At 41.0% G+C, this 115,343-nt stretch carries 91 protein-coding genes, 1 tRNA gene and 1 riboswitch (1 of these 93 running past the window's edge); of the genes, 44 read left to right on the forward strand and 48 right to left on the reverse strand.

Annotated features, from left to right (window positions below; translation table 11 throughout):
• The 9 genes from WKV44_00730 to WKV44_00770 all read left to right on the forward strand — a co-directional run.
• On the forward strand, positions 1 to 1,458 hold the 3' portion of the coding sequence (locus WKV44_00730) for a glycine hydroxymethyltransferase (protein MEM5947061.1). The gene continues 42 nt to the left of window position 1, outside the view; only the last 1,458 of its 1,500 coding nucleotides appear in the window; its start codon lies beyond the left edge, outside the window; its stop codon occupies positions 1,456 to 1,458.
• Positions 1,459 to 1,624: 166 nt separating this feature from the next.
• Positions 1,625 to 3,088: an alkaline phosphatase gene (locus tag WKV44_00735; GenBank protein ID MEM5947062.1), complete on the forward strand. Its 1,464-nt coding sequence runs from the start codon at positions 1,625 to 1,627 to the stop codon at positions 3,086 to 3,088.
• A gap of 54 nt (positions 3,089 to 3,142) precedes the next feature.
• Entirely contained in the window at positions 3,143 to 4,336 is a 1,194-nt protein-coding gene (locus WKV44_00740) for a YibE/F family protein (protein MEM5947063.1), read from the forward strand.
• A 177-nt stretch (positions 4,337 to 4,513) separates the two neighbouring features.
• Positions 4,514 to 5,095, forward strand: a complete 582-nt coding sequence (locus tag WKV44_00745; protein MEM5947064.1) for a CoA pyrophosphatase — start codon at positions 4,514 to 4,516, stop codon at positions 5,093 to 5,095.
• Between the two features lie 57 nt (positions 5,096 to 5,152).
• On the forward strand, positions 5,153 to 7,543 hold the full coding sequence (locus tag WKV44_00750) for an AAA family ATPase (protein MEM5947065.1): 2,391 nt from the start codon (positions 5,153 to 5,155) through the stop codon (positions 7,541 to 7,543).
• Positions 7,544 to 7,636: 93 nt separating this feature from the next.
• Positions 7,637 to 7,915, forward strand: coding sequence for a hypothetical protein (locus WKV44_00755; protein ID MEM5947066.1), 279 nt, complete (start codon positions 7,637 to 7,639; stop codon positions 7,913 to 7,915).
• Complete coding sequence (locus tag WKV44_00760) at positions 7,912 to 9,126, forward strand: HDOD domain-containing protein (protein ID MEM5947067.1); 1,215 nt, start codon at positions 7,912 to 7,914, stop codon at positions 9,124 to 9,126. The genes WKV44_00755 and WKV44_00760 overlap by 4 nt, the downstream gene beginning before the upstream one ends.
• A 57-nt stretch (positions 9,127 to 9,183) precedes the next feature.
• Positions 9,184 to 9,417 (forward strand): glutaredoxin domain-containing protein, encoded by a 234-nt coding sequence (locus WKV44_00765; protein ID MEM5947068.1) that lies wholly within the window; start codon positions 9,184 to 9,186, stop codon positions 9,415 to 9,417.
• Positions 9,417 to 9,830 carry an OsmC family protein gene (locus WKV44_00770; protein ID MEM5947069.1) on the forward strand — a complete coding sequence of 138 codons (414 nt, stop codon included), beginning with the start codon at positions 9,417 to 9,419 and terminating at the stop codon, positions 9,828 to 9,830. The genes WKV44_00765 and WKV44_00770 overlap by 1 nt, the downstream gene beginning before the upstream one ends.
• On the opposite strand, the gene WKV44_00775 is transcribed toward WKV44_00770, so the two are convergent.
• The 4 genes from WKV44_00775 to rsmI are packed head-to-tail and all read right to left on the reverse strand — an operon-like array spanning position 9,823 to position 12,807.
• Positions 9,823 to 10,626 (reverse strand): TrmH family RNA methyltransferase, encoded by an 804-nt coding sequence (locus WKV44_00775; protein ID MEM5947070.1) that lies wholly within the window; start codon positions 10,624 to 10,626, stop codon positions 9,823 to 9,825. The genes WKV44_00770 and WKV44_00775 overlap by 8 nt on opposite strands.
• Positions 10,627 to 11,751, reverse strand: coding sequence for an iron-containing alcohol dehydrogenase (locus WKV44_00780; protein ID MEM5947071.1), 1,125 nt, complete (start codon positions 11,749 to 11,751; stop codon positions 10,627 to 10,629).
• 41 nt (positions 11,752 to 11,792) lie between these two features.
• Complete coding sequence (locus WKV44_00785; GenBank protein MEM5947072.1) at positions 11,793 to 12,080, reverse strand: flagellar biosynthesis anti-sigma factor FlgM; 288 nt, start codon at positions 12,078 to 12,080, stop codon at positions 11,793 to 11,795.
• Positions 12,081 to 12,126: 46 nt separating this feature from the next.
• On the reverse strand, positions 12,127 to 12,807 hold the full coding sequence (rsmI, locus tag WKV44_00790) for a 16S rRNA (cytidine(1402)-2'-O)-methyltransferase (protein ID MEM5947073.1): 681 nt from the start codon (positions 12,805 to 12,807) through the stop codon (positions 12,127 to 12,129).
• Positions 12,808 to 12,869: 62 nt separating this feature from the next.
• On the opposite strand from rsmI, the gene WKV44_00795 reads away from it, so the two are divergent.
• The 3 genes from WKV44_00795 (at position 12,870) to aspS (WKV44_00805) (ending at position 16,148) form a co-directional block, all read left to right on the forward strand.
• Positions 12,870 to 13,280, forward strand: a complete 411-nt coding sequence (locus WKV44_00795; protein ID MEM5947074.1) for a hypothetical protein — start codon at positions 12,870 to 12,872, stop codon at positions 13,278 to 13,280.
• Between the two features lies 1 nt (position 13,281).
• Positions 13,282 to 14,151, forward strand: a complete 870-nt coding sequence (locus tag WKV44_00800) for a cation diffusion facilitator family transporter (GenBank protein ID MEM5947075.1) — start codon at positions 13,282 to 13,284, stop codon at positions 14,149 to 14,151.
• Between the two features lie 206 nt (positions 14,152 to 14,357).
• Positions 14,358 to 16,148: an aspartate--tRNA ligase gene (aspS, locus tag WKV44_00805; GenBank protein MEM5947076.1), complete on the forward strand. Its 1,791-nt coding sequence runs from the start codon at positions 14,358 to 14,360 to the stop codon at positions 16,146 to 16,148.
• Between the two features lie 155 nt (positions 16,149 to 16,303).
• On the opposite strand, the gene WKV44_00810 is transcribed toward aspS (WKV44_00805), so the two are convergent.
• Positions 16,304 to 17,014 carry an RNA methyltransferase gene (locus tag WKV44_00810; GenBank protein MEM5947077.1) on the reverse strand — a complete coding sequence of 237 codons (711 nt, stop codon included), beginning with the start codon at positions 17,012 to 17,014 and terminating at the stop codon, positions 16,304 to 16,306.
• A 108-nt stretch (positions 17,015 to 17,122) separates the two neighbouring features.
• On the opposite strand from WKV44_00810, the gene WKV44_00815 reads away from it, so the two are divergent.
• From WKV44_00815 to WKV44_00825, 3 genes are all read left to right on the forward strand, one after another.
• Positions 17,123 to 18,145: a LysM domain-containing protein gene (locus tag WKV44_00815; protein ID MEM5947078.1), complete on the forward strand. Its 1,023-nt coding sequence runs from the start codon at positions 17,123 to 17,125 to the stop codon at positions 18,143 to 18,145.
• 165 nt (positions 18,146 to 18,310) lie between these two features.
• The gene (locus WKV44_00820; GenBank protein ID MEM5947079.1) at positions 18,311 to 23,119 is read left to right on the forward strand and encodes an Ig-like domain-containing protein; all 4,809 of its coding nucleotides are present in this window, start codon (positions 18,311 to 18,313) and stop codon (positions 23,117 to 23,119) included.
• Positions 23,120 to 23,199: 80 nt separating this feature from the next.
• Entirely contained in the window at positions 23,200 to 24,159 is a 960-nt protein-coding gene (locus tag WKV44_00825; GenBank protein ID MEM5947080.1) for a hypothetical protein, read from the forward strand.
• 91 nt (positions 24,160 to 24,250) lie between these two features.
• On the opposite strand, the gene WKV44_00830 is transcribed toward WKV44_00825, so the two are convergent.
• Positions 24,251 to 34,033: an Ig-like domain-containing protein gene (locus WKV44_00830; protein ID MEM5947081.1), complete on the reverse strand. Its 9,783-nt coding sequence runs from the start codon at positions 34,031 to 34,033 to the stop codon at positions 24,251 to 24,253.
• 354 nt (positions 34,034 to 34,387) lie between these two features.
• On the opposite strand from WKV44_00830, the gene WKV44_00835 reads away from it, so the two are divergent.
• From WKV44_00835 to WKV44_00845, 3 genes are read left to right on the forward strand one after another with little or no spacing between them, the layout of a single operon-like run.
• Positions 34,388 to 35,041: a redox-sensing transcriptional repressor Rex gene (locus tag WKV44_00835; protein MEM5947082.1), complete on the forward strand. Its 654-nt coding sequence runs from the start codon at positions 34,388 to 34,390 to the stop codon at positions 35,039 to 35,041.
• Between the two features lie 19 nt (positions 35,042 to 35,060).
• A complete protein-coding gene (gene serC, locus WKV44_00840; GenBank protein MEM5947083.1) occupies positions 35,061 to 36,137 on the forward strand; it encodes a 3-phosphoserine/phosphohydroxythreonine transaminase in 1,077 nt (358 codons plus the stop codon).
• 2 nt (positions 36,138 to 36,139) lie between these two features.
• A complete protein-coding gene (locus WKV44_00845; protein MEM5947084.1) occupies positions 36,140 to 37,318 on the forward strand; it encodes a phosphoglycerate dehydrogenase in 1,179 nt (392 codons plus the stop codon).
• Between the two features lie 363 nt (positions 37,319 to 37,681).
• Here WKV44_00845 and WKV44_00850 read toward each other — a convergent pair whose 3' ends face one another.
• The gene (locus WKV44_00850) at positions 37,682 to 37,900 is read right to left on the reverse strand and encodes a hypothetical protein (GenBank protein MEM5947085.1); all 219 of its coding nucleotides are present in this window, start codon (positions 37,898 to 37,900) and stop codon (positions 37,682 to 37,684) included.
• Between the two features lie 328 nt (positions 37,901 to 38,228).
• On the opposite strand from WKV44_00850, the gene WKV44_00855 reads away from it, so the two are divergent.
• Positions 38,229 to 39,074 carry a UTP--glucose-1-phosphate uridylyltransferase gene (locus tag WKV44_00855; protein MEM5947086.1) on the forward strand — a complete coding sequence of 282 codons (846 nt, stop codon included), beginning with the start codon at positions 38,229 to 38,231 and terminating at the stop codon, positions 39,072 to 39,074.
• Here WKV44_00855 and WKV44_00860 read toward each other — a convergent pair.
• From WKV44_00860 to WKV44_00875, 4 genes are all read right to left on the reverse strand, one after another.
• The gene (locus WKV44_00860; protein ID MEM5947087.1) at positions 39,060 to 39,914 is read right to left on the reverse strand and encodes a glycosyltransferase family A protein; all 855 of its coding nucleotides are present in this window, start codon (positions 39,912 to 39,914) and stop codon (positions 39,060 to 39,062) included. The two genes, WKV44_00855 and WKV44_00860, sit on opposite strands and share 15 nt — an antisense overlap.
• Positions 39,915 to 39,921: 7 nt before the next feature.
• Positions 39,922 to 41,787, reverse strand: coding sequence for a HAMP domain-containing methyl-accepting chemotaxis protein (locus WKV44_00865; protein MEM5947088.1), 1,866 nt, complete (start codon positions 41,785 to 41,787; stop codon positions 39,922 to 39,924).
• A gap of 196 nt (positions 41,788 to 41,983) precedes the next feature.
• Positions 41,984 to 42,544, reverse strand: coding sequence for an energy transducer TonB (locus WKV44_00870; GenBank protein ID MEM5947089.1), 561 nt, complete (start codon positions 42,542 to 42,544; stop codon positions 41,984 to 41,986).
• A gap of 146 nt (positions 42,545 to 42,690) precedes the next feature.
• Positions 42,691 to 44,619 carry a TonB-dependent receptor gene (locus WKV44_00875; protein ID MEM5947090.1) on the reverse strand — a complete coding sequence of 643 codons (1,929 nt, stop codon included), beginning with the start codon at positions 44,617 to 44,619 and terminating at the stop codon, positions 42,691 to 42,693.
• A 118-nt stretch (positions 44,620 to 44,737) separates the two neighbouring features.
• Positions 44,738 to 44,921, reverse strand: a riboswitch (cobalamin riboswitch).
• Between the two features lie 142 nt (positions 44,922 to 45,063).
• Between WKV44_00875 and bcp the strand changes: the two genes are divergently transcribed.
• Both bcp and WKV44_00885 read left to right on the forward strand, forming a co-directional pair.
• Positions 45,064 to 45,525, forward strand: coding sequence for a thioredoxin-dependent thiol peroxidase (gene bcp / locus WKV44_00880; GenBank protein MEM5947091.1), 462 nt, complete (start codon positions 45,064 to 45,066; stop codon positions 45,523 to 45,525).
• 15 nt (positions 45,526 to 45,540) lie between these two features.
• On the forward strand, positions 45,541 to 46,641 hold the full coding sequence (locus WKV44_00885; GenBank protein ID MEM5947092.1) for a hypothetical protein: 1,101 nt from the start codon (positions 45,541 to 45,543) through the stop codon (positions 46,639 to 46,641).
• Between the two features lie 96 nt (positions 46,642 to 46,737).
• Here WKV44_00885 and WKV44_00890 read toward each other — a convergent pair whose 3' ends face one another.
• Positions 46,738 to 55,068, reverse strand: coding sequence for a FlgD immunoglobulin-like domain containing protein (locus WKV44_00890; GenBank protein MEM5947093.1), 8,331 nt, complete (start codon positions 55,066 to 55,068; stop codon positions 46,738 to 46,740).
• 167 nt (positions 55,069 to 55,235) lie between these two features.
• Between WKV44_00890 and WKV44_00895 the strand changes: the two genes are divergently transcribed.
• The 3 genes from WKV44_00895 to WKV44_00905 all read left to right on the forward strand — a co-directional run bounded on the left by WKV44_00895 (position 55,236) and on the right by WKV44_00905 (position 58,732).
• Complete coding sequence (locus tag WKV44_00895; GenBank protein MEM5947094.1) at positions 55,236 to 56,453, forward strand: AGE family epimerase/isomerase; 1,218 nt, start codon at positions 55,236 to 55,238, stop codon at positions 56,451 to 56,453.
• A complete protein-coding gene (locus WKV44_00900; protein ID MEM5947095.1) occupies positions 56,450 to 57,616 on the forward strand; it encodes a glycoside hydrolase family 130 protein in 1,167 nt (388 codons plus the stop codon). Before WKV44_00895 ends, WKV44_00900 begins: the two co-directional genes overlap by 4 nt.
• A gap of 99 nt (positions 57,617 to 57,715) precedes the next feature.
• Positions 57,716 to 58,732, forward strand: a complete 1,017-nt coding sequence (locus WKV44_00905) for a LacI family DNA-binding transcriptional regulator (protein ID MEM5947096.1) — start codon at positions 57,716 to 57,718, stop codon at positions 58,730 to 58,732.
• A 180-nt stretch (positions 58,733 to 58,912) separates the two neighbouring features.
• Here the strand turns inward: WKV44_00905 and WKV44_00910 are convergent, their stop codons facing one another.
• The 7 genes from WKV44_00910 to WKV44_00940 all read right to left on the reverse strand — a co-directional run bounded on the left by WKV44_00910 (position 58,913) and on the right by WKV44_00940 (position 66,821).
• Positions 58,913 to 60,742, reverse strand: coding sequence for a discoidin domain-containing protein (locus WKV44_00910; protein ID MEM5947097.1), 1,830 nt, complete (start codon positions 60,740 to 60,742; stop codon positions 58,913 to 58,915).
• A 68-nt stretch (positions 60,743 to 60,810) separates the two neighbouring features.
• A complete protein-coding gene (locus WKV44_00915) occupies positions 60,811 to 61,422 on the reverse strand; it encodes a hypothetical protein (GenBank protein ID MEM5947098.1) in 612 nt (203 codons plus the stop codon).
• Positions 61,423 to 61,438: 16 nt separating this feature from the next.
• Positions 61,439 to 62,302, reverse strand: coding sequence for a carbohydrate ABC transporter permease (locus tag WKV44_00920; protein MEM5947099.1), 864 nt, complete (start codon positions 62,300 to 62,302; stop codon positions 61,439 to 61,441).
• A gap of 10 nt (positions 62,303 to 62,312) precedes the next feature.
• Positions 62,313 to 63,233 (reverse strand): sugar ABC transporter permease, encoded by a 921-nt coding sequence (locus WKV44_00925; GenBank protein ID MEM5947100.1) that lies wholly within the window; start codon positions 63,231 to 63,233, stop codon positions 62,313 to 62,315.
• A 57-nt stretch (positions 63,234 to 63,290) separates the two neighbouring features.
• A complete protein-coding gene (locus WKV44_00930; protein MEM5947101.1) occupies positions 63,291 to 64,556 on the reverse strand; it encodes a sugar ABC transporter substrate-binding protein in 1,266 nt (421 codons plus the stop codon).
• Positions 64,557 to 64,587: 31 nt separating this feature from the next.
• Positions 64,588 to 65,589 (reverse strand): glycoside hydrolase family 130 protein, encoded by a 1,002-nt coding sequence (locus WKV44_00935; GenBank protein ID MEM5947102.1) that lies wholly within the window; start codon positions 65,587 to 65,589, stop codon positions 64,588 to 64,590.
• A 362-nt stretch (positions 65,590 to 65,951) separates the two neighbouring features.
• Positions 65,952 to 66,821: a CHAP domain-containing protein gene (locus WKV44_00940; protein MEM5947103.1), complete on the reverse strand. Its 870-nt coding sequence runs from the start codon at positions 66,819 to 66,821 to the stop codon at positions 65,952 to 65,954.
• A gap of 154 nt (positions 66,822 to 66,975) precedes the next feature.
• Here WKV44_00940 and thrH point away from each other — a divergent pair, with 154 nt between their 5' ends.
• On the forward strand, positions 66,976 to 67,578 hold the full coding sequence (gene thrH / locus WKV44_00945; GenBank protein MEM5947104.1) for a bifunctional phosphoserine phosphatase/homoserine phosphotransferase ThrH: 603 nt from the start codon (positions 66,976 to 66,978) through the stop codon (positions 67,576 to 67,578).
• 51 nt (positions 67,579 to 67,629) lie between these two features.
• On the opposite strand, the gene WKV44_00950 is transcribed toward thrH, so the two are convergent.
• Complete coding sequence (locus WKV44_00950; GenBank protein ID MEM5947105.1) at positions 67,630 to 68,376, reverse strand: ParA family protein; 747 nt, start codon at positions 68,374 to 68,376, stop codon at positions 67,630 to 67,632.
• A gap of 11 nt (positions 68,377 to 68,387) precedes the next feature.
• The gene (locus WKV44_00955; protein ID MEM5947106.1) at positions 68,388 to 69,353 is read right to left on the reverse strand and encodes a hypothetical protein; all 966 of its coding nucleotides are present in this window, start codon (positions 69,351 to 69,353) and stop codon (positions 68,388 to 68,390) included.
• Between the two features lie 182 nt (positions 69,354 to 69,535).
• Between WKV44_00955 and WKV44_00960 the strand changes: the two genes are divergently transcribed.
• From WKV44_00960 to WKV44_00970, 3 genes are read left to right on the forward strand one after another with little or no spacing between them, the layout of a single operon-like run.
• The gene (locus WKV44_00960; GenBank protein ID MEM5947107.1) at positions 69,536 to 69,940 is read left to right on the forward strand and encodes a YbjN domain-containing protein; all 405 of its coding nucleotides are present in this window, start codon (positions 69,536 to 69,538) and stop codon (positions 69,938 to 69,940) included.
• A gap of 54 nt (positions 69,941 to 69,994) precedes the next feature.
• A complete protein-coding gene (locus WKV44_00965) occupies positions 69,995 to 70,432 on the forward strand; it encodes a hypothetical protein (protein ID MEM5947108.1) in 438 nt (145 codons plus the stop codon).
• A gap of 53 nt (positions 70,433 to 70,485) precedes the next feature.
• Entirely contained in the window at positions 70,486 to 71,364 is an 879-nt protein-coding gene (locus WKV44_00970) for a DMT family transporter (GenBank protein ID MEM5947109.1), read from the forward strand.
• Positions 71,365 to 71,457: 93 nt separating this feature from the next.
• Here WKV44_00970 and pheT read toward each other — a convergent pair whose 3' ends face one another.
• The 4 genes from pheT to WKV44_00990 all read right to left on the reverse strand — a co-directional run bounded on the left by pheT (position 71,458) and on the right by WKV44_00990 (position 76,197).
• Entirely contained in the window at positions 71,458 to 73,158 is a 1,701-nt protein-coding gene (gene pheT / locus WKV44_00975) for a phenylalanine--tRNA ligase subunit beta (protein MEM5947110.1), read from the reverse strand.
• Positions 73,158 to 74,705 (reverse strand): phenylalanine--tRNA ligase subunit alpha, encoded by a 1,548-nt coding sequence (locus WKV44_00980; protein ID MEM5947111.1) that lies wholly within the window; start codon positions 74,703 to 74,705, stop codon positions 73,158 to 73,160. The genes pheT and WKV44_00980 overlap by 1 nt, the downstream gene beginning before the upstream one ends.
• 198 nt (positions 74,706 to 74,903) lie before the next feature.
• Positions 74,904 to 75,575 (reverse strand): hypothetical protein, encoded by a 672-nt coding sequence (locus WKV44_00985; GenBank protein MEM5947112.1) that lies wholly within the window; start codon positions 75,573 to 75,575, stop codon positions 74,904 to 74,906.
• Positions 75,559 to 76,197 (reverse strand): rhomboid family intramembrane serine protease, encoded by a 639-nt coding sequence (locus WKV44_00990; GenBank protein MEM5947113.1) that lies wholly within the window; start codon positions 76,195 to 76,197, stop codon positions 75,559 to 75,561. The genes WKV44_00985 and WKV44_00990 overlap by 17 nt, the downstream gene beginning before the upstream one ends.
• A 75-nt stretch (positions 76,198 to 76,272) precedes the next feature.
• Between WKV44_00990 and WKV44_00995 the strand changes: the two genes are divergently transcribed.
• Positions 76,273 to 76,854: an RlmE family RNA methyltransferase gene (locus tag WKV44_00995; GenBank protein MEM5947114.1), complete on the forward strand. Its 582-nt coding sequence runs from the start codon at positions 76,273 to 76,275 to the stop codon at positions 76,852 to 76,854.
• Positions 76,855 to 77,019: 165 nt separating this feature from the next.
• Positions 77,020 to 78,036, forward strand: coding sequence for an FAD:protein FMN transferase (locus WKV44_01000; protein ID MEM5947115.1), 1,017 nt, complete (start codon positions 77,020 to 77,022; stop codon positions 78,034 to 78,036).
• Positions 78,037 to 78,039: 3 nt separating this feature from the next.
• On the opposite strand, the gene WKV44_01005 is transcribed toward WKV44_01000, so the two are convergent.
• Genes WKV44_01005 through WKV44_01015 form a run of 3 tightly spaced genes read right to left on the reverse strand, consistent with a single transcriptional unit; the run spans position 78,040 to position 81,656 of the window.
• A complete protein-coding gene (locus WKV44_01005; protein ID MEM5947116.1) occupies positions 78,040 to 78,426 on the reverse strand; it encodes a NusG domain II-containing protein in 387 nt (128 codons plus the stop codon).
• Positions 78,427 to 80,610 (reverse strand): AAA family ATPase, encoded by a 2,184-nt coding sequence (locus WKV44_01010; protein ID MEM5947117.1) that lies wholly within the window; start codon positions 80,608 to 80,610, stop codon positions 78,427 to 78,429.
• Positions 80,607 to 81,656 carry a metallophosphoesterase family protein gene (locus WKV44_01015; GenBank protein ID MEM5947118.1) on the reverse strand — a complete coding sequence of 350 codons (1,050 nt, stop codon included), beginning with the start codon at positions 81,654 to 81,656 and terminating at the stop codon, positions 80,607 to 80,609. The genes WKV44_01010 and WKV44_01015 overlap by 4 nt, the downstream gene beginning before the upstream one ends.
• 70 nt (positions 81,657 to 81,726) lie before the next feature.
• Here WKV44_01015 and WKV44_01020 point away from each other — a divergent pair, with 70 nt between their 5' ends.
• On the forward strand, positions 81,727 to 81,933 hold the full coding sequence (locus WKV44_01020) for a 4Fe-4S binding protein (GenBank protein MEM5947119.1): 207 nt from the start codon (positions 81,727 to 81,729) through the stop codon (positions 81,931 to 81,933).
• Positions 81,934 to 82,062: 129 nt separating this feature from the next.
• On the opposite strand, the gene WKV44_01025 is transcribed toward WKV44_01020, so the two are convergent.
• Positions 82,063 to 82,147 (reverse strand) — tRNA-Leu (locus WKV44_01025).
• Positions 82,148 to 82,249: 102 nt separating this feature from the next.
• Between WKV44_01025 and WKV44_01030 the strand changes: the two genes are divergently transcribed.
• On the forward strand, positions 82,250 to 83,053 hold the full coding sequence (locus tag WKV44_01030) for a TIGR00282 family metallophosphoesterase (protein MEM5947120.1): 804 nt from the start codon (positions 82,250 to 82,252) through the stop codon (positions 83,051 to 83,053).
• Between the two features lie 10 nt (positions 83,054 to 83,063).
• On the opposite strand, the gene WKV44_01035 is transcribed toward WKV44_01030, so the two are convergent.
• Both WKV44_01035 and WKV44_01040 read right to left on the reverse strand, forming a co-directional pair.
• Positions 83,064 to 84,230, reverse strand: coding sequence for a chemotaxis response regulator protein-glutamate methylesterase (locus tag WKV44_01035; protein MEM5947121.1), 1,167 nt, complete (start codon positions 84,228 to 84,230; stop codon positions 83,064 to 83,066).
• A gap of 2 nt (positions 84,231 to 84,232) precedes the next feature.
• Positions 84,233 to 85,045: a protein-glutamate O-methyltransferase CheR gene (locus tag WKV44_01040; protein ID MEM5947122.1), complete on the reverse strand. Its 813-nt coding sequence runs from the start codon at positions 85,043 to 85,045 to the stop codon at positions 84,233 to 84,235.
• A gap of 117 nt (positions 85,046 to 85,162) precedes the next feature.
• Here WKV44_01040 and WKV44_01045 point away from each other — a divergent pair, with 117 nt between their 5' ends.
• From WKV44_01045 to lptB, 4 genes are read left to right on the forward strand one after another with little or no spacing between them, the layout of a single operon-like run.
• Positions 85,163 to 86,791: a CTP synthase gene (locus WKV44_01045; protein ID MEM5947123.1), complete on the forward strand. Its 1,629-nt coding sequence runs from the start codon at positions 85,163 to 85,165 to the stop codon at positions 86,789 to 86,791.
• The gene (gene lptC / locus WKV44_01050; GenBank protein ID MEM5947124.1) at positions 86,791 to 87,327 is read left to right on the forward strand and encodes an LPS export ABC transporter periplasmic protein LptC; all 537 of its coding nucleotides are present in this window, start codon (positions 86,791 to 86,793) and stop codon (positions 87,325 to 87,327) included. Before WKV44_01045 ends, lptC begins: the two co-directional genes overlap by 1 nt.
• Positions 87,314 to 87,961, forward strand: a complete 648-nt coding sequence (locus WKV44_01055) for an LptA/OstA family protein (GenBank protein MEM5947125.1) — start codon at positions 87,314 to 87,316, stop codon at positions 87,959 to 87,961. The genes lptC and WKV44_01055 overlap by 14 nt, the downstream gene beginning before the upstream one ends.
• Positions 87,961 to 88,692, forward strand: a complete 732-nt coding sequence (gene lptB, locus WKV44_01060; GenBank protein ID MEM5947126.1) for an LPS export ABC transporter ATP-binding protein — start codon at positions 87,961 to 87,963, stop codon at positions 88,690 to 88,692. Before WKV44_01055 ends, lptB begins: the two co-directional genes overlap by 1 nt.
• Here the strand turns inward: lptB and WKV44_01065 are convergent, their stop codons facing one another.
• The 10 genes from WKV44_01065 to WKV44_01110 form a co-directional block, all read right to left on the reverse strand.
• Complete coding sequence (locus WKV44_01065; protein MEM5947127.1) at positions 88,693 to 89,634, reverse strand: aldose 1-epimerase; 942 nt, start codon at positions 89,632 to 89,634, stop codon at positions 88,693 to 88,695.
• A 12-nt stretch (positions 89,635 to 89,646) separates the two neighbouring features.
• A complete protein-coding gene (locus WKV44_01070) occupies positions 89,647 to 90,456 on the reverse strand; it encodes a PIG-L family deacetylase (protein MEM5947128.1) in 810 nt (269 codons plus the stop codon).
• Positions 90,457 to 90,467: 11 nt separating this feature from the next.
• Positions 90,468 to 91,475: an SIS domain-containing protein gene (locus WKV44_01075; protein ID MEM5947129.1), complete on the reverse strand. Its 1,008-nt coding sequence runs from the start codon at positions 91,473 to 91,475 to the stop codon at positions 90,468 to 90,470.
• Between the two features lie 16 nt (positions 91,476 to 91,491).
• Positions 91,492 to 92,676 carry a diphosphate--fructose-6-phosphate 1-phosphotransferase gene (locus tag WKV44_01080; protein MEM5947130.1) on the reverse strand — a complete coding sequence of 395 codons (1,185 nt, stop codon included), beginning with the start codon at positions 92,674 to 92,676 and terminating at the stop codon, positions 91,492 to 91,494.
• 227 nt (positions 92,677 to 92,903) lie between these two features.
• Positions 92,904 to 94,010 carry a DUF5808 domain-containing protein gene (locus tag WKV44_01085; protein MEM5947131.1) on the reverse strand — a complete coding sequence of 369 codons (1,107 nt, stop codon included), beginning with the start codon at positions 94,008 to 94,010 and terminating at the stop codon, positions 92,904 to 92,906.
• A 16-nt stretch (positions 94,011 to 94,026) separates the two neighbouring features.
• Positions 94,027 to 94,407, reverse strand: a complete 381-nt coding sequence (locus tag WKV44_01090; GenBank protein MEM5947132.1) for a GntR family transcriptional regulator — start codon at positions 94,405 to 94,407, stop codon at positions 94,027 to 94,029.
• Between the two features lie 197 nt (positions 94,408 to 94,604).
• Entirely contained in the window at positions 94,605 to 96,278 is a 1,674-nt protein-coding gene (locus tag WKV44_01095; protein ID MEM5947133.1) for a cation:proton antiporter, read from the reverse strand.
• 4 nt (positions 96,279 to 96,282) lie between these two features.
• Positions 96,283 to 96,735 carry a PTS sugar transporter subunit IIA gene (locus WKV44_01100; protein MEM5947134.1) on the reverse strand — a complete coding sequence of 151 codons (453 nt, stop codon included), beginning with the start codon at positions 96,733 to 96,735 and terminating at the stop codon, positions 96,283 to 96,285.
• Complete coding sequence (locus WKV44_01105) at positions 96,719 to 97,414, reverse strand: PTS sugar transporter subunit IIA (protein MEM5947135.1); 696 nt, start codon at positions 97,412 to 97,414, stop codon at positions 96,719 to 96,721. Before WKV44_01105 ends, WKV44_01100 begins: the two co-directional genes overlap by 17 nt.
• A gap of 306 nt (positions 97,415 to 97,720) precedes the next feature.
• A complete protein-coding gene (locus tag WKV44_01110) occupies positions 97,721 to 98,860 on the reverse strand; it encodes a hypothetical protein (protein MEM5947136.1) in 1,140 nt (379 codons plus the stop codon).
• 139 nt (positions 98,861 to 98,999) lie between these two features.
• On the opposite strand from WKV44_01110, the gene WKV44_01115 reads away from it, so the two are divergent.
• Genes WKV44_01115 through aroA form a run of 4 tightly spaced genes read left to right on the forward strand, consistent with a single transcriptional unit; the run spans position 99,000 to position 102,256 of the window.
• Entirely contained in the window at positions 99,000 to 99,356 is a 357-nt protein-coding gene (locus tag WKV44_01115; protein ID MEM5947137.1) for a response regulator, read from the forward strand.
• Entirely contained in the window at positions 99,356 to 99,967 is a 612-nt protein-coding gene (locus tag WKV44_01120) for a chemotaxis protein CheX (protein ID MEM5947138.1), read from the forward strand. The genes WKV44_01115 and WKV44_01120 overlap by 1 nt, the downstream gene beginning before the upstream one ends.
• Positions 99,942 to 100,961 carry a diguanylate cyclase gene (locus WKV44_01125; protein ID MEM5947139.1) on the forward strand — a complete coding sequence of 340 codons (1,020 nt, stop codon included), beginning with the start codon at positions 99,942 to 99,944 and terminating at the stop codon, positions 100,959 to 100,961. The genes WKV44_01120 and WKV44_01125 overlap by 26 nt, the downstream gene beginning before the upstream one ends.
• An 8-nt stretch (positions 100,962 to 100,969) precedes the next feature.
• Positions 100,970 to 102,256, forward strand: coding sequence for a 3-phosphoshikimate 1-carboxyvinyltransferase (gene aroA / locus WKV44_01130; GenBank protein MEM5947140.1), 1,287 nt, complete (start codon positions 100,970 to 100,972; stop codon positions 102,254 to 102,256).
• A gap of 95 nt (positions 102,257 to 102,351) precedes the next feature.
• Here the strand turns inward: aroA and ppk1 are convergent, their stop codons facing one another.
• Complete coding sequence (gene ppk1, locus WKV44_01135) at positions 102,352 to 104,424, reverse strand: polyphosphate kinase 1 (GenBank protein MEM5947141.1); 2,073 nt, start codon at positions 104,422 to 104,424, stop codon at positions 102,352 to 102,354.
• The gene (locus WKV44_01140) at positions 104,421 to 106,007 is read right to left on the reverse strand and encodes an HD domain-containing protein (GenBank protein ID MEM5947142.1); all 1,587 of its coding nucleotides are present in this window, start codon (positions 106,005 to 106,007) and stop codon (positions 104,421 to 104,423) included. Before WKV44_01140 ends, ppk1 begins: the two co-directional genes overlap by 4 nt.
• A 21-nt stretch (positions 106,008 to 106,028) precedes the next feature.
• On the opposite strand from WKV44_01140, the gene WKV44_01145 reads away from it, so the two are divergent.
• The 3 genes from WKV44_01145 to WKV44_01155 are packed head-to-tail and all read left to right on the forward strand — an operon-like array spanning position 106,029 to position 108,406.
• Positions 106,029 to 106,505, forward strand: coding sequence for an NfeD family protein (locus WKV44_01145; GenBank protein ID MEM5947143.1), 477 nt, complete (start codon positions 106,029 to 106,031; stop codon positions 106,503 to 106,505).
• Between the two features lie 45 nt (positions 106,506 to 106,550).
• On the forward strand, positions 106,551 to 107,480 hold the full coding sequence (locus tag WKV44_01150) for a stomatin-like protein (GenBank protein MEM5947144.1): 930 nt from the start codon (positions 106,551 to 106,553) through the stop codon (positions 107,478 to 107,480).
• Complete coding sequence (locus WKV44_01155; GenBank protein ID MEM5947145.1) at positions 107,480 to 108,406, forward strand: stomatin-like protein; 927 nt, start codon at positions 107,480 to 107,482, stop codon at positions 108,404 to 108,406. Before WKV44_01150 ends, WKV44_01155 begins: the two co-directional genes overlap by 1 nt.
• A gap of 70 nt (positions 108,407 to 108,476) precedes the next feature.
• Here WKV44_01155 and aspS (WKV44_01160) read toward each other — a convergent pair whose 3' ends face one another.
• From aspS (WKV44_01160) to gatC, 4 genes are read right to left on the reverse strand one after another with little or no spacing between them, the layout of a single operon-like run.
• Entirely contained in the window at positions 108,477 to 109,748 is a 1,272-nt protein-coding gene (aspS, locus tag WKV44_01160) for an aspartate--tRNA(Asn) ligase (protein MEM5947146.1), read from the reverse strand.
• A complete protein-coding gene (gatB, locus tag WKV44_01165) occupies positions 109,745 to 111,169 on the reverse strand; it encodes an Asp-tRNA(Asn)/Glu-tRNA(Gln) amidotransferase subunit GatB (protein ID MEM5947147.1) in 1,425 nt (474 codons plus the stop codon). The genes aspS (WKV44_01160) and gatB overlap by 4 nt, the downstream gene beginning before the upstream one ends.
• Positions 111,170 to 111,171: 2 nt before the next feature.
• On the reverse strand, positions 111,172 to 112,536 hold the full coding sequence (gene gatA, locus WKV44_01170; protein ID MEM5947148.1) for an Asp-tRNA(Asn)/Glu-tRNA(Gln) amidotransferase subunit GatA: 1,365 nt from the start codon (positions 112,534 to 112,536) through the stop codon (positions 111,172 to 111,174).
• A gap of 15 nt (positions 112,537 to 112,551) precedes the next feature.
• Complete coding sequence (gene gatC, locus WKV44_01175; protein ID MEM5947149.1) at positions 112,552 to 112,830, reverse strand: Asp-tRNA(Asn)/Glu-tRNA(Gln) amidotransferase subunit GatC; 279 nt, start codon at positions 112,828 to 112,830, stop codon at positions 112,552 to 112,554.
• Between the two features lie 309 nt (positions 112,831 to 113,139).
• Between gatC and WKV44_01180 the strand changes: the two genes are divergently transcribed.
• A complete protein-coding gene (locus tag WKV44_01180; GenBank protein MEM5947150.1) occupies positions 113,140 to 114,558 on the forward strand; it encodes a trehalase family glycosidase in 1,419 nt (472 codons plus the stop codon).
• 45 nt (positions 114,559 to 114,603) lie between these two features.
• On the opposite strand, the gene deoD is transcribed toward WKV44_01180, so the two are convergent.
• Positions 114,604 to 115,317 (reverse strand): purine-nucleoside phosphorylase, encoded by a 714-nt coding sequence (deoD, locus tag WKV44_01185; protein ID MEM5947151.1) that lies wholly within the window; start codon positions 115,315 to 115,317, stop codon positions 114,604 to 114,606.
• Positions 115,318 to 115,343: the final 26 nt, after the last annotated feature.

The following is a 115,343-nucleotide window of genomic DNA, read 5'->3' on the forward strand; positions in this document are numbered from 1 at the left end:
GATGCAGTTAAAAATCCCGAGATGTTGGCTTTTGTAGCACAGTTGGAAACAGTATCTCAAGTTGCTCCCGAGATTGCAGCATCAATTGTAAAAGAGCTCGCGGACCAGAGAAGCAATATAAAACTTATAGCCAGCGAAAATTTTTCTTCTCTCTCCGTTCAGTATGCTATGGGCAACCTTCTTACTGATAAATATGCAGAAGGGTTCCCCAGACACAGGTTCTATGCAGGCTGCGACAATGTCGATGACATAGAAGAAGTAGCATGCCGCGAGGCAGAGGCTCTTTTTGGTGCGGACCATGCCTATGTGCAGCCTCATAGTGGAGCTGATGCCAATATGGTGGCCTTTTGGTCAGTTCTCATGTGGAAGATTCAGTCCCCTTATCTAGAAGAGATTGGCAAGAAAAATCTCTACGACCTTAGCAAAGAAGAATGGGACGAGATAAGAAAGCAACTCGGCAATCAGAGACTTTTGGGGCTTGATTATTATTCTGGCGGACATCTCACACATGGATACCGCTACAATGTATCCGCTCAGATGTTTGATGCTTATTCCTACGGAGTAAATCGCGAAACAGGACTCTTAGATTACGATGAGATAGAGAAAATGGCCATGGAGATAAAGCCCCTTATTCTGCTTGCAGGCTACAGTGCATATCCGCGCAAGATAGACTTTGCAAGAATGAGAGAGATAGCGGATAAGGTAGGTGCAGTGCTCATGGTGGACATGGCTCACTTTGCAGGTCTAGTTGCAGGAAAAGTCTTTACCGGAAACTACAATCCGGTGGAACATGCCCATATAGTAACAAGCACAACCCATAAGACACTGCGTGGTCCCCGCGGCGGACTTATCCTCTGTAAGCAGGAACTTGCAGAGTACGTGGACAAAGGCTGTCCCATGGTGCTAGGAGGACCCCTTCCGCACGTACTGGCAGCAAAGGCAGTAGCCTTTAAAGAAGCCCGTAAGAAAGACTTTGAGACCTATGCCCATAAAATAGTGGAAAACTCTCAAGCACTTGCAGAAGAGCTTAAAAAACGCAACATAACAATAGCAACTGGAGGCACAGACAACCATCTTATGCTCATAGACGTACGCCCCTTTGGCATAACAGGGAGACAGGCAGAAGCCGCAGTAAGAGAATGCGGCATCACACTCAACCGCAATGCACTTCCCTATGACCCCAACGGACCGTGGTACACAAGCGGACTCAGGATAGGAACACCAGCTGTCACAAGCCTGGGGATGGGCAAAAACGAGATGGCAGAAATAGCAGACCTGTTTGCACTCATCCTTGGCAACATAAAGCCAACAGAAACAGACGGGAAAATCAGTAAAGCCAAGTACACACTTGATGACAACATAAAAAAACAAGCAAAAGAAAAAGTACAGAACCTGCTTGATAGATTCCCTCTCTATCCATCTCTTGACCTAAACTTTCTAAAAAAAGAGTTTAAATAAACATAATACCGAACGCACAGGCCCGCAAACTGCGAGCCTGTGCTGCCTCTGGCAGAAATAGCCTTTAATAATTTTCACACCACATCTTAACATTAAGTAATACAATAAAAATAATGTTTTAATAGTGACCCTCCATTTTTAAATAAAATATTTTATGGAGGTCAAAATGAAAAAACTCTCGAGCATTTTACTAATTTTTATCGTGCTTCTTCTCCCCTTACATGCAGGAGGAAATCAAGAGAAACAGACAGGTTCTACCCCAGAATTACATGCTAACAGAAACCTCAAGTATGTTTTTCTCTTTATCGGAGATGGTATGGCTTTACCTCAAATAAACGCCGCAGAAGCATATCTTATGGCAAAAGAAGAAAAGGATTCTCCTGTAAAACTTTCATTCTCACAGTTTCCTGTAACAGGAATGTGTACAACATATTCTGCTAACAGTTATATAACAGATTCCGCAGCAGCAGCAACAGCTCTGGCCTCAGGAAGAAAAACTGCCAACGGCATTTTAAATATGGATGAATCAAAAAAAACAACTTTTAAAACAATCGCAGAATTCTTACATGAAAAAGGCTTCAAAATAGGAATAATATCCACAGTATCTATAGACCATGCAACACCTGCCGCATTCTATGCTCATCAACCATCAAGAGGTAATTACTACGAAATATCTTTGGAACTTGCAAAAAGTGGGTTTGAATTCTTTGCAGGTGGAGGATTAAAGGATCCAGAAGGGAAAAAAAGCAAAAAGGAAGGAGAAAAAAACAATGCTTTGGAAGAAGCAAAAAAAGCAGGATACAAAATTTTAAATTCCATAAAAGATATTGAAGGCTTGAGTAAAAATGATGCAGAAAAAGTTATAGTGATGAACCCTGTTTTATCTTCTTCCTCACTTGCCATGCCATATAAAATAGATAGAGATAAGACTTCACTTAATCTTGCAGATTTTACAAAAAAAGCAATAGAGTTTTTAGAAAATCCAAAAGGCTTTTTTATAATGGTAGAAGGAGGCAAGATAGACTGGGCATGTCACGCCAATGATGCTGTGGCAGCAATACATGATGTTCTGGACTTTAACAGTGCTGTAGAAGCAGCTCTGGATTTTGCAAAAATCCATCCAGATGAAACACTCATAGTAGTAACAGGTGACCACGAAACAGGTGGTCTAACCATGGGCTTTGCTGGCACAAGATATTCCAGTGCATTCTCCAAACTGACAAAACAAAAATTGTCTTTTGAAGAATTCAATAAAATCATTGACAAATATAAAGAAAAAGAAAATTTGACAGTGGAAGATTTGCTCCCAGTTTTAAAGGAAAACTTTGGGCTGGAAGATCTTTCGATAAGAGAAAAAGATCTATTGGAAAATGCAATACACGCAAGTATCAACAATGCAACCAGCCAAGATGAAGCTTCGTATCTTTTGTATGGAGGTTATGAGCCTATAACAGTTACTATAACTCATATTATCAACAATAGAGCAGGGTTGGGATGGACTAGTTATAGCCACACAGCAGTTCCTGTCCCTGTGTATGCAAAAGGACCAGGTGCAGAGGTTTTTACAGGATATTATGATAATACAGAAATACCAAAAAGATTATCTAGACTCTTAGATACTAATCTATAAACATATCCTGCAGGCGGATATCCGCCTGCAATTTTTTAAAACATAGATAAGAATATGAAAAAAATAATAAATGCCATAAAGACAAAAAACTCCATAATAATAATATCATCAATACTATTTATTGCTATTTTATTTGCAATCCCTACAGGATTTGAAAAGCAATACAAAAATGAAATACGCATACAGGGGAAAATAATAGATACAGACAACAGCTCCCTTCATCAATATGGGATTGTAAAACAGGGTGAACAGAATCTTATTGTAGAAGTAATAACAGAAAACAAGAGGAAACTGTTAGTAAAGGCAACTAATCTGGTTCAAGGGAATATGGAGTTAGATAAAGTTTTTTCCAAAGGTGACAAGGTTCTTGTAATTCTTACAAAAAACAAAAATGGAGAAATATCAGAATGGGCATCCGTCTCTGATTTTTGGAGATTGGACATAGAAATTGTTTTATTACTGGGATTTGCTTTATTGCTTATTTTTTTTGCTGGAGCAATTGGTATCCGTGCTCTCCTTTCTTTTATTATGACAGCTTTAAGTTTCTGGAAACTTCTTATACCCGCTTATTTGAAAGGATTTAATCCTATAATAGTTGCAATATTAGTAATAAGTATTTGTACCATAATGATTCAACTGCTTATAGGTGGCTGGTCAAAGAAGACTATTACTGCTATTTCAGGCTCTTTAGCTGGCATGGGAACTATCTTGAGTATATTACTTGTTTTTGCTCCCAAATTCAGACTTCATGGAGCAATTCAAAAATTTTCAGAAACTCTTCTTTATTCCGGATTTCCTAATTTGGATCTTACAGGAATTCTTTATGCAAGCATATTTATAGGAGCAATGGGAGCAATTATGGATTTATCAATGGATATAGCTGCTGCCCAAGAGGAGATAGTCATACACAGTCCGGAAATCAGCATGAAAGAACTCATAAAATCAGGAATGCGTGTTGGCAAAGCAGTTCTGGGAACTATGAGCACCACTTTATTGTTCGCCTATTCCAGCTCTTATATTCCATTACTAATGATTTTTATGTCTCAGGGGGTTCCAATAGAAAACGCTATAAATCTTCAATATGTAGCGGTGGAAATTCTATACACCATGGCTGGGTCAATAGGCTTAGTCCTGGTAACTCCAGCAACAGCAGTCATTGGAGGTTTTTTTATGGCATTCCCCAATAAGATAAAGACAAATAAAAAGAACAGAAAACACTCGATACTATACAATACAACAAATATATAATAAATCACAATCAGATATAATTATGTAAAATTAATCTAAATATATTTGCCGCAGGCAGGAGGGACTGCAATTTTTCTTTCATGTGTGCCACGCAGATGCAGTCCCGACGTTCGGTATAAATATCGAGTAGTGTGTTTTATCTTGATATAAAAAATTGTTACGACTTATTATGATAGTATGTATATGCCTTGTATAATCAATAGAAGAGATTTTAAAGAATATGCAGTTATGATTCCTCTTGTAGAATCGGATGAGGGAATGCACATTTGTTTTGAGGTTCGTGCGGAGGGAATTCCTCAGGGAGGTGAGATTTGTTTTCCCGGCGGAGCTATAGAGCCAGGAGAGGATGAGTGCTCCGCTGCACTGCGCGAGACTAAGGAGGAGCTTGGAGTCAATATAGCGGATACAGACTATAAGGGCGCTCTTCTATCCGTAAGCGGGAGGCTTATACATGTTTTTACAGGCAGAGCTGTCAATTGGGATGGGAGAGTTCATGAGCCGGGAGAGGTCGCAAATAGTTTCTCTATTGCAATAGAATGGTTTAAAAAGACACCTGTGGAAAAATACGCTGTTGAACATATCGTAAGCTCAAGGCGTCAGGATTCGGGAGAGATTTTGCTTCCGGCAGATGAGTTGGGACTGCCTGCTGTATATAACGACAAATGGAAGGTTTATGACACACCTGTTTATCTGTGGAGAAGTCCTTATGGTTTTATCTGGGGTATCACTGCGGCAATAATATATCATATCTTCTGTTGACTGTTGACAATATTACTTTCTAACTGTTTACTTGATTCAAAAAAGAATGGGGCTAAGATGGATATCACACAATATAAAATATCTGCTGACAAGCTACGCCTTGACATACCGGAGGAGATGATTGCAGAGCTTCAGAAAGATATAGAAGCCCACAGCATAATAGGTCAGCCAAGGGCAATAAAAGCTATCCAGCTGGGGATAAATATACAGGGCAGAGGATATAATATCTTTGTTGCAGGGCTTCCCGGGACAGGAAGGCATAATGCTATAATGCAGATTCTTGAGCAGGAGTCTCCACCTAACAGGTTTAAAAAAGATATAGCTTACGGATATAACTTTAAGGACCCGCGCAGTCCTGTGGTACTGTATTTTCCGGCACAGACAGCAGGGTATTTTAAACGTTCGCTCAAACGGGCTATAGAGAAGATTACCAAAAGTATAAGACAGAGACTGACAAGTGAGGCTTATTTTAAGAAAAAAAACCAGTTGATAGCAGAGATAGAAAAAAAAGAAAGAAAGCATCTTTCAGAGTTTAAACAGATGTTGGGGGAAGAAGGCTTTATCCTCGTAGATAGACAGGATAAAGACCAGAATATAACAGATATAATGCCTGTACTTGATGGGAAGGCAGTAGAATTTGATGTACTACAAGAACTTGCAGAAAAAGGGAGTATCTCTCATACAGAAGTAGAAGATAAAAAGCAAAAATATTTTTCTTTTCTTGAAAAGCTTCAGGATCTTTTTACCAAATTTGACCTTGCAAGGCTATCTTTGGAAGAGGAGCTTGCAGAGATACAAAAACGATATGTGAGTAAGGATGTAAAAGACGAGCTCAAAAGGCTTGCTTCCCGGTTTGCCGGAGAAAAGAGCATAGAAAAATTTCTGGGACTCATGGCACAGGATATATTGGAAAATATTCCCCTTTTTCTTGAGGACAACAAGGAACAACCAGAAGATTATATCCCGCCTCAACAGAAATATACTATCAATATAGTTCATGAGGTAGAAAATCCGGACAAAGCCCCGGTCGTTTTTGTTTCTCAGCCGGATTATCCGGGTCTGTTTGGCACAATAGAAAGTATTGCAGAAAAAACAGGAGAAGAAAGAAGTAACTATCTCATGATACGACCGGGTGCTGTGCTGGATGCAAACGGAGGATTTCTTATTCTCAGAGTGGATGACTTACTAAGGAGTGAGGATTTATGGAATACACTCAAGAGAGTACTTCTAGATAACAGGCTTGAGATAAAAAGTGTGCCATCTATTTTTTCTAATCCCAGTGCACTCAAGCCAGAACCCGTGGACATAGATATCAAGCTTATATTGATAGGAACAGAATTCCATTATGAAATTCTATTTCAACAGGATGAAGAGTTTGCCAAGCTTTTTAAACTGCCAGCGGAGTTTGACGATGTTCTTCCTCTTTCTAAAGAAAGCATAAGAGAATATCTCGGCTTTTTTAAGGCAACCTGCAAAAACAAGCATCTTCTTCCTGTGACAGCTGACGGCGCGGCAGAGCTTCTATACTACAGCGCAAGACTTGCAGAGGACAGAAGCAAGCTTAGCGCACAATTCTCACTGATAACAGATATAATAAAAGAAGCAGACTACATGGCCAGAACAGAGGGTAAAACAGAAATAAATGCAGAAACTGTTCTCAAAGTCAGGAGACAGAGGCAATATCTCTTCGGTATGCTGGAAGAAAAACTAGACGAAGAGATATTAAGAGGAGAGCTTCTTATAAATCCCAAAGGTACTGCAACAAGCAGAATTCACGGACTTGTAGTGATTGACAGAGGATTTTATGCATTTGCAAGACCTGTTCTTATAACTGCGAGGAGCGCTCCAGGAACAGAAGGAATAGTAAACATAGAAAGAGAATCCGGACTGTCTGGAGAGATACATGACAAGGGAGTTTACATAATACAGAGCTTTCTTCAGAGCAGATATGCTCGGGATTTCCCGCTTTCTATAAAGGCAGGCATAACCATAGAGCAGTCTTATGTAGAAATAGACGGCGATTCTGCTTCACTTGCAGAGATATGTGCTTTGCTGTCGGATATCACGGATCTGCCGCTAAGGCAAGACATAGCCGTAACAGGCTCTATAAACCAGATGGGAGAGGTCCAGCCCGTAGGAGGGGTAACAGAAAAAGTAGAAGGTTTCTTTACCGTATGTAGAAAAAAAGGCTTAACAGGTACTCAGGGAGTGATAATACCAAGGCTCAATATCAATAATCTCATACCTTCCAGAGAAGTACTTGAGGCTGTGGAAGAAGGGCTTTTTAATATATATGCCATTGATAACATTGATCAGGCGATGGAAATCTTGACAGGTAGAGAAGCAGGGGTAAGAGAAGCAAAAGGCTTTAAAAAAGGCAGTATAAATAGGATGATAGAAGAAAAATTGAGAAAAATGGCTATGCTTGTCAAGAATTTTGAAGAATAACAGTGTATAAAGAATATACAGAATTCAAAAAAAACTTGACATAGGCTGTTTTAGCCTTAATACTTAAAAAGTACATGGAAGGAGTTCTATGATATGAAACAAGTTCTCGATGCACAAAAAGTGATTCAGGCAATACGTCACAATATACCGGTAAACATAAAGACCTATACCCTCCCTCCAGAGATAGAGGCTCAGATAGAGCAGATTCTGGAGATATATCTCAAGGACATAGGACAAATCAAGGTAAAGGATCCTCTTGTTTACAGCCTCAAGGAACTCACTGCTAATGCTCAGAAAGCAAATGCAAAGAGAGCTTTTTTAGCGAGAGAAAGCTCAATCTGGAAGACCCAGATGACTACGAAGAAGGAATGAGGGTCTTCAAGGAGGAGATATCTCAAGATCCCAAGAAATATTTTAACATGTTTAAGGATATGGGCTTCTATATAAAAGTCTCATTTCATCTTAAAAACAATGTACTTACCATAAGCGTAAGCAATAATGCACCTCTTACCAGGAACGAGCAGGTAAGGATATTTGACCGCATTGCAAGAGCAAGATTATACGACTCGTTAGAAGAGGCATTGTCTTCCGTATACGATGATACGGAAGGAGCAGGACTGGGTATTGTCATAATAATACTCATGTTAAAAAAGCTGGGACTAGACGAGGATGCCTTTGATATAGACGTTGTCAACGGAGAAACCGTCGCCAGAATGATAATACCAATGGATGAAGTACATGCAGAACAGCTTGAAAAACTCTCCGATGAGATAGTAAAAGAGATAGAATCACTGCCAAAGTTCCCGGAAAATGTTCTTTTCTTGCAAAAGCTTATAGATAATCCCGACAGCACAATACAGGATATAGCAAGACAGATTTCCACAGATCCTTCTCTTACGGCAGATCTTCTCAAGGTAGTAAACTCTGCACAGTTTATGCTCCCCAAAAAAGTAGATAGCATACTGGAGGGAGTAAAGATTCTTGGACTGAGGGGACTTAAGAACCTGCTTTATACCTATGGTACACAGAAGATTCTTGGCCTGGGAACAGAAGAACAACAACAACTATGGAACCACTCCATGAGAACCGCATTTTACGCATATACATTGGCACAAAAAGTCCTCAGAAACAAAGACCTTCTGGATGACGCATATGTAGGAGGGATTCTCCATGATATGGGGAAAATAGTATTCTCTCACGTACATCCCAATCTGCTAGAAAGGATAGAGGGCTTTAGAAAAGCAAGAAACATACCCCAAAAACTGCTAGAAGATTTGTATGGTGGACTTAACCATGCAGAAATAGGTGCAAGACTTGCAGAAAAATGGAACTTTCCGGATACACTGATAGAAGCCATAAGATATCATCATACGCCGCACGAATGCAATCAGGATTATGAAAATGTTGTACAGCTGGTATATGTTGCAAATATTTTGGCAATGGCAGAAGACGGTAGAATAGACTTTGACCAAGCCGATCCTTCTGTACTTGCAAGGTTTGGGATGCCAAGTCAGGAAGCCTTTGACAGGGTCAGAAAGAATCTTAGAAAAGCCTTTGACAAAGAAATGCAAAAAGCAACTTGACCTCCTTGAATATAGTAATTAACTTATATTTGAAAAAACCAATATTAGGGAGGCCATATGAAAGTCATACTATACAGCACACCTACATGCAGTTATTGCAAGATGGCAAAGGACTATTTTAAAAAAAATAAGATACCATTTATAGAATATAATGTGGCTCAAGACATGAGGAGAGCGGAAGAAATGGTAAAGAAGTCCGGGCAAATGGGTGTCCCTGTTATAGATATCAATGGTAAAATAATCGTAGGATTTAACCTGCCAAAAATAGAGCAGGAACTCAGGAGAGCATAATGCAGATAGAAAGTAAAGCAGTATATCGATCTGAGATGGCATTTACTATGCTGGTAGACGGTCATGAGTTTACCGTGGATGCGGATGAGAAATTTGGCGGCAAGGATCTGGGCCCTAGACCCAAAAATCTTCTTTTATCTGCTCTTGCAGGCTGCACAGGCATGGATGTTGTGGCAATACTCAAGAAGATGCAAATGCCTTTTGATAGCTTTGAGATAGAGACATTGGCAGAACTTACAGAAGAGCACCCCAAGGTATTTAGTAAAATAAAGCTTATATATAGATTTACTGGAAAAGATCTGGATAAGAATAAAATAGAAAAAGCAATAAAACTCTCTCAGGAAAAATACTGCGGAGTTACTGCAATGCTAGAAAAAGCAGCAGAAATAACTTACGATATAAAGCTCAACTAGAAAGCAGGCTTTTTTTCCAAAAATACAGCACGATACCTGTTGCTACACTAACGTTTAAAGAACCTTTGAGACCAAGGAGCGGTACGGACACCCTTCCCGCTCCTTTTTTTTCTGCAAGTTCCAGAGCTTCCTGGCTAACACCCAGTTCTTCAGAACCTACAATCATAAGTCCTCTCTCTGGAAATACAAAATCATCAACCGGGGTTCCTCCTGTCTCTAGTGCAAAAACAGTATAATAAGAAACCAGCATTTTAAGCTCGCTTCTCTGCCATTTAATAATATGCTCAGAACCTCTTGCTGTCTTACGTGCTCTGTTGTTATCCAAAGATGGAGTTATTCCTCCCAAAAAGATGCGCTCTCCCCCCAAAGCTTCTGCTGTTCTAAATATGGAACCTACATTGTAAGGAGAACGTACATCTTCCAGATAAAGGGTTATAGGCAGTACAGTTCTTTCCTTGCCTGCACAGATTTCCTTCTCTACAAAAAAAGAATCCCAATCGGCAGTATATATACCCAGTTCCTCACCTACAGAAGAGGCAAGGTTCATAATAGCCCTCTTATAAGCCCTATCAGAGGGGGATGCTTGCCTCAAGACAACAAGAGTATCCAGTATTATAGCCCTAAGATTATCGTCCCAGTCTTTAACAGAAGAAGAAATATCCAGTATACTTCTTACGACAGAAGAGTAAATCACCCAATCAGACTCGGAAAGATAAAGCCACTGTTTACATAAACGCAAAAGTTTTCTTTTTTTTGCAGAAGAAGACAGAGAAGCAAACTTGCCTGGGGTTATCATTTACCAACTCCTGGCAGCAATATCCGTAAGAAGAGATTGGTCGCAGCCTGTGGAAGAAGCAAGAACAACAGCAGCTTCAAGCTGCTCGCGACTTATACCAAAGTCTCTTAGCCGTATGGCAAAACCCGCACGCTCAACAAGAGAAATAACAAAACGGGAAAGCTCAGAAGCTGCTATATCTTCATCCAAGCCTATCAGGCCAAGAGCTTCACATGCAGCACCAAGAGCCGAAAAACTTGAGTCGGAAACATTGAGAATAAAATTAGAAAAAAACACGGAGTTGGCCCATGACCTGGATATACCCGCAACAGAATACAAAGCAGAAGAAAGAACAGAGACAACAGGATAATAAGAGGAAAGAGCAAGAGAAGACAGTATCCCAGCATCCAGCTGGAAAGAACGCAAAGATTCAAGCTCATTTTCGGAATCCGTTATAATGCTTTTTTCGCATATTTTGCCTGCAATTCTAAGCGATTCCATTGCAAAAGCCCTATAAAAAGCAGAAAGTTCCGGCTCAAGAATAGCTGAAACACAGTCAGCAACAATAGAAATCATCATAGAAGCAGCTGTCTTATGAGGCATGCTCTGCAAAAAATAAGAATCAGCAATAACAATAGATGGAGAATCTGCAAGATTTACAAAACATGCGGAAGCATCTCCTGTTCTCAGGAAAACTCTGTCAGAAAAAAGATAAGGGACTCTAAAGGCAACAGGAATTTTTGCACAAGGTCTTCCTGGAGTATCCGGTTTGTTTCTCATCATAAGAGAAAGGCGTTCTTCTTTTCCGCAGGAAGAAGCTATTATGCTTGCAATCGTCAAGGCATTACTGCCTCCAAGACCAACAAGTATGTCTGATCTGGATGCCCTGTAGACTTCTACCATTCTTATTATATCTTCATAATCGTTTTTATAGGAAATATCAGAAAAGATAATAGAATCTATACCTGCTGTTTTTAAAAGCTGAGAAACCCTACTGTGATAACCAAAATCATCATAAATAAGGTCAGAAACAATAAAAGCACGCCTTCCATGTTCTTTTGCCCATGGAATAAAAGACCTTATACTGTCAAGACCCCAGGCAAGTACAGGAAGCTCTATGTGGGAATACGTCACAACAGTCCTCACAAGAAAACAAAGATAGCTCTAACAAAGAAGGAAAGAAAAGCTTACTCTATACCAAAGACATCAAGGATACGGTCAGCTACAACATCTATAACAGTATCATCTATGTAGGAAGGGTCTTCCAGTTTCTTTTTTACCTCTTCCACCCTATCCATTCTTATATCTGGTGTCGCTTTTACTGTCTCAACAGCCTTGTGAAACTCAGCCCTTCTTACAGCTTCTTGCGATATACTTACACTATCTCCTTCAGACTTCTTAACAACTCGTTCTGTCTTCTGAGTCTTGAGATATTTGTTAATAGGGTCTATAGGTCCTGTACGATCTATTGTCATAACCTCTTCCTTTCACTCCAAGTATCGACACCATTACTCATATATTTTACTTCTTTTTCTTTGTAAAAACAAGTAAAGAAAACTCCCCACGCACAGAATTGTCCTTTTTTAGCAACTCTGCAAGCTCCCCGGCTTTTCCCCTAAGTACTTCTTCGTGCATCTTGGTAAGTTCACGTCCTATAACAAGCTCCCGTACTGGATCAAGCTCTGCAAGCTCTTCTAGCATGGCGATAATCCTATGCGGAGACTCATACAAAACAAAAGCCTCCCCTCTCTCCAAAAGCTCAGCAAGCCTCTTTTTTCTTTTACCCTTCTTAGGACTCAAAAAGCCCTCAAACCAGAATCCCCTGCCAGTAAGCCCCGATACACTCACAAGAGCAGCCAAAGCAGAAGGACCCGGCACGGGAAGAACTGTAAAGCCCTCGGTAACAACGGCAGATACAAGAACAGAACCTGGATCGCTTATTGCCGGTGTTCCCGCATCGCTTATATATGCGACATCTCCACCAGAACGTAGAACATCCAGAACCCTCTCAATAGCTCTATCAGGACTGTGGCTGTGAAAGCTAGAAAAAGGCGTATCAATACCGTAATGACTAAAGAGCTTTCTACTGTGTCTCGTATCCTCACAGGTTATAAGCTTTACCTCTTTTAAAATCCTTACAGCCCGGTAAGTAATATCCTCAAGATTACCTATGGGTGTTGCAACCATGTAAAGAGTAGCCACACATCCTCCAGAAAAAATTTGTTTTATGGTAAAAAAGTATTTATCATAGTATATTCCCTTATATGGATATTGTCATCCTGATAATGCTTGCATCCTTTCTCTCTGTAGCAATACTTATGAGCATAATAAAGGCAAAAGATATCCTTAAAAATAAAAAAAATAGAGTAACTCGGTCTGGGAATTCTTTTTCTAGATGCCCTGTATGCCGTTCTCCACTTGCACAAGGAGAAAGGGTAAAGTCTCAGGTGTTCTCGGGAGGTAAGAGCAGCAATCAGATGGGTATAATAGAAAGCATTGCACATATACAGGGCTGTCCACACTGCTATCCTGTACCAAGAGAAGAAAGGAGTTGCCCTGTATGTAAGCAGAGCATTTTGCCAACAGATTATCTTATAGGCAGAATGTTTGATAACAAAAAAACAGGTAAAAAGCATCTTAGAATACTGGGGTGTAACAGATGCAGGGAGAGATAGAATGAAGGATATGGTAAAAAGAGCCGGCAATATCTCAGTGTCCGGAAATATAATACTTTTTGCTGCAAAACTTGTGGCAGGCATAGCAACAGGCAGCCTAGCAATAGTAGCCGATGCATGGCATACACTTTCGGATAGCATATCCTCCGTCATATTACTTGTAGGAAACAAAAAGGCAAAAAAACCGGCAGACCATGAGCACCCCTTTGGCCATGGCAGAGCAGAACTTGTAAGCTCTGTTATGATAGGTACAATACTGGGAATGGTTGCAATTGACTTTACAATGGAAGCGATAAAAAAACTATTTTCTCCTCATGCTCCCAGATATAGTATCACAGCCATAGCAATAATTGCAGTCTCCATTCTGGCCAAAGAGCTTATGGCACAGTATGCCTTCTATGCGGCAAGGAAAACAGGCAGTGCAGCAGTAAAAGCAGACGGCTGGCATCACAGAAGCGATGCTTTATCATCCCTGATACTTCTTGCAGGCATAATTCTGGCAGGCAGCATACCTTATGCAGACAGCATCCTGGCTCTAATAATATCCGCTCTCATAGCCCTAACGGCCTATCACATACTAAGAGACGCCATATCGCCTCTCATAGGAGAGTCTCCAGAAAGAGAAACAGAAAAAAACATCCAGGATATAGTGGATAAACACCAGGACAGCAAAGAAAAAATACACCATCTGCACATTCACAGATACGGAGACCATACCGAGGCTACGTTTCACATAGTTCTTGACGGGAAAACCAGCCTGGAAAACGCACACAAGACTGCAAGCGACATAGAAAAGGATATAAGAAAAGAGCTCAATATAGAGGCTACGATACACGTGGAGCCTTTTGACGATTGGCAGGACGAAAAATAATAATACCGAACGGACTTACCGCAGCTTTTGCTGCAGTTTTTTTATAGGCTGCGGTAAGTCCTGCCTTAGGCAAATGGTTGGAACAAGCGGCATCCACGTTTTATGCCGCCGGAGGCAGTGAGGGGATGCTCTGCATCCCCTCACGTTCGGTATAAAGTAAAAAAGGCTTTATTGCATGTCTGCTTTCTCTGTGTTAAAGTCGGGATATGAATACACATACACCATTTTCTAACTGGAAGAGAACTGCTACCTGCGGTGAGCTCAGAGCAAGTCATGCAGGCAGCACGGTAATTCTTAATGGCTGGGTACATAGATACCGTGACCACGGCGGAATACATTTTATCAATCTGCGTGACAGATACGGGATAACACAGGTTGTTGTGGACAATGATAGTCCCCAAGAGGCTCTTAAGATAGCAGAGGCTCTTAAGTCCGAGTATTGTATAGGAATAAAGGGTATAGTAAGAAAGCGGCCAGATAACATGATAAATCCTAGCATGGAGACAGGCGAGATAGAGGTGCATGCCAAAGAACTTGTGATTTTTTCTCCCTGCGAGGTTTTGCCTTTTACCATAGATGAGAAGACGGATGCAAGAGAAGATCTCAGGTTGGAGTACAGATATCTTGACCTTCGCTCTGTACGTATGCAGAGAAATATAGAATTGCGACATAAGGTTGCATGGCATGCAAGGGAATATCTTGTGAGCAGGGGCTTCTACGAGATTGAGACTCCAACTTTTATACGTTCCACGCCAGAGGGAGCTCGTGATTTCCTGGTACCATCCAGACTCCATAGAGGCAAGTTTTATGCTCTGCCGCAGTCACCACAGCTTTTTAAACAGCTGCTCATGGTTTCCGGATTTGATAAGTATTTTCAGATTGCACGGTGCTATAGGGATGAAGACGCAAGGGGTGACAGACAGCCTGAGTTTACTCAGATAGATATGGAGATGAGTTTTGTTGACCAGGACGATGTCCTCGCAGTAACAGAAGGGCTTATGGCTCACATCATGGGAAAAAGCATGGACGTGCAGCTCAAAACTCCGTTTCCGCGTATAAGCTATCATGAGGCAATGGAGAAATACGGCTCGGATAAGCCTGATTTGCGCTTTGGGCTAGAAATGCAGGATTTTGCCCCTTATGCGGAGAACTCCGATTTTGGCGTATTTAAGTCCGTGCTTTCTTCCGGCGGAGCGGTTAGAGCGCTGGTAGTTCCTGGCGGCGCAGCCTTTTCGCGCAAGGATATAGATGAGCTGGAAAAAGCTGCAAAGACCTATAAAGCAAAGGGACTTGCATGGTTTAAGCTTACAGAAGAGGGACTTGAGGGTGGTATCTCCAAGTTTTTTGCAGAGCAAAGAAATGCTATTATAAGCGGATTGGGAGCAAAGGCAGGAGATATTGTGTTAATGGTTGCGGACAAATGGCAGGTGTGCTGCACAGCTCTGGGAGCAGTAAGAAATGCAGTGGCAAAAAAACTGGAACTTATCCCAGAAGGTTCTTTTGCTTTCTGCTGGATAACTGATTTTCCGCTTTTTGAGTACAATGAGGACGAGGGACGATGGGAGGCTGCTCACCATATGTTTACCATGCCAAGAGAAGAGCATCTTGAGCTGCTTGAGAAAGATCCTGGAGCAGTAAGGGCTGCTGCATACGACCTAGTATGTAATGGCTACGAGCTTGCATCTGGCTCCATCAGGGTTCATGACCCTGCAATACAAAAGAGAATTTTTTCTGTTGTCGGATTCTCGGAGGAAGAGGCTGAGAAAAGATTTGGCTTTTTGCTCAAAGCTTTCCGCTACGGTCCTCCTCCTCATGGGGGCATAGCACCCGGCCTGGATAGACTTGTTATGATAATGGCCGGAGAAGACAGCATAAGAGATGTGATAGCATTCCCCAAGAACACCGTAGGAGCTTCCCCCATGGATGAGTCTCCGGCAGAGGTAGATAAAGCACAGCTTGATGAGTTGGGTATAATAATAAAAAAGGAAGAAGAATAGATAAAAAAGGCTGTCTATATGACAGCCTTTTTATTTTGCTCAAAAAAACATATAGATCAGAAACTTTAATTTTTACAATCTTTATTATAAACAATCATAAATATATTTTTGTATGATACTTAGTGCTGCAATTTAAAACATATTCCCAAACCACATTAAACATCTTCTGTACTTTTTATACGGGAAAGAATATGAGAAAACAGATTTTCTATTCTTACTGCAGCTTTTCTGTTGGCAGATGCCCTTGAAACTGCCTTTCTTACAATGAAATCCACTTTATCGTCTCCAAGCCCCTTATAATAACCAAGCTCACGTAAGACCTTTTTTACACTGATACTTGTTTTTTCTATCTGTTCATCAAGGCGTGGCTTCTGACTTTTTCTCATACTGTTAAAGCTTATTCTCATAAGCTCATACAGTACAAGCATCACAGCCTGTGCAAGGTTAAGTGAGGGATAATCGCTACTGGAGGGGATGGTGAGAATCATATCACAGAGCATGACTTCTTCTGCAAGCAGTCCGTTACGCTCTCTACCAAAAATAAAGCCCAACTTTCTAGCTTCTAGGCCCGTCAGGATGTTTCCCAGTTCGGGAAGATATACATCAGGCTGCCTATACTGTCCCTGTCTACGGGTAAGAGCAAAAGAAATATCACAATCTAGGAGTGCATCTTCCAGAGCAGAAACTATTATGGCATTCTCAAGTATGCCTCTTGCATGCAAAGCATACTTGAGAGAAGGAGAAGAAAGAATATCACAGGCAGGAGAAACCACATAAAGTTCTTTATGCCCCATATTAGCCATTGCTCTGGCTATCATGCCAAGATTCTCGGGTCCCTCAGGCTCTACAAGAATTATTCTTACCATAAACAGCCCCTGTATTTATTTCTAGTTTATATAAAATAAAATTATTATTTCTTTTTTTGAAGTGACAGGTTATTATATTTTGTATTATAATTACAGCAGGAAAAAGCCATGGCAAAAGAAATTATAGGAATAAAACTCGCTGACAACACCCTGTATCCCATACTGGAAACAGGTAAAAAGGCAAAAAAAAGGCTGGTACTTGAGCCTGCAAAACCAGAGCAAAGAGAAGTACATATAGATATATACTCGGCAAAAGAAGAGCCAACAGAACCTCAGAAGTATATAGGGACCATAACCATAGAACTGCCAGAAGAAGAGGAGGTAAAGGAAATTGAGCTTGTCATAGGCTTGGATGAGGAAGGACACCTTGAAGCAAGAGCAAGGGATTTGCATTCTGACAATCAACAGAGTCTTACAATAACCATTGCAGACAATATGCAGGAAGATAGTTTGAGTGACTTTTCCATGGTGGAGGACGAACCTTTTGACAGCTTAGAAAACGATTTTGACGAATTTCCTCAAGATTCCAACAAGGCAGAGGACTCAGAGCCATACGTCTGGGACGAACCAGAAGAAGAAAGTGATGAGTTTCAGGATAGCTGGTCAGAGACAAGCAGCAGAGAACAGGAGCTTCTACAGGAAGATTTTGCCAATATAAAAAAAGAAAAACAGGATGATAAGAGCTACGAATCTTCCCAATTTACAAGATATGGCAATCAGGAAAAAACAGAGAAAAAGAAAAACAGTCTGCCTGCAGTCATAATCGGTATAGTTATAGGAATAATTCTCGGTGCAATAGCATTGTTTATGCTCTATCCCATATTTAACCATAACAGTAAAGAAGCCATAAAAACAGAAGAGAGCAGTACCAAAGAACCCGTAAAAAGCATAGCGCCTAGTCCTATTCCAACTCCTACACAGACACCGGTTGCTGAGAACAAGCAGCAGGAAGAAAGCACAAGTATAATATACACTCCAGGATGGGGAGATACTTTGTGGGATTTGGCAAAATCTTTTTATGATAACCCCTGGCTGTATCCGGACATTGCCAAAGAAAACAACATAAAGAACCCTGACCTGATATATGCAGGTAAGCCTCTTAAGATACCCGGCATAAAAAAAGCAAAGTAATTATGCATAATGCATTGATAATAAAAATAACAATATCATAGAAAAAAAAGCAATGTAAATACATATAATAAAAGGATTTTTGTGGAAAGTTTTCGCAAACATTTTTTTAAAAGATGGCATGCTTATTGCATGTAAAATATAAAAAACTTTATGAAGGAGGTTCTGATGAAACCAGAACGTCTGTTGATCATCTTGTGTCTTCTTGTTGCTTTCCTTTTTCCCGCCTTTGCAGGTGGAGAAACAGAATGGCAGGAAGTGGACGGAAAAGAAAACTGGAAAAAGAGCATAGACATAAAAGAATCAAAACCAGGCACATACAACGTCATAATAAAAGGCACAGACTTTGCAGGAAACGAGTTTATAGAGGGACCCTATAATCTTGTTATAGACCCTGATTCTGACCTTGCCATAAGCAGAGTTATATCTCCGGCTAACAACCAAACGATACGCAACAACATAAATATTATAGGAATTGCGGTAGACGATGATGGTATATCCAGAGTAGAGGTAAAAATAGATGAGGGACCATACAGACAAGCAGAAGGTACGGATTACTGGAACATGTATGTGGATGCCACCACACTCAAAGATGGAGAACACACAATAACTGTAAGGGCAATAGATATCAACGGACTCCCCGGCACAGAGTATACAAGTACATTTCTTCTGGACACAGAACCTCCTCAAATGACAATAGACTCCCATAAAAATGGAGCTCTTGTAAGCAAAAAAATAGTAATCAAGGGAACAGTAAAAGATGCCAATCAGGTAAAAAGCCTTTCGGCCACATTTCCTTCTTATACGGTAAAGAAAAAAGATAAAGAAGAAACCATCCCAGAAACAACTCAAAACGTAAAAATAAAATACGACAAGAATGAGAATATATACTCATTCGAACTTCCCATAGAAACACAGAAACTTCCTGACGGCCCCATGGTTCTTTGGTTTAAGGCTACCGATATGACCGGTACAGAATCTGCAGTACCATTTCTCATATTCATAGATAACAAGGAGCCGGAAATAAGCATAATATCCCCGGAAGAAGAAAGCCCGGTATACGGTATGGTACAGATAACAGGAACAATCAACGATGCAATAGGCGTAAAACGCATGTGGTATACTTACAATAAAGAAGAAAAAGACATCCCTCTTACACCGGGAAACCCATACTGGACAATACAGTTTGATGTAAGTGAAGATACTACAGGTACAATAGAAACTATTATCTTTGCAGAAGATGTAAGCGGCAATATAACAAATAAAAAAATCAAACTCAAAAACGACAGAGAGGGGGCAAAACCTGCTATAACAATAATAACCCCACAAACAGAAGAAAAAACAGTTCCTGTCCTAACTAAATACGATGCAATTATAGGAATAACAGAGGGAATCAACCCTCAGGATAAGATAGTAGTGGAGGGACTGGGTGAAGGACCACAGGAGTTCCCTGCAAAATCGGGATTTTATATTCCTCTGTCCGGATTAAGCCCAGGTAAATACAACATAAATATCACAGCCGTTGACAGTCTTGGATTTGAAAGCAAACCTCTTAAGTACAGCTTTGAGATAAGTGCTGATAAGCCAATACTTATCCCAACAGAACTTGTCTATCAGGACACACAAGAGAGCCAAAGCTGGAACAACGGACTGCTTTATGATGCATCCAGAAAGGCTGTAATAAGAGGTACAATAAAATCGGAAACAAAGCCTTCCGGAGGAAAGCTTTATACAGGTGCAGACATATGGACAGCACTTCCTTCAGATTTATCAGCTCAGCCGGATATACCAAAGACAGCAAGCGAAAGCAGCCTGAAAATAAGTCCTACAGAGGAAGCAAACACCTATACTTTTGAAGCAAGCCTTCCTCAAAAAGCAGGAAATGGCAGTCTCCCTGCTATATTTGTAATCAATAATGCAGACAAAAGTATATCAGTTTTCCCCCAGATAATAAGTTATCAGGCTCCACCACCTGCAAAGGGTAAGGAGCAAATTCCTCCAGCCAAGCCCAATCAGCTTCTTATTCTAGACTATAGAATCAATAAAGGTAATATTCTTCTTACGGATAAGACACCGCTTGGCTTGTACTTCTCAGGAAATAGTATATCGGCAGTAAGCGTGGAACCACAGGAAGCAGAAAATCTGATATCTGTGAAGAAAATAGGAAATCATGTTCTGCTAACAGCAAAATCCAGCGGAGAAGTATCCGGATTTAGCATAATAGTCAAAGACAAAAGCGGTAAAGAATACAAAACACCCACATACAAATTAACAGTGGATTTGGGATTGCCCTCGTTTACAATAAGCTCACCTGTTGCAAATCTCTATACCAATCAGGAAATAATATTGTCAGGTACGGCTCAGGACGATCTGGCAGTAGCGTCGCTGCAATATCGTATAGATGGTCTCGGGAAGTGGAATAGTATAATACTAACCGACAACAGTTTTGAAACAACAATAAGCTCAAGTGCATTAAAACCGGGCGCACACATACTGGAAGTAAGGGCAATAGATAAAGCTGGCAATATATCTGTAAAAAGACAGTCTTTCTTCTTTGATGCTACAGCACCAAAAATTGCTTTTATAACTCCAAGAAGCCAGGATAAAATTAACGGAACAATAAGGGTAACAGGAATAGTGAGCTCAGAAAGTCCTATAGAATCCGTAACATATTCTACAGATGGAGGAGAGACCAAGCAAAATGTTTCTCTTTCAAACAATATGTTTACTCTTCTCATAGACTTTACAAGCCTTGCAAGAGAAGAGAAGATTCTTACGTTCACCACACAAGATAAGGCCGGTAACATCCAAGACATAGAACTTAAACCCAATATAGATTTTGCAAAAGACATTCCTGTTGTACAAATACAGACTCCGGAAGAGGCAAGCACTATAACAACGGATGTGACGGTATCTGGCATGGTATTTGATGATGACGGAATAGACAGAATATACTGGAGACTGGATGAAAATCAGTGGCAGGAGATACCTGCAGAACACAACTTTGCAATAAATCTGCCTATCTCAAGCCTAACAGATAACGAACATACAATTCAAATCTATGCAAAGGACATATTTGGTATAGAAAGCGAACCCGTTACAAGAACTATACGAGTAAGCCTCAAGGAACCTGAGGCAATACTAACCTCACCTACAGTTGATACTACTATCAAGGGCAGCATAGAACTCAAAGGAACCGCCTTTGATAACAATGGTATGGACTCTATACTATTGTCACTGGATAATGGAACCAGCTATAAGAAAGCAGAGCTAAACGTAGAAGGGACAGAATGGACATATCCTCTGGACACAACACTACTCAAAGATGGAACATATGCAATACAGATACTTGCACGTGATGCATACGGCATAGAAGCCAGCTACTCAGCACTTATAAATATTGATAACACCCCTCCTGAGCTTAACATAAGCTCACCAGAAGAAGCTGCAAATGCTGCAGGAAAACTAAAACTATCTGGCAGAGTATCTGACAACATAGACTTACAATCTTTTATTGCTGAGATAGAACCAATAAACAATGCAAAAGAAACAAAGACAATAGAACTTCCTACAGACAACATAATTAACCAAGAAATAGACCTGTCGAATCTTGAGCCAGGCTGGTATAATATAAGAATAACAGCACAAGATAAAGCAGGAAACACAAGCATAACAGATAGGAATCTAAATATAGTAGATCAACTCAACAATTCCTCTGTGAGAATATTATTTCCCGAGCCCGGCAGCACGGTACACGGACCTGTGACAGTATCCGGTATTGCTGTATCAAGTACTCCCGTAGAAAAAGCACAGCTCTATGTTGGAGACAGATTTATAGATGCCGTAACCGTTGATACACGAGGATATTTTAGCTACACAATAGATCCCAAAGTGCTTACGGACGGAGAAATAATTATAAAAGCAGCAATAGCCCAAGGAGACAATAATAAAACAGAAAGCAATCCGGTAAAAATAATGTACCAAAAGCTGGGACCATATATCAGCATAACAAGCCACAATATGGGAGCACTGCTTTCCAACAGACCATGGATAGAAGGAATAGCAGGTTACAACAGCAACCTTGATCCGGAAAATCCGGATGATAAGAAAAAACTCAAAGAACTGGAAGTTAAAAAACTGGAAGTAAGCCTAGACAACGGAAGAACCTTTACGGAAATAGCTGCAAGAGAAAACTGGAAATACAGAGTAGAAACAGGAATGCTTCAAAACGGACCTTTGCCAATAATAATAAAAGCAACATATAAAAATGGAGAAGTAGCAGTAGAAAGAACCCTCTTTATAGTCGATAAGATATATCCTGTTGTAAAGCTACTCAATCCGCAGGAAGGAAACTACCTTAACACAGAAGCAGAATTTATAGGAACAGCTGAAGACAACTTCGGTATAAAAGATATACAGATAAGCCTCAGAGAAGGTGACAAAGCAGGATATGAGATACCACAGTTTATACAAGGCATGTATCTAGACGCACACTTCCTTGGAATGACCTACTACAAAGTAGGACTGGGACTTACATTCTTTGACAACAACGTCAAGCTGCAGGCAAGTTATGGCATTGGCCCGCAGACAACAGAAGACGGCAAAAGCGCACGCTTATCTGGACAGTTTATAAGCGGCAAACTGCTAGCAAGCCTTTTCTACCTCCCCTTTGAGTCCATACTTGGCCCGGATTGGGACTGGCTATCTCTCAAGGTGGCCCTAGGCGCAGACTTTAGCTACATAATCCTGTACAACCCTATCACAGTAGAAAGTGCGACCGGCACCAATACAATAAACACCGTAGTACTAAGCGCCATAATCGGCCAGCTAGAATTCCCAATAGTAGAAGTAAAAGGCTTCCAGGCATTCCACACATATAGCCTGTACGCAGAACCGGAAGTATGGTTTATTCCATCCGATGTAGACCCCAAGATAGTACCCAAGATAACATTTGGACTCCACACAGTAATCTTCTAAAAAATAAAAAATACCGAACGAGGCCATCTCGAAAAGATGGCCTCTTTTTTTTATAATTTAAAAATATAAAGGAGAAAAATATGAATAAAAAGAAAGTCCCAAAAACAAAAATAAGCTACAAACTATCAATAATACTATTGATATTGGCATTGATCATAGGATTTGCAGGATACAAGCTTTTCCTCCAACCTGCCTGGTACGTAGAAGATGACCTCATACCACTATGGAGAAAAGTCATAAAAGAAGCCAATCTAAAAAACTATCCCATATACCTTGCAAAACAGACAAAAAAAATAAAACCAGGAATAATAATCACATACTCTACAAAATATGCAGAGAAAGAACCTGCAGACTGGAACTTCTCGGAGAAGTTTCCCAAATCATACAATCTCTTATTGGAAAAAGGGATTATAGGAAATACAAGCATCCCACTTCTTGCAGACCCATGGTTGATAGCCCGCAAGCTTAAAACAAAAAGCCTAGGAAGAGAAGATTTTACAGGAGGAAATAAGGAAAAAATTCTTATAGCAGCATTAAAAGAAGAAAAAACATACCAAGCACTTCTTGCAGAAGCTGCATATTTTTCTGGCACACAGGATATAAACTCAGAGGAAGCAAAAAACACACTCCAACGATGGGAGAAAAATATTCTGATCCAAGGAGCAAAGACCTTTAATTCCAACGATGCATGGTCAATATTCTTTAGAGAAGATAAGGAAAGATGGTTGTTTACTTCTCTCAGCTCTGTTTCAGCACAGGATGCTGACAAAACAGGCCTAATAGCTCTGGATAGATTCCCAGATCCATACAGCGCAAAACAGTATCTCCTTCCTATTAGAATATTATGGGCACATTCAACCAGTAATAATACTGGTTTACGCAAGCTTCTTGAAAAACTATCGGAAACAGAAACACAGGAAGTATTGGCAAAACATACTGGCCTTGTCCCTGCAAACATCAAGGCAAACCCTGCAAATCCTCCCGCTATGCAGGCAAAAAGAGCATGGCTCTCCTCCACTCACCTGTTTTTGATAGATTAAAAAGCACACAACTTACAAAAACAATAGATATTGCAAGCCCTACAAAAAAGAGGCGGAGCTTTTCGCTCCGCCTCGTTCGGTATAATCGTTATTATTTTATGTAGTATGCAACCCTATAATAGTCACTAGAAGCATATCCTATTGCAGCCCACCATGAATTATTGTTACCAGTATCGTATTCTATACTTAATCTCTTCTGATCTACATCATAATTGAGAGCTGCATACATTGTCTCCCAACCGTCTATGGTATCCGGCTCGCCTGCCACATCTCCACTCAATGTTTCCAATGCAGGATCATAGTATGCCATTTTAATAGCATCAAACGTGTTAACAAGAGCAGAATCAAAGTATGTAATGACAGGCATATCATTATCATCGAGACTTATATCAGCCCACAATCCTACAGAGCCATTACTGTCTATAATGACAGAGGGACCAAATGTATATGCAGTGGTTCCATTAGTAGGATTGTTGGTAGATTTGAGATACACTAGGTCTCCCGTACTTACACGGAAGAATACCATATGAAGATATCCTGCGGAATCTATTCTCATAGATATGTATTTTCCAGAATATTGATAGTTGGAATCCGATGTAGCAAGAACATCCTGTAATTGCCAATTGTTTGCATTGGTTGGCGTTGTGCTGTTAGATCTTGCGATACGCACAGTCTGTCTGGAAATATCATAATATGCTATTACCGGATATCCGCTGGGATTTACATCTATTGCACTAAATTCTCCCGCTGCACTGACTCTTCCTGTTCCTACGATCTGAGTATCATCACCATCAGAGCCACCATCAAGATTTACCCATTGATGCTCTGCTGTGCTGGCATCACCACTAAGTATATACTGATATTTTAGAGACTTGGTATCCACATCATAGTAGCTTACATGTATATTATCCCCATCTGCAACAACTCTCTCATTTATAAACTGCATGAGATAAGAATCATGACTCATATTCTCTCCGGCATAGAAATATTTTGAGTAGGTATTGGAAGGAGCTTGGCTATCCCATACATACATTCCACCATAGGTAGAGTTACCATTGTAATAGTTGGCATTATAAGCCACAACAGCTCTGTTACCAAAATCGATATCCGTATGCTCAGGAGGATCGTAGAGGCTAAATATACTTTGCCTTGCACCATTTATAGGAGCTATAAAAGCACTGGAAGAAGGATAGTATGACCATGATGCATATAATAATCCATTTACAGGATCTATAGTCATAGCAGGATGTACGGGTTGATCGCTACCTGTAAAATATCCGGAAGAAGTAGTGCCTGTGCTATTGTCAGACTGCCATACATGTACATACCTGTCATCTGTCCAGAGCTCAGAACCGGATATATTGTAATCATATTCTTGATTGTAAGGCTCCGTGTTGTCATTAATATTGTTTATTGCCTGCTGTCCGTTTACTGTCAAAATTATAGCCCCACTTGTAGCATCAGAAGGTAATGTTACAGTAAAACTTGTAGTAGTTGCTCCACCCGGAAGATTAACTGCGGCACTGCTGCCAAAGGTTACTGTATCTGTAGTGTTGTTAAATAGGTTGAAACCACTTATAGTAACACTGTCGCCCCTCCTGAGGCTGTACCATCCATGTCTGGAGCGATAGGTGTTATAATTAGCAGTATCTCTTTCCACATCAGTAATATATGGGACTATATCAGCACTTACACTTGTAGCACTTGCTGAGGGATTGCCTGCCGCATCATATACCTGAAAAATAAATGTCTCATTCTGAACTGCAACACCAGACACCTTGGAACTATCCCATGCAAACTTCCAGTTGAGAACATGCCCGTTGTCGATAGTAAGATACTCAGAAGAAGGCTCTACCTCAAATGCCCAGTCTGCGGTTCCTGCTGCAACATCAGCTATGCTTGCACTGTTAGCAGAAACTAGCGTGGAGCCTGACAAAGTAGCTATATCAAAAGCGTTACCTACGCCGTTTCCTCCGTCATATCCAGGTATCGTTACGCTTATTCTGCTTATATTCTGGTTATCATAGACTTTCCCCAGGAAGACTACTTTACCACTTATATCAGCATCAGAGTCGGAACTTGCTGCTGCATACTGTACATAACCATGCTTTACAAGACTTGAGCCGCTTCCTGTTGTTACTATGTTATCCTCATAAGCACTTACGGTTCCGAGAGTCTTGTTGGCATCATTCTGATCTATAGAATACATATTGCCAAAGTCGGCCACATTTATGGTAGGAGCTATTATATCTGTATTCTCTATTGTAAGACCTACTATTACAACATCGGCAAGCTGATCTGCCTCTGCTCCGGGATTTACAGTACTATCGTAAACCTTGACAATAAACTTCCTATCATTAGCGCTTGCAGAATCAGGTATTCCTGTAAAATCCGTTATTGTAACTACATTACTGCTCAAAGTACTATTGAGTTCTGTCGTGGTATAAGATATGGCCGTACCAGTTCCTGTACCGGCCCCCGTTGCAACAAAGGTTACGCCTACTGTATTGGAGGAAGCGCCAACAAGAGTCCAATCCGTATCTCCAAGAGTTTCTATTGTATAAACATTACCTTGTACAAGAGTCGTAGCAGCTACACCTGTTGTTTGCCCTGTTATATACCTTATGCCATAATATTTTGTACCGTTTCCTCCGCTTGTAGCGACATTAAACTGAAGTCTATTATTTCTTGCTTTAAAATTACTTGTATCGTAATTAGTAGTATAAAGGCTCGTTTCTTCCGTAAGGTCACCTACTGTTCCATTTGCATTGAGGTCAGTACCAAGAGTTACTCCGGTTATAACTGGTGCATTATTTCTTATATATAAGTTCTGAGTATAATGTGTTGCGTTTCCTGCTCTATCTATCACAACATAATGTAACGTTATCGGCCCATCTGCAAAGACTGTCGTATCAAAGGTAGCAAACCATTCTTTATAAATACCATTGTCAGAGAAACCTTCTACATACCCATCACCATCAAGATCTGTACCTATCTCATTGTTGTCAATCCATATTCCCGTGCTGGAGTTTGCAGGGAAGCTTATGGCTGCTGTTGCACCGCCCTGAGTTTGGTCTTTTACCGTGAGAGTGGTCCATGTTCCCCCTGTATTTCCGCTGAGATCAAGCATACTGCTGTTTCTCTCAAAGTACAGGACAATACTATCTATCCCCTGGATACTTCCAGAACCCGTTCCACTATCCCATGCTCTACCCTGTATATTGTATCCGGACGAAGAAGCATTGGCGTTAGCAAGGTATTCTGCTCCAGGATAGTAGTTATCTATCTGGATATTGAGACTCTGCTGTGTCATATAGGGAGAAGGTGTTGCATTATCCGTTGCCCTTATATCCAGTCCGTAAAAACCGGACGTTCCTGCATATGCACCGCTGTTTATTGTGGTAGAATCTATCTGCAGGTCAAACTGATACACAAAGCTCTGCTTTGCAGGCTCAAAGGCAAAACCTGACCCAGCACCGCTTCCTGTAGCAACAAAGGTAATGCCAGCACTGCTGCTAGATGCCCCTACTGTTGTCCAGTCAAATGTTCCTGGCTCGTATATGGTGTAAGAAGTACCTGCAACAAGGTTAGACGGCTGCAAAAGCTCGTAAGCAATGCCGGTACCCGTTCCTGCACCACTTGCAACAAAGGGTGTTCCTACTTGATTGGCAGAAGCTCCAACAGTAGTCCAGTTGCTAGTTCCCACGGAGAAAATAGCATATGCTTTGCCTGCCACAAGCTCTGTTATAGAAACTAGAGGAGGCACAATAGCCATATAAGCTCTTCCAGTTCCACTACCTGCTCCGGTTGCAGTAAAGGTGATACCAGCCGTATTTCCACTTGCTCCTATGGCTGTAAAATCAGTGCTTCCCACGTTTGTAATAAGATATTTTACACCAGGACGGAAATTACCTGCTGTAATCTCCGGTGGAGGAGTTACTATAGTAGAATCAGACAGTACATTTGTAAAAGAAGTGCTTCCTTCCGGTCTGTACTCTATACTGGATAATCCACCTTCGTCACGTACTATTGCCTTTATATCAAATGTTCCAGATGCTCTGACACCTGTAGTATAGGATACCACTTCTCCACTGCTTCTCTGTATCTCAAGATTCTCTATAACAGGAACAGAGCTGTCAAATCTGAGAGTAAGAGTTGTGATATCACCAACAACACCATCAGTAGAATAATCCTTGGTATCAACCGCTCTAACATCAACCAGAACCTGTCTTATGTCTCCAGGAGCAGGATTGAGAGAACCATCCTCGTTTATATTAAGATACCAGTTAACCTGTGTTCCGCTATTTATCAGAGTGGCATCCTGCCATGCACCATAAGAAGAACCTGTACCGGTTGGATCTATTCTTACCTCAACTCTGTTTACCCAATCATCATCATTGGCAAATCCTGAGAGTCTTACAGTACCACCTACAACCTCATTATCAGCCGGGCTGACAACCGTAACAGTAGGAGTATCCATAGCAGGATCCACCCAGAGCACATATGTTGTCTCTGTTGTTTGATTACCTGCAACATCTGTAACCCTTATATTAAAAGGCAATGCCCATATGTTTGTTCCCGACTGAGGATTGCCCGTTGCAGGATCGATCTCTGTTGCATCGGTGCTGTTGGCATAAGAAGTTATATCAGTAAATGTATAGCTCCAGCTGTACAATCCGCCAGACAGACCAGAAGTCTGCCATGTAGAAGCTGCCTTACCAATTCTATATTCTACAAGCTGTACTGCATTGTTATCGGAGCTCGTTCCTCTAACTTCCACTTGTCCGTTTACTCTGCTTTGAGAAAGAGGTTCTATGATACTGATAGTAGGAGCCACATTATCAAGAGTAAACTGTCTGCTCAGCATACTTGTTCTACCCGCATTGTCAGTTGCAAGAACATAAACCGTATGTTCGCCAGCAGACAAGCTTCCGGTAGGTACTGTTACTGACCATGTGGCATAATTATCGGAACTAGAAGCTGCTGTTGTTCCGGTAGAAAAATCAGTATCATCAACCTTTATGAGAACACTCACTATGGTATTTGAATCGCTTGCAGTACCTGTCAAAGCAAAATCCGAATTTTGAAAAGAAGAAGACAGAGCATTAATAGTAAGAGTGGGTATCTGACTGTCTATTTTAAACTCTATTGGTCCAGAAGTTACTGTATTGGACGTATTTTGAGCAAGGTCTGTTGCACGTATAGAAATTCTGTACCAGCCATCTGTTAATGATAGGGGAGTCAAGTCTTTGTTCCAGATTATTACAGTCTGATTTCCAGTTGCACCCAGAGATGTCCAGTCTTCTATAAGTGACCACGTAGTTGTTGCATAGTTGTATTTTTCGAGTCTGCTTTCCATAGAGGATATGCCATATGTATCGGATATGCTACCTGTTATTGTGGACGCTGCATTCTGCAGAACAGTACTGCCGTCTGTTTGGATATTGGAGTACGATACTGTAGGAGACTGCCCATCCTTTACAAATTGCCATATCGTATTGCTTGTTCTGCCAGCATCATCCGTTGCACTTATAGTTATGGCATGACTTCCCTCTGCAAGGGAATCAAAAAGTGTCTTACTTACGGAGAATGACCACGAAGTAGTTGTCCCTGAGTTGCTCAGAGAATTACCTTCCAAGTCTGCACTTACGGATGCAAGCAGAGCATCAGATGCTGTCCCGCTTATGGTAAATACATTGCCAGAACCTACAGTACCATAAACAGTCCCGGAAGCAGGAGAACTTATGACAATCGATGGGCTGTTTCTATCTATTCTAAAGGCTACATCCAAAACATCACTGGTATTACCAAGGGAATCTGTAGCCCGTATATCTATAGTATGCGCACCATCAGAAAGGCCGCTAACATCAACACGCCATGTGCCTGTCTTACCTGATACTGTTACCGTAGCAGTATTCCACGGATCAGTATTGGCACCATCCAATCTGTATCTTATTGTGTTGCTAACCGTAGAATATTCATCCGATATGCTTCCACTGACAGCAGGTGTAGCTGATGTAAGTATTGTATTTGCTCCCTCTGTTATGCTTGTAAATACAACAGCAGGACCTGCACCATCCTTGTAAAATACTATCTGGCTTGTACTGGTCTGTCCCACTGTATCTGCAACCTCTACCGTGATAGTATGAGGACCATCTGCAAGAGTTGAGAAGACAGAAGACATATCATATGTCCAGGTATAATTGGGAGCAGAACCGGCAGCTGTAATGGTCTGCCAAGCTCCACTATCAACCTTGAGCCTTATATAATCCAGATTTTGTTCTGTAACAGTTCCGCTTGCAGTAAAAGAGCTCACAAACGTCTGGTTTGAAGAAGGAGTAGAAACAGCAAGTACGGGAGATGTAGCATCGTATGTAAAACTTAAAGTAGGTGTTACGGTGCTGACTGCAGAATCGCCCGATATTTTTGCTGTTATACTATCACTGGCTCTTACCTCCAGCTGCTTTGGGCCATCAGCGCCCAGAGCAGGCAAGGTATAGCTAAAACTTACTGTTTTGCCGCTACCTGTCACATTAGCCGAAGACCAGGAACTCCAGGAAGAACCGTCATTATATCTTACCTCAACAGAAGAAATATCTACAGCATCATCATCGCTGATAGTACCTCGTACAACCTGACCAAGTCCAGCATAACCACCGGAAGCAGGCTCGGTAACTGTTATAACAGGTTCATCGGAAGACTGCAGGACTTCCATAGTATAAAGAGCAGTACCAACATTTCCATTTCTATCCACAGCGAGAAGCCTTACATAATTGGTTCCATCAGAAAGAGAGCGTGTATCAACATTGACATTCCAGCTTTTTTTATTGGCAGCAACATATTCCTGCCATCCAGCAGTAAGCCCACCTAGTCCCGTGGCCAGTCCAGAAGAATCTTTATTGACAGTATAAGACGGAACAGTGCTAACAGAACCTACATACCAATATAAGTAGGCAATGGGATTATCATCCGTAATTATCCCAGAGAGAGAAACAATACCATTAAATAAGTCGCTGGGTGACGTAACAGGAGGAGCTATATTGTACTCTACCGATGGAGATTGAGTGTCAAGCAATACCGTCCTGTTAAGCGTTGTAGACCGCCCTGCGACATCGGTTACAGTTATACTGTATTCATAAGTACCATCCGTAAGACCTGTTCTGTTTACACTAACTGCCTGACTTGTACCAGAAAGAGGCTGATTATATATTTCTGTCCCGTTTTCTGTTATCACAACAGAAGCAAGAGCATTGGTATCAGTAGCAGTAAAATCTATGCTAAAATCACCGGAACGATACTGTGTGCCCGATCCAAGGGAAAGAGAAGATATCCCGGGTGTACTTTGATCCACTGTAAATGCAACAACAGTTTCTGCTCCCCATTTTTGTGCCGCATCTTTTGCAATAACATGAAGTTCCTTGTTTCCTTCGCCCACTGTTGCAAGATCTATGCTTGCCGACCATGAAGAAGTACCTGTAACTGTATTCCATGTGGTATAATCTGCAGGCGGTGTTAAACCACTGTCACCTATCCAGTATCTAACATCTTCTACAGGACTTACATTGCCTACATCCTGAGCTGTTCCACTAAGGACATATGCGCTTCCCTGCAACAATGCGCCCACAGGAGGAGCATTTATCGTAACAGTAGGACCTGTAAGATCTATTGTAACCATCCGGGTTATAGAAGTACTCTTACCTGCAATATCAGTAACAACAGCCTGATAGGTAAAAACTCCGTCACTCAAAGTCTCAGGAGAAGCCGGAAGACCATCTACCTGCCAGCTTGCGCTTGCACCTGTAAGACCATTATCAGTATATATATCGACATAAGCACCGGAGTCTTTCTTCTGCCTTACGACCAAAGAGGCAAGACCATTACTGTCACTTACAGTACCTCCTATAGAGAAGGTAACACCACGCGTTACATCTCCACCAAGAAGCGTTTCATTGATAGAAGGCAAGTTCTGATCTATTCCAAAATTGACAGAAACAGGGCTGCTTATATTACCCACATTATCTTTTGCTCTAACATAAAGGGTATTGCTACCCTCAGAAAGAACTGCAAGGTTAATGGTACCATACCAGGAAGAACCATTGAGAGAAGCAGGAGACCAATTGCTGCCATCGGTAGATACCTCTACAAGAGCAACACCACTCGGGCTATCACTTACACTACCTGTCGCCTGATAGCTTGCACCTACAAGCCAATCCGTAGAAACAGGGTTTGTAATAAAGACGGTGGGAGCACTTGCATCTCTTATTATATATTTTGATATAGTCTCGGCTGTAATTCCTGCTGTAGCAGTTACATGTATCGCAAGAGCCCCCTCATAAGTAGCAACACCCGGATCAAGAGCAGTAAGGTCAGCCACATTTATACGCCATCCATCGCTGCCAAGCCCTGCTGCAGGATATTCTGCAAGCTGGTCCTGTACTATATATGTTCCCGTACTACCATACTCTATGCTGTATTTTACATTATCCACACTTCCTGCCGCATAGCTGACAGTACCTTCTATGGTAAAAGAATTCTTAACATAAGAAGGATAGGAAGTGAGTGTGATACTGGGTTTTCCTGCACTTACACTATAATCATACTGATAAGAAACGGAAGTGCCATTTATATCCTGAGCCTGCACATGAATTCTATAATTACCCTGGACACCACCCATATCATACTTTAACTCGATATTTTTGTTTCCCTCTGTAGTATCAGCAGTAACACTGATTACACCAACAGGAACAGACTCAGGAGAAGTCCATCCGTAAACCTGAGTAAAAGAACCAGTAAAGGGAACACTTGCTTGCGAGGTATCCGGCTTTTCCAGCATAACTTGTATTGTAGCATCATCGATGCTGTCATCATCTCTTAGTCTAAGCTTTAACACATCGGAAGGAAGCATGGTAGGAACTGCAGTACCGGTAGCAGTGGGAGTTACCGGCTCTATCCATGGATTATCACCGTCCTCATCACAATAAAACGTTATAGGCGAAGCAGAAGCAGTATCCGTATCATAAACAAAAGCCACAGCCTGTATCTCAGAAGGAGTAGATGTAACATCAGTAGGAGGATTGCCGGCAAGAGCCTGTGAAAGCTGCTCTACAGTAAGGTTCTTTCCTGTTAATGCGGTAATATCCTCAGTGTGATAAAAATTAGATGACACATTACCAGCTGCATCTTCTGCCCATACTACAAAATGAAAATATCTTTGCCTGTTTACAGTAGTATAAGGAGTTGAATCAAATGTATACTGCCATGGAGAAGAAGATTGAGACTGAGTTACAGGATAACCGGACAGATGCTCCCAAGAGGAAACAGGATCGCCTGCGTTTGCACTTGCCCACACATCTATACCATAAGAAGATATTGGCGAATAATCGGAAGCATGAACACTAAAAGGTAAAGACTGGTTAAAAGAGCTTATTCCCTTGGAAGGAGAAGTAACCAGTAGCACCGGAGGCTGATTATCTACGATAAAAACAAACTCATCACTAGTATACTTATGGTTGGCAGAATCAAAACTCCTCAAGACAACATAGTATCTCCCATCAGAAAGAGACGAAGTGTCCCATGTGTAGCTCCATGTATATTGATCTCCTTTTTTCTGGACATCGGAAACCTTCTCAAAAGTTGTTCCCCTGTCAAAAGAAATTTCTATAGAGGCTATCCCCGTATCGTCCACAGCAGTACCAGACAGGACGACCTGCCCACTGACATACTCTCCGGACAAATGACTGGATAAGGCCACTGTAGGCTTATCTATATCAACCTGTTCTCCCAATCCTACATTACATGAAGAAAAGATAAGCATAAGCAGGCCTAAGAAAGCCAGAAAGAATACTCCCCAATTGTTTTTTTCGTTGCGTTTCATAGACGCCCCCTTCCTATGGGATTTTTTATATTTTTTAGAAGCATAAGCTGCTTTCATAATATATCTCCTATGCACAGTATTAGCGTATATATGCATGCAATAACCGTGCCACGACAACAGACACATCCCTCAACAAGTTATTGAAGCAAAAGCCCTTACAAAATAAATTCACACAACAAAATAAATTCCACATAAGATGCGCTTAAAATCTTGCAAATTTCATAATACCTATTCAAAACGCATAATTAACAATTTTAACATAAAACAACATGTTACAGTTAACATAACGACATTTCATATGGTTTAACTTGAGGTATTGACTTTTTTTTTGTAAAAAATTATCCTAAGTTTATTGTGACAAATTTCACAGAAAAAACAATCCCTATTCCTACTCTAGAAAGACTCTCAGCTTTATACGGCATGCTCGAGAAAGCAGAAAAAGAGGGCGCTGTTTTTATATCTTCCAGAACACTTGGGGAAAACCTCGGACACAGCCCAGATATTATAAGAAAAGACCTTAGTCTGGTTCTAAGACACAAAAACAATATTGAGGACAAAATATCGAGCGGTAACAGAGGATACAATATAAAACAACTAAAAACTCTACTGATAGAGGTATTAAATATAAAAAACCAGCACAGGACATGCATTGTAGGGCTGGGAAGTCTTGGCTCAGCAATTTTAAAATACAGCGAGATAACCGTGCCAGAATACAGGATAGTGGCAGGGTTTGACAGCAACATAAACAAGCTAGAACTAATACAAACGGAAACAGAGCTGTTTCCATCTTATATGATTACAGAAAAGATAAGCCAACTGCATATAGAAATTGCAATTCTGGCAGTTCCACCCAGAGCAGTGGAAGACAGCGTATACAGACTAAAAAAGGGTGGAATAAAAGGAATAATCAATTTTACACCAGTAACATTGGCAGAGGATGCCATAGGCATCCCTGTACGCAATGTATCTCTTAGAAACGAGATACGCATATTATCAGCCAGGCTGTAAGCCTGATAAGGAGAAAGAAATGGAAAGAGTTTACAATTTTTCCGCAGGACCTTCCGCACTTCCGGAAGAGGTACTAAAGCAGGCAGCAGAAGAAATGCTCAACTACCAGGGCTCTGGGATGTCAGTAATGGAGATGAGCCACCGCTCTCCTGTTTATGATAAAATTATAAAGGAAACAGAAGAAAATCTGAGAAAGCTAATGAACATCCCCGAGAACTATGCAGTCCTGTTTTTGCAGGGAGGAGCATCTCTCCAATTTTCCATGGTTCCCATAAACCTTCTTACAAGAGACAAGAAGGCAGCTTATATAGACACAGGTGTATGGTCAACAAAAGCAATAAAAGAAGCACAAAAAATAGGTGAGACACTTATTCTTGCAAGCTCCAGGGATAAAAAATATAGCTATATTCCAGAAGTACAGAATATCCCACAAGATATAGAATATCTGCACATAACAACCAATAACACAATATACGGGACAAGATATACCTCTCTTCCCAAAACCGACGCTGCAATAGTAGCAGATGCATCCTCCAACATACTCTCAGAACCTGTGGATATAAACAAATTTGGCATATATTATGCCGGAGCACAAAAAAATCTGGGTCCCGCCGGTGTTACGATAGTCATAATCAGAAAAGATCTCATAGGAAGAGAACCAGAGAACACTCCCACAATGCTTGCCTATAAGACACATGCAGAAAAGAACTCACTCTTTAACACACCTCCATGCTATAATATCTACATGGTAGGGCTTGTTTTAAAGTGGCTTCAAAAACAGGGCGGAGTGGAAGCAATATACCAGAGAAATCTAGAAAAAGCTTCTATAATCTATGATTTTCTTGACAACTCCGAACTTTTTACAACAATGGCAGAAAAAAAAGACCGCTCCATCATGAATGTCGTATTTTTTCTACCCACAGAAGAACTTACAAAAAAGTTTCTTGACGAAGCAGCCAAAAATGGTCTAGTAAATCTCAAAGGACACAGGGACATAGGAGGACTTAGAGCAAGTATATACAATGCAATGCCTGTAGAAGGCGTAAAAAAGCTTGTCGAATTTATGAAAAAATTCGAAAAGGAAAACAGGAGATAAATATGTATAAAATACAAACCCTCAATAAAATAGCAACAAAAGGTCTGGATATCTTTCCCAGAGATAAATATGAAATTGCATCGGAATTTTCCAATCCTGATGCGATACTTGTAAGAAGTGCCAAGATGCATGACATGCCTATGGGTGATAGACTTTTGGCAATAGCAAGAGCAGGTGCGGGAACCAATAACATACCCGTGGAAAAATGCACAGAGAGAGGGATAGTAGTATTCAATACCCCTGGAGCCAATGCCAACAGCGTAAAAGAGCTGGTTATAGCTGGACTGCTCATATCCTCCAGAAAAATAATTCGCTCTATAGAATGGGTACGTTCCATAGCTGACAGGGGCGATGAAATACCAGCTCTTGTGGAAAAAGAAAAATCTAAGTTTGCAGGTCCGGAACTCAAGGGAAAGACCCTTGGAATAATAGGACTCGGAGCAATAGGAGTAATGGTTGCAAATGCGGCCATAGCTTTAGAGATGGATGTAGTGGGATACGACCCATACATATCGGTAGAAGCTGCATGGGGATTATCTAGCAAGGTCAGGAGAGCAGGAACTCTGGAAAAACTAATAAGAGAAGCAGACTATATTAGCCTCCATGTCCCCCTTACGGACGACACACGCGGACTCCTTAACTACGAAAAATTCAAATTGATGAAAAAAGGAGTAAAAATACTCAACTTTGCAAGAGGAGGTCTTGTAAATAACCAGGATATACTCAAAGCAATAGAAGAAGGATTAGTTGACAGGTACGTAACAGATTTCCCAGACGAAACACTACTCAAGTGTGAGCAAGTCATTCCCATCCCACATCTGGGAGCATCCACACCAGAAGCAGAAGAAAACTGTGCGGTAATGGCAGTAAAACAACTCCGAGACTTCCTGGAAAAAGGAAACATCCGCAATTCTGTCAATTTTCCCAACTGCGAAATGGACATAAGCGGAAACACCCGTCTTGTCATAGCCAACAAAAATATACCGGACATGGTGAGAAAAATCACAGCAGTACTCGGAGAATCCAATATAAACATAAGTGACATGCTAAACAAACATAGAAACAGCATAGCATACAATATAATAGACGTAGACGGAGATATCCCTGATACCCTTATGCACAGACTAAGACAGATAGAAGGGGTAATAATGGTAAGATGCATAAAACCAGAAAACAATTGATAACAAAAAAAATCGAACAGCCGGATACTCTCGTATCCGGCTTTTTTCTTAATCAAGATAAGTAGATTTCCCAACCTAATCTTAAGCTTTAAAAAAGGTAGTCAGGCAGATTGTCCTTTTTGTCCATACCAATATTGCGTTTTATAAGCTCCGCCAGCTAAAAAAAGATAAACAAGTCCTCAAAATAGGGGTTTACAACAGAAAAGTTTTTGAGAGAGAGTGAGACTGTTGTTCGCAATAGCTAACAAAAGAAGGCAGAGCCAAATATATTCTGCTGTCCTTAAGAGAAATATTGACTTATTTTTATTTTTCAGCAAAGAATTTAGCTTTTCCACAAGATAGGCAGAAAACAATACGCCTTGCTTACTGCTCGTTATTGGAATACACAACATAATGTTTCTCAAAACACCTGTCTTCAAACCACACGACAGCACCAAGCTTTGTATTCTTATTCTGAATAATGCTGACAAACTTTTTTCTCGGCATTCTCTCTGCAATATCTGCGAGCAAGAATGTCCTGCCGGAAAAGATAGTCTCACAATTTGCAGCAAAAACAAGTACCCACGGAAAAATGTAAGACATACAGGGCTATAAAAATAGTTTTCCAAGTCTGACATCGTCTTCATACAATCCTAATTTGTTTTTTAATATTTCCGGATAAGCGTAAAAATATGAGCCAAATTTTATACCGAACGTCGCCCCGCGCCATATATGTCCATAATGATAAGAAAGGCTCGGGGCTCCTGCCTTTGGCAAATGTAGGACATTGTCTCATAATGCGTTTCTTCTGCCGGAGGCAGTACGGGAGGAGCGGAGCGAGTCCCGTGCGTTCGGTATGAAATTTATTTTTTTCTTTTGTCCCCAAATGTTTTGTATTGAAATTATGGGCTGTGCCTGTTATAAGAAGGGCATGAAGGGTGTGATTATTGCTGCGGGTTACGGGACGCGTTTCTTGCCTGTAACAAAAACGGTGCCCAAAGAGATGCTGCCTCTTGTAGATGTGCCGTCTATAAAGTTTATCATAGATGAGTTTGTATCGTCCGGCATACGGGATATCCTTGTGATAAGTTCCAGAAGAAAGAAGGTTTTAGAGGATTTCCTGGACAGAGAAGTAGAGCTAGAGGCTGCACTTAAGGCTGAAGGTAAAGATGCACTGCTGGAAAAGATTGTGCCACCGGATGTCAATGTGTTTTTTATGCGGCAGCGCGAAATGCTGGGGACAGGACATGCGCTTATGTTGGCAGAGAGTTTTACAGGTAATGAGCCTTTTGTTGTGGCTTATCCAGATGATTTGCACTTTGGAAAAAAGCCGCTTGCAGGACAGCTCATAGAGCGTTATAAAAAGACGGGCTGCTGCGTAATGGCAAGCATATATAATCCTCCCAATCTATCCAGATACGGGGTTCTAAAGATAGAGAACAACCGGGTTGTAGATATGGTAGAAAAGCCTGCTGCAGGTACTGAGCCGGGCAGGGATGCATCCATAGGAAGGTATCTTTATACTCCAGATATTTTTCCGCTGCTGCGTGAGGGATGGGAGAAGCATACTGGAGGTGAGTATTATCATCTCTATGCGCTCAAGAAGCTTATGACAGCAGGCAGGGTCGTAAATCACAGTATAGAGGGAGAGAGAATAGATACGGGCGAGCCGTCGGGATATCTGCTTGCTATTCTAAAGTATGCGGAAACAAGAAAAGAGCTGCTCCCCATACTCAAAGACTGGGCAGAGACTTTTCTTGACTCACATGGCACGTGAGGTAAGTCTTTTTTTATAGAAATTGACTTTTTCTCTGTATTCCGATGCGAGTTCCTTTTTCCCGCGTTTTTCTGCTCCTGTTGCGTATATTTCTAGTTTTCTTATAAGCTCCAGGGTTGCAAGATATTGATTTTTTTCTGTAAAAAAAGAGGCATCAACCAGAGGCTGCAATGCCTGGATTCTAAATATTTCTATCTGTCCGTATTTTTCGGAGAGTTGTTCCCAGTTTCCTGCCCTTTTGATTGTGAGTGGCTCATCCACATAGTCTACATCGTATCTATCTGTAAGCCGCAACCATAATTCATAGTCTTCTGCTACCTCAAGGTCTTCTCTAAATCCTCCCAGCTCTATAAAAACTTCTTTGCTAATCATCGTGGTAGAAGGGCCTATTATGCATTTTACAAGTGCATCCGGAAATATATTGCCTTCTCTTTTATGTCTTTGTTTGCTCTGAGATAGTTCTCTTCCATCCCTCATCCATTTTTCTCTCGTGTGTACAAGAGGAACGCCTTTTTCCATTGCTTTTTCAAATACTGAAAGCTGGACAGCAATTTTACAGGACTCCCAAATATCATCGGAGTCAAGAAAAGCAATCACATCTCCGGAAGACTTCTCAACGCCTATGTTTCTCACTTTTCCCGGCATACCACAGTGGTTTATGCGTATATGCTTTGCACCGTATTGTTCTGCAAGCTCGCCAGAACCATCTGTAGAGCCATCATCTGCTACTATGACTTCTATGTGTACATTATCCGGCTTATCTTGAGCATAGACAGAAGATAGAGCTTCTGTCAAAAGCTCTCTTCTGTTATATACAGGTATTACAACTGATACTGTCATAAGGTAATCAGGCTGTTTCCTCTTCTTTTACTTTAAAGGAATCAACAAGGCCGGAAAGTTCGGAGACTTTTTCTCTAGTTTCCTCGGCAAGGTTGCTTATGGATGATACCGTGCGCACTATTTCTTTGGAACCTGTTTCTATCTCTTCCAGTCCTTTTTTAACCTCATAATTTACTTTCCTAACTTCTTCTGCAGATTTATATATGTTTTCTATTCCCTGTACTATGCCTGTCACGCTTTCTGCAAGGTTTTTGTTTACATCCACAACACTTTGCGCACTATTGAGTACAACCATACTGCCACCAGAGAGTTCTTGAGTATTCTGCTTGATATCTTCCAACGCTTTTACAAAGTTATCCACTTCTTTTGTTATATGCTCAAAGGCAGCAGAACTCTCATCGCTTACCTGAAGGGTTTCCTGTATGCGCTCAACAACCCGTCTCAGAGCAACACCTATCCTGTCTGAGTGCTCTCCTGTTGTCTCCGCAAGCTTTCTTATCTCCTCCGCAACAACAGCAAATCCGCGTCCAGCATCCCCTGCATGCGCGCTTTCTATTGCTGCATTCATGGAGAGAAGGTTTGTTTGATCTGCAACAGTCTCTATTATTTCTATTGCTTCCATTACATTTTCTATTTCATGGAAAACCGCCTGTATGAGGTCATGAGATGTTGCAAATTTTTCTCCACTGGAATGTACAAGCTCCCTGAGAGTTTCTGCTCCCTTGCTTCTTTCTTCTACCAGTCTGCTTACATTCTGTACTGCTGCAGTCATCTCTTCTATAGAGCTAGTAGCCTCATTTATGCTATGTGTCTGATTGTCCATCATACTGTGCATTGCGTTTACATTGAGAGAAATATCTTTAATTCCAGAGCTCATATTATCTATTGTATCAGACAATCTGATAAAAACACCCTTTATCATTTCTATGTTTTTATCTATCTCTGTTACCGCTGCTGCGGATTGGCCTGCTCCTGAGGCAAGGGACTCCTTTAGCATATCCATTTGCTTTACTGCATTTTTTATTGAAGCAGTAAACCCTGTTATTATATCCAGAACTCCGTTTATATGGCTTGCGAGTTCTCCTATCTCATCGCTTCCTGTATCCTTTGCTCTTGCTCTTAGGTCCTTCTTCTCAAGAGTGGACATAACGCTCTCAAGGTGGACTATTCTCCCTGCAAGAGCAGATGTTATACGGAAAATAAGAAAAGAAACCACAGTTATTACTATAAGAAGAAACATAATTAGAAAGAGCCTAACAGAGGATATAAAGGATTCGGATTCTTTGGATATCTGAGCAATTATCACAGCAACAGAATCCGTGGAAAAATTGCGTGCATTTTGGACTTGATTACCTACTCTGGTTGCAATACTTGCAACATATCTGAAAAAATCCTCTCCGCCTATATTATTTTGCTCGACATAATTTCTCATTGCAATCAGACCTGATTTTTGATGAGTTGGTATACGCGTATCCTTTGCAAGCTTATCCATATCCTCATATATCTCATCAAAGGTAGTAGAAACCTTTTGCCAGTTTTCATATGCTGCATCTATCTTTTGGTTAAGACTGTCATTCATATAACCTCTGGCAGGATGTTTTACAAATGCCTCAAAGGCATTCTCGGTATCCTTTTTGTTAAGACTCCATAAGTTAAGATATGCCGAAAATTTTACACTACTTGTTTCTTTTACAAGAAGCTGCTGAGAAAAATCTATAAACCTAAACAAAGATATCAATGTATCTCTACCCTTACTCTCAAGAGAAGATATGGAAGAGGACACAGAGTCCACATATAAAAAGCTTCCTGCCGTAAGTGCAAAGCCTACTACAATGATAACCATAACAAGAAGGAGTCTGGTTTTGATCTTCATAATTCTCTTTCCTCCAGAGTTTAAGTATAAGATATTTTATATGTAGAGTAAATAAAACACGTTAAAAATCTTATTTAGTAGATATAGAGAATACTTTTTAATATTCAAATTAAGAAAATACAAAACTTATAATACATTAAAATAAAAATTGTTGGGATTTAATATATCTCTAATTATATGCTAAATAAAAATAAAATCATTCTAATTCAAATCTTATGCTGATAGAATAAACAGTATATATTTTTTTATCTGAATATACAGCAGGGTAAAACTCAAATTTTCTAGCTGCCTCTACTGCCGCTCTATCTAAAAATCTGCTCCCGGAACTATTTATTATAGATACATCCACAACTTGTCCCCCCGGACTCACTTTTAAAAGAAGTTCTACTATGCCTTCTTCTCCTTTACGTCTGGCAAGAGGTGGATACTCCGGTTTCTCATATCTACGTAACACTGGTTTTTTATATAAACCATCATTATTAATGTAATAAAAAGGCGTGAAATTAGTTAACAAACCAGTATTTTTATTCTTCCTATTCTTATTATCATTACTATTATTGTTAGATAAATATTTTTTTTGTATTTCATTAGAATCCAGGTTGTTTTTTTTTTGCTTTTTATTAATTTCTTCTGTTTTTCTCTTCTCTGTGGCATTAATAACATTCTTCTCGTCTTTTGCAGATACAGCAACTGTATCTTTCACTTGGGTATTAACATTAAGAGAAAGATAAAAATTATTATCCGTATAAAAATTCATATCGAATGGCAGAAGGAAGATAAAAACAAAATACCAGAATAAAACATTGATTATAAAACTAAAAAAGATAACAAGAATAATTCTGCGGCATCTACTATATTCTAAATCATAAAATTGGATAAGATGCCGCAGATAATTAATAATATTCAAAAACTATACCCGCAACTTAATTCAATGGATATTGGTTCTGTCGGATAATCTTCTATGGTTTGATAAACTGTATTGAAAATATTGTTGATAATAAAATCAAAGATAAGACCAGAATCAAATTTATATCCGGAACCAATATTTACGACAGTCCATCCATCAAGAAATGAAGTATTCTCCTTATCTGTATAAACCGCGCTCTGACCCAAAAGAGAAGAAAACAATGAAAATGCTCCATTATTATAAGAAAATTTCACACCATATTTATGTTCAGGAGTATAAATAAGTTCTGGAGCATTATTTATACTGTAGTTAGAATTAGAATCTTTTAACACAAACGATTTTAAGAAAGAGTAGTTTATTTCTACATATAGATTATCAAGAAAACTAAAATCAGAGGAAATCTCCACACCAGAGATAAGAGATGCTCCCAAATTTTGAGGAATCCAACTGGAATCTAAAATGATATCGTCTTTAGTATATCTGGTAAAGGCAGAAAAACTGATACTATAATCATTATCTTTCATATATTTATATACCAGTTCTCCGTCCCACGATCTTTCTGGAAGCAAATCAGAATTGGAATAACCAGGCCAATACAGGTCTATAAGAGATGGAATCCTATAGGAAGTACCTGTTTTTAATCCAAGTGTAGAATTTCCAGAAATATAAAACAAGGTTCCCACATCTCCGGCAAAGGATAAGGGGAAGTCATTGGAGTTATCAATCCTGATATTCCCATTGATATTAAATCTTTCAGTCGCTTTATATGTGGAAGAGAAAAAAAAGCCACCGGAACTCCTATTTTTCTTTATCTTAGTGGAATCAACAACATCATATTTAAGAAAAGCTCCATATAAAAACTTGGCAGTATTAAACGATGTTGTACCCTGTTGAAGATCTATAAAATAAGAATGAATTTTATGAACATCTATGGAGGAAGAGCTATCATAAGCATATTCTATATTTTTAAAACTATAACCGGTTTTAACTGAAAGATTAAGAAAATCGACATATGATTTTTCCATTGTAAGTGAAGAAGAAATGGAAAAATCCGTATCATTTTGATACGATTCCGGAGTCGGCCAAGAAAGAGAGCCAGGCAATTCCTTATTATTCTTTGCTCCAATAGCCTGTACGTTTATAAAAGCATTATCAAGAACAAGACCTATATTCCCTCCTGCTTTATAACCAAGAAAAGCATTATTCTCCTGTCCTCTCATCCCATTTAAAGACTCATCATACCATATCCAGCCATTATTTGCTCTAGTAATATCTAGCCAGAAACCACACCCTGTTCCATCTGAGTAGAATGGAATAGAAGTTTCAATCATAAGATTTTGAGCATCAACTAGACTAGTATAATCAGCTCTCGCTTTTACCGTCTCAGTGCTTCTTTTTATATAGTATTCATCAGGCAAATAGGATAAATTCTTTAAATTAATGCTAAAACTTTTTTTATCTGCTTTTTTGGTAATTATGTTTATTACTCCACCAACAGCATTGGGACCATACTGCCCACCCATTGTACCCGGTAAAATCTCTATCCTGTCAATACTAGAAATAGGTAGAAAGTTGATACTTGCTTCTCCATCCCATGCTGTATTTAAGGGTATTCCATCTAGAAGTATCAAAACATCAGAAGAGGAAGAGCCTCTTATTGATAGCGATTTTTTGCTACCTAATGCACCATAACTTTTAATGGATATAGAGGGTATGTTTCTAAATAAATCTTCCACTGTAGTGGGGTTTATAGCAATAATATCATCGCTATCTATTACATACACAGAAGATGGTATATCCATAAGGTCTTCATTTAATCTGGATGCTTTTACTGTTATTTCTACTGACTCTTCAGCATAAAGACTAATATAATAAGCAGTAAATAATAGGGTAAGACCAAGATAATAAAAAAATCCTCTCTTCATAAAACCTCCAAAACTCTAATAACGAGAGGAGGAGAGAACAAGTTAATTTATTATCCCTATACAAACGAAAAATAAACGGGAGAAGAATTAACTAGTTCACTCTCCACCCTTCCTCGAAGGTGTCAAGTAAATAAAGGGAATCGTCTCCTGGCTCTTGGCAAATGGAATGACGCCTTCTCACCAATAGGCAATGGCATTTGTCATTCCTTATATAGCCAATTACAGTGGCGGGACCGCCGCAGATTTTCACTGCGTTCCGTTATTCCCTTTATTATTGCTGGTCTAATATTACCAATTTTATTATAAATTGCAATAGAAAATAGAGTATAGGAGTATAAAAATCACATAACACAATGATAACTCTATAATCATATGATAATTATAGTATTAAACAGTATTGTTTAGACACTTATAAGAGAGTATATTTCTAAGTAAGGAGTTTTTATGCTTAATATAGGTGATAGTGCACCTGATTTTTGTCTTGTTGATGACAATGGTGTACATAGACGCCTCTCTGATTTTGAAGGTAAGAAGAAGGTTATATATTTTTATCCCAGAGATAACACTCCTGGATGTACAACAGAAGCTTGTTCTTTTAGAGATAATTATGAGACAATCCTTGCTACTGGAGCTGTTGTAATAGGGATAAGCGGGGATTCTGTAAAAAGTCATGCCAATTTTAAGACAAAATACGACCTCCCCTTTTATCTGCTGAGTGATCCTAATAAAGAGGTGATAAAGGCATATCAGGCATGGGGAAAAAAGAAGATGTACGGCAGAGAATATGAAGGGATAATGCGTTGCACATATATTACAGATGAAAATAATAGGATAATAGCTGTTTTTCCCAAGGTTAAGCCTTCTTCTCATGTAAAAGAGATATTAGATTTCTTATCAAATAAATAGTATACTTATATTGCAATGAAAAATTTTTTTCTTGTGTTTATTTTATCCGGCATTTTCTTATCCTGTCAAATTCAGGATTTTCTTTCTGAATACAGAGGAGTCAATCTTATAGAGAATTTTCCTTTCTCATCTGCCAACTGGCAGGCAGATGATTCTACTGCAACATATATGCTATGGGAGGAAGAATCTTCTGTTCAATACAACGGGGTAAATGCTTACAGATTACGGACTGTCAATCTCATGTCCAACGGGGATTTTGAGACAGGGGCCATTACCGGATGGGCTGGTACAGGTACAGCTGCCTTAACGGACGAGACAGGTTCTCCTCTCAGAGGAACACATTCTCTGAAGATAGATTTATCAGACAATGGCTCCAATCTTGCATATTTTGATATGAGTAATCTTACGGATGCTGCCAATTATCCCGACAGTGCAAGCATGTCTGTACGATTTGTTTATAAGCCAGAGACTGTTTCTGCGACAATTCCTATGGAATACAGGGCAGGGCTCACTAATACGGATGAAAAGGCTTATGGTATCAGTCTAAGTGCGGATAGTAATATTACTCTTGTTTTTCCTTCTGATTCTTCCGCCTCCAATGGCTTTTTGTGGAACTTAGGGTTTGCCTCACAATATCTTATTTTTAATTCGCCTGCTTCTCCTGTCACTAATATGGTTTTTTTAATAGATGATGTAAGGATAACAAGGACAGATGCTCCTATATGGGTGAGGCTCAGGTTGAGAAAAGAAGGGGATACGCCTCAACCGCTCCTTACCGGTACTTACAGGCTTAGTTTTATGGTAAGGCAGGATACTGTTTCTGCAAATAATGTTTTTGATGCTTCTCGTATTTCTGTAAGAATAAATACTTATTATGATAGTGCTGTAGACTCTTTTATTGATAATGGCGGTATATACGGGATAAATGCGGAGTCTTCCTGGTCATCGGGATGGCAGTCTGTAAGTACGGATATTCCTGTTGTTATTTCCGCAGAGAGTTCTGCTTCGGATCCTGTTATGGAGATTTGTATTTCCGCATCCGATCCGTCTTCTGTCTTTTATATGGATGCGGGAAGCATTCTTGTGGCTTCTCCTTCTCTTGAACTTATAGAATAATCACAGGGTTCCTTTATCAAATTTTATGGGGGAGTACAGTCATAGAAAAGGGCGGACTGCAATAAAGCAGTCCGACCGTTCGGTCTATTATTAGTTTTATTTTACTATCATTACTTTTCTGTACTCGTCTATGTCCGGTCCCACTACTCTTATAAAGTAGAGTCCCCGGGCTACTATGGTGCCTCCCATGTTTCTGCCGTCCCAGGCTACTGTGTATGTGCCTTTCCCTTGTACTTCGCGCTTGAGTGTTCTTACCAGAGAGCCGTCCAAAGAGAATACTTGTATTGTTACCATACCTGTAGCAGCGAGTGTGTAGCTTATGACAGTGACTTCGTTGTTGACAGGGTTGATTACGTTATTGAGTATTGTAACGCCGCTTCTCTGGCGTACTATGTCAGTAAGGTTAAATGACCATGGGGCAAGGCTCGTAAGGTCGCTTGTATCCATGAGTCTAGCACAGTATAGGTTGGATATGTAAAATATAAACTCCAGAGTTTTTCCAGCCTGCATTTCCGGATCACTGCCAGGGATAAGAAAGTTTCTAAGTGCACCTGTGCTTGAGAAGGGAGAAAGGCTTCTTGCTTCTGTATTGGCTTTTGTGTTTACTCCGTTAAACAGTGTTGGAAACCACATGTCGGGGAATGTTGTTCGGTTGTACTGGTCAGTTGTTGCATAATAGCTGTCCTGCGGGTCTATGTCGTATAGAAGATAGAGCTGGGAGGATTGTATGCTGCTTGCAAGTATGCGTGCCTGTAGGGTTATATCACCGGGCATTAGGTTGCCGCTCCCGTTAAAGGTTTTGAGGCTTTCAAAGCCGCCGCCTGCTATATCCGTATGAATGCTATCACTTGCCCATAAGGGTTCTACTATACCAAGGCCTATGTCTGTTACATTGTGTATGTCCGAAGCAAGCATGTAATTACCAGAGGCATCATAAACTGTATTATCCGCAACAACGCTTACAGTGCCAGATACTATCTCATCCTCTGTCAATGTATCATCAAGCATAAGGTAGGCTTCCCAAGCACCTATGTTATCGCTGGCTGCCTTGATTATATTTATACTGCTTATATTGGCTGTTATGCCTCCTAGTGTAAAATCAGAAGGTGTTATCTGAGTGGTATGGTTTATATCTCCGTATGCCGGCTCGGAAAAGCGCAGATAGATCCTGTTGTCGCCTGCTGCTGCAAGAGTAAACTCTATTCTGGGTGGCACTCTTTCTATCATCCTTAGCGGGCCAAAATCTTCCATAAGGTTGCCAGCAAGGTCAGTAAGATATGCCTGCGTATGATCATAGCTTATATCCAGCTGGACGTTTAACACTCCCCAAGGGGCTCCGCTCAGTGTGAGGCGCATATATGTATCATCTGCTACAGATACGGATGTAAATAGATTGTTGCTCACACCTGTTACAAGACTGCTATTGTAGGTGTTGGTAAGGCTACCTCCAGAGAGTCCTATATAAAAAGCCTGATAAACGTTATCAGCCGGATATGCTGTAAAGTAATCACGTATTCCCATGCTTGATGCCTGTGGATGGTCCGTAGATGAATCCCATGGAGAGGATGGATCATCTAGGAAATGCAGGTCTATAGAATCAGCCCGGCCATTGATATCAAGGTCAAGAACAAGGGCCTCGTATGTTCCTGCAACAGTAGTATATGGAGCCAAGGTAGGAGCATCTACATCCCAAAGCCCAATCCATGCCCCTCCGGTAGAATCAGCAGCAAGAGAGGGTATGACCGTGGTATCAAGAGAATTGGCATTGGCCGAATTGTCAGTTATCTGACCTCCAAGGTCAAAAACAGCAGATATTATACCTCCCGCCGGATTGGGTACGTTTTTGTGCCAGCCGGGCCAGGATATGCCATCGTTATATCCGGAGAGGAATATAACCAGCTCGTGATCAGGACTTGTTATAAGCCCTGCAAGTGTTCTGTATATACTGTTGGAACTTGTAACTCCAACAGATTCTCCCTTCTCTCCTCTTTCCATGGGACTTGGATAAGAGGCTGGCTGAAGACGAAAATAACCGTCAACAAGTATATATGTGCCGGAGTCGTCACGGATATCTCCTCCCACTGTTGCTGCCGTATTTTCTGTACGGATGTTTTGATCAGTTGTGTTTATACTTCCTATTGTCACAGGCTCAGAATAATAGAGATGAAAGAAATTATGCGCATGATAATTGGTCCCAGAGGTTGAAGCGGGATCTGCCCTACCGTATTCTACTCTGTACAGTACAGGAGAAGCTTTATCAGTTGTTGCCGTATATGCAGGATAAGTTACCGATGGATTTCCGTTTATACCATATGCTTTTATAGGGTTTTTTGCTGTATCAAACAACGACCCTTTTTCTATATATATAGAAGGGGTAGTTGTTCTGTGTGTTCCACTTCTATCCGTAGAAGTTGATGCTCCTGCAGAAGCACCTGTTGCATCCGTATTCCATTTGTCACCTGCTCCTGTTGCAACAAGATAAAACTCATTGGTATCGCTATTGGGAAGAGGAGTAGTAAGTGATGCATCGCTGTAAACTTCATCAAAGGCATACGTCCCAGAACTGTCACTAAAGCGTAGTAGTCCAGCGCTTACTGCTGCTGTTATTTCTCCGTTGGAATTTTCTATGTTCTCAGAAAAAGTAATATGTATCGCATTGTCCGAGATAGTTTCTACAGTTACTCCTATATCGGGAGACGTAAAATCCCAACCGAAGTTGCCACCGCCATCAATATTGCCGTTTTCCGTACTTGCGGAAATCAGACCAGTTCCCGCATTGCAATTGGAAACCGTAGAATTATAGGCAACCGCATATGTACCGGCTCCAGTACCATAGGCTCCACCAGGGACAGGATAGGCTATTAGCTGCGAAGAAGAATTATCCGGTACGTTCAGTGTCCAGGCTCCTGTTGCACTCATATTTATGCCATTAGCATAGAAGTTTCTTCCTGTTATTACAGAACTTCCTGTAAGACTTACACTATCAAAAGCGCCTGAGTAGGGTGCCCCCGGATCATATATGGATGTAAGAGTTGCAGCTCCCGGATAGGCAAAATTACTGTCTATAGGTGATGTATTGGTATCATCCACAGCATACCCAGCTCCTAAGAATACCATATCGCCTGTGGTACTCTCTAATGTATTCCCTGAGGGATATAACGTCCCACTGTAGAGGACTATATTCTGCGCCTTTATACTTGCCGTAAGATTTATAGCATTACCGGCCCCTACATCAAACATGATGTATGCGGGTTCTGTTGTCGCGCCTATGGAAGACAGGATAAGACTGACTGAAGAGAGAAAGATAAGATTATGTGCACCTAGTGCATTGTCATCTATCGCACCTGTTATATTTATGCTACCTGTACCTGAAGTAAAACTAATACTTGCAGAAGAAGATGCAAGAATAATTGCCGGACTTATACTTATATTGGAATTGCCTGTTGTTATGTTTCCTCCGCAACTTACAACATTGCCACTCGTTATGTTGAGTGCCCCAATAGGTGTTGTAGAGCCAAGGTTATCAGAAAAAACGATATCTCCACTTCCTCCATTTATGGTAAGATTAAATGCGCCATCTATAGTAGAAGAAAAACTTATATCCCCTGCTCCAGAAGAACTATCCAAAATTACATTAGCTGATAAACTTGCTGCATCCAATATTGATATACCGTTTCCTCCTGTAAGATTAGCTCCGAGAACCACGGGAGTAGCCCCCCCTGCTCCATCAAGGCTTATTCTCCCCGTCCCTGCATCCACTACCTGATTTATGCTTATTGATCCACCTGCTGTTATAGTTATATCATTATTCCCGCTGGTTATGCCGCTGGTCGTTCCTACGGTACCTATAGCTACTCCATCCGCATCTCTGTAGCTTATGCTACCTGCAATATTTGCAGATAAAGTCGATACATTGTTGCTTGTATTGGTAAGCACAACATTCCCACTACCTGTGATCTCAAGCCCACTGCAAGATATACTTGCACTCTGGCTTATTCCTCCTCCCTCAGAAAGGCTTATGTTCCCCGTACCTGCATCCACTGTCTGGTTTATGCTTATTGCTCCACCTGCTGTTATACTTATATCATTATTCCCGCTGGTTATACCGCTGGTCGTTCCTACCGTACCTATAGCTACTCCATCCGTATCCGTAAAAACAAAGGTTCCCACAGCATCGGAAGCTAGAGTGTCCACATCATTTGCAGCCTGAGTCAGCGATACAGCACCTCCATGTGTTACAAGAGAAGGTCCTGCTATTGTCCCTCCAGTCTGATTTATTGCCGTAACACCTGTAAGACTTATTATTCCCGTAGCACTTGCTATGTTGTGTCCGAGTCCAAGTGTCGTAGCCGCTACGAGACTTATATCTCCACTGCTACTACTCAAGCTGCCTGCCGTGCTCAGTATGCTCCCACTCTCAAGATACAAGTCACTATTTCCTGTATCAATTGCCTGTGCCGGCAAATCAAGCTGTCCTGTAGCTCTTATCCATAACGGAGCATCTACTCCCAGAGAAGCAGAAGCCACCGTCAGCGCTCCAGTATGATTAATATATGCTCCTGTAAGGCTGCTTGCATTGCCTACAGTTAAGGTAGTGGCACCGCTCGTACTTAGAGGATTACCGATGCTTCCTATTACACCGCTCCCGCTTACTGTCTGCATATTTATTGCAGCGGCACCTATAGTTGCTGTCCCGCTTATGTTGCCTATACCGCCCGTATCAAGAGTCACTGTAGCACTGCCTGCATCCACTGTCTGGTTTATGCTTATTGCTCCACCTGCTGTTATAGTTATATCATTATTCCCGCTGGTTATGCCGCTGGTTGTTCCTACCGTACCTACAGCTACTCCATCCGTATCTCTGTAGCTTATGCTGCCAGTCCTGTTTACAGCAAGTGTCGTTATATTATTGGACACATTAGTAAGAGTGGTATTACCTATTCCCAAAAGCTCAAGACCAGAAGCAGTAAGCTGGGCAGTCTGAGTTATGTCCCCGCTTGTATCTAGAGTAACAGTACCTGATACATTAATAAGCGGTAAAGAAAAGGCTGCAGCATTTGTGGTTGTCACAGAAAGGGAAGACAGGCTCTGTACGCCCCCTACACCACTGCCAAGCCCCACAGTACCATTGCCTGCCGTAATAATGAGAGACTGTGCACCGGAAGAACTATTAATAGTAGAAGAAAAACCTACATTCCCGTTGGCACTGCTTGTATCAATAGTAACACTTGATGCAAGCACAACAGGACCAGAAAAAGAAACATTCCCAGCAACAGTGATATCATTATTTAACGTAATCTGTCCTGTAGTAGTTATGCTGAGAGCTCCTGGAGGCTGTGTTACACCTACTCCTGCAAGACTTACAGCCCCGCTTCCGGAAGAAAGAGATATGGTCTCTACACCGGATACAGAATCAAGATTACCAGCAATTGCTATAGTCCCGTTACTAGTACTTGTATCCAAAGTTATGTTCCCACCCGCAACAACGGGTACAGAAGCAGGCACGTCTAAGTTACCACCTGTTACGGTAACATTGGAATCAAAGCGCAATGTTCCAGCAGAAGTAACAGTAATACTATCAATAGACAATAAATCAAGAAATCTGACAGAAGTGCCAGCACCTCCAGTATTGGCAATAACAAGGGAAGATGCTACAGCTCCTCCCATGCTTATACTTTGATTTCCCGCCCCATCAAGAATAAGCACAGAGCTAGTAAGAGTCAGAACCCCGGTATTGGTGAGGTCTCCCTCAAGATTAAGATTTACAGAAGACACATCAAGGATGCCTGTTACAGAAAGATTACCATTTACATCAAGGTCATAAGAAACAGCAGAAAGATTACCCAATACATCTAAGTTGCCTATAAGAGAAAGAGCAGATCCCTGAGAGACAGATGCACCAGCAGAAATATTGAGATTCCCCAGAGAGGCAGAAGACGTTATGCTTGCGGGATTACCACTCATAATGATGGTTGACTGGGCAGAGGGATCTGTAAATGTACCGCTTATACTAATATTTCCGCTTACATTTACAGTATTTATGGCAGAAGAAGTAAAACTCCCAGATGCCCCCATAGAAAAATCACTACAGTTTATAGTACCGGAAGAAGTAACAGTACCAGCAAAAGACAATATTCCTGTAGTAAGCGTCCCTCCGGAGGACAGAGTAAGTGTTCCTCCGGAATTTACTGTGGTGTCCGCAGAAACAAGTGATGCAGCACCTGTTACGATAACTCCGGATATGTAAAGGCCGCCCGTCACACTTAAGTTGTTTCCCCCCATATCAAGAGAGGCATTGGTCTCTACAGATAATGCTCCTGCGACATCTATAGAAGATAACATAGAAAAAGAAGCAGCAGAAGCGGGTAAAAACTCAAGATTATAATAATCCGTTGTTCCATAATCTGTTATAACACCTCCGGAAGAAGAGCTATATCTCACTGTACCACTGTCCGTATCCATAACATTGGTTCTGCCACTTCCAGAGAGTATGATAGTACCATTATTGCTCAGAGTTCCGTTTACAGTAAGGTTATAATCGGAAAGATCCATACTGGCAGAAGTATTGATATCAAGATTATTTATACTCCAATTGGCAGACAAGACAGGATAAAAACTGCATCCATTGGGAATTATTATATTCTCTGTACCATCATTGAGGCTTGGAGCAGTACCCCCCGCCCAGTTATTACCATCTGCCCAGGAAGTGCTCGTATCGCCATCCCATACATATGTAGGATTGGGATCAAGTATCTGTATGATTTTATCATCTACAGATGTCCATGTTGTACCACCATCAACAGACATTTCAAGACTGCCGGAAGAAACAGAAAAAGGACTAGTAAGCTGCAATCCGCTTATTGTAAGAGTATCCGTTACGGCAAAATCACTTGTAACATCTATTACAAGGACACCTCCAGAATAAGAAACCGTAGGAGATACAGCACCACTGCCAGAAACAGTCAAACCGGGACTAGTAACAGAAGTATCAAACCCAGCTCCCAATCCTGTAGGAATTCTTATGCGAATATCATTTGCAGCAGTAATATCAGCAGTCCCGCTGTCAGATATATTTATGTCTGGAAGAGCTTGCGGAGAAGCAGCCGATGAGTAAAAAGAAGTGTTCGCAGCAGAAGATATTATAGGAGAAGGGTTGGCAACAAAATCAATACTAACAGTATCAAAAGAAGATGTACCAAAGCTATCGCTACCACCAGAGCCATCCCAGTAAACAGTAACAGTAACAGTCTCCACAGAAGCATCGCTTACAGAAAAACTAGCAATACCATCAGAAGAAGTTGTTATCAGCTCCGTCTGAAGAGTAGCATTATTATCAGGAGATATCTGAGCACTGCCATTGACAGCAACATAAATATCCCGCTGATATGGTACGGGATTACCGGAAGAATCTACAATCTGCAAAGACACAGTAGCAGAATCACCAGAAGCAACAGTCTGGGAAGACGGTGCTACAGAAACATGATCCGGAGATGGTGGAGTATAGGAAGCAGAATATATCTTAAGAGGAACCTCCGTAGCATCATAGGTAGTATCATTGATGGTAAACCAGAAAAGACTTGTGTTTATAGGAGGCTCAGTCCCGCTTCCTTCTGTTATCTGCAATCTCCAAGTTGTATTGACATAAGATACATTACCAATAGTATAGGAAGTTATTGCAGCCACATTGTTTCCTGATCCGGAAGGTGCAACAAGAGGAGTCCCAGAAGGGTCATAAGCTGCAAGAGATTCTCCACCATCCATGTCCCAATTCTTATAATCTATCGTATCGGTAGTGGATGCAGTATCCGGTACAAATGGATAAAGGTTCCAAGTATTAGTGTTCAGAAGAGCCAATGACATGACATAGGCAAAGGCTCTTATATTGGTATCTCCTGTGGGTGTACCGGAATTTATATAGGAAACATCACACCTAAAGGCGTTTTTGTTATTGTTTGCCGCCTCTGCAACAATTCTAAAATAATATTTATTTCCTATATGCTCACCCTGAGAAGGTAAAACACCTGGGAAATAAAGCCAACCTGTCTCTGTAGTGGCGCTTATCTGTCCTAGTACAGTACCCGACCCCTGAGCCTCCGATAAACTGGCATAAGTCATTTGCCTTGCCGTAGAATCTGAAAATGCACCACTGCCACCTATGAGATAGAAATTCCATGTACCTCCTGTACCTTGATCAGGACTGGCACCGCTTAAACCCGGATGTTCTATTGCAAAATAAAGTGTGGAGCTTATAGTATCTGGAACTTCATAAAAAACGACCTGATATGCATCCGTATCCCCGTTGGCAGCACTTCCTGTTACCTGAAGATAATTGGTAGAAGAACCGGGAATAGCACTTTGAGCAGAAATTCTGAAGACAAAAAAAACAGAAAAGATAAAAACTATAAACAGACCCTTTTTTAAGGTCATATCTCCTCCAAATAGTCATATAAAAGGAAAAAAATTAAAATAACCCAATATAAATATACTATATATTGACAGGCATTTCCTTATTTTTTCAATCGTGAGCTTGAAAAAAAGACAAGAAAGGTATAAAGTATGATTATATAAACCGGTTTCTGTAATAGGAGATGATAATGTCAAATAGAATAAAACAAGAGCTTGAGAAACTCCAGACCCAACTCAAAAAAGAAGTACAAGAGAACATATTGCCTTTCTGGTTAGACAAAAAAGACACCAATAACGGGGGATTCTTTGGCCTTATAAAAGAAAACACGGATAAAACAGCAAAAAAGGGACTCGTAATGAGTGCAAGACACATGTGGAGCTTTTCCTGTGCGTACAAAAATTTTGCTAATAGTGAATACAAGGATGCTGCAGATCATGCTTATGACTTTATGATAAAAAGTTTGTACGATAGAGAACACAAAGGCTTTTTTTGGTCATGCGACTACAGGGGAGAAAAAGAAGAAAGTATAAAAAAGGTGTATGGCAATGCCTTCGCCATATATGCACTTGCAGAATACTATGAAATAAGCAAGAATAAACAGGCCATAACGATTGCATGGGAAACCTACGATATACTTGAGACAATATGCAAAGATAAAAAGCATAATGGCTACTATGAGGCCTTTGACAGAGAATGGGCTACACCCATACCTGAGCCTCTCGGAGAAGAAGACCTCGGATGTCCCAAAAGTATGAACACTCATCTTCATATACTGGAAGCATACAGCACCTTATACAGGATAACAGGAGACAAAAAAGTAGCGGAAGCCATTGAAAATCTTCTGAAGATTCTTACATCGCATATACTTAAAGATAAGGTACATCTGGGACTATATTTTTCGGAAGACTGGAAGAGACTGGATAAGATAATCTCCTACGGACACGATATAGAAGCAAGTTGGCTTCTTACAGAGGCAGCAGAACTTCTGTGGCAGGACAAGCTGCCTGAGGATTTTAAAAAGCTGATAAGTGCAATAACGGAGTTTTATCTAGACTATCTTACAGAAAACAACTACAGCCTTCCAAACGAAAGAAGAGAAGATAACAGCATGGACGAAGAAAGAGTCTGGTGGGTACAGGCAGAGGCCTTTGTGGGAATGCTCAATGCATATCAGCTTTTTAAAAGAAAAGAATATCTTACAACAGCAATAAAAGTATGGGAATTTATAGAAAACTATATATCCGACAAAGATAAGGGCGAGTGGTACTGGTCAGTAACCAAGGAGGGAATTCCCGTACAAGGACACCCCAAGGGCGGTATGTGGAAATCAAGCTATCATAATACACGTGCATGTATAGAAGGAATAAACAGAATAAATCACATAATAGAAACGGAGGAAATATGAACATCTTTAAAGCAAGAAAAAAACAGATAGAGACAGCATATAAAAAACTCATAAATAAAAAAAACAAGCCTGTTTTTCCTGACAATGGGATTTACACAAGATATAGCTATCCCATACTCACGGCAGATCACATTCCTCCACATTGGAGATATGACTACAATCCAAAGACCAATCCCTTTTTTATGGAAAGAATGGGGATAGAAGCCGTATTTAACGCAGGTGCGATAAAAATAGATGAACGATACATCTTAGTATGCAGGGTAGAAGGCTCAGATAGAAAGAGTTTTTTTGCCATTGCAGAAAGCAAAGACGGAATACATTTTGAGTTCAAAGGAGAACCTATACTCATACCGGACATAAGTGGTGAGACCAATCTCTACGATATGAGATTAACACTCCATGAGGACGGCTGGATATACGGTATTTTCTGTGCCGAAAGTAAAGATCCGACAGCGCCCATCTCCGACACATCCAGTGCTGTTGCAGCTGCAGGCATAGTGAGAACAAAGGATCTATTGGACTGGGAAAGATTACCTAACCTCACAACCCCGTCTCCTCAGCAGAGAAACGTTGTTCTGCATCCAGAGCTTGTCAATGGTAAATACATGTTTTACACCCGTCCTCAAGATGGTTTTATAGATACGGGCTCCGGAGGCGGGATTTGCTACGGCTTCTGCAAATCCATAGAAAATCCTGTAATAGAAACAGAATACCTCCTCGATCCCAAAATATATCACACGATAAAAGAAGTAAAAAACGGTGCGGGAGCTCCACCTATAAGAACAGAAAAAGGGTGGCTGCATATAGCACATGGAGTGAGGGCAACAGCCGGTGGGCTAAGATATGTGCTCTACTCTTTTCTTACGGATCTCAAGGAACCATACAAAGTGATAGCAAGGCCAGGAGGACATCTTATGGCACCAAAAGAAGAGGAATACATAGGAGACGTCCCCAATGTCCTTTTCTGTAACGGTGCAATAGCAGATGATAACAACAGACTACTCATATACTATGCATCATCTGATACGCGATTACATGTTGCAGAAAGCAGCATAGACAGAATGATTGACTACTGTCTCAACACCCCAGAAGACGGATTGAGGACATATGAGACAGTAAATCAAAGACTCAATCTGATAAAAAACAATAAAAACCTTTTCTGATACATGTAACCATATAAAAGTCTTTACATTTTTTAAAAATAAGCTACAATGGAAACTGGAAATTCTTTCCGGTTTCCATAATATATCCAGGAGAAAAAAGTGAAACTTACAATCAACGAGATAGCACGGCTTGCCAATGTATCCAAGTCCACAGTATCCAAGGTGCTCAACAATTATCCGGGTATAAACAAAAACACAAGAGAAAAAGTCTTAAAGATAGTAAAAGAAACCCAGTACGAACCAAACATAATAGCAAGAGCCCTGTCATCAAAAAAAACGGGTAACATAGGCCTGTTAATACCTCATAGTCCGGAGCATACTATAAGCGGAGCATACTGGACTACCTTTATATCTCGCATAACAATAGAGCTATCTGCTCACGATTATAACCTTCTGCTCCTTCTGCCTCATGAAGAAGGAAAACTAGAAGACATATTCCGACTCGTACTCAAGAGAGGTATTGTAGACGGTCTTATAATAGGCTCAGAATGCCTAGACAGGCACTGGCTTAGTGAGCTTAAAAACAACAACATCCCCTTTGTCATGCTGGGAAAAAATCCCGATTTTACTCACTACAGCGTGGATATAGATAACGAAGATGCTGCATGTAAAGCAACAGAACATCTTATAGAACAGGGATACAGACGCATAGCCCTGATAGCAGGTCCTATAAATTTTTACTACAACTCAGAACGCGCAAAAGGATATAGAAAAGCAATAACAACACACTCCCTAGAATATTCAAGAGAGCTCTACCTGCCATACGACAATTATCAGCGCTTAAGAGAAGAGGTAGAGAGCATAATAACAGGAGCCGCCCCTGCTGACGCACTACTTGTAACAGCAGGCGGAGACTTTATGCTGGAAGTCCTGGACAGCATAAAAAAAACAGGCCGCAAGCCCCCGCAAACAGGATTCGTAAGCTTTGACGACTATCGCTATCTTGACCACATAAACCCGCCAGTAAGCGCAGTAAGCCAGCCCATGGTAGAAATGAGCAAGGCTTCAGTTGACATACTTGTAAAACTATTAAAGAAACAAGAACCGGAAGAAAAAGAAGTATTTTTTAAGGCAAAACTCAACATAAGAAAATCCTCTCTAAAAAACAGAAACTAGACCGAACGTCGTGCCAGCACCCCCAAGAGCACATCCAAGGGAAAAGGGTACTGGCAGTCCTGCCTTTGGCAAAAAGAAAGAAGCCTCCGAAGAAGAATCAAAAAGTCCTATAATTCTTCTGCCGGAGGCAGCAGGGTACGCATTGCGGACCCTGCGTTCGATATAAAATAAGGATGAAGCTTACTTTATTCTTTCTCCATATACTTCCATTTCCCATAGAGAAAAGCCCCACTCTGTACCTCTCAATATCCCGTGCATCCTCACATAAGAAGCCTCCACAGGTTCAAACTCAAGCTCATCAGTATCTCCTTTTCCATTGCGCACTTCTTTGATGACAAACCAGCTTTTGCCGTCCTGAGAACCAAGCAAATCATAATCCTTTGCACGGGCGACTTCCCAGTGCAAAACAGCCTTGTCAATCCTAAACTTACCTTCCAGATTTATCTCGATGTATTGATCATCCTTGTAAAGGCTAGACCATCTTGTCTTAAGAGAACCATCGTTTACATACTCTTTAATATTAGGTTCCTCTATGCTGCTGGCCTTTGTCGGCTTAAATAGAGCTATATTACCTCTGTCAGGATCCAAGACATATACAGTAAAAAGAAGTGCTGCCTCATTATCCGCAGAATCAGTAGCTGTTATCATTATATTGCTGCTGTCTATCTGTTTTTTCTTAAGGCTGATGTAGGCTTTGTTGTCCTTTATCTCCACAGAGATTAGTTCTGGCTTTTCAAGTTTGGCAACAGAGTATTTGAGATTATCTCCGTCTTCTTTGTCTTCAAAAGCCTCCGATAGGTCTATGACCTGTGCTTCATCCGGCTTGTTTACAGAGAGAATCATATGCTCTATGGGAGTCGTTACACCGGGACTCTCGTCAAGCCCTTCTTTATTGAGCCTTACATACTCGGGATAGGTAAAGGCAACCGCTGATATGCCCGGAGATGCATCATATATGCTACCAAACCCATCATGAGCCGTCCATGTCCAAGACAAAGCTCCAGCATAACCGTTCTCTGCCAGATATAGGTAAGCTTCTTCTGTAGAAAGAGAAGTCTTGGGTCTAAAGCCAAAGCCTATATCCTTTATTCCTTTTGCCGGAAACTCTGCAACAACAATAGGTTTATCAAGCTTCCAATAAGATGCAGGATGATGAAAGGGAGATATTGCTTCGCTCATATGCTGAGGATAGTAGTGTACGCTGTAGAAATCTAGTGTTCCGTCAGGATCGCCGCCGGCTGCTATCAATCTGTCATCACGATAATAGTTAATCATCCCATTGATATCGGTCTGATATGCCATCCCACTACCGTTTGTAACAAGAGCACCTGGTGATTCTCTGTGTATTACTCCTGCAACAAGATTTATAAAACGCTGCACATACTGCATCTCTGTGCGTCTTGGTGTCCAGCCTCCTCCAGGGAGCATCCCCTCCGGCTCATTAAAAACCTCCCATGCAATTATGCCGGGATGATTTTTAACCTTTCTTACCATGGGTATGAGAGCGTTTTCTATATAAGAACGGGTAACATCCTCATCTTCTAGAAGCTTGAGATTTCTAGACTGATTGACCCCCGTTTGCGGTTGCAACATATCAAACGACCATAAGCATAAGACAAGCCCCACTCCACGGGAAAAAGAAATATCCAGAGCCTTCTTAAGATTTATTAGCGCTTCATCAGGCATCCCCTTGACCATGCCATTTTCATCAAACATAGGAGTTTTGCTTCCGTTGACATGCAGCCACCATCTTATGGCATTTCCTCCAGAGCTAGCTATGTCTTCAACAGCCTGTGTAAACCTTGCCTCATCAAACCTCGTAAGATCATTGGCAAAACTAATCCATGCAAGGTTCATACCGTTGAGAAAAACCTTTTTGCCGTTATGGGGTATCAATACCTTGGGGTCGGGACCTTTGCTGACTGATGATGCAGAGCCAGCACAGGATATTACAAAAAAAAGCAGTAAAAAAACCGTAAAAAATATTATAAGTTTTTTGTTAATATTCATATATTCTCCTATAAGAATAATACCGGGGGGATTTATACTGCCCGGTATTATTGTTTTTGCTATGCAACTTACTCCAGCCTCAGATTGTCTATAATCACAGAACCCTCAAGACCTGCATCAGCAAAGAATTTAAAAGCAACTCTGCGTATGGAGTTGAGATTCTCAACTTGTGCCGTATACTGCCAGTCGCTCGCAGCACATTTAAAACCACCTGAGGAAAGAGAAAAATAGATATCTCTGTTCTCTCCGGGGGTAAGAATAACCGTAGGACTTTCAAACCAAGTCCAGTCAGCCCCGGTAGAAAGAGCAAGAGCAACCTCTATATCTCTGTCAGTAGTGTTGATAAAATCAACAACAAGAGACTTCTTCCCGGACCAGTCATTATCAACAGGCTCCTCTGTATGAAAAGTTGCACCATTAAGACCGTTCATCTTAAACTCACACTCAAGAGAAGCCTTACCTTCTGTTACCTGTTCTTTGTTCCACTTGGCTTCCACGGAAGAATCATTATCATTCCAGGAATTTCCAACTGCAAACCAAAAAGGCCTCTGCTCAAAACCTTCCCAAAGATTGGCAGAAGTAGCATCAACAATGACAGCTCCAGAATCACTTGCCTTGCTACTTACACAGCCTGCAAGCAGCAGCATAAAAATGGCAAAAAAAATAACAGCTTTTTTCATAACACCCTCCAAAAAATTATTTTAGTTCTCCTATATTTATTCCCTGCTCAAAATACTTCTGCCCTATTGCAAAGATTATGAGCGTAGGAATAAGCGCCACAACAACAGCAGCAAGCTGCACTGTGTATTGGACCTCTGTAGGGCTTTCAAAAAACATTATCCCCAGAGGCAGCGTATAAAGTTCCTTCTTGTTGAGATAGATAAGAGGCCCAAGAAAATCCTTCCAGCTCCAGAGAAAGGAATTAAGACCTGCAACAAAAAGAGCAGGAGTCACCTGGGGTACAACTATGGAATACCAAATTCTAAAAGTACCCGCACCATCCATAAAGGCAGCTTCATCCATTTCTTTTGGAATACCAACCATAAGCTGCCTTATAAGAAAGATACTCCATGCGGCGCCAAAAAGATTGGGCACGATAAGAGGGTTATAACTATTAGTCCAGCCTATTGTCTTATAGAAAATAAACAAAGGAATCATTGTAACCTCAGTGGGAAGAAGCATGGTACAAAGAAGAATTAAAAAAAGAATATTTCTACCCCTAAAGTTAAAACGAGCAAATCCATATGCAACAAAGCTGGAAGAAACAAGTTGAAGAGATGTCTGCAGAGAACCCAGCCATAGGCTGTTAAACACATACCTCAAAAGCGGTACATAAGTAAAGGCCTTATAGTAATTCTCCCAGTGCAAAGGATGTGGAAACCATATGGTTTTAAAATCAGTAGAAAAGTATTGCCCCATATCCTTGAGAGAAGTCACAAAAAGCCATACAAAAGGGGTCAGAATCATAACTGAGAACAGTGCAAGAAAGATAAAACCGCCCCATTTTATAATATTTCGCTCGGTCCAAACTCTATCCTGTCTTATAACAATATCACTCATGAATAACTCCTTACACAGCCTCAGAGCTCTTTCTCATCTGCCTGATAATAAGCAGAGTAAGAATGAGACCTGTGACAAAAACAAACCAACCTATAGCAGATGCCGACCCCATTTCCCAGTATCTAAAGGCCTTTGTATATAGATAAAAAACAAGAAAGGACAGACTATTATTCTTACCCATTGTCACATGTCGGGAACCACCTATATTGGCAAGGGCAGCAGGTAGATCAAAAATTCTCAGACCGTATATCAGACCACTTATAAGTTGAAAAAAGATAACAGGTGAAAGAAGAGGAACTGTTATCTTAAAAAACCTCGTCCACCAGCCAGCACCATCCATTGCAGCAGCTTCATAATAAGAACGTGGAAGATTGCTTATACCAGCAAGAAAAATTATCATACTAGCTCCCACTGTCCAAAAATTGACAATAATAACTGTCCATATTCCCATTCTTGTGTCACCAAGCCATTCTATGGCAGGCAGCCCCAGTTTCTTTAATATGAGGTTTATAAGACCATAATTTTCTGTACCAAAAATTGGAGCCATCATAAGGCCCAGTGCAACAGGCATAACAAGAGAAGGCAAATAGAAAACAACTCTAAAAACACGTCTTGCCGGTAAAAAGGGTTCGCTTATGAGGCTGGCAATAAAAAGAGCAAGAAACAGTCCGAGCCCAACTGCAAAAAGCATAAACAGAAGATTGTTTCTTATTGCCAGGAAAAAAACCTCGTCATTCAATAACTCGGTGTAATTATTAAGCCCCACAAACTCGGGAGTACCAAGCAAGTCCCACTTGTTTAAACTGATAAAAAAAGAATAAGCAATAGGGAAAAGCTGCAAGAGGATAAAACCTGCAACCCATGGCAAGATGTAAAATATTCCTTTTCTATTCCTATTCTTTAGTAATGTAGATACATTTGTCTGTTTCATGTTATTTTTCCTAGTTATAATGGGACATAAGGGGGCTCTGCCCCCTCATGCAAAAAATCAGCCAAAAATTTTCTTAATAATCTTATTGCCTTCCTCTTCTATAAGCTGTGCAGCTTCTTCCGCACTAATCCTATCCTGAAGAAAATCAGTAAGAGTGGACTCTGTAAGAGAAGTAAACTCATCCGTAGGAAGCATAGGTCCTGTTATGGCATATGGGAGATCAGAGAAAAATGCCTTGAGCTTTTCATCAGAAGAAGCCTTGATCTTTTCCAGATAATCAGAATTAGCAGGCAAATCCCCTGTCTTGGTGAACTCGGGCTGTCCCTCTCCTGCCATCCAAGAAATAAAAGCCCATGCAGCATCTGTATTCTTACTCCCTCTATATATAGAAAGGAAGTTAATATATCCTATTGTTGCTCTTTTCCCGCCCTTTTCATAGGGGAAAGGAGCAGTGCCAAAATCTATCCCAGCATCCTTAATAGGACCAAAGCCCCAAGGACCAGTCTGCATAAAGGCAACCTTACCAGTAGCTACAGCAGAATCAGGAGTTCCCCAAGGCCCTGCCCACTCGGTAGAATAAGGAGGCTCAAGCCCCTCATCTATAAAAGACTTCATAGCCTTGAGAGCTTTGATACCCTCAGGAGAATTTAAAAGAACCTTTGTAGGACGTGTAAGGTCGTCAACTATCTTACCACCAAACTGTTCAACAAAAGCCTGCCATACCTGCATCCAGTGAAAGTGTACTGCTACCTGTTGATATTCATCACCCTTCTTTATCGAAAGCTTTGCATAAGTCTTTTTAAACTCATCCCATGTCATAGGCTTCTCAGAATCCGGATATGGAAGACCAGCCTTATCAAGCATAGCTTTGTTGTAGATAAGAGATCGCACCCCCACACCAATTGGCATACCATATATTTTGCCATTATACATAACAGCCGGTTTAGTACCCGGTTGCATCCTATCAAAAAGCTCCTTTGCACCGGGAATTTCATCAAGAGCAAGAAAAGCCCCCTTGGTAACATATGGAGAAGACATAATATGAGAAAGAGAAATAACATCAGCAGCATCTCCGCTGACCACAGTTGTCCTTACCTTTTCCCAATAAGCACCCCATGGTAAAAACTCTGTCTCAATATTGACACCCGGATGAGCCTCCATATAAGCATCTACAAGGGCCTGAAAATCCCTTGCTTCCTGAGTACCTGCCCAGCGCGTATACCTTATAGTGCCACCGGAAGACTTATCCTCAGTCCTCCCCTCTGCAAAAGCAAGAGAACCAACAAAACAAACAATAAGGAAAACAAGCAATAACCTATTCATTCCTAACTCCTTTAAAAATAATTTCTCCAAGCTAAGCCTGGAGGTTAGTTTTTTTTACAAAATCTATAATTTCATCCACGTAGCCAAATGCAAGAGCAACTACCGTATCAGCAGCACCGTAATAGATAGCCAGTCTTCCAGTATCAGCATCACAGAGAGTTGCACATGGAAAAACAACATTGGGAACATCACCTACACACTCGTAATACTCTTGAGGAGAAAGAAGATAACTACTTGATCTGTAAAGGACCTTCCACGGCTTTTCCAAGTCCAGAAGAGCAGCACCCATGCTATAGACAAAACCATTACAGGAAGTTAAAACACCATGGTAAATAAGAAGCCATCCCTCGCTAGTCTCTATGGGAGCAGGTCCCGCACCTATCTTGGTGCTCTGCCATGCACTGTCGGAAGACCTTGTACCCATAACAAAACGATGTTTGCCCCAATAACGCAAATCAGGAGACTCGCTATAAAAAATATTCCCAAAAGCAGTATGTCCCGCATCACTCGGCCTATGGAGCATTGCAAAATTTCCCTCAATCTTTCTGGGAAACAGGACACCATTCCTGTTATAAGGCATAAAAGGACTTTCCATCTGATAAAAAGTCTCAAAATCATCCGTATATCCTAGCCCTATACCCGGCCCGTTGTAGCCGTTGCACCAAACCACATAATACCTGTCATCTATCTTAACAACACGCGCATCATACTTATACTCGGATAGAGGAAGCTCATCGTGCTCCGGTACAAAATCTATGGGAGTATCCGCAATCTTCCAATTTATACCATCTGGAGAAAAGCCACGCCTTAGATTCATTCTGCGGGAAGTATCATCCACTCTAAAAACCCCCGCAAAACCATCCTTATAGGGAACAACAGCACTATTAAAAATACTGTTAGCAAACTTAGCATCCGCTCTTGTTACCACAGGATTTTTAGAATAACGCCATACAGGCCACTCAAGCCCAGCCGGTCTATCCTGCCACGGCATATTGGAAAGCGAAGCACCCTTTATCTCATATTTTACGCTCATCAAAACTCCTGAAACCGGTTTCTTTAAAATACACGCAACAACGTTGCTTTCGCTTATTATGATATCACATATCCCCATATTGTCAAGAAAAATATAAACCGGTTTTTATAAATTTTCTATTTTTTTATTTTTTTTATAAAAGAAACTTACAACAAAAGAAACTCATTAGCACATAAATCCATGATACTGATTTCATAAAACATGCCGAACGGCCGGAGTGCGACATCTACTGCCAAATACCCTAAAAAAGGACTGCACTCCGGCCTGCCTACGGCAAATATCACCAATAGCATGGCAGTCTCGCGCTTCTTCTGCCAAAAAACAGCAGGGGATGCCGGAGAATCCCCTGCGTTCGGTCTTTTCTATTTGTATTTATATGCTTGTGCAAAGTCTCTAGTAAGCTGGCTTGCTAGCCATTTTCCCTGCGCACGCGGATCGCCTTTTCTACGCATAGGGCTATTGATTATGAGTGTTTTTCCATCTTTTTCTATTGTATATGTATCGGGGTCATTGAGGTTCATCTGCTCCAAGACGATGCCTTTTCTCAGGTGATGATGGATATAGATTATTGTGCCATCCGGCCTGGTCTCCATAACCATGCCCACATGGGTCAGATAGTCGTCAAAACGCCCGTTGCCATTGGCATCGTATGTATTATCCCAGAATATAAGGTCCCCCGGCTGCGGATACCGGGTTGTATACAACAGATTGCGGTCTTTTAAGATCTCATACAACCGTTTTACGCCATTGCCGCTGTAGTTAGGAAACTCAGCAGAAAGGTCTATTCCTGCTCCGTAATAGATTCCCAAAACCACACCAGTACAGTCTAGATTAAAGTGTCTACCACGCACATCCACAGTGTTTTTGCCAAGAAGCTTCTTTGCTTCTTCTAATAGTTTTCTCTGAATATCCGTAGTGGGTGACGGAAACTCCTGAAAGCTAGCCTTCTTATTACTAAAATGCGATATAATGCTGTTATCCTGTGCGGTTTTACTGTTCTGAGGCGCTATTACGCAAACAGGTTCTTTTGTAGAAACTTGGGACTGGTCAGGCCATTGCCATCCTGCCTTGGAGATGCTTGTACAGGAAGAAAATAAAAGAAGCATAAGAAGAACTATAAGAACTCTGATTTCTCCTTTATAACCCATAAACCTGGCACAGAACCATTGAACTTGTTTTTTTCCAAAAAAGATTTTACTCAATGGCTCTCTTCTCGCTGTTTTTTTCTTCATATAGCCGTCCCCTTTACAGTATCGGCAAAAACTATGTTGATTTCCACACTTGTACAATACATCTGCTTTATCCCAATACGCAAAATATAGCACCAAAAAGCAAAAAAAGCCTCTTCCTCTTAACACTGCGCCTATAATATGATATACAAAGCCCATGCATATAGTATGTCTTGACTTGGAAGGGGTGCTTTTCCCTGAGGTATGGATTGCCTTTGCGGAAAAAACCCGGATAGAAGAGCTGCGACTTACAACACGCGATATAAGTGATTATAGCGTGCTTATGCAGCACAGAATCAAGGTGCTAAGAGAACACAACCTAAAACTAACAGACATACAGGACGTCATATCCTGTATGAAACCACTGGAAGGCGCTGTGGATTTTCTCAACACCCTCAGAGAAAAAACACAGGTTATAATTCTCTCTGACACATTTACACAGTTTGCAAAGCCAATAATGGAGATGCTAGGCTGGCCCACAATATTTTGCAACGAGCTTGAGATAGACCATGACGGTTACGTATGCGGTTTTAAACTAAGACAAGAAGATGGCAAAAAACAGGCTGTCCGTGCATTAAAAAGCCTCAACTACAAAGTCTATGCCTCCGGCGATTCTTACAATGATACCACAATGCTTGCGGAAGCAGACAGAGGCTTCTTCTTCCGACCTCCAGAGAAAATAATAAGCGAGTTTCCAGACTTTCCTGTCGCAAGAGAATACGACGAGCTCCTCAACCTACTAAAACCATACATATCATAGATACCTATACCGAACGCAGGCTGAGCTGAGCATCAGCCTGCTTTTTTAATCTTAGCTCAAGTAAATTCTTTTTTTTATCTCTGCCCATAAGTCATAAAAAGATCTGCTTGCAGGATGGACAGTAGAATAAGCTGGGAGAGGCTTTTTCCTATGGCTCATTTTTTCTATCACGGACGACTCCGGGATATATACAGAAAGAAACTCACCCTGAGCATGATATTCTCTGATAATATCCCTGTGCATCTTTTTTCTGGTATCAACCATTGAGAAAAAAGGTATCAGTTTGCCTGCTTCAAAATTCCCTTCGGAGAAGTAAGCACTTATCTGCATATAACTCCTTAGAGACAAATACGTAGGAATCATAGGAAGAAGTATATAGTCACAGCCAAGAAAAAGATTCTCGGCAAGAAGAGAAAGCCCAGGTGGAGAATCTATAAAAACAACATCATAATTTGCAGCCCCTGATGCTATCTGCTTTTCTATCATATGTCTGGAGTTTTTTAGCTCATCTAGGAGAACATCCAGATTCCTGAGAGAAAAATCCGCTGGAATAATATCCAGATTATCATATCCCGTGACAGTTATAGAGCTATCAAAAGCCTCTCTATGAGAAACAGACTCAGCAGAATCGCTGTCAACCTTGCCGTCCACATCCAGGAAGAAAGAAGCTGCCCCTTGAGGATCAAGATCCCACAATAATGTTTTTAATCCCTCCTTTGCAGAAAGAAAAGCAAGATTTACGGCAATAGTGGATTTTCCCACACCACCCTTAGAATTGTAAAGTGCACAAACCTTCATACATCTCCCCCTTACTTTAATATAAAATGTGATTTTACATGCAGAATAAACTCTCTCGCCTCTTTATAACTTAACTTTTCGCAAAGATTGTAAAGATTGCCTTCTTTTATCGTATGCTTCTTATCTCCTGGATCCTGATAAGTCACTATGGGCTGGGTTACCATACCCATAATCTCCTCTCTGCTCATACCTGCCTCCAGCAAGAACCTGGCAAAAGAGATATCCTCAAGGTCAAACTGTAGATCCTTTTCCTTATACAGATACCCAGCTGCATCAAGTATCTGCTCCAATGGCCCTTTGGTTATATGTATAAGCCTGCTTAGAGCCATACCTTTTCTGAGAAAACCGGCTTGATGCATTTTTTCCTTCATATCCTCTGCAAGCTTAAAAAGCCGCTCAGGATCCAACGTAGTCCTAAACATAAGAACAGCTATATCTGTATTTCTGTTGTTCTTATGCATAAGAGCGGGAATATCGTAGTTTACTATATAAGTATCCATGTACTTTTTTATTGTTTGCCCGTGTACAGACAGAACATCCTCCATAGGGACCCAAATGTTAAAGAGTTCCTCCGGCTCCATTTTAAAATATCTCAATGCTTCAAAAGCCCCTATTACATTTGCCTCGTCCGCATTAATCCCAAAATGTTTTTTAAACATGATTTTCATATGAGGAGTAAAATATTTCTTGCCATGTGTAGCAAATATAAGCTTGGTTCTATAATGACGCTCTACTATATGTCTTTCTACTATAAACTCACCCGGAATATTTGCCATATAAATAAGCTTGAGATTCTCTTTATACTCCGGCACAGAATTAATCATCTTAAGAGCCATGCTCTCTATGGTAACACCGTTGGATTCCGGTCTAAGATAAAAGAAAAAATCATAATCATCAGGATTAAAAGAAGGACCTTTATAGGGTATCAATACAGACGGATACGAGGAGGTAAAAAGTTCTTTGGCCTCTATGTTCATGTTGTTCCCCCTTTCTATTATAAGTTATAACTATTTTTTATTACCAGTTAATTTTTATTTTGCTTGCTTTTTTATTGACTTATTCTATATAAGGGTTGATACTGTTTACATAGCAGTGTTTTGCGGAGTCTCTGCAGATAAGTACTGTAATCTTTTCTATAATAAGGAAAAAAGGAGTTATCATGAGCGAATCCATGGTTGATTTTTCTGCTGACAACATAATGGAGGTTTTTACAGGTCTAGGATACAACTGCGCCCCACAAGAAGGCGGATTTCTTGCAACTCAAAAGGGCCAGTGGAATCTTCTGGCACTAATTGCAGCACAATACGATGAGCTTCAGCTTGTAACATATTTTACTTCCAAAAAGGGTAATGACAGAACAAAACTTATAAATGCAGTAAATGAATACAACAGAAAAACCACTCTCACCACCTGCAAGGTAGATAATGAAGGCAATGTCTATGTTTCTAGAACACTCCCTTGCAGAGGAGGCGTACCACGGACACAACTTATCCAACTTATAAAAGAAGGGGATTCCGAGGTTAACACCTTTGGCCCTCCGATTCTCGGAGAATTTGTAGAATAGGTCTTGTGTATTTTTGATTACTCCGGCTAGAATCATCTAAACGGAGGTGTTGCTGTGAAAAAGCTTGTTTATCTCTTTGTTCTCTTATGCTTAGGTGTATTTTCTGCATTTGCAAAACCTATGGGAGAAAAAAAAGAAGAAGCCTATAGCATGGAAAATCCTGTTAGCATAGATGTTGCAATAGGCAGTAACGATGACAAATCTGTAGAGATATTTCTCGTAAACAAAACGGATTATATTATGCTCTACATGTACATCAAGACTTCTTCCGATACCGATTGGGGTAGTGATATTTTTGATGGAAATATTGCACTCAAAGCCAGACATATCGCATACATCAATCTCAAGGGAATAGAAAGCGGAGTTTTTGATTTTAAGGCAGTGGACCAGCATGGTAGTGTTTATATAATAAAAAATGTAAAACTGCCTACCGAGAATGATGAGCCTGTTATACTTGATATGTTTGCCTTTGAACCAGAAGAAAGTCCATAAGCTTTTTATTTTTTCTTATGGTTTTTTTTAAAACTTTTGTCTAATATGTCTGTATGGATAAGAGAAGACTCGGAGGACTTTTTGCAATAGTTTTTGCTGTTGTCTTATGGGGTGTTTCCTTTGTATCCACTAAGATTGTGCTTTCTTACATGGGCCCGTTGTTTCTCGCTTTCTTGCGTTTTGCAGTAGGACTTGTTGTTATTTTCCCTTTTCTTCTTTTAAAGCGTTTAAGCATCAGAGTTTCCTCAAAGGATATGCTTTTTCTTGCCATGGGAGGAATAACAGGTGTCACTCTTTATTTTTACTTTGAGAATACCGGGCTTGTTTATATGCCAGCCTCAGATGCTTCTCTTATCGTGGCTTTTATTCCTGTGATATCGGCTATTATCGAGTCTCTTGTCTATAAGAAAAAGTTATATCCGTCCGACAATGCGGGCATCATTCTCTCCATGTGGGGTGTTTACTTTGTAGTGCGAGAGGGACTTAGGCTGACGAGTTCTCCTATTGGTTATGTCCTCATGGTTCTTGCTGCTCTGAGCTGGATTGCTTACAGCTTTCTTTCTCGTCCATTTTCCGGAAAAATCAATGGTCTTGTGATGGTGTTTTGGCATTTTTTCTGGGGTACTCTTGCATTTTTGCCTTTTTTGCATTTTGAGCCTTTGAAAATTATGAATTTTTCTTTTTCTTTCTGGTTTAATTTTTTGTTTTTATCTGTGGGCTGTTCTGCTCTTGCTTATATTGCCTATCAACATGCTCTTTCTGTTCTCGGTGTTACGGTCAGCAATGTTTTTATCAATCTAATTCCTTTTATTACTGTTCTTACAGCTGTGATTTTTCTTGAGGAGTCTTTTACTGTTATGAAAGCCATAGGCGGTGTTCTTATTATTACGGGTCTTTATCTAACTACAGGCTACAAAAAGAAAAAATATTGAGCTTTTATTGTTTTGCTTTTTAATTGCCGCAGGCAGGTAGAGACCGCACCTTTCTTTCTGCTTCTCTTTATGGCGCGGTCTCTACCGTTCGGTCTAATTTTTGTTTATAATGTCCAGGTTTATTTCACAGGCAGTACATGGCATGCTTATGCCCCAATTTTCTAAAACTTGCGGGTGGATTTCTCCCATTATGCCTATGTTTGCATTTCCTGCTTTTATGATGGCACAGCGGCCCGGAATAAAGCGCGGGTCCGTATACTCCTCGAGTCTGTAGTCTATGCTAAGATAAAAAAGCAGGGCAGAAACTTGTGAGCTAACCAGGTTAAAATCCGCTTTTGCGTCCGCGCTGAGAAAGCCAAGGCTGTTGATAGTGATGCTACCATATGGATCCTCTGCGTTTTTTACAGCTGTTTTGCCTGTTTCAAATATGTTGTGAGGATAGACTGCGTTGCCGCTTGCAGCCTCTGCCGCAAGCAGGCTCGGAAGTATGGATGGACGTACAAACTCATAGTTCTCGGACATGGGGTTGGCTACCTGGATGACGTTCTTGTCATCCGTACACATTTTTTCTATGTAGTCTTTTCTGGAACCAAGGTAGTTAAATATCATCTCCTGAAATCCAAGGCCTATCATGATTTTTTTTACCTGTCTGTTATATTCTTCTGCTTCCGACAGGCGTCCAACTGTAAAATCACGTGGCATCTCGGGAACAAAGTTGTTAATCCCGTATCCAATCATGATGTCTTCCGCTATATCCACAGGATGCAGAAAATCGTTTCTGTATACGGGCGGTTTTACTGTTATCAGGTCTTTTTCTATCTTGTATTCAAGCCCCATTTTTTCCAGAGATTCCCCAATCTCCGGTGTCTTAAACTCCTGTCCCAGCAGTTTTTTAACACTGCCTATATCTATGGATATTTCCTCCTGAAAATAACACGGAGTGCTTACTTCTCTTCCCAGAGGTGTATCATAAGGATATTTTACAGTAACCGGAAGAATCTCAAATCCTGCATCATGCAAATCGCAGGCAACTATATTACATGCCAAAGCAAGGGTTTTGATATCGAGTCCCGTAAGCTCTATAAAAAGATTGCTGTCTCCTATCTCTACCGCTCCCAATCTGGCACTGTTTATGATTGGCGGGAAGCTTAAGACTTCTCCCTGGCTGTCCGTAAGGAATGGATATTTTTTAAAGCCATCCAATATCCAGCCAAAATCCTGCCCTTTGGGATGCTCCTCAAGTATTTTTTTGAGACTAAGTTTTTTATCCATGCCAAGAGGAACAAACTGCGTGGCATCTGGATCTGCTGCAATGTATTTTACGGGATAGCGCAGCATATCCGCACGATATACGCCCATTGCTATGCTCTTTCTCTTCTGTCCGTAGTTCCAGCACAATTTTTCCTGCATCTGGATTATCTCACGGAGCATATCATCATCTATGGGCTCACCTTTGATAACAAAGCCAGCTATATAGGGTCTTATATTTTTTAGCTCTTCTGAGACCTCTATAACTCGTTCTCCTGTATCCTGCTTCTCGTTATACGGCTTAATAAAATCGTATTTACTGCTTGTTTTTGTCCAATAAGAAAGAATTTGTCTTGCAAGACCATAGGTAGACCACAGATCAGGCCTATTGGTATCGTTGAGTTCTATCTTTAAAAGCCCTTCTTCTTCATCCAATCCATCCAGCTCTGCCTTGGCAACTGTAAGTATATCTTCCAACTCCGTGAGGCTGAGTTTTTTTCCCAGTTCGGAGTAAAGTTTTTTCTGCGATATCTCTATCTTAGGCATTATTTGCTCCTTCTTCTCATGCGTACGTTTTCTATATTGTAGGAAAAAAGCTCACGCAAATCGTTGAGACCAAGATGCATAAGAGCCATCCTGTCTATACCCAGCCCCCAAGCAAGAACAGGCACATCTATGCCAAGAGGCTTAGTAACCTCCGGACGAAATATTCCGGAGCCGCCAAGTTCAAACCACCCGAGAACAGGATGTTTGATATGAACCTCCACAGAAGGTTCTGTAAAAGGAAAATAGCCAGGTACATACTTTACCTCAGTAGCACCAGCCACCTCCTCAGCAAACATCTTAAGAAGCCCTAAAAGATTGCGGAAATTCACCTGCTCACCTACTACAATACCCTCTGTCTGATAGAAATCGGACAAGTGAGTTGCATCCACTTGATCGTGGCGGAAACATCTGACAATACCGAAGTATTTGCCCGGTACCTTTGCTTTGGGAAGCTGTTTAGCAGAAAGAACAGTTCCCTGGCTTCTTAAAATCAGCCTGCGAGTAAAATCCCTGTCAAAATCATAATCCCAACCGCGGCTTCCTGTCTCCCAACCATTCTTATGTGTCTCGGCAACATTAGTGAGATATGGCTCAGGTAGCTCCGACGCATGCTGAGGGTCCTTGATATAATAGACATCATGGATATCTCTTGCAGCATGAAACTGCGGCATAAAAAGTGCATCGGAATTCCAGAACTCTGTCTCCACGAGAGGACCATCAAACTCCTCAAAACCGAGACCAACCATCTTATCCTTGACCCATGCAAGATAATCACAATAAGGATTGCTCCTGCCAGGGATAACCCTCTTGGGAGGAATCTGCACATTATATGGGCGGAACGACTTACCCTTCCAAGCACCTGTCTTAAGGAGCTCCGGCGTAAGAGTACCAAGTTCCTCACCGCTTATACCCTGCTTCTCAATCTCCTTCTTAACATCCTCTGCAAGCGGCGTAAGCTCGTGCAGCACAATCTCCTTCTCTACAATCTTAAAAGCCGCATTGGCCGCGCCGCGCTTCTTACTTATCTGACGGATAAGAGAAAGTTCCTCATCACTAAGCTCATCCGCATCCAACGTATTGCTAGATGCGCTCGCCTTATCAACAAGAAACTGCAACTTCTCCACCCTATCCGTAGCAGAAACATCCGCAAGGACAACACGATTCTTATCGTCCATAGAAAGCACACCCTCCTTGCGCAGCTGACCAAAAGCGGATCCTACATCCTTCTGCTCAAGATTGAGTGCCTTACAAATATCGGAAAGAGAATGAGGACCTCTCTCCTCCACAAACTCGATAATCCGTTTCTCAGGAATCCCCTCACTGGCAAAAACACAGCCTAGCTCCGTGAGCTCATATATAGTCTTAGTCCGCCTACTCTTTTCCCTTGCAAGCGACTTAGCAACAAGCCAATTGACAGCCTGATTATACTGACCAACATTAAAACCCAGCCTCTCCTCTGCAGAATCCGGAGACAAAACCTCACCGACCTTAAAAGCCCTAAGCAACCTGACCTCAAGAGGATGAAGCTGTTTGATATCGATTTCCATGCGCTGCTCCATAAAAAAGGGATAAAATATATCAATATAAGAATATGAACTATTGTTACCCTCTATAAGGCTATAGGTCAAGGTATTAACATAGAAACAAAATACATAAAAAAATACCGAACGGTTTTACCGCAGACATCAAGCTAAGAAAAAAGTAAGCTGCGGTAAAACCTGCCTTTGGCAAATAAAAAGCAAAAATCAATCAAACCTGTATTCTTTGACGGATTTGATCTCCAAGACAACATCGACCTGAGCCCTGTACCTATCTCCATAAAAACGTATAACAGGAACAGAACGCAGAGCCACAGTCCCGCTTATAAGCCTAGGTTTATTAAAAACCCTTGCACGCTCATGCTCGCGAACAGCCTGCTTGACAGCCTCCTCAACAGCCTTTTTCCTTGCAGCATACCCCTCAAAAGCAGGAGCAGTACCTATGCCAGATGCAACCTCCAAGTTAGCAGACTGCCAATGCTCATACCAGTGCAGAAAACGCTCTGGCACAGTGTAAGAAATCATAGCATAAAAAACCTTATCCTCAGTCCAAGTCTGCATAACAGAGAGGAAAGGGTCACCCCACTTTATCTCCGCAATAGGCTCTAGGGAAAAAACCTCTTCTATTTTGCGAGTCTTATCATAAGGAACATAGGAAAAAGAAAACCCAAAAACCATACCAGAATAAACCCAGCGTGCCTCCTCCAGAAGAAGCGTGGCTAGCTCCTTCTCCGACATAGAATCAGATGATTCATTGGGAGGAGAAAGAGGAAAAAAACCTACAGAGAACTTACCCTGCAAAAAAATATCTTTTGCAAAGACAGAAAAAGAAACAAACAGTATAAAGACAATATAAAGTATTCTAATGGAAATACTCATCCCTAAAAACCTTTATCGGATTGATTCCGTGTCTTATAAGCAGATAAAGATAAGCAACAAGGAATCCTGCTACATGAGTATAGTGAGCTACATTGCCACCTGTACCGGAAAAAGCATAAAAAAGCTCAAGAGCAGTATAAAGCAAAACAAGAACAGGAGCAGGCACGGGAAGTATGAAAAACACAAGAATCTGGGATCTTGGGAAAAAGGTTGCAAAAGCAAGCATAACACCAAACAGTGCTCCTGAAGCACCAAGAAGAATAACACCATAATAACCCAAAGCAATAAAATAAAAAAATGATAGAAGACCTGATAAAAAGCCGGTAAGCAGATAAAAAAGCAAAAACTCTCTGCTCCCCATAGCTCTCTCTACCTGATATCCAAAAAGAAGAACACCGAGCATATTAAAAAAAATATGATTAAAATTGGCATGCTCAAACATATAAGTAAAGAACTGCCACACATAGCCTTTGAGCACTGCTCCCGGAATAAGAGAAAGATAAAATTTAGAAACAGGAACAATATTGCCAATAAAATAAAACATCAGGTTAAACCCGATGATATACAACGTTGCATTAAAAAACTCGTACTTAAAAGGTCTGCGCAAAAAACGTAAATTCATGAATAGAAATGTAAGACTAAGAAGTCCTTTGGTCAATGGTTTACACGCTTAAAGAATACCTATAAGAATATAGTCATGAAATGGGACGATGATTACTACACACAAAAAGCAAAAAAAGATGGCTATCCCGCACGCTCTGTATACAAGCTCATGGAGATAGATAAAAAGTATAAGATTATAAAACAGGGATATACAGTGCTGGACATAGGGGCTGCGCCGGGAAGCTGGAGCAAATACATCCTTACAAAAATAGGAAAAAGCGGAAGGCTTCTGTCTATAGACCTCAACAGGCTGGAAATAAAAGAAGACAGCAGAATGGAAGCCCTGCAAGGAGATATATACAGTAAGGAGATACAGGATAGGATAGCAGAATACGGTCAGTTTGACCTTGTTGTAAGCGACATAGCCCCAACAACAAGTGGCAACCGCAATCTAGATACAGCACGATCAGAAGCACTTGTGGAAGAGGTCATAGGATTTGCAGAAAAATATCTAAAGACAGGAGGAGATTTTGTTGCCAAGCTTTTTCAGGGTCCGGGAAGACAGGCAATCATGGATCGTATCAGGGCAAACTGGACAAGCGCACATTTTTTTAAGCCACAGGCAACGAGAAAACAGTCTTTTGAAGTATTTATAATAGGCATAGGTAAAAAATAGATTTTTAATTTTATGACAGAGGCTTTACTCATCTTTTCCCCACATGGAAGCAGTACGGGATGAGCTGGCGAATCCCGTACGTTCAGTTAAAAAATAAATAGGTTTAACAGGGATTTTCTTTTTGTCAACTTGTACGCTTTCGTAAAAAAATGTTACACTTGACGGATGAAAAGAGTGGTCTTTTTACTCCTGCTTCTGGTCTTGTTTTTTTCTTCTTGCAGAGTAATCGAGCCAGTGGGAAAAACTGAGTTTGTTTTAGGAACGGTCTGCACTATAAGCGTATACGATAACACAAAGAAGGCAAGTCAGGCCATAGATGAGGTTTTTGCAGCTTTAAAGGAGCTGGAGAAGAAGCTGTCCGCCAATGATGAGTCCAGCATGATAAGCAGGATAAACAAGTATGCTTACAGTAGGGATGTCTCAGCGGATGAGGAGACTGCATTTATTCTTAAGAAAGCAATGGAATATGCAGAAAAGTCCGGCGGCGCTTTTGATCCGGCAATTGGGGCTATTGTAAAATTGTGGAACATTGGCACGGAGGATGCAAGGGTACCAAGTGAAAATGAGATAGAAAAATTACTGCTATCCGCGGATTACCAAAATATAAACATAAGGGAAACCAGCATAAGACTGCTAAATCCAGATACAAGGATAGATTTGGGCGCAATTGCAAAGGGATATGCCAGTGATATTGCAAGGGATATTCTCAAGAAGAATGGCATAACCAGAGCGATAATAGATCTTGGCGGGAATATCTATGCCATGGGAAAAAGGCCCACAGGTGAGGAATGGCGCATAGGTATACAGGACCCACGAGGAGATAAGGGAATATATATAGGGATTGTACACGTAAGCGATATGGCTGTTGTTACATCCGGAGATTATGAGAGGTTTTTTACAGTCAATGGAAAAAGATATCATCACATAATAGATCCTACCTCAGGTTATCCTGCAGAAAATGGTCTTCTTAGTGTGTCCGTCATATCAAAGTCAGGGATAGATGCGGATGCGCTTTCTACAACTCTTTTTGTTCTTGGCGCAGATAAAGGAAAGGATTTTATCAAAAAATATGCAAAGGATGCTGAGGCAGTATTTATAACAACAGACAGGAGAATAATCACAACAGATGGTCTTAAGGATATTCTTGACATAACAACAACGAATTACCAGCTGGGAAAATAGGCCTTAGAAGCTACCGGCATCCACAGTTCTCTCGATGTCCTGTCCTGTGATTCTTACAAAAATGCGGTTAGGCAGGCAGGCAACCCACTGGCCAGGGCTGCTTATCCTGCCCATAGCAATGCAAAGTTTATCCGGACAGGGCGATTCTATTATGCGGGCATAACCGTCTTCTATCTTTATAAGAGTTTCCCCTAAGGGTCCGGAAACAGATATCTCTCTGTTATCATCAAGAGGATAAAGAAATGAGCCTTTTTCTGACTCTATGTGCACAAGCTTTTTCCCGGAGTTATCAAGAGAGAGAGAATATACGGAGAACACAACAATGCAGAAGGCCAGAGCAACCACAAAGATATCCATAACCGTAAACTGGAGAGAAAAAGCTCTGTCCACCTATGCCTCCAACTCAAAAACAGCAAGAAAAGAAGAGGGAAAAGAGGAAATAACAAGCTCCCTTACCTCTTCAAAGCTTGTAAAAAAGAAACCCTGCCAACCATGATGTCTTTCAAAAAACATGCGGATGGCCTCAATGGCACCTTTTCTGCGCATACTATCAAGGGATTCGAATGGCTCATCAAAGATAAGCACACCATCTTCCACGAGACCCGCTCTGTCCGCGGTAAGCTCTGCAAGTCCCAGCCTTGCAGCTAGGAAAAAAGCTGCCTGCGTTCCTTTGGACAATAGGCTTATTCCTCTGTCACAGGATGTTGCGTCTTCTACAATGATATCCGTTATATTAAGAGAATCTATCCTTATGTCCCTTTTATCGCCAGTTATGGCAGAAAAATAAGGAACCATTTTCTCCACAATAAGGCCAAAATCGCTTGCAAGCTCATCCCGTATGGCAGAAAAAACAGAACCAGCTATTCTATAGGCCTCCACATCTTTTTTCATCTCTTCAAGCTCGGAATTGAGTCTAGCAAGTTCTTTCTTATCCTGCTCAAGCTGCATCATCAGCCTCATATTGCTTGAGCTGTAAAGCTCTCCCTTTATACGGGACAACGAGATGTCAATGCTGTTAATTTCACTCTCAGAGTCTGCAATGGCCTTCTGCACCCTTGCGTACTCAGCATTTAGCATTTTTTTTGCCATATCATCCAATTCTTCGGCAGGGAGTTCTTTTTCAAGCATATCACACTCTGACATAAGCCGAGTGGTAAGCTCCTCATTACTTCCTGCCTTATATTCTTCTCTGAGCTTGGCAAGTACTCTTCTGTCCTCATCCAGCTCCCGCCTTTTCTCATTTGCCATCCGCTCCCTTTCTCCCAGGGCTGATGAGTTCTCCACACCACTTTTAATTCTCCAAGAATCATAAGCGCGTCTTGAGTCGGTAAGTTGTGTCTGCACAAGAAAAAGCTCTCCAGACAATTTATTTTTTTCATTCTCCAGTCCGACAAGTCGTTCTTCTTGTTCTCTGAGAGAAGAAGAAAGTCCATACATCTCGCTATCCAATTCCGTAATAAGCTGTCCCAGTTTGCCGGATAGATTTCTTGCACTTAGAAAAGTTTTTTTATAAAAAAAACCGTATAAAAATGATGTTGCAAAAAGGCTACCTCCAGGTATGGCGACAAGTAAACCAGATAAAAAAGAATCAAGCCCAGAAAAAGGCAACATAAGGAAAATACCAACAAGCAGGATACCTATCCCTATAATCCCGCCAATAGTGGAAAAACGTAGTCTTAAGACACAGTCGCGCAGCTCCGCAATAAGCTCTTTTTTTGCGGATATCAGCTTTCTCTTTTCTTCTGACAACCTCCGAGCATTCTCCATATTCTTCTCGCAGTCTTCCAGCCTGAGCCTTGTCCTGTACTCTTCTTGTTCCAACTCTCTAATCCGTTCTTCCAAATCCTTTCCCTCACGCATCAAACTGCCATAGTTAGTCATAGAAACAAGCTCAGCTTCCTTATTTTTTACCTTATTTATCCTTTCAAGATAAGAACGTATGCGCTTGTAGTCATCAAGTTTTCTTTGTCCCTCAATCCTTTGCTTAAGCTCATTTTCCTTTTCCTTGAGTTTCACAAGCTCTTCTTCCAGCAGGTGTTTTTTCTCCGCCAGTTTCTTTGACTCTGAAGATTTTTTTGCTTCGTTTTCTACTACAGCTGAATTCTGACTTATCCTCTGCTTAAGCTCCATTATCTCTGTCTGTTTTTTAAAAAAATCCTTACCAGCTTTATAATTCTTTTTATCTATTGCAACCTTAGCAGCTAAAGAATCAACAAGCTTATCCAGATTGACTTCGTTATTAAAAACAGCATCCTGTATCCATCTGGCAAGTTTGCCCTTATTACTCTTGCTATCTAGGCTCATCACCACACTGCCGGAACGTATTGCAAACACATTAGCAAGAGCATCCAGATCTATATAGCCTGTCTTTCCCTTTGCAGAAAGCTCAGTACTCTCATAACGGCCAAGGTATGTCTTGCCAGGATTCTTATCCGCAAGTACGCAAAAAAGTGCATCAGCCAATGTTGACTTACCTGCCTCGTTTTTGCCAAAAAAAAGATTAAAGTCTTTAAAATCAAAGCCTTTATTCTCAAACTTACCGAACTTCTTTAAAAAAAGACTATCCAAACTCATTGGGAAAGCTCCTGTTTTAGCTCAAGCAAGCCCTTTAGAAGGGCACGATTCCATGTGTCTTTATCATATTTGTCTTTTATATCATCCATTTTTTTAAGAAACAATTTTACGATTCTGTACTCCGACATCTTGCTCAGATAATCCACATTATCATCTATATCCAGCTTTCTCACTCTCCCTGCAAAAAGCTCCTCTATCTTCTTTTTAAACTCAGAAGCAGCCTGCATATTGTCCATGATTCCATCCAGCCTTATGGTAAGATAATCGGATAGAGAAAGATCTGTATCAGCAAGAGAAAAAATATCATCTGCGCCAGCAATAACAGAAAGTTCCTTCCATTCGCCTGCCTCATCAAGAAAAACTCTCTCTACCTCCACAGAAGTTCCAAGGCTTACCCTCATACATGATCTTTTTCCGGATTCCCCCTTGCGCCAAACACGGGAAGAACCTGGATAACAAAGCACACAACCATCTTTCTTTTGATAAAAAGCAGAATGAATATGTCCCAGTGCCGCATAGTCCGCACTCACAGCCTCTAAGACAGAAGGAGAAATAACAGCAAAATCATCCTCATTGGAAAAAAACTCATACATCCCGCCAAGAGTACCATGAGACACAAAAACACGCTTCTTGCCAGAAAAGTCCGGCACAGCCGCAGCATCAAAAGAAGAATCCCCCGGATAGAAAGGAAGAACAACAAACTCCGTATCCAGGCTGTCAGGACTTATAACAGAGAGTCCAGGCTCACTGACAAAAAACACATTATCTGCAGGCAAAAACTCAGAAAAAGAATGCTTCCCTTTTTCCAGATACTCATGATTACCAGCACAATAGATAACAGGCCTGTCATAAGAAGCAAAAAGCCCCATAACAGGCTTCCATAAGGCACTCATATCAGAAAAAGAATCAAACAAATCACCTGCAATCACAATCGCATCGCAGGAAGATGCCGCATTTATAATCTCATTGAGAATAGACATAGAATAATCGCGTTCTTTCTCGGAGACATGCAAATCCGCAAAATGCAGCAAAGCCAAATTTTTCATAGCATAAGAATATAACGTAAAAGACTTATTATCAATCGTATACTCGGATTGCCTATATCAAGCATATCGTATATATTTATCATATCTTTATCACAGGAGGCCAAAAATGGCATACGTGATATCAGACGACTGCGTTTCCTGCGGGGCATGCATGAGTGAGTGTCCTACTGACGCAATCAGTGAGGGCACACCCTACGTAATAGATGCAGAGAAATGCATCGACTGCGGTTCCTGCGCAGAAGTCTGCCCCTCAGAGGCTATAAGCCCTGGAGAATAAAAAAGAGCCGCCTTAAAGGCGGCTTCTTTTATATAAAGACCGAACGGGAGACCCGCAAAGCGACTCTCCCTGCCTCCGGCAGAAAAAAAGGCCTGGCCGCATAAGCGGGCAGGCCGTTCGGTATAAAAATGCCCAGGGGGGGACTTGAACCCCCACGAGCGAAATGCTCACTAGAACCTGAATCTAGCGCGTCTACCAATTCCGCCACCTGGGCAGGTGAAATAAAGTATGCAGAAAAAATATCACTATGTCAATTACAGCTTCTCTTGATTTTAAGAGGCTCTACGCGTAAGCTATACAGGTTTTAGGAGTGCAGATGAGAGTTTTATTCATAGCAGAAATAGTCGGAAAAGAAGGCGTATACTGTGTAAAAAACATTCTTCCTGGCCTGACAGAGGAGCTCAATACCGACTTTGTCGTTGCAAACGGAGACGGAGCAACAGGTGGGCTTGGCATAGGCAAAAGCCATGCAATATACCTTAGAAAACTGGGAGTAGATGCAATAACTGGCGGAGACTGGATTTTTTATAAAAAAGACATGGTGGAGCATATAGATAAAGCCCCATATATACTAAGACCGGCCAATTTCCCGCCAGAAGCACCGGGAAGGGGCTACTTTGTATTTAAAAAAGAAGAAAAAACACTTGCTGTTGTAAGTCTGATAGGACAGTCAGGATTCAACCGAATACATGGCAGCAATCCTTTTACATACCTGCCAACCATAATAGAACGCGTAAAAAACCAAACCCCGCATATAATAGTGGACTTTCATGCCAATACAACAGCAGAAAAATACACCATGTTTCACATAGCAGACGGACTTGCTTCGGCAGTGATAGGCACAGGCACAAGAGTACCCACAGCGGATGCACATATAACCAAGGGCAAAACAGCAGTCATCTGTGATGCTGGCAGAACAGGCAGCCAACAGAGTGTACAGGGCTTTGAACCAGAAGCAGAAATATACAAGCTTGTAAACGCACTGCCCGCAAGAAACCACACAACATGGGAAAAACCGGCACTAAGAGGCATACTAGTAGAAACAGACGCGGAAGGAAGAGCAATAAATATTGAGACAATATACAGAGAATGCACCCCTCCAACGGAGAATGAGCATTGAGATATATCTGCTATTTCTTGGCCTTTGAAGCTAGCTTATTTATTACAACAGGAATATCCTCGAGAGGAAGCTCCATATGTAGGACACCCAGCTCACTGGCAGCTCTTGGCATACCATAGACCACACAAGATTCCTCGTCCTGACCTATAGTTATACCGCCCTGTCTATAGACCTCACCTATCATCCTAGCTCCGTCCCGCCCCATACCTGTCATAATCACAGAAATACTTCTGTTCTGGTATATTCTTGCAACAGACTCAAAAAGTACATCTGCAGAAGGCCTGTGACCATTTACAGGAGGGTCTTTGGAAAGTCCTACAAAAACCTCAGAGCCCCTCTGCTCTGCAAACAGATGATAATCTCCTGGAGCTACATACACATGTCCCGGTTCTAGCTTATCTCCGTTAACAGCCTCCGTAACTGTTACTGCACAATGGCGGTCAAGACTCTCTGCAAACTCCTTAGTAAAACCAGGAGGCATATGCTGCACAAGAAGCACAGGCAAAGAGAAGTCCTCATCCAATTTGCTAAGCAAAAACCGCACCGCACTTGGCCCTCCTGTAGAAACACCTATGGCAAGCACCTCCGGGATATCCGGCTTTCTTAGCGGAGTTATGGACTCCTTTTTTTGCTTAATCTTCGGACTTATGGAGATAAACCCCAGCTCCTGCCCGGAAACAACACGGCTTACAGGAGGAGCCGTTTCTGCCATCCGTCTTGGTGGGGCAGTCATTTTGTTAAAAGCAGCATCACCTCTTTGCCTTCTGTACTTCCTGCCATACCCTCTTACCATCTCCTGCAAAGTCTCCGCAACTACATGAATATCCGGGGATATGGGACCAGAAGGCTTGGTAATAAAATCACTTGCACCCAGTGCAAGCGCATCCATCGTTATCTTAGCCCCCTTCTCAGCCCGGGAAGAAAGAATTACAACAGGAATATCAATACCGGCTTCTTTTCTCCTGCGGAGAAACTCAAGACCATCGACCTTAGGCATCTCAAGATCAAGAACAATAACATCGGGCTTAAGCTTGGGAATTTTGTCCATCGCAAAACCACCATGCATGGCGGTACCTACGACAATAATATCATTCGTTTCATCAAGGATTTTACTTATAAGACTCCGCATAAGAGCGGAATCATCTACAATCAAGACCTTAATCCTACCCTCAGCCATCACTAAACCCTTTTCCTATATACAGAACCCCAATCAGTTTTTACAAACTCAAAACCAGTATTCATACCAAAAAGCGACTCGGAATGTCCTATAAAAAGATAAGAATACGACCCCATAGAATCCCACAATCTGTTGATTGTAGCTTTTTGTGCAGCTTCATCAAAATAGATAAGAACATTCCTACAAAAAACTATATCCATATTTCTAAGGCCACTGTCATTCTTAAGATTATGATAATCAAACTGTATCTTCTCTCTTATAAATCCTTTTATATGATAACCCTTCTCAACCTTCTCAAAATACTTCTCAAGATATTTATCTGGAATACCAGCAACCTTTGCATCGTTGTAAAAACCTTCTCTTGCAACAAGAAGAACTGTTAAACTTATATCGGAGCCAATTATCTTAAAATCAAATTCCGAAGGAAGAAGCTCCGACAACAACATAGCTATGGTATACGGCTCTTCTCCTGTAGAACAGCCTGCACTCCATATGTTGATATGACGCTCACCTCTTTTTTTCTTATATTCTATTATATCTGGTACAACATGATTGATAAAAATATCCCAATGCGCATTGTTTCTAAAAAATCTAGTAAGATTTGTAGTTACAGAATCGAGAAAATCTCTGGTCTCATCCTTGCTGGAAACAACTTTATTGTAATACTCCTCCGGAGTAGAAAGGCCTGTTACCCTGAGACGATCTTTTATTCTGCTTTCAAGCACAGCTCTGTTATTGCTATTAAAAGTTATTCCGCTCTCATTATATATAAAGTCAGAATATTTTTTAAAAAGCTCATCGGATAAAAAAGACATAACAACTCCGTAAATAAAGTTTAGGTTTTAGTTTCGTCCGTTGTCAAGAAAGCATTGACAATAAAAACTAGTGTATGAAATAGTATAAAAAGTTTAATATAAGAAAAGGGAAAAAAGATGGGAAAGTATATATTTGTCACAGGCGGAGTATGTTCCAGCTTAGGTAAAGGCATAGCAGCATCTTCTATAGGAAGCCTTCTAGAACTTAGGGGGCTGACAGTAAGAATGATTAAGATAGATCCGTATCTCAATGTGGACGCAGGAACCATGAGCCCTTTTCAACATGGCGAAGTTTATGTTACGGATGACGGTGCAGAAACGGATCTAGATCTTGGCAATTATGCAAGATTCACACATTCCCCTTTATCCAGAGATAACTCCATAACCACAGGTCAGATATATCAGGAAACAATACGGATGGAGCGTGAAGGACGATTTCTGGGAAGAACAGTACAGGTTATTCCTCACATAACGGATAGAATAAAGCACAGGATAAAGAGTATAGGCGATTCTAGCGATACGGATATAACCATCGTAGAAGTCGGAGGAACTGTAGGTGACATCGAGTCTTTTCCATTTCTAGAAGCAGAAAGACAGATGATTCATGAGAAGGGGCATAATAAAGTCCTGTCCATACATCTTACGCTTGTACCAATGGTATCGGGAGGAGAGCTCAAAACAAAACCAACACAACACTCTGTAAAAGAGATGCAGGGCATAGGTATACAACCTGATATATTGTTATGCAGAGCCCCCCATATCTTGGATGACGATATGAGAAAAAAAATAGCCCTCTTTACCAACGTAGAACCAGGAGCAGTCATATCTGCATATGATGTAGAACATACTATCTATCAAATCCCAATAATATTTAAAGAACAAAGACTTGACGATATAATTCTGGAAAAACTTGGAATAGAAGCAAAACAACCGGACCTTTCTCAATGGGAAAGAGTAGTACAAGTTTTTAGCTCATCGGAAGAAAAGGTTACAATAGGGTTTGTAGGTAAATATATAGACCTGGGAGATGCGTATAAGTCCGTAGACGAAGCATTATACCACGGAGGGATAGCAAACAACTGCAAAGTGGAGCTCAAAAAAATCGATGCAGAATTATTGGAAAAATCGGATAACCTTGAAGCATACTTTAAGAATGTAGATGCTATAATTGTTCCTGGTGGATTTGGGCAGAGAGGCATAGAAGGTATGATAAGAACAGCAGAGTGGGCAAGAAAAAACAATATTCCATATCTTGGAATATGCCTAGGTATGCAGATAATGGTGATAGAATACGCAAGAAACGTACTTGGATTAAAAGAAGCGGACAGCACGGAGTTTTCTCCTTCCACACCTCATCCAGTAGTAAGCCTTCTAGAAGAACAGATAGATATAACAATGATGGGTGGAACAATGCGCCTTGGGAAATACACCGCAGAACTTGCCGAAAATAGCAAACTCAGAGAGATATATAAGAGTAATATAATAGAAGAAAGACACAGACATAGATATGAGTTTTCCAACAAATACAGAGAGCAGCTTTCCGCTGCAGGCATGAAAATAGCAGGCATATGCCCGGACAACAACCTCGTAGAAGCAGTAGAATGGGAGGGGCACCCGTGGGGAATAGGTGTACAATTCCATCCGGAGTTCAAATCCAGACCAATGGAACCTCATCCTCTTTTTGCAGGATTTATAGGTGCTGCTTTGGAAAACAAAAGAAACAAAAAAAGCATGGAACTATTTTGATGAACAAATATCTTTTTCCCGTACTGATAACTCTAATAACTGCATCTTGCAGCTTTGATTATTCGGAAGCACAATGGGAAAAAGAAGGAGAAGAGTACCCAGGTCTTGTTATAAACAACTTCAGACACACTGTGGTAAGAAACAGCAATATCCTAGCAAAAATACAGGCAGAAGAAGCAAAAGAATACAGAGAAAGCAACATTCTTGTTCTGAGTCAGGTGTATTTTGCAGAATTAGACGATAAAGGCAAAATAACAAGAGAAGCTACTGCAGATCAAGGCAAGTACAACAAGGCAACAGAGGACATAGAAATTACAGGGAAGGTAATACTAAAAGATTTTTCTGAAAACTTTACTTTAGAAGGACATAATTTATCATATTCTAAAAATAACCATACCATAAAAGCACCAGAAGAAACCGAAATATCCATAAAAAAAGAAAATTACTACATAACAGGAAAAGGCTTCTCCGCTGATACAAAAGAAATGAAAATTAATTTTGACAAAAAGCCGGAAGGCCATTATGAAGAGAACTAGTTTAATTACTGTTTTTATTCTTACAACAAGCACTCTCATCTTTGCAGAAGATTTCTTTTTCTCTGCTGACAACCTGGAAGCAACCCTTGCAAAAGGTAAAGAAAAAACAATACTCTCGGGAAACGCCATAGTAAACGCCGGAAGCAAAAAAATGACAGCTGACAAGATAGAACTGTCTGGTACTGATTTTAGATACGTCAGGTGTATAGGAAATGTAAGATTTTCTGACTCAGAAGATGGAATTTTAATACAGGCCCAACAGCTTTTCTTTGACAGAGACAAAGAACTGTCCCACATAGAAGGCAACATCATACTTGAGGACAAAAAAAACAATACAGTAATAAAAGCAGAGATAATAGACTACGATCAGAAAAACAAGCAGGCTTTTATACAGATAAACGTAAGACTTTTTAAAGAAGATATAACAGGCAGAAGCGAGTTTGCAAAGTACAACAGAGATAAAAAAATCCTTACACTATCCGGTTCCCCCATATTGTACAAAGGAGAAGACAAATATAGCGCAGAAAGAGTAATCGTGGATCTCGAGACAAAAGACGTTACAATGGAAGGGAAAATAGAGGGACAAATAATCCAGAAAAAGAAATCAGAGAACACTTCTCAGGGAGAAAACTAGTGAATACACATACTCTGGGAGCAGAAAATCTGATAAAACGATTTGGCAAAAAAACTGTTGTAAACGGTGCATCAATAGAGATGAAGACCGGAGAAATAGTAGGCCTCCTTGGTCCAAACGGTGCAGGAAAAACTACTATATTTTATATGATAGTGGGCTTTCTAAAACCCGATAGGGGCAGAGTGTTTTTTGACCACCATGACATTTCAAAACTTCCCATGTACAAGAGAGCAAGACTGGGCATCTCTTATCTGCCACAGGAAGCTTCTGTGTTCCGTAGACTCACAGTAGAAGAAAACATCAAGGCAATTCTTGAAGCACGAGGCGACCTAGACAAAAAAGAAATAGAAGAAAAGCTTACATCATTGCTTGATGAGATGGGCATAACACACATAAAAAAACAAAAAGCCTATACGCTCTCCGGAGGAGAAAGAAGAAGAACAGAGATAGCAAGAGCACTTGCAATCGAACCCAATTTTCTATTGCTTGATGAACCTTTTGTAGGAATTGACCCAATAGCAGTGTACGAAATAAAAGAAATAATAAAACAGCTTTCAAGAAAAAATATAGGTATACTAATAACAGACCATAACGCAAGAGACACACTGGAAATAACATCAAGATCATACATAATAGATAAAGGCACAATTTTGGTAGAAGGTGACAGTAAATATATCTCAGAACATTCTCATGTACGAGAGATATACCTGGGAAAAAACTTTGAACTCTAATCAGGTTTCTTTAAAATACATAGCCAGATGAATCTGGGAAGATATAGATTTACCTGGTCCAAGTGCTATCAATCCTAATTCCGGATGATTGAAAGTATTGGCAGGGGCTGTCACAGGCTCTAGAGCAACAGAAGTCCTGTCTGGAGGGACAAACAATTGAAACCCTTTGAGCAGCTCACCATTAAACTCAATTCTCAACATACAGAAAGGCGTTTCTAGAGAAGCCCATCCGGAAGGACAGGCCAAGAACATATCATAGTCATACTCACCCAAATTTCTACCTTTTCTAAAATCATATCTGGTGTTTTCAACACTTCTTAAGACACCTGTAGCACAAAATCTTGCATCTGTTTCTGCATACTTAGACGCAGGTATTGTCAAAATAACATCGTCTATTTTCTTTGTTCCCGGCAAAGAAAAATAAGGATGCCAGCCAAATGTAAGAGGAGCAGAGGTTTTACCGGTATTCTTTATGTCAACTTGGATATCCACCCTGTCAGGACTTACTTGATAAGTAATCACAAGCTTTAATAAAAACGGATATCCGGGGTGAGTACCATCGGTTTGGTAAAAGAGCCTTATCCACTGAGCACTTGGACTTTTGCTGGAAGATATCCTCTCCATACTTTGTCTATATAAAAAACCATGTATAGCATCCCTTTCTTCATTTATCTCCAGCTGATATTGAACATCGTCCCATGTATATTTGCCATCGGGAATTCTATCGTTAAAAGGGAAAAGGAAGCGCCCCCTAAACCATGGATTTGCAACAAGTTCTTCGTCACTGTCATCATGCAAAACCGGGAAAGGCCGCCCTTCTCTAATAAATTCAATCTGCCTAATCATTCCTCCAAGCTCCGGCACCAGAACAAGTCTGGGCAACCAGTCTCCTCCCAACTCCACAAAAGAAGGCAGCCTTTCTATTCTCCCGGAATTGCTCATTACTAACCCTGTCTATTCAAAAAGTGCTTTGTATACCTGAGGATCATATAGCTTAAAGTCAAACTCCCTCACATACTCATAAGGGCCCCTGTCCTCAAGTATTCTTACAAGAGGAGCAATAATCTCCTCCTGAGAAGAAAAAGCCTTTATGGACTTGAGCTTTTTATTAAACATCTCAGTCCTTGCACATATCTCTATAGTGGGCGGAGAAACAAAATCACAGTAGGCAGCAAGCTCATAGACGGCCGGAAAAAAATCCCTACCCTTTCCAAGCTCTGGCCATATCTGGTTGTTGGCATGAAAAAGAGAAATAATCGCTTCCTCATGTGCGACCTTGTGATCAGGATGATAATCGCTATCAGCCATTATAAACACTCTTGTTGGTTTTAACTTTCTAAACCAATATGTAAAAGAATTCTGGAGTCCCACATACCCTGCAATAGCTGCAGCCTCATCCTTCTGTGCTGCACGTCTGCCTTGATACAGGCGAAGCCCTCCATCTGGAAAACCCAGCCATTTTACTTCATCTACTCCCAGGAGAGCAAATGCAGCATTTGTCTCTTTTCTCCTTATCTCTTTTATGTTATCTCTCTGCTCCTCTGTACAATATCCCATGGAGCCATCAGTTACGATGAGAACGTCAACAGATACTTTATTCATAAGAGCCCATTGAATAAGAAGAGCACCACCTATTATAACATCATCATCATGAGGAGAAATAAAGAGCCACTTCTCATCTCTGCCCTGCCAATCTTTAAAGTGTTTATCGGGTACAGATTCTCTTATAACCTCACCCGTCTTAGGATTTCTGCTTTTTAACATATCAACTCCTATCAACCTGTAAACTCGTTTCCTATCTTCCTTGCCCTCTGCGGCTTATCAAGATTTATATCCAATCTCACTCCTGCTTCCACAAGCAGGTTCCAACCTGCTACAAGAAGGAGGTAAGGATTGAGCTCTCCAGCATCGGGGATAACAAAAGTAGGGAACATAGTTTCTCTGGAAGCTATAGCTACAACATTTATTCCCACACCATCTGCAAGAGCTTTCTTTACCTTTTCTTCCAATTCCACAAATGGTTCTATAAGAATGAGGGTTTCCTCTGGATTCATAACCTCTTCTATGCCGTGCACTGCATAAGTACCCTCAAGAAAATCCGATTTTTTCCTTGTAATCTCATTGGTCTTTAGCGTAAGCTCTTCGGCAACCCCGTCGTTTCTTCCGGCAAAATACAACATGGGAGCATCAGCAACCATTCTTACAAAATCTTCGTCAAGCTCTGTCCACAGAACCTTATCTATAAGCTCAGAAAGCTCATCACCCTTTGTAAAAGGCTTATTATTCTTAGCAGAAAAAAGAACATCATAGAACAAAGCCTGTTCTACCACAGACTTTGTAGCAGCAACAGCTTCTTCATTGCCGCAGCCAAGAATGTACTTGCTATCACACATATCCGCAATAGGAGTATTATCATGGGCTACAACAGCACAGGTAGAAGCTTTGATGTTGTTTTCCTGCATATATTTAAGCAATCCTACCCCCTCTGCAGTCTTCCCGGAATTGGATGCAACAAACACGCTCGTATTATCAAGCATGTACTCTTTGCTCTGGGTAGCTCCATCTGTTATAAAAACTTGGCCAAAGCCGCTTCTAAGCGCCTTTGCACGCAACTGTTTTGCAGGAAAAATTCTAGAAGACCCCTCTCCTGTGAGCAGAACCCTGTTATAATCAAGAGGATAGCCGGTAACCCTGTCATAAGGAAAATTCTTTACAACAAAAGCAGTCTCAGCCATTTCCTTTACAAGAGAAAACTGCGTATATCTCTTATCATCTCTTTTCATAAAAACCTCCATGTGCTTAGAAAAGCACTGCATAATCCTCAAGCTCACCCACAAGCGGGGCAAGATAATCAATAAAGGCATCTGTAACATAGCTGCCACTCTCGGCAATAAACTCATCCGGCATGGGCTTGGTCTTTCTTGCAACCTCTGAGAGAGCAATCTCACCATGTCCCCACTTGTATGGAACAGAAGAAAGTCTCTCTATTGTAACCATAACCCCACTCTTGCCTGCCATAGCATAGTTCACTGCAGTTTGTCCGCAGGAATACGCCTCTTCTCTATCTATCAAAGACACCCTGTCGGATGCACACATAGGAAGAGACTCTGTGATCTGAAATTCTCCTCTCACGCCAAGCGACTCACGTATAAGCTTATGCAAAGAAAGAGCAGCAGAAGCACCGCCCATAGCACCAAACTCCGGATTTTTAAAAGAATCGGTTACCTGTGTTGCAGATACAGGAGTACCGTCATCCCATAAAGCTCCCTCGCCTATAACAATAGAACACCATCCATATCGCGCTATAACATCCTCAACCTCTGTAATAACCTTATCCCTTACAAGAGGCCTCTCCGGAATATATATAAGATGCGGAGCATCCTGTTCTCTCTTTTTTGCAAGTGCAGCAGAAGCAGCAAGCCAGCCAGCATCACGTCCCACGGTCTGATGAACAACAAACTTATCCACACGCTGCATATCTGCAGCAAGCCTTCCTCCCTGCAAAACAGAGAGAGCAACATAACGAGCAGCGGACGGAAACCCAGGTGTATGGTCGGTACCAAAAAGATCGTTATCCACAGTCTTGGACACACCAACTCCGCGCAGCTCATATCCCACAGAACGACAATACTGCTCAACACGATTTATAGTATCCATAGTATCATTTCCGCCTATGAGAAAGAAATATCGGATATTATGCTTCTCTAAGAGCTCCTTGATAGTAGGCAAATCATCATCCGTAAGCTTCTTACGCGTAGAACCCAGCGCAGAACCCGGAGTATGCTTAAGCTTTTTAAGATGCCCCCTGTCAAAAGTACCAAAATCCACAAGCTCACCGGCCATAAATCCCTCTATACCATACTTCATGCCATAAACATGCCCGATATCAGACTGAGAAAGAGCAGCCTCGACAACACCCAAAAGACTAGCGTTTATCACAGCGGTAGGCCCGCCCGACTGCCCTACAAGAGCATTACCTTTCATCTTCTCCTCCATGGTTTTAAAAATAAACTAATTATTCTATTTATTACAATGAATAATATCTTATACTTAACTTATAATATTACTATCGCAATTTGTCAAGAAAAATCTTAGGCAATTCTAAAAATACCTTAAACCGAACGCGGCAGGCGGAAAGCCTGCCGCTTTTTTCTAACTTCATTATAAAAAAAGGCCGCCTGTGAGGCGGCCGTTCGGTATAAAATAAAAACTTATGCTGTGAGAATATTTACAACAATTATAAAACTAGTCAGCACTATGATAAAGCCCGCAAGTATCAGCCATGCAAGCTTGGAACCCCAATTGAGCGTAAACCCTACACCAAAGCGTTTCTCAACAAACACAGAAGGGTCATCCGGATTGTAGTAAAACACGCCGGCCTTCCAGTACTTGTCCTCATCCGGCATTTGAGCTGCTTTTTTTATGCCTGACTGTTTTGATGTAATCCTGCTCCCGAGTTGCCCTGTATTTATGGACAAAATTATAGCCCAAAGGACAATCCCAATCGTCCATGTAAAAATAATTACAAACTGTACAGAAGGTCCAAGAGAAAAAGCAGCGGACAGAGGGAACATCATAAAAAGAAGGCATAGCGCCAATCCGCCGAATACGGTAAAAATGCTCCATCGTTTTCTAAAAACAGATTGCTGTTGAGCACTGAGTTTGGGGTTAGAAGGATCAAGCCTTACCCTTGTAAATCGCATGCTAAGATAGACAAATCCCATGATAAGACAGATAAACCCCTGCATAAGAACAGGCCATAGCAAAAAGCCTATACCCTTTTCTATAAAGATGACAGGATTCCCCTGTATATCATAGCGCAAAGGAACGCTATCCGGTATTCTATCCCAAAACACAGAAGGGATTATGAGAGTAAGAGCAATTACTGGAAGATACAGAAGAAAATACCATGGCGATACCAGATTCTTTTTTATTTCTGGCATGGTCATTGCAACCTGCGGCAAAACCTGTGCCCAATTTCTCTGCTCTTTTGTTTTTTTAAGCTTGCTGTGGTTTATATAATAAGCTATGGCTGCAAATACAAGTGTAAGCGTAAAACTCAGGATATATGTATTAAAAAGCAAGGCATCTTCCGCCTTCATTATTGCAGAGACAAGGATAGGAAAAATCGCCACGCCGGATACCAACATAATAAAAAAATAATTTTTATTAAGCCTCTTTACAATACGCTTTACCTCCTCCGTATCCGGAAGGTTTATGCCAAAGGCTTCCGAAGAAGGAAGCAGAAAGGGGGTAATGGCAAGAACAGCCCATAGAATCAACCACTGAACAATAAGAAATATTGATAAAATAGTCATACACATTCCTCCGGTTTTATTTTATATCTTTTTTAGACCACTGCTCATCCAGTCGCTTTATAAGCTCTGCTTTTTCCACACCACGTGCAATGCAAATTGCAGCCATGCGTTCAAGCTCGTAATCCAATTTTTTGTAGAAAGCCAGATCAGGAGCAGGTATACCCGATGCATTAACAAAGACACCGCTGGGAGTCATAACAAGAAAGCCATCATCAGCCAAAAGCTTATAAGCCTTGTTTACTGTATGCAAATTTATACCAAGGTCGCCTGACAACTCTCGTATGGACGGAAGTTTATCACCTGGTCTGAGCTTTTTCTCTGCAATAAAAGAGATAATCTGATCTGCAAGTTGCCTATATATAGGAATATCAGACGAAAAATCAACTGACCACAACATATCATACCCTTATATCTGTTATATAACAAATATAACAGATATCGCAAATTTAGTCAACCCTGGCAATTCTTATAAGAGCAGAAGGCTGCCACTCATCGTATAATTCCAAACAAATACTGTAAAAAAACCGCAACCTGTCATAAGACATCGTTGCGGGGGGTATGTTATACGAGAATATCTATATTTATTACAAAAATTTAAGCCTCAGCCTTACTCTGGGCCTCAAGCAGTTTTTTGTGGACATACTGATTAATCTCACGTTCTTCCAAAACCCCCAGGGCTCTTCCTTCTTTATCCAGAATAGGTATCGCATCAAGGTTTGCCTGTCTTAGCTTTCTTGCAGCATCTGCAAGGCTGAGCTCGGGCTCTATGTGCTGAGATAGCGGAGTAAGAATGTCCTCTGCAAGTATAAAGTTTTGAAGCTCCGGCTCTGCAAGGGCATTTCTAAGATTCTCAAAACCTATCACACCTCTATATTTGCCTTCTTTATCCACGACCAGCCAAAAGTTCTGATCGGATTCTGCATAAACCTTGAGTATTGCAGATAGAGGCATATCGTTATATATTACTTCCGGTCTGGGTCTAACAAGATCAGAAACCCTGGAGCCTGCCAAAATATCTTCTTCTGTTATATTTAATCCTGCTTCTCCTGCCTTCTCTATTGCGACCTTGGTAAAAGCAGGCCCTATAAGCTGTACGATAAAAACCGTGGTAGTTACAACAACCAGTATTGTCTGTCCTATTTCTCCCGGAAATCGCTGAGCAGCAATAAGAGAAAGACCTATCGCAACACCGGACTGACTAAAGAGACACAAAGGTAAGTATCTTCCTATCTTGGAAGGAGCTCCGCTTATCTTTGCACCCAAGGCGGTCCCTACCCACTTTCCCCCCATTCTCAAGGCCAGGAAAGCAGCTATAAACAGAAACATAAGAGGGGTCATGGAGGAGAGCGTCAATTTTGCACCTACAAAGACAAAGAAAAGAAGATAAATAGGCCCTGCAAACTTCTCAAGCAACTTGAGTATAACCGTTGTTTTTCTGGGTGCATAATTCTTGAGAGAAAAGCCCATAACAGTTGCAGCCATAAGCATATCCACCTCAAGAATAAGAGAAATGCCAAGAACAAGAATCACCATACCCATTGTAAAGACAAATATTCTTTCTTCCTCTGTATAATTCTTAAGCTGTCCGGACAATACCCTGGCAGCTCCCCATCCCAAGAGGCTTGCGCCACCTATCTCGTACACAGGTTTTATTATATTCTCCAGGGTGTTAGCAGATAGACCAAGTATTGCAAAAGCTGCACTGGAGCTTATGGCAAAAAGAAGAAGGGCAAGAACATCGTCCAGGGCAATGACACCCAGGAGCGTAGTAGTCATAGTACCCTTTGCCCTATATTCCCACAGGACATCTGTTGTACCTGCAGCCGCAGTTGCTGCGGATATGGACCCCGCAAGAAGAGCAATAACAAGAGCCGTATTAAAACCAAAAACAAAAGAAGACAAAAAGAAAAATCCAGTACCTACAAAGATAAAAGCACCAAAGGCCTCCAAAAACAGCACCCAGCTTAAAACCTTACCATGCTTTTTTAGTATTCCCAAATCAAGCTCGCCCCCCAAGGCAAAGCTTATGAGGCCAAGCGCAAAGTAATTAAAGGGCTCAAAAGAAACAAGAAAATCAGAAGAAAGTATTTTGAACCCACTTTCTCCAACAATAATACCAAGAACAAGATATGCTATAACCTGTGGCATCTTTATCTTTTTAAAATACTTTGCACCTATGGTCCCGCCAAAAAGAACAAGCCCGAGCAAAAGCAAAATATTAAGATGTCCTTCTGCAATCTTTGAGAAAACCTCATTTAAAAATTCCATATGCTCATCCTATCAATATATTATAGACTTCTTCTGGAGATGATGCCGACAGAATCTTTTTTCTCACATCATCCTGCTTGAGTTTTTTCATAAGCTCGGAAAGTATCTTAAGATATTCCTGATGCTGTGACTCGCCTACAAGAATCATGGCTACTATCTTGACCGGCTGTCCATCCATGGACTCATAATCCTGTATTCCGCTTCTGCAGATGCCTACAAGAACTCTAGGATTCTTTATTGCAGAATACCTAAGATGAGGCACACCTATCCCAAGCCCCATCCCGGTACTCATAAGTTCTTCCCGCTCTTCCAGCTTTGTTACAAGCTCTGATTTGTCCAGAGAAGAATCCTCTGCCACTACCCGTGAAGCCATAGCATCAAGAAGCTCGGTCTTGGTCTTTACATTCAGAAAAAACACACTGTTTTTGGAAAGATATTTTTTATAACTCTCGCTCATCCTGTTTTCCCTCCGCTTTGGAAATTATCTCTATTATTTTTTCTGCACTATCCACCGCAATTATATCTTCTCTTACACTTGCGTCAGAAAGAAGATTGGTCAGGGACGCAAGAATTTTAAGATGCAGCTGCAAATTGGGAATAGCAAAAAAACCTATGATATTTACAGACTCCTCACCACCTTTAAAAGGAACCCCTTCAGGACTTACTGCAAGAAGCAGGACATACTCAGGAACAAGCGAAGCATCAACAGCCCGTGGATGAGGAAATGCAAGCCCATGCCCCATACAGGTACTCCACTGCTTTTCCCTCTGCAGAACAAGATTAAAAAGCTCATCAGAGTCCCTTGTCCTCCCCATAGTTGCAGCATGCTCGCACAGCTTTCTTATGGCCTCCTCCTCATTGACAGCAGAAAAACCCGTAAGAACAGTCTCTGACGACAATAACTCTGCTATACCTCCGTGCCATCTCGGCAAACTCTCCCACTCGTCAAAATTCTTACCATTCATCTGTGCATCTATCCACTCAATCAGCTTATCACGGCTAAAACGAAACTGTCCCCCCACCTTCATAGCAGGGATAGTTCCCTCCTTGGCAAACTTTATAACAGTCCTCTCACTAAGTCTCAGAATGCTTGCTACCTCTTCTGTCGTCAAAATAGGCGGATAGGAATCGAGCATATTTCCTCCATTTTACGCTATTTTCCCCTGTTTTTAGATATAATACTATTTTTCAAAAAAGAAAAGCCCTCAAAGTCTTTTATGAGTTTTTTGTCTATTTATTCATAATAAAGCTATACACATTACAAAGAGAATAATAATTATGCCGAACGCAGGAGACGCAGCCGCGTCTCCTGCTGCCTTTGGCAAAGACCATCAGGAAAAAATCATGCTCCGCATATGAGCCGTAGGCAGGACTTGCCGCAGCCTGCAAAAAAATCCGCAGCAAAAGCTGCGGAAAGTCCGTTCGGCATATAATTTATTATTTTATTGGTATTTAAAAATCGACACACCTATCCACTTTGCAGGATCGGACATATCACTGGCAATCATACCAATGGGCACATCGTCTGTGAGTTCTGCGACTAGATATCTCTTCCTATCATGAGAAAAGCGTGCACCATCACCGGCAGTATCAACTGCTGCCATGGCATGCGCATACTCGGAAGAAAGCATAAGAATACCGTCAAAACCAAAATAATGGAGAATTATAAGATAAGTCAGGGCAAGAGAATCACAATCACCAGCTTTTTGCGTAAGACAGCTTACAGGCGGGATAAGGTCGGAGATAGTACCGCTTCTTTTAAAATCAAAGCCCTGCAGCCATTTTAAGAGAACATTGGGATAATCTTGGACATCGATATTCTTTTTTGCCAGTATCTCCTCAAGCTGAGAAACAAGAGGAGCAAGCCGTACATACTGATCTCTTGTTATAAGCCTATAATATCTTTCCCATGCACGATATGCAAGCTCATCCTTGTAAGTCATAAGAATTCTGGCTTCTCTTTCTATCATAACCTGAGAGGCATCTTCCTCCCCTGGATCAATATTGATAGCAAAATCGGTATCCAATATGTTGAGCTTATACTTCTTCTTCTGAGGCCCATCTACGGGATAGAAAAACTGGGATATAGGGCCCGGATAAAAATACCTTTCTTGAGAAGGCGAGAAGGAGTTTACAGAACTTATAATAAGATCAGACACCTTGTCATAAAGCTCCTGAGGTGCATAGGACATAACTATATAATCCATGGGTGCATCGTTTATAAAGACAAAAAAGCCTCTGAGACTACCTTGCTCGACATCAAAGCTCGCATCAGCCAGTATACAGTCATTGTTATCATAGGCAACAAAGCCAGCCGTATCTCCCTTTGCTTCCATTGCACCCAGAAAAGCCGCTGCTATATCCATGGAGGACTCAAACTTATCCGACTCAAAAGCCGCTACCTGAAAAACAACGGATCCATCCGGAGAAGTAGCTGTTAGGCCTTTCTCGGATTGAGTTATCTGCCAATCCACAGGAGGCTCTACAATAAAACCGTATCTGTCATCAGTATACGGGTCAGCATGTATGACAGCCCCAAATATCAGGGAAAAAAACAAAAGAACCGATTTACATGATTTCAAAAAAAATTCCTTTACTGAGTATTTTTATATGATATAATTTAAAATCGGCAGGCTCTTTCCACTTGTTAAGATAAATGTTCTTGAATAAATTACCAGATATACTATATTGGTAATAGATACTTTGACAGAGGAGTAGAATATGGCAAAAAAGGTGTTGATAGCGGATGATGCACTCCTTGCCCGCAAAATAGCAAGAAAAATACTAGAAAAAGAAGGTTATGAGATAGAAGAAGCTTCCAGCGGTGCCGAGGCAATAGAAATGGTAGAAAAAATCAAGCCTGATATATTGCTTCTTGATCTCCTTATGCCGGGGATAGACGGCACTAAAGTACTGGAAGAGATAAAGAACAAAGGCATAAGGCTGCCTATAATCGTAGTCTCTGCGGATACACAGGAAACAACAAGAAAAAAATGCTTTGACCTGGGAGCAAAAGCATTCTTAAACAAGCCGCTCACAGAAGAGGACCTAAAAAAAGCACTCCAAGAGGTACAGTAATGGAAATCAAGGAAATCCACCTCGATTATCTTAAAGAGATAATGAACATAGGGGTGGGAAAAGCTGCAAGTCTCCTCAACACTCTGTTAAACTCTCATATAGAGATGCATGTTCCCGAGATAAACATATTGACAGAAAAAGAGATACTGCAGCAATTTTCTTCTATTGCACCGGAGAAGATATCCTCCGTATTTTTACCTTTCGAAGGTAATATAAGTGGTCTGGCGTTGCTCATTTTTCCTCCTGAGAGCGCTCAACACCTCATTGGACTGCTTTTAAACGATATGCAGGACGACGACGATATCGATGAGCTCAGAGCAGGCACCCTAGCAGAGGTAGGCAATATAGTCTTAAACTCAGTAATGGGCACATTCTCCAATATGTTTTCCTCTGCAGTGCACTACAGCGTACCCAAGTACATAGAAGCAAGACCAGAAAAAATATTTGAAAATTACGAGGAAAAGCATAAAGAATATTCTTTCTTGCTTGCAAGAACTAGGTTTACAATAAAGAGCCTCAATATAGAAGGCGATATTGTAATATTGATGGAAGTAAACCCATTTAAACAACTGTTAAAGGAAATTGATGGACATTATAAATCCATTAAATAAAGGAAAAGAGCCCATAAGCCCTGCATCTCTGGCTCTTCTAGATGCTATTTCCACAGGTCTCTTTCTTATAACCGAGTTCTGGACTGTGCTTTTCTGGAACAGGAGAATGACAGAGTTTACAGGCATAGAAGAACTTGACGTCAGAGGAAGAGATATAAGAGACTTCCTTCCGGAACTATCCAATAATAAATATAAAATTCTAATGGAAATGCTTTTTAAAGAAGGCGCACCCGTAATATTATCCCCCCAACTTCATAAGAAGTTATATAAAAACGTAAAAAATGCAAAAAAAGAAATAACAAGAGAAGCCTTTTTTAACACAACAATAACCCTATCACAGATAGCAGGCACCCCCTGTGCCGTTTTTACGGTAGAAGACGTAACAGACCTTGTAAAAAGAATACAAATGTACAAGGAGATGAAAGACCGGGCAATTGTAGAAATAGAAAGAAGAAAAAGAACAGAAGAACAGCTTAAAAATATCAACAAAAAGCTGGAAAGGACAGCAAGAACAGACCCTCTTACAGGGCTGGGAAACAGACGCGAGATGGAAGAGCGTCTTGATGCAGAGATGGGAAGGTCATCGAGAACAGGCTCCCCTTTCTCCATAATAATGGCGGATATAGATTCTTTTAAAAGCTTTAACGATAATTTCGGACATGACTGCGGGGATTACGTACTGGTAAAAGTCTCACAACTGTTTAAACACAACCTAAGAAAACAGGACACCATCTCAAGATGGGGCGGAGAAGAGTTTCTCATTCTTCTTCCTGATACAAAGAAAGAAGGAGCACTTATTGCCGCAGAAAAACTTAGAAGAAAAATAGAAGAAGCCACATTCCTCTTTGACGGAAAAGAGCATAAGGTAACTTTGACCTTTGGTGTTGCAGCATACGACAATAAGGCCAACAGCGTATACGAATATATAAAAAAAGCAGACCAGGCACTCTTGTTGGGAAAAGCATCTGGCAAAAACTGCGTCTATTCTCTATAATCTTCGGCATGGATATAACAATTTCTCCATCCGCTTTAAAAGGCAGCGTAGAAATACCTGCATCAAAGTCACATACAATAAGGGCACTTATAATAGCAAGCCTTGCGGAAGGAACAAGCATAATAAAAGCCCCTCTTGTATCAAGAGATACAGAGGCATGCAAAAAAGCATGCTCCATACTTGGCGCAGATATACAAAAAACGCAGGATGGACTTAAAATAACAGGCATAGCAGGTGCACCATCTCCACCAGAAGAAATAATAGACGTACAAAACTCAGGAACTACACTCTATCTTCTCACTGCCATAGCCGCACTAACCAAAGGATGGACTATTTTTACAGGCGACAAACAGATAAGAAGGCGCAGTGCTCAACCACTTCTTGAAGCCCTCAACAACCTGGGCGCAAAAGCCATAAGCAGCAGAAACAACGGATGCGCCCCCCTTATGATATCAGGACCGCTACAAGGCGGATATACAAAGCTATACAGCCCAACAAGCCAATATCTCTCTGCATTGCTCATAGCATGCCCGATGGCAGAAAAAGAAAGCACAATAGAACTGACACTACTCAAGGAACATCCCTATATAGATATGACATTATGGTGGCTGAACAAACAAAAAATAAAATACTCAAGAGAAAACTATAAAAGATTTACAATCCTTTCAGGACAAAAATACACAGCCTTTACAGAAAAAATAAGCGGAGACTATTCCTCTGCAACATTCTTCCTTTGTGCCGCAGCAATAACAGGATCTGACCTTACGCTTCACAACTTAGACTACACAGACCCACAGGGTGACAAGAAAGTGCTGGAAATTCTCAAGAAAATGGGAGCAGACTACAGCATAGACAGCAAAAGCAACAGCATAACAATAAACGGCCCAAGCAAACTCAAAGCCACAGACATAGACATGAGCAGCATACCGGACGCGCTACCCGCACTCGCTGCCACAGCCTGCTATGCAGAAGGAACCACACGACTATACAATGCAGAACACACAAGACAAAAAGAAACAGACAGAATATCCGTCATGACAAAAGAACTTACAAAACTAGGCGCAAAAATTACAGAAAAACCGGACGGCATGGAAATCCACGGACCCTGTCCCCTCAGAGGCGGCATAGCACACAGCCATGAGGACCACAGAATCGCAATGGCCATAGCGACAGCAGCCCTAGCAGCAGAAGCTCCAATCACAATAAAAAACGCAGAAGCAGCAGAAGTAACCTTTCCTGAGTTTTACGAGCAGCTTGAAAAATGCACACAAAACAGCAGCATAAAAAAAGAATAACACAATACCGAACGTCGGAAACTAACATAATCAGCAAACAAAACAGAAAGACACGTTTCCTCCTGCCTTCGGCAAAAGCATAACACAACAAGAACCTAGCTGGAAGAAGGACTCCTTCTCACATTAAAAACACCATCAGAGATCCCAGCCCTTCCCCCCTTATCGGACACCATTCTGAAATACTCATACATAAGCTGCTGTGCACGCCTATTAGACACCCCCTCCACCCTTTCATAAGATCCAGAATCATCAAGACAATAAGCATGAGAAGTATCAGAAAAATAAAAAGAAAGAACATCTATGATGCGTTTTTTGGCAAAACTCCTCTCCACTGGCACAAGCAACTCTACCCTTCGTTCCAGATTCCTTGGCATCCAGTCAGAACTAGCAATAAAAACCTCCGGCTCTCCCCCATTCTCAAAATAGAAAATCCTGGAATGCTCTAGAAACCTATCCACAATACTGATAACAGAAATATTCTCACTTAACCCCGACACACCCGGCACAAGCATACACACACCCCTGACACACAAAAAAATTTCAACCCCCTCACAAGAAGCCCTGTACAAAGATTCTATAATATCCCTGTCCACAAGAGAATTGAGTTTTGCAATAATCCTTGCATTCTCACCGTCACGCTTCCTTGCAATCTCTCTATCTATAAGAAAAATAAACCTCTCCTTAAGATTTACAGGAGCCATTGCGAGCTTTTCCAGCCTGTTTACAGCCGTATACCCCGTAAGCATATTAAAAAAAAGCCCCATTTCAGTGCATAAATCCTCCCTGGCTGTCATAATCCCTATATCAGAATAAAACTGAGCTGTATTTTCATTATAATTTCCCGTAGAAACATGAACATAACGCCTGAGCCCGTCATCCTCATTTCTTATAATCATAAGAGCCTTGGCATGGACCTTAAGATTCCTTATACCATAGAGCACTGTAGCACCGGCACGTTCAAGCCTTCTTGCCCAGGCAATATTACGCTGCTCGTCAAAGCGAGCCTTAAGCTCAACAACAGCAACAACAATCTTACCATTTCTTGCAGCTCTCTCAAGAGCTGCAACAATAGGAGAATTAGTACTGGTTCTATACAGAGTCATCTTTATTGCCAATACACAAGGATCCACTGCGGCATCCTCAACAAGCCTGATAACAGGCAAAAAAGAATGATACGGATGAAAAAACAGAATATCACCTCGCCTGATATTATCCCAAATAGTAAGCTCCTCATCGTACTCAGGCGGCAGAAGAGCGGGCCACACCTCATTCTTAATATCCTGACGATTAACATTATATAAAGAAAACAGAGAAGAAAGAGCAACCGGACAACCAGCAAAAAAAACAGCAGCCTCCTCCAGAGACACATAAGAAATTACATCAGAGACAAGAGAAGAATTATTTCCTCTTATAAACAAAGCAACAGGCATACTTACTTCTCTGTCTTCTATCACAGCCTCCATAGCCTCTATAAAATCCTCATCCCTTTCCTCATCTACAGAAAGATCTGCATCACGCACAATCCTAAAAACAACAGAATCCTCAACCTCCATTCCGGGAAAAAGCTTATAACAAAAAAACTCCACAAGAGCTTCCGTAAAAACATGATAAGAACGCTTTTTTTCCGTAAAAAAGCAGAGAACACCATCTACAGAAGGAGGAATCCTGACCAGAGCCTTCTTTCCATCTTTAAAAAGGATATACACATATGACAGCTCACCATTGATAAAAGGAAAGTCCTCATCAAGCCCTATGGGAGTAAGAATAGGAAAAATCCTCTCGTCAAAAAAAGATTCCATAGAAGCTCTCAGAGAAGAACGCACAGACTCAGGAGAAACAACACTGATACCTTTTTCTTCTAGCGCAGGAAGTAAAGAAGATTTAAGCTCAGCATAGGCTAGAGAATAGAGCTCGCGAGCTCTATTCTCAATGGCAACAACAGCTTCAGAAGGCAACATCCCTGATGGACAGGTCTTAATATCTCCCCTCCTCCACTGTCTCCTTAGTGCAGCAACCCTTACCTTAAAAAATTCATCAAAATTAGAACCAAATATCGCAAAGAACTTTACCCTTTCCAGAACAGGAATATCGTCTCTTATCCCTTCTTGCAGAACCCTAGCATTAAATTCTACCCAGTTAACGTCCCTATTAAAGAAAACTCCATTCATACAAGTCTGATCCTCCTTGCAAACACATCTTTAAACAAATCCGACTTCTGAGCCAATGCATATTTTTCCGTGACAAGTTCTTCCTCTTTTTCTGTAAAGAGAACAACCTCATCTTCTGTTATATCCACAGAAATAGCCATAATCTTAGAAACATGCCCGCTATCAAGAGCATCTGCAACACGGAGAATAGCAGCAAGTTTTTTTGCAAGAAGAACATTATCAGCCCTTCTTGAAGAAAAGGTCTTAAAATCTCCCCTATGCATGGATACGACATCAGCAATTAACTCTATTTCTAAAGTAGAAAGACCAAAAAGTTCGGAATTTTTTATTATATAGCTACCATGAAGCTCATGTAACGCAGGATTAATATACCGTCCTACATCGTGAAGAAGAGCAGCAACTTCAAGAATAAGCCTTTCATATTCCGTAAGGCCATGTAAAACAGAAACAGAATCAAAAAGCATACAAGCCAGCTTTTTAACCTGCTCGACATGTCTCATATCACAAAAATACCTTTTTGCAAGATTCCGAGCAGAATCCATAATCTGTCTGTAAAAGTTGTGCTTTATACCTTTTTTATCCGGCATAGACATACTTATAAGAGCACCTTCTCGCATACTGACCTCTGGGACAATAATAAAATCCGCTTTTGTCTCCGCAAGGAAGTGGCTGTGAATAAGCAATGCAGGAAAAAGATGTTCGGCATCAGAATAAGAAAGAGAAAAACGTGCAACAAGCCTATCCAGACTCATAGCCTCTATTTCATCCAAAAAATCGTAAAAATAATCTTTCTCCACAGCCTTAAAAGAGGGGGATTCCTGTACTCCCTTTATAGAAGCCATAAAACGGGCATCTCCGCCTACTGCAATATATGTGGAAATATCTGCAAGTTTAAAATCCGTTTTAAGAAAAGACTTGGTAGCACTTATGTTTTCTTTAACAAGAAGCTCAATAGTAGCATTGTTCCTTTTACGAGGGGGAAGCTGCTTTAACAAGCGGACAGTACCCAAATCAAGAGAATGCGCAGAAACCATTGCCCCCCTGTCAAGAATGATTATGTCCGTGCTTCCACCACCTGATTCTACAACAAGGCTGCCGGATTCATAAAAAACAGGATAGTTTCTGAGAGCTCTATCAACCGCCAGATAGGTAAGATGATTTTGTTCTAGGCCTTCAACAACTTCTATATTGTATCCAAGTTCAATTTTTATTCTATCTATGATGGTATCTCTGTTTTCTGCATCTCTCAATGCGCTGGTAGCTATGGCACGCACATCCTGAGTTTTGAGCCCCCATGAGGAAAGCAGCTCTTTATAGTCCTTTAATATCTTTCTCATTGCTTTAAAAACAGGCTCAGAAACAAAGCCGTTTTCAAAAACATCCTTACCAAGCGCACAGTTTCTCACAGCTCTATCAAGAATTTTAAAATCTTTACCTGGGATAAGCTCTGCTATTACCAGACGCAGGGCTATGGAACCTATATCGAGAACAGCTACTGCTTTTTGATTCTGGCCTTTTGTCATTATTAATACTATATATGATTTTTCTATCCATTTACATATTCTTCTTATTGAATAAAACATATATTTTGATATAGTAGAAATATGGAAACATACATACCTGTCCTCTGGGCTATAGGAGGGCTTGTTCTTATTCTTTCCGAGTTCTGGGTATCCGGCTTTGTTATATTTTTCTTCGGCACAGGAGCAATAATCAATGCTATTATAACCTATTTTCTTCCCATACGAGACAACATACCTCTCCAGATTTTACTCTGGGCAATAAATTCCATGCTTACTCTTTTTCTTTTAAGAAGATTTATAGCACCTCTTTTTGCAGGAAAAACAATAGATCCGGAAAAGGATACAGAAGGAGAGGGAGAAAAGGTTCTGGTTGTAGAGGATATAAGCTCTGACAAACCAGGCAGGATAAGATACAAAGGGACATTCTGGACTGCCATAACTTATGATGAAGAGCCTATAAGAAAGGATTCTTATGCAATCATCCTGGAAAAAGAAGGGTTAAAATTTATCGTAAGTGCAGCAGATGAGCCTTTATTTGATAAAACTCAGAATGATTAAGAAAGCGTTATTTTTTTAAATAATTAATAAAAAGGAGAAGAGAACATGGGGACTTTTTTATCTTATCTGATAAGCTTTTTTATCCTATGGCTGGTGTTCACCATATTTTTCAGACTGATACGGATTGTACCGGAACAGGAAGCGTGGATTGTCGAGCAGTTTGGTAAGTATCGCAAGACATTAGGTGCAGGATTGCATATTATTATACCTATTATCCAGAAAGTGGCATATAAGCATACACTTAAAGAACAGGTAATAGATGTGTCCCCTCAATCATGTATAACCAAGGATAATGTGCAGGTTACTGTCGACGGAGTGCTTTACCTAAAGGTAGTAGATCCTGTCAAAGCAAGCTACGGTATAAACAATTATATATATGCTTCTATACAGTTATCTCAGACAACAATGCGTTCCGAAATAGGAAAAATAGAGCTTGATAATACTTTTTCTGAGCGTGATACCATCAACAACAATATTGTAAAAGCTGTAGATGTAGCATCCGACCCATGGGGTGTAAAGGTTACACGTTATGAGATAAAGGATATAACACCTCCATTATCTGTTCTGGAATCCATGGAACAGCAGGTAATGGCAGAAAGAGAAAAGCGAGCCCAAATTCTTGAAAGTGAGGGAGAAAGAGAGGCCAATATCAATACTGCCAAGGGAGAAAAGCAGAGCGCAATAAATACTTCGGAAGGAGAAAAGATCGCAAGGATAAATAAGGCAGAGGGAGAGGCTTACTACATAAGGACAGTTGCGGAAGCAACGGCAGAAAGTCTGGAAGAGGTTTCCAAGGCAATTGCAGAACCAGGCGGGAAACAGGCTGTAAAACTCAAGATTGCTCAGGACTTTATAGCAAAACTCAACACCATACTCAATAGTTCCAAGACATCTGTTATGCCACTGGATTTGAGCCAGATTAAGGCGGTTTTTGATACAGCAAGTAACTCCGGTCTTATAAAAGGAGGTAAATAATGGGTGAATTTATACTTATTCCTATTTTTGTTGTTCTCGGGATAATAGCTTTTATTTTTATTATACAGATTTTTAGGAGTATAAGAATTGTCCCAGCACAGACTGTTCTTATCGTAGAAAGGCTTGGCAAGTATTCCAAAACCCTGGAAGCAGGGTTCCATATTCTTGTGCCGTTTATAGATGTAGTACGGTATCAGCATTCTTTAAAAGAACAGGCAATAGATGTCCCCAGACAAACAGCAATTACCAAGGATAATGTCAAGATAGAAATAGATGGTGTTCTTTATTTTAAGGTAGTAGATCCTGTTAAAGCAAGCTACGGAATAACCAACTATGCATATGCAACAGTGCAGCTTGCTCAGACTACAATGCGCTCTGCCATAGGGCTTCTTAATCTGGATAAGACTTTTGAAGAAAGAGATAATCTCAATGCTCAGATTCTCAAAGAGATATCGGATGCAACAGAGCCATGGGGCGTACAGATTATAAGGTATGAGATACAGAATATAAATGTTCCTCCTACTATTTTAAATGCCATGGAATACCAGATGAAGGCAGAGAGAGAAAAACGTGCCAGAATAGAAAAAAGCTTAGGAGAGATGGAATCTTCTATCAATTATTCTCAGGGATATATGCAAAAACTTATTCAGGATAGTGAGGGAGAAAAGCAGTCTTTTATAAACAAAGCAGATGGTAAAGCAGCAGAGATAAGGGCTCTGGGGAAAGCTACTGCAGAGAGTATACGTTCTCTTGCAAAGGCGGTTTCATCTTCTGCAGGAGAAGATGCTGTTATGCTGCAAATTTCTCAGGAATATCTAAATACGCTGGAGAGTATAGGAAAGGATGATACGTCTATAATCCTGCCTCTTGATATATCGGATGTGGATAAGGTTTTGTCCAATCTTAATAAATATATAAAAGGATAAGTTTTTTCTGCGGAGGGGAAAAAAGCGGGGACGCTCTATGAGCGTCCCCGCGTTCATTTTATAATAATAATCAGGGTGTTACTCTTTTCCTGTCACGGGGAAAAAGGCTCGCTTCTTTTACGTTGGCAAGTCCAAGTATTTTTTGTGTGAGCCTTTCCAGTCCTATTGCAAAGCCTCCATGAGGAGGACATCCGTATTTGAAGATGTCCATGTATCCTCCAAGGCCTTCTTCCGTAAGGCCAAAGTGAGGCAGTACTTCCTTTAACATGTTATAATCGTTTATGCGGCGTCCGCCTGTTGTTATCTCAAGTCCGCGAAACAAGAGGTCAAAGCTCTTTGTACTTCTGCCATCCGGATAGGTGTAGAACGGCCGCGCTCGTCTCGGAAAGCTATGGACAAAGACCGCTTCTATGCCGGCTTCTTCTGCTGCCCAGTCACACAGTACTCTCTCCGCCTCAGGATTGAGCTCAAAGAGTTTTTTGCCGGCTCTGTCAGATGCTATTTTTTTTGCTTCATCATAGGGTATTCTGGGGATTTTACTTACTTTGTCAGGATCAGGTACTGTGGCACCCCAAAGGTTTAATATATCCGCATGGTTTTTTGCTGTCTCTTCAAAGATGTAGGACAAAATCCCTTCTTCCAGGTCCATAAGCTCGTGCTCGCTTTCTATAAAGCCCATCTCAACATCCATGGATACGTATTCGTTGAGGTGTCTCGGAGTATCGTGTTTTTCTGCTCTGTATGCCATACCTATTTCAAAGACCCGCTCAAGTCCGGATGCTACCATGGCCTGCTTATAAAACTGGGGGGACTGTGCAAGATAGACCTTGTTATCAAAGTAATTGACTTCAAAGAGCCCTGTCCCTCCTTCTGTTCCGCTAGATATTAGTTTGCTTGTTTTTATCTCTGTAAAATCCTTGCTGCGAAGGTAATCTGCAAAATACTTTACAAGTCCTGACTGCATCTGGAATATGCTTCTTATCTTTGGATTTCTGAGTGATATAAGTCTGTTGTCAAGTATGGCTTCTATGGAGAGTTGTGAGGGATCCTGATTTACAGGTATGGGAAGATCCTGCTCCGCTTTTGCAAGTACTTCTATACTGCTTACGTGTATCTCTGCTCCACCTTCTGCCTTGTCACTGGCTTCTACTTTTCCACTTGCGCTTATAACATACTCATGGCCTATATCAGGGCTTCCCTGAAATACAAGCTGTATCAACCCGCTCCTGTCTCTCAAAAGAACAAAGGATATTCCCCCAAGCTCTCTTATCCTGTGTACCCAACCCTGTACTGTTATTTCTTTTCCTATGTGCTGTGATACTTCTTTTGCCAGGGTTCTCACTCAGTGCCTCCTCTTATTATATCTATCAGAGTTTTTCTTGCCTCTTCCGGATGGGCACGTCCTGATGTACGTGCCATAAGTTTTCCCATAAGAAAGCCAAGAGGCTTATCATCACCTGCTTTTACCTGGTCTGCTGCCGTGCTGTTTTCTTGTATAACAGCATTTATATGTGCATAAAGCTCATCTTTGGATAACTGCTTCCAACCTTTTTCTTCTATAATTGTCAGAGGGTCTTTGTTCTCTTCAAATATTGCTATCAATACCTGCTTTGCTATTTTACCGTGGATCTCCCCGGTTTTAAGCAAACTCATGAGTGATACAAACCTCTCAAGGCTTAGAGGACTATCCGTCAGTTCCATCTTCTGTCTGTTGAGCTGTCTTGCGACATCCCCCGCAAGCCATGATGCTGCAACTTGGGGCTCTGCACCTTTTTTCACTGCAGTTTCAAAGAAATCTGCTCGCGCTATCTCCTCACAAAGATAATCTGCTTGCTGCTCCGTAAGGCCATAACTTTTGATAAAGCGCTGTTTTTTTGCAAGAGGAAGTTCCACTTGGGCTTTTTCCACATCCTCAAGGAAGCTCTTATCTGGTCTAAAAGGAGGCAAATCCGGCTCGGGGAAATATCTATAATCATGAGCGCTCTCTTTTGTTCTCATGGGTTCTGTGACATCCCTATTTTCATTCCAAAGCCTTGTTTCCTGTATTATGGGTTTGCCTTCATCCATCAGAGCTGTCTGCCGTTCTATCTCATAGTCAAGACCAAGCCTTACAAAACGGCTGGAGTTGAGGTTTTTTATCTCTACTTTTGTACCAAGCCCCTGTCCCTTCTTATTGATAGAAACATTGGCATCACATCTTAAAGAACCCTCTTCCATGTTACCGTCACAGACCCCAAGGTATCTTACCATCTTTCTGAGCTCGTGTATCAATGCTTCTGCTTCCGCCCCGGTGCACATATCAGGCTCGGTAACTATCTCAAGAAGAGGTGTCCCTGCTCTATTATAGTCACAGAGAGAAACATCTCCTGCATGTATCATCTTACCTGCATCTTCTTCCAGGTGAACTTCGTGTATTCTTACACGTTTTGTTTCTCCTGATATCTCTATGTCTATGTATCCATCACGTCCTATGGGGTCTTCAAACTGGGAAATCTGATAGTTCTTGGGCATATCTGGATAAAAATAATTCTTTCTCGCAAATACGGCACTATCCGCCAGTTTGCAGTTTAATGCCCTCGCTACTATGTATCCCATTTTTATCGCCTGTTCGTTGAGATTGGGTAAAACTCCTGGATACCCCAGACATACGGGACATACATTGGTATTGGGTTCATCACCAAAATTTGCCTTACAGGAGCAAAAAACTTTACTTTTGGTCAAAAGCTGGATATGTATCTCTAGACCTATAAATGACTGATACACGGCTAACTCCATAGTGGTAAATATTTTTCTGGATATTCTATCGTAAAAACTTCTCTAAAGGCTCTTGCCGTATCAAAAAGCCTCTTTTCCGCAAAAGCAGGTCCGACAAGCTGCATACCAACAGGAAGGTTATTCTCCTGTCCGGCAGGAAAGGCAAGGGCAGGTACACCGGCCATATTGGCTGTTGTTGTAAACTTATCAGCCATTTTCTGCTGAAAAGAAGAAAGTCCTGCTTCTCCATGCAAGAATGCCTGTGTGGGAAATACCGGCATGAGAAGTACATCACTCTTTTTAAATATCTCATCAAGAGCCATTCTTATTGCAGTACGGATTTTCTGAGCCTTGTGGTAATACTTGTCCTGAAAGCCAGACCTTAAGACAAAAGTCCCCAGAAGTATTCTTAGCTTTACCTCGGGACCAAAGCCCTCACTTCTTGATTTTTCTACAAGTTCTTGCGGATTTTCCGCCCATACTGTTCTGTGTCCGTATCTTATTCCCGTATACCTGGCAAGGTTTGCACTTGCTTCCGCAGTAGCTATTGTGTAGTAGGCAGGAACAACATAATCCAAGACAGGGAGCTCAACATCAACTATCTCGTATCCAAGGGATTTAAATCCTTCTTCTGTCTTGGTATAGACTTTTGCTACAGCATCATCCAGCCCCAAGTCTCCTCTGAGTACGGCTATGCGTTTTACATCTGGAGAAACTTCTTCTATCTCAACAGAAGACTGGTCCCGATCATCCTCACCCTTTATAATATCATAGACTTTTTCTACAATATTTATATCCCTTGCCAGAGGTCCTATTACCTCAAGGGAGGAGGCATAAGCAACAAGCCCATATCTTGAGACCGTACCATATGTAGGCTTAAGACCATATACACCACAGAAGGCTGCAGGCTGTCTTATGGAACCTCCAGTATCAGTTCCTAAGGCACAGGGGACAATCCCCGCTGCAACGGCTGCAGCACTTCCTCCAGACGACCCCCCTGCAACTCTGGAAGTGTCCCAAGGATTGTTTGTAATTTTGAGAGCAGAATTATCGCAGGATGAGCCCATTCCAAATTCATCCAGGTTTGTTTTACCGGCAACAACCGCACCTTGTTCTATAAGCTTTTTTATTGCCGTTGCACTGTAAGGGCTGGATAGGTTTTCTAGCATCTTAGAACCACACGTAAGAGGAAAGCCCTCAACAGCTATGTTGTCTTTGACACCGCATAAGAGGCCTACAAGTTCCCCGCGTTTTTCCGCAAGGTCATAGCCTTTTTTTATATCCACGGAGAGAAAAGAACCTATTTCCTTATCCCTCTGCAAAAGTTTATCTTCATACGTGCTTATATCAGCTTCTTTTATTGGCTTGTAATCCATAATAACTCACCTTTTTTACAGAACATTGGGAATAAGAAAATATCTATCTTCTTCCTCGGGGGCTGCATCAAGCAGCATGTCGTTGTCCGGGAACTCTCTTACTACATCTTTCCGAACTCTATTTTTCTTTACCAGAGCGTGTGTAGTGGGCTCCAGATTATCCACATCCAATTCTTCCATCTTTTCAAAATACGCAAGAATTTGTTCCACTTCTTGCATAAATTTTGCAAAATCTGCTTCTTCTAACCTCAATGAAGCAAGTTCTGCCGTTACTTCCAATTCTTTTCTATCCATAGTATTTGACTTTTACATGGTATTGGCCCTTGCGTCAAGGCACAGACAATGATACACAAAATTGCATAAATATACAAGTTTATGCATAACATGCAGTTGTAACCAAAGGGTCTTTTTTGTGTTTTATTTTATAAAAAAGGCACGCAAGCGTAGTGCAGTGTGCCGTTCGGTATTATATTTTATCGGACAGCATTTTAAATTGACCTGATAAAGGAAATTGGTTATATTATGTTGCACACATCTTCAAAAAAAATCGTTGACGGAGCACACAACAGTGCTACAATAGATAAAAATTGCACAGGAGCAACAGTGACAGACTCAAAATTTCCTCAAGTGCATCTCTATGACCAGGACTTGGTAGAGCTATACAATCAAAGCTGGGCGCTATTGGAGGATTTCTGGCAAACAGGAGATAGCAAAAACGGCTGGGCAAAGAGATTTTTTGCCTACTCCGATGACAATGTTATCAATCTCGTAGACAGTTGTATGTCCACTTTTTTTCTGGTATACAGCAATAATGAGTATCCAGCAACACCTCAGCTTGATAATTTTTATAGCAAACAGGAAGAAAATGGTGCAATCAGAGCCAATTACCGCTTGGATACGGGAGAACCATACATAAGCCCGGATAATCCAGAGGGGCTTGCTTTGCCGCTTTTTGCCTGGGCAGAGTATAATGTATATCACAAGATTGGCAACAAGAAGAGAATAAAAGAGATAATGCCAGTCCTTCAAAAATATTATGACTGGCTAGAAAGCAATTTTCGCGATGAGACAGGCCTTTACCATGCCCCACTTGCTGCAACAAGCATCCCTGTTGCAACACGCGCAGAGACTTACTACCCTCTGGATTTTAATGCTGTAATGGCTCTCAATGCCTATTATATGGCAGAGTTAGGAGATTTGCTCAACGATAAGGATCTTAGCTTCTACTATAAAAAACGCTATTTTGCCCTCAAAACACGCATCAATAATATGATGTGGGATGAAGACTCAGGTCTTTATTATGACCTCGATAAGGATAAAAACAAACTGACGATAAAAACATTGGCAGGATACTGGACACTGCTTACGGAGATTCCCGGAGAAAATCAGATTCAGAAACTGATTGCCAATCTCAAGGACCCGGAACTCTTTGGCACGGAGCATCCTTTTCCGGTAATATCCGTAGACGATGCTCAAAAAAACCCTCAAGAAAACTGTATCTTTTTTGCCGTATATCCTGCATACACATTTGTCCTGATAAAAGGCCTCAGCAATTACGGTTACCACGAGATGGCAAGAGAAACTGCCATGAGGCATCTTTATTTTATATTGGACACACTTCATCCAGGAGAAAATAAAAAAGGCTATCTGTGGGAAGCCTACAACCCCCACAAAGAAGGCCCCGCACAATGCCAGACAGAGGGCTTTCCCAAACAAAATAGAATACTTCATATAGCTTTATCCACAATAACCCTGATGATAGAAAACGTAATAGGCCTTATAATAAGCCTTCCCAGAAAAACAGTAGACTGGATAATACCCACCCTTGAGATAATGGGGATAGAAAACCTCTACCTCAAGAGAAACTTTATCACAATACTCACCAACAAAAACAACATGGGCTGGGAAATCCGTCTGGAATCCGAAAAACTATATTACTTTACAATAGATATACTTGGAGTCAAGAAAAAGACGCTACCAATCCCATCTGGAAAATGCTCGATACTGATTGACAAAATATAAAAAACCGAACGGCTGATACGCCTGATAGCGTATCAGCCTTTTTTATCAGCCATGAACCTTTTTTGCAGCCTCCAGCGCAACCTCTACCATAGCAAGCATACCTTTCTCACGCTCCTCAGAACTTGTAAGCTCACCTGTAACCAGACTGTCACTTACAGTAAGAAGGGCAAGAGCCTTTGCCTTATTTCTTAGAGCAATCGCATAAAGAGCAGAAGTTTCCATCTCTACGGCAAGAATACCATTCTCTGCCCACAACTTCCACTCATCAGGATCATGCTGATAAAAAGTATCCGTAGAAATGACCCCTCCAACTCTAGAAGGCAGATTTTTCTTGGAAGCTGCCTCGTAAGCCGCAGAAAGCAACCCAAAATCAGCCCATGGAGCATAATCCATCCCTCTAAAACGTCTCTTATGCATAGAAGAATCAGTGGAAGCAGCAGAAGCAAGCACAAGATTATACAAACCAAGATCAGGCTGCAAACCACCACAAGTCCCTACTCTTATAAGAGTCTTGACCCCATAGTCACGGACTAGCTCTTCCGTATAGATAGAAATAGAAGGCATACCCATCCCAGTCCCCTGTACAGAAACCTTCATTCCATTCCATGTTCCAGTAAAACCCAGCATATTCCTTACCTGATTATAACACTTAACATCTTCCAAAAAATTCTCGGCAATCTGTTTTGCCCGCAAAGGATCTCCTGGAAGAAGCACAATATCTGCAATATCTCCCTGCTTTGCCTCTATATGTATACTCATAAAGCCTCCATAAAATAAAATATATA

The organism is Spirochaetia bacterium 38H-sp, assembly GCA_039023545.1.
Classification (GTDB): domain Bacteria; phylum Spirochaetota; class Spirochaetia; order Winmispirales; family Winmispiraceae; genus Rarispira; species Rarispira pelagica.

Bases quoted from the DNA above. Each gene is read 5' to 3' on its own strand.
- WKV44_00735 (MEM5947062.1), top strand. From the start codon at position 1,625: ATGAAAAAACTCTCGAGCATTTTACTAATTTTTATCGTGCTTCTTCTC.
- WKV44_00740 (MEM5947063.1), top strand. From the start codon at position 3,143: ATGAAAAAAATAATAAATGCCATAAAGACAAAAAACTCCATAATAATA.
- WKV44_00745 (MEM5947064.1), top strand. From the start codon at position 4,514: ATGTATATGCCTTGTATAATCAATAGAAGAGATTTTAAAGAATATGCA.
- WKV44_00750 (MEM5947065.1), top strand. From the start codon at position 5,153: ATGGATATCACACAATATAAAATATCTGCTGACAAGCTACGCCTTGAC.
- WKV44_00755 (MEM5947066.1), top strand. From the start codon at position 7,637: ATGAAACAAGTTCTCGATGCACAAAAAGTGATTCAGGCAATACGTCAC.
- WKV44_00760 (MEM5947067.1), top strand. From the start codon at position 7,912: ATGAGGGTCTTCAAGGAGGAGATATCTCAAGATCCCAAGAAATATTTT.
- WKV44_00765 (MEM5947068.1), top strand. From the start codon at position 9,184: ATGAAAGTCATACTATACAGCACACCTACATGCAGTTATTGCAAGATG.
- WKV44_00770 (MEM5947069.1), top strand. From the start codon at position 9,417: ATGCAGATAGAAAGTAAAGCAGTATATCGATCTGAGATGGCATTTACT.
- WKV44_00775 (MEM5947070.1), bottom strand. From the start codon at position 10,626: ATGATAACCCCAGGCAAGTTTGCTTCTCTGTCTTCTTCTGCAAAAAAA.
- WKV44_00785 (MEM5947072.1), bottom strand. From the start codon at position 12,080: ATGACAATAGATCGTACAGGACCTATAGACCCTATTAACAAATATCTC.
- WKV44_00795 (MEM5947074.1), top strand. From the start codon at position 12,870: ATGGATATTGTCATCCTGATAATGCTTGCATCCTTTCTCTCTGTAGCA.
- WKV44_00800 (MEM5947075.1), top strand. From the start codon at position 13,282: ATGAAGGATATGGTAAAAAGAGCCGGCAATATCTCAGTGTCCGGAAAT.
- aspS (MEM5947076.1), top strand. From the start codon at position 14,358: ATGAATACACATACACCATTTTCTAACTGGAAGAGAACTGCTACCTGC.
- WKV44_00810 (MEM5947077.1), bottom strand. From the start codon at position 17,014: ATGGTAAGAATAATTCTTGTAGAGCCTGAGGGACCCGAGAATCTTGGC.
- WKV44_00815 (MEM5947078.1), top strand. From the start codon at position 17,123: ATGGCAAAAGAAATTATAGGAATAAAACTCGCTGACAACACCCTGTAT.
- WKV44_00820 (MEM5947079.1), top strand. From the start codon at position 18,311: ATGAAACCAGAACGTCTGTTGATCATCTTGTGTCTTCTTGTTGCTTTC.
- WKV44_00825 (MEM5947080.1), top strand. From the start codon at position 23,200: ATGAATAAAAAGAAAGTCCCAAAAACAAAAATAAGCTACAAACTATCA.
- WKV44_00830 (MEM5947081.1), bottom strand. From the start codon at position 34,033: ATGAAACGCAACGAAAAAAACAATTGGGGAGTATTCTTTCTGGCTTTC.
- serC (MEM5947083.1), top strand. From the start codon at position 35,061: ATGGAAAGAGTTTACAATTTTTCCGCAGGACCTTCCGCACTTCCGGAA.
- WKV44_00845 (MEM5947084.1), top strand. From the start codon at position 36,140: ATGTATAAAATACAAACCCTCAATAAAATAGCAACAAAAGGTCTGGAT.
- WKV44_00850 (MEM5947085.1), bottom strand. From the start codon at position 37,900: ATGTCTTACATTTTTCCGTGGGTACTTGTTTTTGCTGCAAATTGTGAG.
- WKV44_00855 (MEM5947086.1), top strand. From the start codon at position 38,229: ATGAAGGGTGTGATTATTGCTGCGGGTTACGGGACGCGTTTCTTGCCT.
- WKV44_00860 (MEM5947087.1), bottom strand. From the start codon at position 39,914: ATGACAGTATCAGTTGTAATACCTGTATATAACAGAAGAGAGCTTTTG.
- WKV44_00865 (MEM5947088.1), bottom strand. From the start codon at position 41,787: ATGAAGATCAAAACCAGACTCCTTCTTGTTATGGTTATCATTGTAGTA.
- WKV44_00870 (MEM5947089.1), bottom strand. From the start codon at position 42,544: ATGAATTTTTATACGGATAATAATTTTTATCTTTCTCTTAATGTTAAT.
- WKV44_00875 (MEM5947090.1), bottom strand. From the start codon at position 44,619: ATGAAGAGAGGATTTTTTTATTATCTTGGTCTTACCCTATTATTTACT.
- bcp (MEM5947091.1), top strand. From the start codon at position 45,064: ATGCTTAATATAGGTGATAGTGCACCTGATTTTTGTCTTGTTGATGAC.
- WKV44_00885 (MEM5947092.1), top strand. From the start codon at position 45,541: ATGAAAAATTTTTTTCTTGTGTTTATTTTATCCGGCATTTTCTTATCC.
- WKV44_00890 (MEM5947093.1), bottom strand. From the start codon at position 55,068: ATGACCTTAAAAAAGGGTCTGTTTATAGTTTTTATCTTTTCTGTTTTT.
- WKV44_00895 (MEM5947094.1), top strand. From the start codon at position 55,236: ATGTCAAATAGAATAAAACAAGAGCTTGAGAAACTCCAGACCCAACTC.
- WKV44_00900 (MEM5947095.1), top strand. From the start codon at position 56,450: ATGAACATCTTTAAAGCAAGAAAAAAACAGATAGAGACAGCATATAAA.
- WKV44_00910 (MEM5947097.1), bottom strand. From the start codon at position 60,742: ATGAATATTAACAAAAAACTTATAATATTTTTTACGGTTTTTTTACTG.
- WKV44_00915 (MEM5947098.1), bottom strand. From the start codon at position 61,422: ATGAAAAAAGCTGTTATTTTTTTTGCCATTTTTATGCTGCTGCTTGCA.
- WKV44_00920 (MEM5947099.1), bottom strand. From the start codon at position 62,302: ATGAGTGATATTGTTATAAGACAGGATAGAGTTTGGACCGAGCGAAAT.
- WKV44_00925 (MEM5947100.1), bottom strand. From the start codon at position 63,233: ATGAAACAGACAAATGTATCTACATTACTAAAGAATAGGAATAGAAAA.
- WKV44_00930 (MEM5947101.1), bottom strand. From the start codon at position 64,556: ATGAATAGGTTATTGCTTGTTTTCCTTATTGTTTGTTTTGTTGGTTCT.
- WKV44_00935 (MEM5947102.1), bottom strand. From the start codon at position 65,589: ATGAGCGTAAAATATGAGATAAAGGGTGCTTCGCTTTCCAATATGCCG.
- WKV44_00940 (MEM5947103.1), bottom strand. From the start codon at position 66,821: ATGAAGAAAAAAACAGCGAGAAGAGAGCCATTGAGTAAAATCTTTTTT.
- thrH (MEM5947104.1), top strand. From the start codon at position 66,976: ATGCATATAGTATGTCTTGACTTGGAAGGGGTGCTTTTCCCTGAGGTA.
- WKV44_00950 (MEM5947105.1), bottom strand. From the start codon at position 68,376: ATGAAGGTTTGTGCACTTTACAATTCTAAGGGTGGTGTGGGAAAATCC.
- WKV44_00955 (MEM5947106.1), bottom strand. From the start codon at position 69,353: ATGAACATAGAGGCCAAAGAACTTTTTACCTCCTCGTATCCGTCTGTA.
- WKV44_00960 (MEM5947107.1), top strand. From the start codon at position 69,536: ATGAGCGAATCCATGGTTGATTTTTCTGCTGACAACATAATGGAGGTT.
- WKV44_00970 (MEM5947109.1), top strand. From the start codon at position 70,486: ATGGATAAGAGAAGACTCGGAGGACTTTTTGCAATAGTTTTTGCTGTT.
- pheT (MEM5947110.1), bottom strand. From the start codon at position 73,158: ATGCCTAAGATAGAGATATCGCAGAAAAAACTTTACTCCGAACTGGGA.
- WKV44_00980 (MEM5947111.1), bottom strand. From the start codon at position 74,705: ATGGAAATCGATATCAAACAGCTTCATCCTCTTGAGGTCAGGTTGCTT.
- WKV44_00985 (MEM5947112.1), bottom strand. From the start codon at position 75,575: ATGAGTATTTCCATTAGAATACTTTATATTGTCTTTATACTGTTTGTT.
- WKV44_00990 (MEM5947113.1), bottom strand. From the start codon at position 76,197: ATGAATTTACGTTTTTTGCGCAGACCTTTTAAGTACGAGTTTTTTAAT.
- WKV44_00995 (MEM5947114.1), top strand. From the start codon at position 76,273: ATGAAATGGGACGATGATTACTACACACAAAAAGCAAAAAAAGATGGC.
- WKV44_01000 (MEM5947115.1), top strand. From the start codon at position 77,020: ATGAAAAGAGTGGTCTTTTTACTCCTGCTTCTGGTCTTGTTTTTTTCT.
- WKV44_01010 (MEM5947117.1), bottom strand. From the start codon at position 80,610: ATGAGTTTGGATAGTCTTTTTTTAAAGAAGTTCGGTAAGTTTGAGAAT.
- WKV44_01015 (MEM5947118.1), bottom strand. From the start codon at position 81,656: ATGAAAAATTTGGCTTTGCTGCATTTTGCGGATTTGCATGTCTCCGAG.
- WKV44_01030 (MEM5947120.1), top strand. From the start codon at position 82,250: ATGAGAGTTTTATTCATAGCAGAAATAGTCGGAAAAGAAGGCGTATAC.
- WKV44_01035 (MEM5947121.1), bottom strand. From the start codon at position 84,230: ATGGCTGAGGGTAGGATTAAGGTCTTGATTGTAGATGATTCCGCTCTT.
- WKV44_01040 (MEM5947122.1), bottom strand. From the start codon at position 85,045: ATGTCTTTTTTATCCGATGAGCTTTTTAAAAAATATTCTGACTTTATA.
- WKV44_01045 (MEM5947123.1), top strand. From the start codon at position 85,163: ATGGGAAAGTATATATTTGTCACAGGCGGAGTATGTTCCAGCTTAGGT.
- lptC (MEM5947124.1), top strand. From the start codon at position 86,791: ATGAACAAATATCTTTTTCCCGTACTGATAACTCTAATAACTGCATCT.
- WKV44_01055 (MEM5947125.1), top strand. From the start codon at position 87,314: ATGAAGAGAACTAGTTTAATTACTGTTTTTATTCTTACAACAAGCACT.
- WKV44_01065 (MEM5947127.1), bottom strand. From the start codon at position 89,634: ATGAGCAATTCCGGGAGAATAGAAAGGCTGCCTTCTTTTGTGGAGTTG.
- WKV44_01070 (MEM5947128.1), bottom strand. From the start codon at position 90,456: ATGTTAAAAAGCAGAAATCCTAAGACGGGTGAGGTTATAAGAGAATCT.
- WKV44_01075 (MEM5947129.1), bottom strand. From the start codon at position 91,475: ATGAAAAGAGATGATAAGAGATATACGCAGTTTTCTCTTGTAAAGGAA.
- WKV44_01080 (MEM5947130.1), bottom strand. From the start codon at position 92,676: ATGAAAGGTAATGCTCTTGTAGGGCAGTCGGGCGGGCCTACCGCTGTG.
- WKV44_01085 (MEM5947131.1), bottom strand. From the start codon at position 94,010: ATGACTATTTTATCAATATTTCTTATTGTTCAGTGGTTGATTCTATGG.
- WKV44_01090 (MEM5947132.1), bottom strand. From the start codon at position 94,407: ATGTTGTGGTCAGTTGATTTTTCGTCTGATATTCCTATATATAGGCAA.
- WKV44_01095 (MEM5947133.1), bottom strand. From the start codon at position 96,278: ATGGAATTTTTAAATGAGGTTTTCTCAAAGATTGCAGAAGGACATCTT.
- WKV44_01100 (MEM5947134.1), bottom strand. From the start codon at position 96,735: ATGAGCGAGAGTTATAAAAAATATCTTTCCAAAAACAGTGTGTTTTTT.
- WKV44_01105 (MEM5947135.1), bottom strand. From the start codon at position 97,414: ATGCTCGATTCCTATCCGCCTATTTTGACGACAGAAGAGGTAGCAAGC.
- WKV44_01115 (MEM5947137.1), top strand. From the start codon at position 99,000: ATGGCAAAAAAGGTGTTGATAGCGGATGATGCACTCCTTGCCCGCAAA.
- WKV44_01120 (MEM5947138.1), top strand. From the start codon at position 99,356: ATGGAAATCAAGGAAATCCACCTCGATTATCTTAAAGAGATAATGAAC.
- WKV44_01125 (MEM5947139.1), top strand. From the start codon at position 99,942: ATGGACATTATAAATCCATTAAATAAAGGAAAAGAGCCCATAAGCCCT.
- aroA (MEM5947140.1), top strand. From the start codon at position 100,970: ATGGATATAACAATTTCTCCATCCGCTTTAAAAGGCAGCGTAGAAATA.
- ppk1 (MEM5947141.1), bottom strand. From the start codon at position 104,424: ATGAATGGAGTTTTCTTTAATAGGGACGTTAACTGGGTAGAATTTAAT.
- WKV44_01140 (MEM5947142.1), bottom strand. From the start codon at position 106,007: ATGTTTTATTCAATAAGAAGAATATGTAAATGGATAGAAAAATCATAT.
- WKV44_01145 (MEM5947143.1), top strand. From the start codon at position 106,029: ATGGAAACATACATACCTGTCCTCTGGGCTATAGGAGGGCTTGTTCTT.
- WKV44_01150 (MEM5947144.1), top strand. From the start codon at position 106,551: ATGGGGACTTTTTTATCTTATCTGATAAGCTTTTTTATCCTATGGCTG.
- WKV44_01155 (MEM5947145.1), top strand. From the start codon at position 107,480: ATGGGTGAATTTATACTTATTCCTATTTTTGTTGTTCTCGGGATAATA.
- gatA (MEM5947148.1), bottom strand. From the start codon at position 112,536: ATGGATTACAAGCCAATAAAAGAAGCTGATATAAGCACGTATGAAGAT.
- gatC (MEM5947149.1), bottom strand. From the start codon at position 112,830: ATGGATAGAAAAGAATTGGAAGTAACGGCAGAACTTGCTTCATTGAGG.
- deoD (MEM5947151.1), bottom strand. From the start codon at position 115,317: ATGAGTATACATATAGAGGCAAAGCAGGGAGATATTGCAGATATTGTG.